Consider the following 115343-nt stretch of genomic DNA (forward strand, 5'->3'; position numbering starts at 1 on the left):
CCGGCTGCACCTGCCCGGAGCGGAAGAAACAATGCGGCAGAAGTTGCTGCACATGTGTGTGGCGATTCCGGCGATCCCTTACCGCCGGCTGATCGCGCGCCAACCGAACCAGCCCCTTGCGGCGGCAGCCTGATCGAGACGCTGGAACGGTGGGGGGAGTTTGATGCAGATCAACTTGATGGGCAGGGGTTAGCTTAATGCGGATCGACTTGATTGGTGTGGGTTAGCATGAACGGTGCGGGCGTTGCTGCAAACGGAAGGGTTTAAGCTACAGCAAAATCACGGTCTTTTCGTTTTCCTCACGTCTTGTCCTTGATCTCCTGTCTTGATGTCCTGTCTCGATCTCTTGTCCGGTCTGTTTCACCTCCCCTAAACCTGATTCCTTCTTCTAAGCCCGTCTAAATTATCTCGAACCTATCTGCTTATCCACCAAATATTTTCTTCTCCCGAGCTTGTCTGTTTTTCTGCTACCCTGATCTAACGGGATAATCATACAAAGCGTCCGGACAGTGAGTGTTGATCTGCCGCCCCCCCACCCCACTTCCCTGTCCTCAAGCTTTCAACGCCCTTCCGCGTTTCTTGCCACGATCGGTTTTCGGCTTAACTGGCAAGCAAGGATTATAAGGTTGAGCTCAAGGACTCAAGCTGATTTTTGCTCTGCGAAAGTTGAGTTTGTAATTCTATAATCTAAAGAAAATTTATATCGGCGTACCCCCTATGAAGACAGACCGCATTTAACATACATCAATCCTATTTTCCATTATTAAGTTGGCCTTCTGTGAGAACCTAACGTATACTAAATCTTATAAGACTAATTTTTCTTATACATAGGTTGTGATTAGGTCTTTTTACCCGCGCAATGCGACAAAAGGGCTCGGCTTTAAAAAAACTCTGGTGTCCGTTAAATTCCGAAATCTCCCGATTTTTCCGGAATAGCGGCTTTACAGTCCGTTAGAAATTGAAGTGTGTTTCCTGCTTCATCCATCGATGGGTTAAGCGCATTTTTTTGGTTGAGCCCTTATTTTCACTGCTTTTGACGAACCACATTTGGGGAAAAAAGTTTAGCCGTAATGATGACATCAATCCTAATGCTTTCCGCATTAGCGGCCTCTCTCGACAGCTCTTTTTTTCCACTCTAAAGTGATGCCTATGTAAGAGTATACGAAAAAACGCCCCGCCCGCTTTTGTAGCGAAAGAAGCGTTTTAAACCCGTTTGTTATCTTTTGGAACGTCGGATGCCTTTCCAGGAAATCAAAGCAAGCAGCATGCCCGCCATCGAAAGCAGCATCCAGTATTGCGGATAGGCCGGTCCCATTTGAACGGCAAACGGCTCAACGATCCCAGGAGAAATGCTCGGCAGAGCGAATGACAATTTCTCGGATGTCTCCGCATCGGCAACAGCTGTCGGAAGGATACCGGTCACCGGTTCCGAAGCCTCGCGCTGGGCGGAGTGATCCACAAGCAGAAAAATAAAGCTGCACAGGAACACTAACAAAAAGCTGGCGGCCCAACCGATAATACGCCGACGGAAGCCTCGGGTCACGCCGGCCTTGACATCCGGCGCCAGCCACGGCGATTCCGCATAGATACGGTCCATGACATTGCGGTTCACGGCCTCAGCCTGCTCCTCGGTCACTTCTATGGGTATGTATTGCAGCATGTCCATGCTTTCCTGCCAGCAACGGTATTCAGCATTGCAAGACTCGCAGCCCAAAAGATGCCACTCCAGCTCTTTGCGCTGGGGATGTTGTTCGGGCAGGTCTTGCATCAAACCGAACAGTTCTTGGGCCTCTCTACAATTCATCTGCTTTTCATCCCTTCGTAATGCTCGTAGACCGGTTCGTAAAAGTAGGGTTCAAGCTGGCTTTTTACGCTGCTTCTGGCGCGGAACAAAAGCGATTTTACGGCACTGACGCTCTGTCCCAAAATACTGGCGATCTCCTGGTAGTCCAATTGATCGTATTCGCGCAATATCAAAGCAGACCTTTGTTTCTCCGGTAATTTGTTGATCGCTTCGCGCACCATGCCAACCTTCTCGCTGCGCAGAACGGCTTGTTCCGGGACGACCTCGGTCGGGGCCACAGGAACATACCCGCTTTCTTCGAGCGGGACATTTCCGCTGCGCTGCTTGCGCAGCTCGCTGAGCACCGTATTCCGGGCAATCGTGTAAAGCCAGGTGGAGAAAGACGCGTCCACCTCCCGGAAGGAATGCAAGCTGCGAAATGCTTTGTAGAACGTCTCCGAGCATAAATCTTCGGCAAGCTGCTCCAATTGAGCGCTTTTCAACATGTGATAAACGAAGGCCAGTATCTTCCGCTGATACCTTCGCATCAGCTCCGAATACAGTTCCGTGTTGCCTTCCTTAATCTCACGTATCATCTGGGAATCGGTCATTTCGGGGCGAAACCTCCTCGCAGTTCCAAATGCTTCTTCCCGTTCGATTCTTCCATTAATTATTACCGAACAGGAGCAAAAAAGTTGCGGTCGTTTATGTAAACTTCTATCCGAAAATCATTTGCGGCGATATACGCTATAGCCAAAATCAAATCATATTATACCACAGAAACCGGGATTAAAAAAATAAACCGATGGTCATTTGTTGAAAAATATTAAAGGCTGTCCGTGTTATGGACAGCCTTGCTTTGCTTTTTGGTCAGTTCATCCGCGCCCGTAAGCCGCCGCTGCGTGAAGCTCCTCCACCGCTTTGCGGACATCGGCGGCCTGTGTAACTGCGGATATGACCGCGATTCCGTCCGCCCCGGCGCGGATCACTTCGCCCGCTCTTGCGGCCGTAATCCCGCCGATTGCGACGAGCGGCTCTCTGATTCCGCATTCGCGCAGCCGCCGGATGAAGCTGGGGCCCTGCGGCTCGCGGGCATCGGCCTTGGATGCGGTCGGATAGACCGGCCCGATCCCGAGGTAGTCCGCGCCGCTGTGAATGGCCAGTTGGGCTTCTTCCACGGTATGCACGGATACGCCCAGAATCCGGCCCTCGACCCGCTCGCGGACCTGGCTTGCCGACTCGTCCTCCTGGCCGACATGGATTCCGTCCGCATCGATCGCCAAGGCAAGTTCAACATCGTCGTTGACGATAAAAGGAACGCCCGCCCGCCGGCAAACGGCCTGCAGCTTTTCGGCGAGCCTCAGCTTCGGCTCCCCGGTCAGCGCGCCGGACCCCTTTTCCCGGAATTGAATCATCGTTGCGCCTCCGGCCAGCGCCTCCTCGGCCACCTGTAGCGGCTCCTGCCGGCAGTCTACGCTGCCGATTACCAGATACAGTCCGAGAAATTTGCGCATAGCCGCAGCGGAAATACGCTCGCTCATGGCCGCCCCCCCTGTACCTTCCTGCGCCGGTACGCCCAATGATTCGTCGGGCCGTGTCCCAGCCCCAGGGCAAGCTCGTCCTCGATCGCCGCCTGGATAAATGCCCGCGCGGTAGATATCGCTTCAGCGGCCGCCGCTCCCTTCGCCAGCTCCGCCGCGATCGCCGCGGAGAAGGTGCAGCCCGTACCGTGCGTATGCCGCGTCATGATCCGCTGCCCGCTAAACTCGGTGAAACCGTTGCCGTCATACAGCAGGTCGACGATCCGCTCGCCGCTGCCGCTCTCGTCATGCCCGCCTTTGATGACAACGTGTTTCGCCCCGAGGCTATGGATGCGTTTGGCCGCCTCGCGCCGGTCGGTCATGCCGAGAATCGGGATGCCGGATAACGCCTCGGCCTCCGGGATATTCGGCGTCACCACCTGCGCCAGCGGCAGCAGCTCCTCCTGCAGCGCCACGACCGCTTCGGGCTGCAACAGCGTGGCGCCGCCTTTGGCGATCATAACCGGGTCGACGACGACCCGGGCCCAGCCGAAGGCGCGGATTTGCCCCGCTACGGCGCGGATGATCCCGGCGCTGAACAGCATGCCGGTTTTCAGCGCGTCCGGGGCCAAGTCCGAGCCGACCGCCTCGATTTGCTCCGCCGCGGCCTCCGGCGGCAGCGGGTATACGTTCCGGACGCCCAGCGTGTTTTGGACGGTGACGGCGGTGATCGCCGACATGCCAAACACGCCAAGCTCCTGGAACGTTTTGAGGTCGGCCTGGATGCCGGCCCCGCCGCCGCTGTCCGACCCGGCGATCGTCAGCGCCTTCCGGACCGCGCCGCTCATCCGAGCCACCACCCGCCGGCGGCGGAGACTTCCCGCTCGCTGACCGCCGCGTGGCCCTTCAGCGAGTGCGGGTGCAGCTTGGCCAACTCGTCGAGGAAGGCGATCTGGAAGCTGCCGGGTCCGGCGGACGCGGTGCGCTCCGCGGCGCGGGACGCGGCGGCGCCGTAAAACGCCAGCCCGGCGGTGCCGGCCAGCAGCACGTCGTCGCGTTCCACCGCGGCAAAGGCGCCCAGCACCGACGTCAGCAGGCAACCCGTGCCGGTCACCTGCGTCAGCAGCGCATCCCCGCCGCTGACGATCCGGCACAGCTGCCCGTCGGTGATCACATCCTCGCGCCCGGTGACGGCGACGACGGTGTTCAGCTTCCGCGCCGCCCGCACGGCCAGCTCCGCCTGATCTTCGCCGCTGCTCTCCCCGGCATCCACGCCCTTGATGTCGCGGCTTTCCCCGAGCAGGTGGGCGATTTCCGCCGCATTCCCCCGCAGCAGCGACACCTTGACCTCGCGCATTATGTGCAGCGCCGATTCCGTCCGGAAACGCGTCGCGCCCGCCCCGACCGGATCCAGCAGCACTGGCACCCCATGGGCGTTCGCCGACAAACCGGCGACGATCATCGCCTCGACCTGGGCGCTGGACAGCGTCCCCAGGTTCAGCACGAGAGCCCCGGCGATCCGGGCCATATCGGCCACTTCCTCCGGCGCGTAAGCCATCACCGGGGAAGCTCCCAGTGCGTACAAGCCGTTAGCCGTAAAATTGGTCACGACGACGTTTGTCATGTTGTGCACAAGCGGCTTCGTGTTTTGCACTTTCGTAAGCAGAGCGGACAAATCTTTTTCCAAGATGCTCATTAAAGTTCAGCCCCTTTCGTTAATGCACCCGCGGCACTGGTTCATCATTCCGCCGCCCCGTCCGAACCGGCCATTCCTCCAGCTTATAAGCCATGTCCCAGAACAGGTACTCCAACTGGCAGCTTTGCATGAAATGATCCGCCATTCTCCGGCGCTCCGCTTCCGCCGCGGTTTCCGCCCATTGGTCGAGGGCGTCCTGGAACCTCTGCGTCACATTCGTCACCCGGCCACCGTAAAATTGCATCCAATCGTAAAAAGGATGGTCCGGGGCCGGGCGGACTTCGTCCAACAGCTTGCGGCCGATTTCCAGATACGTCCAGGGGCAGGGCAGCAGCACGGCCAATATTTCACCCAGGCTGCCTTCATGCGCCACAGTCAGCATGTGGCGGATGTAATGATGTGCGGACGGCGCCAAGGGAAAGCCCTGCAGCTCCTCAAAACGCACCCCGGCAACGGCGCAAAAATTGTGGTGCGGATGGATTTCGCTGTTCAGAATAAAGGAGATCTGTTCGTTGAACAGGGCGATATCATCGCGGCTTTCGCATTTCGATATGGCGATTCCGTAGATCCGCATGTACGCGTTCAAGTACTCGTAATCCTGTTTGACGTAATGAATCAATTGCTCTTTTTGCAGATTGCCGTCGGCGATTCCCCGCACGAAAGGATGCTGATAAATCGCTTCAAAAACCTCGTCCGCCTGCTCGCGCAGCGTTTGCGCAAAACTCATCGTCCTTCACCTCCGGGTAAAATGTGAACTACGATACAGGAGCATCCATGGGACGACGAGCGGCAGAACTTTACGAAGCGGCAAAAAAGCCGCCCCGTAGAGGGAGCGGCTTGAACGCGCGAGGGCTAGTCACATCACAACTTGATCACTTGCAGACGGCGCAGTACCGGCTCCACTTTCCTACGCTAGTACGAACTAGATCAGGTTCAAAGGGTCCAAGATACGCTCTTGTCTCAGCCGAATACGGCGCCCCTAGTGGAATTTCCTATTCGATTCACTATCACTACTTTACCTGGATCTTCCTGGAGTGTCAATTCCGCGTTGCCATGCGCGCCGGAATTTCCCCGCGGCCTCAGCGGAGCGCGAGCCGAACCGTTTTAATCTCATACGGCGAAATCTGCAGCTCGGCAGTACCTTGCTTGGCCTCCCCGGCCGGCCGTTCCATCAGGTCGGTTTCTTGCCAGGAGACAAACGTGAGATCGCTCTCCAGGCGAACCGAACCCCGGCCGCCTTTATATTCGTGGAAGCGGACGATCAAGGCGTCGTCGTCCTCCGCTTTTTTGACCGCGTCGATTGCCACTTCGCCGCTGCCGCTGACGCGCACAGCCCGCAGCAAGGAGAAAGCGGGTGCCGCTGCCTGGCCGCGTGTGGCATACACCGGCTGATTCAGCAGCGCGGCGGCCTGCACGGTCTCGCCCTCGGACCAATGCCCCTCGTGCGGATACAGGGCATAAGTAAACGTATGCTCTCCACGGTCGGCCTCTGGATCGGGATAGGTCGCCGATTTCAGCAGCGACAGCCTGATCACGTTGTTTTTGATGTCATGACCGTATTTGCAATCGTTGAGCAGGCTGACGCCGTAACCGTGCTCCGACAGGTCGGCCCACTGGTGCCCAACCGTCTCAAACCGCGCCAGATCCCAGGAGGTGTTCCAATGCGTCGGGCGTTTGACGTTGCCGAACTGGATGTCGTAGTTGGCCTCCGTTGCCCGTACATCCACCGGAAAAGCGACCTTTAAAAGCTGCTGGCGTTCCTGCCAATCTACCTGCGTGCGGAACTCGATCCGCCGATCATCGGCATTTAGAATCATCTGCTGGCTGATCGTGGAGCTCATATACATCCAGGTGAAAGCGACCTCTGCCCGCAGCTTGCCGGCCGTAACCCGGCACTCCTTAAGCTCCGAAACCTCGCTCATCTTCTCCTGATAAAAAATATCGATATCCCAAGCCTCGAACATTTTCGGCTTATCTTCAAACACCTGGAGAACGTTGCCGCGTTCTCCGGGAGCGAGCACCTCGCGGCCGGCGGCCCGGTCGTAAACCGAAGTCAATTGGCCGCGCGCGTTCCAGACGATCCGATACAGCGGAGTCTCGATGCCGTTCGGCAAAACTCTAAACGGCGCCTCAGCAGCGTCACCGCTTCCCGCTGACGCTCCTTGCGAATCGGACATCGCCTCCTCCCCATTCAAGCTGCGGCTTATCGTCTTAAATCCCAACGGCGGGACGTTTTCCACCTTCACCCAAACGATGCTTCCGTCAAATTCGGCGTCAAGCTCGCGGCCGTCGTGATCGCTCCAACGTCCTCCGGGACCAGCGCCATGGACGGCAACGAGGCCGCTATACGTCCAGGAGGACGGATTCCAAACGGTATAGGTCACTTCGCCTTCCGGATCACCGTTCACAGCATCGCCGGTCACGGCATCGCCTATCGAGGCGGTACCGATTGCTGTATCGCCAATCAGGGCGCTTCGGGTCAACCCGCGGATCGCCTGACTGCGGCATTCCTGCAGCAGCGCAGCGGCTTGCTCGTACTCCAGTTTGGAATCGCGGTACACTTCGGGAATCGACGAGCCTGGAATGATGTCGTGGAACTGATTGCGCAAAATCGTTTTCCAGCTTTCGTCGAGCTTCGCTTTCGGGTAGGAGGCCCAGCCTCCGCCAGCCAGCAGCGCCTCCAGGCTAAGCAGCCATTCGGCGTCACGAGAGAGCAATTCGAGCTTGCGGTTCATTTTTTTGTTATAAGCCTGACTCGTATAAGTTCCCCGGTGGTACTCGAGATACAGCTCGCCGTCCCATGTATGGACATAACGGTCCGCCGCTTCCACCGTCTCATGCAGTTTGGCGAAATATTCGTCCGCCCTCCCGGTGACGACGTTCGGCAGCCCCGGCATCGCTTCGAGACGGCGCCGCAGCTCCAGATGCTCCCGGTTGACGCCGCCGCCCCCGTCCCCGTAGCCGTAAGACAACAGCAGCTCCTTGTTGATTTCCTTGTCCCGGTACGTTTCCCAGATGCCCTGCACACTGGACGCTTCGATGTTGCCGTTGTAGGTATACCACCAGAAGCTGCCGTCCTGCGGGGTGGTGATGAAATGGGTCAGCACTTCGCTGCCGTCGATCCCGCGCCATTTAAACGTGTCGTGCGGCATCCGGTTGTATTGGTTCCAACTGATTTTGGTCGTCATGAACGTATCGAAACCCGACTTGCGCAGGATTTGCGGCAATGCCCAGCTGTAGCCGAAAACGTCGGGCAACCACAAATATGTGCACTCCGAACCAAACTCTTCACGCAGAAAACGGGTGCCGTACAGCAGCTGCCGCACCAGCGATTCGCCGCTCGTCAAATTGCAGTCGGCTTCCAGCCACATCCCCCCGGCCGCCTCCCAGCGGCCTTCCTTGATCCGTTCCTTGATTTGCTCGTAAAGCTCCGGATAATCCTGCTTCAAGTACTCATACAGTTGGGGCTGCGTTTGCAAAAAAACGTACTCCGGGAACATTTCCATCAACCGCAGCACAGTGCTGAAGGAGCGGGCCGCTTTTTCCCGGGTATGCTTGAGGCGCCATAGCCAAGCCACGTCGATGTGCGTATGCCCGATGCAGCGGACCGTAACCGGCGACGATTTGGGCAGCGCCGAAATCGCCTGCGACAGCTGCTCTTCCGCGGCCGCCAACGAGTCATAAAACGCCTCGGAGCCCGGCTGCGACCAATCGACCCGCAAAAACGCCCGATCCAGCGCCGTCAGCAGGTCGGTCCGCTCGGGAGCGTGTTTATGTAGCACTTCCACGGTCTGCATCACGGCCCGGGCCGTATAATACAGACGGTCGACCGTTCCATCGAGCCAGGCGATTTCCGCCCGTTTCAGCCGGTGCTCCTGGACCTGCGGTTTACCTCCGCCCTCCAGACCTGACCAAAGCCGAAATTGCAGCAACACGGAAGTACCGGCGGCTTCTTCGGGAAAAAACACCTCCTGATGGTTGGAGTCCACCCCTTGAAACGGCTCTCCGTTGACATACAGCAAAGACTCGAAACCGGAGTTGTTCCCACCGCCCGTCTTACCGAAATCAAACACGCCGACAACCCGGCGGCCTTTCCAAGCCTGCGGAATTTCCGCCTCAGCTTCCAGCCATAAGTAAAGATCGCGGCCTTCCCAGCGTTCACCAGCCGGCATCGCACTCCATTCCCCGCCCTTTGGCGGTCTGGCTCCGATTGGCCCTTCCTCGTCGACCAGCGCGCGGAATTCGGCGATCGGCATCGCATCGCGGTAACGATAAGCTTCAACCTCGCGAATCCGCGCGTTTAATTTTTCTTCCGTCCAAAACATGAACTGTGTTCCTCCCTTGGAGCAAGTATCGGCTTCCCCCTCATTTTGCGTTCCGGGGCGTATGAAGTAAATTACTAATCCTCATCAATTTTTGTCCTATTATGATATGATTGGGACAAAAGGACAAAAGGAGCCAAACCGATGGATGTGAAAAAATGGCGGCAGGAGCTGTCCTCCGTACTAAATGGATTATGCCGCGAAATCCGCGTTGATGACTCCGTAATTGACTGGGTCGATATCGTGATTGAACAAAACGGAGGCGGCGGAAGATGTCCGGCCCATGCCCATACCTGGTACGAATTTAACTTCGTGTTGTCCGGCCGCATGCAAACCCGGTTTATGGACAAGGACGTCATGGTCCGCGAAGGCGAGTTTTTTCTGATTCCTCCAGGCATGACCCACTCCCATGTTTACTACCGTGATGCTCCGCACGAGGGCGTGTGTTTTCGCTGGCGGTTCAGGCCGTTGGCCGGCGGAAGTCCGGAAGCCGCGGCCGGGCAGGGTTTGTTCAGACGGCTGAGCCGCCTGAAAGATTGGCCTCCCGGCGCTTACCGCGACGATTACGGAATTCGGCCGCTGCTGATCCAGTTGTTTCATGAAGCAGAGGCCGGACGGACACCGCTTTTTTTGCAGCTGCTGCTCGTGCAGTTCCTGGAAATTTTAACTTCGATTCCGGGCACCGGACGCCTTTCTTTGGCGGATCCGGGCGGAACCAAGGATGCCCTCGTTCGCAAAGTGGAAATTTATCTGGAGGATTTTCGCGGCGACCGCCTGAACGTAGAGGAATTGGCCGCTTCCCTGCATATGAGCTATGGCCATCTTTCCCGGCTTTACAAGCAGAAGACCGGGCGGACTCTCATCGAGGAAATGAACCGGATCCGCTTGGCCAAAGCCTGCGAGCTACTGCTTAAACCCGAGCTGCTGGTTAAAGAGGTTGCCGAGCAGTCCGGCTTCCCGGATATTTACTATTTCAGCAAAGCGTTTAAGAAAAAACACGGCCTCAGCCCGCAAGCGTACCGCAAGCGGCATTTGGGCCGGGAGGAACCTCAACTATAACGGCCGCAGGCTGTAGGGCATGCGACTGTAGGTAACATGACTGTAGGGGTAACACGACTGTAGGTAACACGACTGTAGGTAACACGACTGTAGGTAACACGACTGTAGGGGTAATGGCTATGGGGGCAACGTTTGTAAGGGTAACGCCTGTGGGGGCGCGACTATAGGGGTAGCGTCTGTAACGGTAACGCCTATGGGGGCGCGACTATAGGGGTGTAACTGTAGGGGAACAACTATTTGGTACACTCTCTATATATACAACTGTTCGGACCACATTCAAATGAACATAAAGCTCGATGTGTGACGCGCCCTGGCTAACGGACCACAGAGCCGTTATTTGCTCATTTCCCGGGTATTTCCCGGCCTAACGGACACCATTGACCTTATTCCGGGCATTTCCCCGGCGGATCCGGTAAATCCGGCCAAATAAGTGCACCTGAGTCCGTTACGATTTCAAAGTGGCTGTTTTTTTCCGAATAAGGTCTTCTCGGTCCGTTAGCCTCACCCAAAATCTCCGTTCAGCCATCAAAAGGCCGCCAACACCAAAAAAAAGACCGCTTCTTTCGAAGCGGCCCTTGCTCACGCTGGAGCAAAAGATATTGGATAGGAGTGGAGAGAAACCATACTGTAGTCTTAGTATATTGTATCCGTTTTCATTTTGTCAACAACTTTTTTTTAGCGCTTTCATAATTTGTGCGCAAAGTCAGATCGGCTTTGCGCACAGTGAATAGTACGAGATACCCTATTAAGGTCCTTCTTACGCGATTACAGTCTATCTTAACACGGCTTTTCCCGGGCGCTGCTCTCCCGATCCATCTCACGCGGGCTACCATACAGACTAATTTGACTGACTTTCTCCCGGCTTAAACATATACCGTATAGCCAAGCCCCTGCAGCAGCTCTTTGGCGCGCTCCATTTCCCCTTCCTGGCGAAAAGAAAGGCGCATCACACCCGGCACATCCTCCCGGCTTTCGATAATTTGCATATTGCTCAAATTGATGTGGCGCGTTCCCAGCTCTGTGGCGATCTGTCCGATAATGCCCGGATGATCGGGCACGTCGATGTAGATATCAAACAAGGAAGTGATCGTGCCTTTGCGCCGTTCCGGCAGCTCGCTGCGAAAGCGGTTCGCTTTCTGGAACGCTTCCTCGATCCCAGCTCCGTTTTCGTTCTCGAGCAGTTTGACGAAGCCCTCAATCTCCCGGTTCCAATCCTTCAGCAAATCCAGCAGCACCTTACGGTTGCTGAGCAAAATATCCCGCCAGATGACTGGTTCGCTGGAGGCGATCCGGGTAATGTCCCGGAACCCTCCCGCCGCCAGCATCCGATACAGTCCGTTTGAGCTGTTGTAATCGCACACCTGGTTGACCAGCGCGACCGCAATAATATGCGGCAAATGGCTGATCGCACCGACGATTTCATCGTGCAATTCCGGATCAACGCGGACGATTTGCGCCTTCGTATACGATAGAAGCCGCTCAAGGCGTATGTATGCCTCCCCCGGAACGTCCGGAGACGGAGTCAGCACATAATAGGCATTCTCGAACAGCAAGGAAGAGGCCGCTTCCACGCCGGAACGTTCGGACCCGGCCATCGGATGGCCGCCGATAAAATGCACGTCCGGACGCGAAATGGCCGCGGCACAGGCCGCCACCGCCGCTTTGGTGCTGCCTACGTCGGTCACGATGCAGCCCGGCTTGAGCGGAAGCTGGTTCAGCTTCACCAGGTACTCCTCCAAGTTTCCGACCGGTACGCACAAAAAAATAAAGTCGGCATCCGCGGCCGCCTCTTCCATGGAAAGCGTCGCGGCGTCCACGACACCGCGCTCCATGATGCGTTTTAGCGATTCGGGACGATGCGCATGCCCCACGACGGTGATGCCGGGCTTGCCTTTAAGGCAAAGCGCCAGCGATCCCCCGATTAAACCTACCCCAAATATGGCAATTTTCGTTGTCATGTAATCTCACTCGTTTTCTGCGAATATGCGAACCAAAGATTGAATTATACCTCTGCGGCCGACTTGTTCAGCACCTGCTCCAAAGCGTCTATAAATTTCGCGTTTTGTTCCGCCGAACCGACGGTAACCCGAATCGAATTCGGATATTTAGAAAAACCGGCGCGAATGATAATGCCGAGCTTTAACAGCGATTGGAACATGTCCGCAGCCGGACGTTTAACGTCGACCATGATGAAATTCCCGTGCGCCGGAAAATAAGACAAGCCCAAGCGATCAAACTGCTCGGATAAATACTGGATCCCGCTGCGGTTTTTCTCGCGGCAACCCTGCACGTAGTCCTGATCGGCCAAGGCCGCTTTGGCCGCCGCCTGCCCGAAGCGGGACGTGTTGAACGGCTCGCGCACCTGGTTGATCAGCTTGATCACGGCCGGCTGACCGACGCCGTAACCGATTCGCAGCGAGGCGAGCCCGTAAATTTTCGAGAACGTCCGCAGTACGATCAGGTTCGGATATTTGTCGAGCAGACCGATTCCATCGGAATAAGCAGCCTCGGTCACATACTCGTTATAAGCTTCGTCCAGAACAACCAGCACCTGACCGGGAACCCGATCCAAAAAAGAAACCAGTTGCTCGCGCGGAACGATCGTTCCGGTCGGATTGTTCGGGTTACAGACCCAAACGATCTTCGTTTTTGTGCCGATACGGGCGAGCATTGCCTCCAGGTCATGCGTGCCGTCCTTTAACGGCACCTCGATGCTAACCGCGCCTTCGATATCGGCGTTGCTTTTGTAGACGCTGAACGTCTGGTCGGCCATCACCGTTTCGTCACCCGGCAGAAAAAACGCACGGGCAATCAGCGCGATAATTTCGTCCGAACCGCAGCCGAAAATAATTTGCTCCCGGTTGACGCCAAGATGCCCTGCCAGCGCCTCCGTCAATTCCGCCGCACTGCCGTCCGGATACAAGCTGATGTTCATGATCTCCTGTTCAATGGCGGCGCGAACGCGCGGAGAGCAGCCAAACGGATTTTCGTTCGAAGCCAGCTTGATCACTTCATCAAGGCCAAGCTCTTTTTTCACTTCTTCGATCGGTTTACCCGGCTGATATACCGGCAGACCCACGATCTGAGGTTTGGGCAACATGCATTTTTCCTCCCTTTGAAACTTTCTCCCTGCTGTATAAGTTGAGCCAAAATAGAGCGAGTTCAGGCAAGAGGGTTCAATATTCTAAAAAAATACACATTTTAGAATATTGAACCTAGGTGAAATGATTCTGAAGAAACTAAAAGCTTTCTGGAAGAAAGCTGCTTCGGAAGCATTCGCTTGGTCGCCTTTGTGAGCGGATTTCTACCTTGTTTGAATTTATAAAATCGAAAGAAATCTGCGAACAACAGCGATCGTAAGAACATTTCACACGGCTGCCCTATATCACGTACAGTAATGGTTCAACTTAAATAGCTACTATACCCTCAATTGTGCCACAAAGTCGCTAATTTGCAACAATCCCTGTTCTTTGGATGATTCGTTCGCCAGCAGCGGAAGCGTTTCTTCGATCTTGCGCACGATTGCGCTGCCGACGACGGCTCCGTCGCAAATGCCCGCAAACCGCTCGACCTGCTCCCGGTTAGAGATGCCGAAGCCAACGGCCACGGGCAGATCGGTCTCGGCTTTCACCGAAGTGATGAACTCATCGACGCTGGCGTGAAAAGAAGCTCTCTCCCCGGTAACCCCGAGCGAAGACACGCAGTACACGAAACCGCGGGCGCGGGCCAGAATCTGCGTGATCCGGCCGCTGGACGTCGGAGCCACGAGCGGGATCAGCTTGACATTTGCGGCATCCGCCAACGCCAGCACCTCCGCCGCTTCTTCGTATGGCAGATCGGGAATGATCAACCCGCTGATGCCCGCTTCCTGCAGCAGGTCAAAAAAGCGCGGCAAACCTATCTGCAAAACGGGATTGTAGTACGTAAACAGCACAAACGGCAGGCTGACGCCGCGCGCTTTGGCCTTGACCGCCGTTTGAATGCACGTCTCAATCGTAATTTGATGCGCCAGCGCCCGCTCGGAGGCGCGCTGGATGACCGGACCGTCGGCAAGCGGGTCGGAATAAGGAACACCCAGTTCGACGATATCGGCTCCGGCCTGCTCCAGTACGGCCAGAATGTCCAGCGTCGTTTCCGGATCGGGATCCCCGACGGTAATGAACGGAATGAGCGCCGTTTTTCCCGACGATTTCAGCTTCGCAAACGTCTCATCCAGCAAATTGACCAGCGCCGTACTCATAACGATTCCCCGCCTTCCGTATATGCCATGATCGATTCAACATCCTTGTCGCCGCGGCCGGACAAGCAAATGACGACGATCTCACCCGGGCTCATCACGGGCGCCATCTTCACAACCTGCGCCACGGCATGCGCCGATTCCAGCGCGGGGATAATGCCCTCCGTCCGGCTGAGCAATTGCAGCGCCTCCAGCGCCTCCCGGTCGGTAATCGGGTAATATTTGGCGCGGGAGGTATCCTTCAAATAAGAATGCTCCGGCCCGATGCCCGGATAGTCCAGCCCGGCCGAAATCGAATGCGCCGGCTGTACCTGGCCGTATTCGTCCTGCAGCAAATAGCTCATCGAGCCTTGGAACACGCCTCTTTTGCCCTTGGTCATCGTAGCCGCGTGGAATTCGGTATCCACGCCTTTCCCGGCCGCTTCGACGCCGACGAGCCGAACGTCCTTGTCCTCGATAAACGGGTAAAACATCCCGATCGCATTGCTCCCGCCGCCGACCGCGGCCACCAGCATGTCCGGCAGCCGTCCTTCAGTCTCCAGCATTTGCTGTCTCGTCTCGTCGCCGATAATGCGCTGGAAGTTGCGCACCATCATCGGATACGGATGCGGCCCGGTCGCCGAACCGAGGATGTAAAACGTGTCATGCACGTTGCTGACCCAATAGCGCAGCGCCTCATTGCAGGCGTCCTTCAGCGTCCGCGTCCCCGACATGACGGGGATAACCTCGGCGCCCAGCAGCTTCATCCGAAACACGTTGAGCTGCTGGCGTTTCGTATCCTCTTCGCCCATAAACACCTTGCACTCCAGACCGAGCAAGGCGGCGACGGTGGCGGTAGCAACGCCATGCTGCCCGGCGCCGGTTTCGGCGATCACTTTTTTCTTGCCCATCCGTTTGGCCAAAATCCCCTGACCGATCGCGTTGTTGATTTTGTGGGCTCCGGTGTGGTTTAAATCCTCGCGCTTCAAATAAATTTTCGCTCCGCCCAAATGCTCGGTCAGGCGCTCCGCGAAATACAGCGGCGTCTCCCGGCCGGAATATTGCTTCAGCAAATAAGCGATCTCCTGCTGAAAATCAGCATCGTCTTTATATTTTAAATAGGACTCTTCCAGTTCAATCAGCGCGTTCATCAGCGTTTCCGGCACATAACGGCCGCCAAACGGACCAAAGCGTCCGTGTTCATCAGGCACTTGCGCTTGCTTCATGTTATGCTTCACCCTCTCTACGAAGGCCGCAACCTTCGCGATATCTTTAACCCCATCCGTCTCCACGCCGCTTGATACGTCGACCCCGTCGGGGCCAAGTGCATCAAGCAGATCCCCTACGTTTCCGGGATGCAGCCCTCCGGCGGCGAGAAAAGGGATGCCCTGGGCTTTAGCCCAACGCTGGTACGGAGCTGCGGCGCTCCAATGAAATGTCACACCCGATCCCCCGCCATATTTCGGGTCGTAAGTGTCGAGCAAGATCCCATCCAAAATGCCGTTATATGCTTCCAAGGACCGTTCGCCATGAACCGATCCGTCTTGTTTTACGGAAAATACTTTGAAAATTTTCACACCAAAAGCCGACTTAACTGCCCGGCAAAACTCCGGGCTTTCCGTGCCGTGCAGCTGCAAAATATCCAGCGGCGCCAGCCGCAGCACGTCCTCCAGTTCCTCGAGCGAGGGATTGACGAATACGCCGACGCTTTGCGGACGTTTCCCCCCGCTCCATTCCCGAAGCACCGGAACAAGCTCTGCCGCCCGTTCGCCGCTGATTTGCCGCTTGCTTGGCGCAAACACGAATCCGACGTAATCCACGGGCAAGTTCACCATTGATTTTAGCACTTCAACGCTTTGAAGTCCACAAATTTTTACCGCCGTTTCCCGCTGTTTAACCGCTGCTGCATCACTCATGAGCAGCCCTTCTTTCCGCGGTAACCCCGGGCTCTGCCGCTTGCGGCAAAGGCCCCATCAACTCATGAACCGCCTTTCCTACATCCGTCTGGCGCATAAAGGTTTCGCCGATCAGCACGCCTTTGGCCCCATTCGCCGCCAAATACGCAATATCTTCCCGCGTCCGAATGCCGCTTTCGCTGATCAGCGTCACTTCGGGCGGCACCAGCTCGGCAAGCGCGGCCGTCGTCTCCAGGGACACCTCAAACGTCCGCAAATTCCGATTATTGATGCCAATTAACCCGGCCGAGCCTAAAGCCAGCACCCGCTCCATTTCCTCGCGGTCATGCACTTCCACGAGCGCGTCGAGCCCAAGCGCCGACGCCGTCTTAAGATAATCGCGCAACTGCGCATCGCTGAGGATGGCTGCGATCAACAGCACAGCATCCGCGCCAAGCAGCCGCGCTTCGTATATTTGCCGCTCGTCGATGACGAAATCCTTCCGCAGCAGCGGGACCTTTACCGCCTTGCGGATCGCGGTCAAATAGGCGCCGCTCCCCTGAAAATACGTCTCGTCCGTCAGCACGGAAATGCAGTCCGTTCCTGCCGCTTCATAGCTTATCGCCAGCTCCACCGGATGGAAATCGGGGCGGATCAGGCCTTTGGACGGCGAAGCCTTTTTCACCTCGGCGATCAAGCCCATTTCCCGCCTGCGTCCGGAAGCCAGCGCGCGGTGAAATCCCCGCGCCGGCGCCATCTCCCCAATACGCCGCTCGGCGTCGGCCAGCGAGAAAGAGGCGGCCAGCTGCCCGACTTCACTTTTTTTGGTCTCCACAATCCGCTCAAGATACATAACTTAATTCCCCCGTTGTCCGAATTAGCTGCTCCAGTTTGCCGTACGCCTTGCCCGAATCGATCGCCGCCGCGGCGATGGCGACCCCTTCGCGGATGCTGTCCGCCAGCCCGGCGACGTAGATGCAAGCGCCGGCGTTCGCCAACACGATATCCCGGTAGGCGCCTTTTTCTCCGCTTAGCACGCGTTCCACAATCGCCGCGTTTGTTTGCGGATCGCCGCCGATCATTTCGCCGAGCGGATACTTGCCAAGGCCCAGATCCTCCGGCTGCAGTTCATACGTGGTCACGGCGCCGTCCTTAAGCTCGGATACCCGCGTTGCCGATGAGAGGCTGATTTCGTCCAGCCCTTCCTCGCTGCTGACGACCAGCGCCCGCTTGGAGCCCAGCTCGCGCAGCACCACGGCGATCGTTTCCGTTTTCGTGCGGTCGTAAATGCCGAGCACCTGGCGATCCGCGCCCGCCGGGTTGGTCAGCGGCCCGAGCATATTAAACACGGTCCGGATGCCAAGCTCTTTGCGCGGGCCGGCCGCATGCTTCATCGAAGGATGATAAAGCTGCGAGAACATAAAGCAGAGGCCGATTTCGTCCAGGCACCGCTTGGCCTGCTCGGCATCGAGCTGAATGTTGACGCCCAGCGCTTCCAGCACGTCGGCGCTGCCCGATCGGCCCGAGGCCGAACGGTTGCCATGCTTCGCCACCCGCACCGACTCCGACGCGGCCACGATCGCCGCTGTCGTCGAGATATTGATTTTATGAATTCCCGATCCGCCGGTACCGCAAGTATCAAGCAGCCGGCTCGTCTCCGTCACAATCCGGCTCGACGCCCCGCGCATCGCTTCCGCAAACCCGGTGATCTCCTCAACCGTCTCGCCTTTGATGCGCAGCGCCGTCAGCAGTCCGCCGATTTGCGCCGGCGTCGATTCACCGTTCATGATCGCCTGCATAACGCCGCGCGCTTCCTCCCGTCCCAAATTTTCACCTTGAATCAGGCGGTTGATCCCATCCTGCACCGCTTGCTGTCCTGCCATCGCCATTCGCTCCTTTCTTTATTTTCCCGGGATATATTCGTATAAATAGTCTTGGTTCAGCACATCGCCGTCCTTGGCCGCGGGCGGAAACATTTGCTCCGCCGTGCGAATCGCCGTCAGCAGCGCTTTGGCTTTATTCACCGACTCTTGATATTCATTTTCCGGCACGGAATCCCAGACGATCCCGCCGCCGGCCTGCACGTAAGCTTTCCCGTGTTTAAATACGATCGTCCGGATCGTGATGCACGAATCCATGTTGCCGGAAAATCCGAGATACCCGATCGCTCCCGCATACGTGCCCCGGGCTTCGTTCTCCAGCTCGGCGATGATCTCCATCGCCCGCAGTTTCGGCGCGCCCGATACGGTACCGGCCGGGAGGCAGGACAGAAAAGCGTCGAAAAAGTCCTTGTCGCCGCGCAGCTCACCGGAAACTTTCGAGACCATGTGCATCACGTGCGAATACCGTTCGATTTCCATATACGACTCGCATTTGACGCTGCCGAACTCCGAAACCCGGCCCAAATCGTTACGGCCCAGATCGACCAGCATCAGATGCTCGGCGCGCTCTTTTTCGTCCGCGAGCAGCTCTACTTCCAACGCGAGATCGGCCTCCTCCGTCGCCCCACGCGGCCGGGTACCGGCGATCGGCCGCGTTTCGACCCGCCCGTTTTCCACCTTCACCAGCGCCTCCGGCGATGTTCCGACGATGATCTCGTCGTCCAGCTTGAGGTAGTACATGTACGGGGAAGGATTCAGCGTGCGCAGCACCCGGTACACATGCAGCGGATCAACCTCGGTTTCGATATGGAACCGCTGCGACAGCACCACTTGAAAAATATCTCCGGCGCGGATGTACTCCTTGCCTTTCTCGACATTGGCGATAAACTGCTCCTTCGTTAGGTTCGAGCGGACATCTCCCAAATCGGTGACGATCGGCATCGGCCGGCGGTTGAAGCTTTCGCTCGGTCCCTCCTGGTGCAGCAGGTCGGCCGCTTCGTCCAGCTTCCGTTCCGCCAGTTCGTAGGACCGCCGGATGTCCTCATCGCGGTCGCCTTCCTTGACGTGCACGTTAGCGACCAGCAAAATCCGCTGCTTGACGTGGTCGAACACAATTACTTGATCGCAGAACATAAACTGCATATCGTCCATATTCAGATCGTCCACCCGGTGGGCGGGCAGCTTTTCGTAATACTGCAGCAAGTCGTAGCCGAAAAAACCGATCGCCCCGCCGGTAAACGGCGGCATTTCTGGAAGCTTGGGACTGCGGTAACCCCGCAGGATCGCCTTCAGCTCATCGAGCGGTTTCGCCGAACGCAGCGTTTCTTTTCCGCTCGCACGGTCCAGCACGACTTCTCCTTTTTTCGTCGAAATCGTCAGAAACGGGTTGGTACCGATAAAGGAGTAACGCGCCCACTGGCTCCCGCCCTCCACGCTCTCCAGCAAAAATGCCCGCTCCCGCTGGGCGACGCGGCGAAAAATCCGGATCGGCGTTTCCAAATCGGCGAGCAGCGTCCGGGTAATCGGGATCAGATTGTAATCTTTAGCCAAAGCAATGACCTGTTCTACTTGCGGGGTTGCCATGTCTCTCACTTCCTTATCGGGATTTAAAAAACCAAATAAAAAAACCTCTACCGAAGTAGAGGTTGTAGGATTTGCGGTTTAGGAAAAGCCACTTCGCCCTAGTACGCCACGCCGCAAATGTTAGAGGCTGCCGGGTGCCATCAAAACACGGGTTGCAAACGAAATGGACAGTCATCCATCTGCGTTCCTTCTCCTGTTTGATAAACGGCAAACTATAACGTACGTGACCGCTTATGGTGCGTATTGGCTATCACTCAACTAAACTCGACTCATCTCATCTATACTCTACTCGGCTCTAAACTAGCTAAACATTCAAAACTCGCTCGTGAAAATCTTAAATTCACTATACCTTATTTTGCGCCCATTTGGCAACAGCAGTTTTCAGTTGCTCGGGCGCCTTAGGAATTGGACGTGCTCAAATCCGGACGCAGGCTTTTCGCTTCGTTCAAATATACGTGTTTCATTTCCCGCTGTCCTTTGGTCGTGTTCACGTGAATCAACAGGCGGATGCATTTCGGCAGACCGCCTTTCACCGGAATTTCCGTTGAGCACATCAGCGGCACCATATCCCAGCCGCTCAGGCCGCGGATGGCCCGGGCGGGAAAGGTGGCGTCCAGGTCGGGGGTTACCGTAATCCAGACGCTGGCGATATCCTCGGGTACGATTTCGTTCCGGTTCACAATTTCTTTCAACAATTCAGCTGTCGCCTGCAAAATATCCTGCTCTTCGTTGCGGGTCACGGTCGTCGCCCCGCGAATTCCTCGGTTATACATGCGGTTCCTCCTCTTTCAATTCCGCGATCACCCGCCGCACCTCGTCCAGCGCCACATCGCTGACGATTTCCACCTTGCCGATGGTGACAGGCAAAATAAACACCAGCTGCTGTTCCTTAAACTTCTTGTCGTGCATCATCGCCCCGATCAGCTTCTCCTCGTCCAAATGGCGCGGCATTGCCGTCGGCAGCTCAAAGCGCTTCAGCAAAGCGACGGTTTCTTGATACAGGGCGGCATCCCGGCCCCGGTTTACCGCAAGCTTCGCGGCCGCTGCCATCCCGATCGATATTGCTTCTCCGTGCAAAAATTCGCCGTACCCGCCGAGCGCCTCGATCGCATGGCCCAGCGTATGCCCCAAATTCAGGATCGCCCTGAGGCCCTGCTCCCGTTCGTCCACGGACACGACCTTCGCCTTGATGGCGCAGCCCTGCGTCAGCCCATAACCGAGCGCCTCCGGGTCAAGGGCGAGCAGTTCGGACGCGTGCTCGCGGCACCAGGCGGCGAACTCGGCGTCCCAGATCAACCCGTGCTTCACCATCTCCGACAAGCCGGCGCGCACGTCCCGGGGCGGCAAGCTTTGCAGGCTGTCCACGTCGTACAGCACCATTTCCGGCTGATGGAAGGCGCCGATCATGTTTTTGGCCAGCCGGTGGTTGACGGCGACTTTGCCGCCCACGCTGCTGTCATGCGCCAGAATCGTCGTCGGCATCTGCACGAACGATACGCCGCGCATGTAAGAGGCCGCCACGAAGCCGGCCAAATCGCCGATGACACCGCCGCCGAGGGCCACTACAACCGAGCGGCGGTCCAGGCCGCCTTCGATCGCTGTCGTCATCACGTCTTCAAAAACGTCCAGCGACTTCGATTTTTCCCCGGCTTTCACCACTTTGCTCACCGTCGTGTACCCGCTTGCCTGCAGCGAGGATTCCACCGTCTCCAAATACAAAGGGGCCACATGCTCATCGGTTACAAGCAGCACCGGGCTTTTTTTAGACAACTTATGTTTCTCGAAAAACGCTCCCGCTTTCCCCAGCAATCCGCCGCCGATATAGATCGGATACGAACGTTCTCCCAAATCGACCTGCAGCGTTCTCATCAGTAACTCTCCAATTGGTTCAGGTAACCCTGATAGTTCCGTTCAATTTCTTCGATGGAGTCGCCGCCGAATTTCTCCAGGAACGCCTTGGCGATTTCCCAAGCCACGACATGCTCCAGTACGACGCTGGCCGCCGGAACGGCGCAGGCATCGGAGCGTTCCACCTGAGCCGCAAACGGCTCGCGCGTGTCGATATCCACGCTTTGCAGCGGCTTGTAAAGCGTCGGAATCGGCTTCATCACCCCGCGTACCACGACCGGCATGCCGTTGGTCATGCCGCCTTCAAAACCTCCCAGGCGATTGGTCGCCCGGTAATATCCGCGCTCCTCGCTGTAGAGGATCTCATCATGCACCTGCGAGCCGGGAATCGTTCCGGCTTCGAAGCCGATGCCGATCTCCACACCCTTGAAGGCGTTGATCGACACGACTGCCTGGGCGATCCGGCCGTCCAGTTTGCGGTCGTATTGCACATGGCTGCCGAGCCCGACCGGCACGCCCTCCACGATGCATTCGACGATCCCGCCAATGGAGTCGCCTTCCTCCTTGATTTTGTCGATGTAGGCCTCCATCTTCTTCTCCGTCTCCGGATCGGCTACGCGGACCGACGACGCTTCGGTAACCCGCGCCAGCTCATCCAGCGGCAAGTTATGCGGCGGCGCTTCGATCTCTCCGATGCGGATGACATGCCCGGCGATCCGCATGCCAAAGCGCTCAAGCAACTGTTTGGCCACGGCGCCGACGGCCACCCGCACCGCGGTCTCCCGCGCGCTGGAGCGTTCCAGCACGTTGCGCAGGTCTTTCAGGTTGTATTTCAAGCCCCCGTTCAAATCCGCATGTCCGGGACGGGGCCGGTGCACTCTCCGCTTCTCTTCGTCCGTCCCTTCGATCGGCCAGGTGTTCATAATTTTTTGCCAATGCTTCCAGTCGTTGTTTTCCACCACCAGCGCTACAGGGGCCCCGGTCGTAAATCCGTGGCGGACGCCGCCGGCGATTTGCGCCGTATCCTTCTCGATCTGCATCCGCCGGCCGCGGCCATACCCTTTCTGGCGGCGGGCCAATTCAAAATTAAGCGCATCGGGATCCAGCTGAAGATTGCTCGGTAATCCCTCGATAATCGCAGTCAACTGGGGTCCATGCGTCTCCCCGGCGGTTAAATAACGTAAACTCATGATGATGCGTTCCCCCTTTAAACTGTTAAACTGTAAAGAACTAAAATCCGATAATTTCTTTGCTCATTATAATATTTATCACCGGGTATGTCACGCGAGTGATTCAACATTGCGGCAATTTCTTGTTTATTTCCGCTTCTTCATTAACGGGCGAGACATGAGAAAATGATGGCGATTGAGTAGCCCCAGCGCAAACATAAGTACAAAAAAAGGCGCTATTCCGGCGATATCCCCCATTCCAGGAGCGATAGCGGAAAATGATGTCCTTATTTTCTCAAATCGCTAGCGATATGCCCGGGGGTGTACAGCATCCAAGGAATATAAGGACAAAAAATTCCGCTAACGGGGATGAACATGCTCATATCCGGATAATAAGACCATGAAGTTCCGCTATTTTGAAGGCACCCCATAGTTATCCGAGCCACTTTTTCCGCAGTAAGAAAAACACCTGTAGGCGTCCTTTAGTGGCTCTGACTTCTACTTTGGACGTTGCTCTAACGGACACCAGCGACCTTATCCGCCCATTTCCCGGGTATTTCCCAGCCTAACGGACACAGGCAACCCTATTTCGCTCTAAACCCGTTCATCCAGGCCGATTTGAGGTAAATAACGTCATCTGTGTCCGTTACATTTTGCAAACTCCCGTTTTTTCGAAAATAACAGCTCTAGTGTCCCTTAGCCCCCAGTTTCCTCATCTTCTCCCCTCGCTACCTGCGCACCGCCCTCTACCATGCCCGCCCGAAATTTCATAAATTCTATAAGGTGCAAAAAGGCATAACCTGTCATCTCCCGAGGGTCTTCCCAGAGAGCGCAGGCTATGCCTTAAAAATTCACGTACCGCGAGTTTAACGCTATTCCCGTGTTTCACGGATATTACCCCGAAGCCGGGTGGTTGTCCAAAGCGGCAGGCCGCCGTGGATCCGCCGGAAAATCCTCAAGCATCCGCTTCAGGTGGGAGCTTTCGATGCCCAGCACCTGGGCGCATTCCTGCGGCGTCAAAAACCCCCGTCTGTAAGCTTCGATCACTTTTCTTTTGTCCATGGCCTGTCCTCCAATGCCAAATGACCTTATGGTTACAAGTATTGGAAAATACAAGCTGGAATATACAGTCGGCTTTTGATGGCGAAGTATCTCGCAGTAGCAGATTCGGCATCGAATCTTGAATTCAGCCGGTCGCTCCGTTGCTCACGTAGGATTTACCTACGCTCCGCTACTCACTCCCTGGCTTCATCCAACCTTCTCGACCCTCAAAAGCCGAATTGGCCTTGACACTTTATGAATCTAAGCTTTCTTCCGATAAAAGAACGTTTCGGTCGCTTCCAGGCCGTATTGGCCCGGCGAAAAAATCTGCTCCGTGCTGCCGACGAACAAAACGCCGCCCGGGCGGAGTGCTCCGGAAAACTTATGGTAAAGGCTCTGTTTGGCCTCCTCCGTAAAATAAATCATCACGTTCCGGCAGACGATGAGGTCGAAACCTTCCTCAAACCGGTCCAGCAGCAGGTTTTGCTTCTTGAATGTCACGGCTTTCTTCAGTTTGGCGTCAAACCGGTACATCGCACCTTCCGGCGAAAAATAACGCTGCGCTACGTCCTTAGGCACATCCTTGAGCGAACGCTCCAGATACATTCCCTCCTGCGCTTTAGCCAGCGCTCCGTCGTCGATGTCCGAAGCCAGCAGGTAGGTGCGGGGCAACAGGCCCAAATCCGCCAATATCATTGTCAGCGTATACGGCTCTTCCCCTGTGGAGCAAGCGGCGCTCCACACCCGGAGCTTGCCTCCGTCGTTGGAGATCTCGGGCAAAATCTTGTCCCGCAGCACTTCCCAGCGGTTCGGATTACGCCAAAACTCCGAGACGTTGATCGTCATCTTGTCGAGAAATTCGTAAAAAAGCACCTTGTTTCCCATCATCGCCGCATAGAAATCAGCGAACGTTTGAAAGCCGTTTTTGTTGCGGAGTGTAGTCAAACGGCGCTTCATTTGCGCTTCCTTATACTGGGCCAGATCGATGCCCGTGCTCTTCTTGATGCTTTCAATAAAGCCGAGGTAATCCGGATCCGGTGCCGTATCTGCGTTGTCTGCCCGATCAAAATCGGGGATGATCCGGTTCATATCCATTGGCTTACACTTCTCGAATAATTAATGAGTTCTTGCGGGGCGAAAAAATTGGCGATCTCGCGTTCCGCGCTTGCTGCTCCGTCGGAACCATGGATCAGGTTAAACGGCGTATGGGCGGCAAAGTCGCCGCGAATCGTGCCGGGGAGCGCCTCCGTCACTTTCGTCTTGCCGATGACCATCCGGGATAATGCGATGATATCGTCGCCTTCCCACACCATGGCAAATACCGGCCCGGACGTAATAAAGCCGACCAGTTCATCAAAAAAAGGCTTTCCCTCGTGCTCCGCATAATGCTTTTTGGCTTGGGCTTCGGATACTTGCACCAGCTTGCCGGCGATCATTTGAAAGCCCTTATCCTCAAACCGGCTAATAATCCGGCCGACCAGACCGCGTTGTACCCCGTCCGGCTTAACCATCAAAAACGTTCGTTCCATGGGTTCCCTCCCGAATAATCGCATCGTCGTAGTGAACACTGCCTCGAAGAAGGCGGTTTCACCTGCATTTTACCAAAAAAAAGCGAAACCCGTAAAGCGTAAAGCTAAATAATTCGTGTTCAAAAAGTCAGGTTTCTAGCGCCAAGAACTACCGCTAATAGGAGCGTTTGTTGACAAAGTGCGCAATATCCTGCAAATGAGCCCGGGATTTATTGTCGGGAAGGCCGCTTAACGCGTCCAGCGCTTTCCGGATGAAGCGGTCAGCCAGTTCCTCGGCCCGGTGAATTCCCGGACTCGTCCGGATCATTTCGATGGCCCGGGACACGTCCCCGCTGCCGTCGCCCGCCTGAATGCCGCGGATTTCCCGCAGCAGCGGTTCCCGAAGCCCCGGCTCCTGCAGGGCGTAAAGGACCGGAAGCGTGATGTTTCCTTGCCGCATATCGCTGCCGGGCGGTTTGCCGATCACTTTTTCCGTGCCGAACAGATCAAGCAGATCATCCCGGATTTGAAAAGCCATTCCGACATTGTAACCATAACGATAAAGCGATAAGTTCACTTGGGCCGGGGCCTCGGCCGCCATCGCGCCAAGCTGGCAGCTGATGGCGATCAGCAGCGCGGTTTTGCGGCGGATGCGCAGCAAATAATTGCGGACGCTTTGCTCGGTATTGAAGAAATCGCGGATTTGCTCCATTTCCCCGATCGACATCTGCACCATCGCTTTGGCCAATGTCCGGTGTATGTATGGGTTGCCCAGCTGCGTAACCTGCATCAGCGCTTTGGCGTAAATATAATCTCCGGTATACATCGCGATCCGGTTGTCCCATTTCGACTTCACGGTCGGCTTCCCGCGCCGGGTTTCGGCATCGTCGATCACATCGTCATGAACGAGCGATGCGGAGTGGATCAGCTCCAGCGGAACGGCGATATATTGCAGCCGCTGCAGGTCGTAGTTGCCGAACTTGCCGCTGAGCAGCACGAACACCGGCCGCAGCCGCTTCCCTCCCGCCTTCAGCAGATGCAGGGACGTTTCGCTCAGGATGCCGTCATCGCCGTCGATGCTCCGGTACAACTGCTGCTCGATAAAATCCATATCCTTTTTGAGTGCGCCGAAAATATCCATCATCTTCATTTCTTCACCCGCGTCAACGAATTGTCACTCCATATCTCCATTTCCACCCGATGGTCAAGCAAGCCCATCTCGTAGGCGTACCTAAAATATAAAGCCAGGCCGGTCCGGCGCTGTTCGCTGAAATCATAACGGATATGGCTGCCGAAATACCGGGTCCAGTACTCCGGCGTTCCGCCGATTTCGCGGCAGGCCCGTGCGGCGAGCGGCGTCAAATCGCCCAGGCTTTTCCGTTTGCTCGCCTCAAACGCCTCGCATACCTCAGCCAGATATTCGCCGTTCGCTTCCGCAAACGTTTTTTGCACGGACCATACCGCAAAGGTCATTCCGTAACCGGTCCATTTTTTCCAGACTTCCCCTAAATCGGTCACGATATAACCGTGGTCCCGCCAGGAAGCCTCGATGGCATGGTCTCCGATCAGCAGGGCAGCGTCGCTCTCGGCCATCATGTCATCGAGAACGGGCTCGCTGTCCCAATAGGTCGGATGCCCGCCGTAAGCTTTTTCCATAATGATTTTGAGCAGGTTCACCGAAGTTGCCGACGTATTCGTCAGTGCGATCGTTCCGTTTGCAATCTGTTCCGGGGATTTACGCGAAAACAGCAAAATCGATTTGACCGGGCCGTCCGAGCTGACGGAAAGATCGGGAAGCAGCAAAAACCGCTCCGAACCGTAACCGAAGGCAAAAGAAGACACCGGGGATATATCCAGCGCGCCGCTTAGCATTTTGCGGTTCAGCGCCGAAGGCACCTCGGTGACCAGACGGCTGCTTTGCGGCAGGCGCGAAACGTCAAAATGATGAAACACGGGCCATACGTTGCTGTATTTGATTTTTCCGATGAGGATGTCGTTATTCTCCCGGTTGTTCATGGTCATCCCCCCATCTTTTGAACAAGGCATGCTCAATGCCCAAATTATCCAGCACTTTGCCGACCAAAAATTTAACCAGATCGTCGATCGTTTGCGGTCCAAAATAAAACGCCGGCATCGCCGGGATGATGCGTACGCCCAACCTGGCCAGCTTGAGCATATTTTCCAGATGGATCGCATGGAGCGGCGTTTCGCGCGGAACGAGCACGAGCGGCCGGCCTTCCTTCAGCATAACGTCCGCGGCCCGGGCCATTAAATTATCGGATGCGCCGCTGGCGATCGACGAGAGCGTCCCCATGGAACACGGCATCACGATCATGCCGTAAGTGAGAAAGGAGCCGCTGGCAATCGACGCGCCGATGTCGGCCACGTTGTGGTACACGAGCTTTCCGGGCAAATGCCCGAACTGCCCCTGCAGCGTTTCCTCCCGGCTGGCAGTAGTCCAGCCGAGTTCCTCCTTCAGCACACGCCAGCCCGCTCCCGAAACGACCAGGTGCACCGTAAATTCCATCCTCAGCAGCGTTTCGATCAGCGTGACGCCATATACCGAGCCGCTGGCCCCCGTGATCCCGACGACGATAGCCTTTTGTTTATCCATCAGTAATGCCGCACCACCAGATCAATCAAAGTAAAGGAAAAGACGACGATGCTCAGCACGCCGTTCATCGTAAAGAAAGCGGTTTGCAGCCGGCTGAGATCGCCCGGCGACACGATATGATGCTCGTAGAACAAAATCAAATAAGCGATGATCATGCCCGCGATATACCACCAGCCGAGATCGGTCATGAGCAGCAGGGCGATAAAGCCGAGCGCCGTGATGATATGGAAGGCCTGGGCGATTTTCAAGGACTTGGCGACGCCGAAGCGAACCGGGATCGAATGCAGCCCTTCCTTGATGTCGAACTCGATGTCTTGACAAGCGTAAATGACATCAAAGCCGGCAATCCAAAACGTGATCGTCACGAAAAATACCATGGCCGCCCAGTTCACCGTGCCGGTCACGGCCGCCCAGCCGCCGAGCGGCGCAAGCGCGATCGTCAGCCCAAGGACGATGTGGCAAAGCCAGGTGAAACGTTTGGTGAAGGAGTAAAACACGAGCATAAAGACCGCGATCGGCAGCAGCTTCAAAGCCAGCGGATTAAGCTCCGCGGCGGCCCAGAACAGCAGCACGAACGAAATGATGACGAAGACGACCACTTCCCCGATTTTCAAAAGCCCCGCGGGGATGGCCCGATTTTTCGTGCGCGGATTTTTGGCGTCGCTGACCCGGTCAATCAGCCGGTTCAGCCCCATCGCCGCGCTCCGGGCCCCGAACATCGCCAGCAGCACCCAGCCGATCTGGGACCAGGACGGAAGGTGGTGGTTCATCGTCTGGGACCCAAGCAGCGCGCCCATAAAGGCGAAAGGCAATGCGAATACCGTATGTTCGAATTTGATCATTTGCAGGAAAATTGCAAGTTTTCTAAACATGATGCGTCTCCTTTGTTCCAAGATGCAAGGCGGCAACCCCGCCGGTTAAAGGATACGCTTCGACCTTCGTTAAGCCGGTCTCCCGGAAAATTTGCGCGAGTTCCTCGCGGCCGGGAAATTGCATCAGGGACTCCGGCAGCCATTTGTACTGTTCGTAGCGATTGGCTACCAGCTTGCCCAGCATCGGAAGTACTTTTTGAAAGTAAACATAATAAATGCTCTTAAACGGCTGCCAGGTAGGCTTGGACGCCTCCAGACAAACGACCAGCCCGCCCGGCTTAACAACCCGTTTCATTTCCTGCAGCACCTGGCGCAGGTCCGGCACGTTGCGAAGGCCGAAGCCGATCGTGGCATAGTCAAACGAATCATCGGCAAACGGCAGTTCCATCGCATTGCCTTGAACGAGGTCAATCGTATGCTCCAAACGGCGCTCCTTAACTTTGCGGCGGCCGAATTCCAGCATATGTTCGCTGAAATCAAGCCCGGTGATCTTCCCGCCGCTCGTCTCGGCCATGCTGATCGTCCAGTCGCAAGTACCGCAGCACAGATCGATGGCCGTAGCCCCCGGCGGCATGTTCATCTTGGCCATCGTAAATTTGCGCCAAGCCTTATGACGTCCGAAGCTGATCAAATCGTTCATCATGTCGTATTTCGGCGCAATGTTCTCAAACACTTCATGTACGTATTGTTCCTTCGAGTCGGGTGACATCTGTCTCATCCATAATACCTACCCTTCTTGCACGGAACGGCGCGCCGGGGATGAAGCGGCGATAAAAGGCTCAAGGATCGCTTTCAGCTCGCTTTGCGCCGTTTCCGTCTTGCATTCATGAAGCAGCGCCTGGACGCGTTCCACCGATTGGCGAAGCATGGTCATCAGCTGTTCCTTCACGTTGTACTTGACGAGCAGAAGCGACCATTCCCGCTCCCCGACCTTCCGCTCGGCAACCGATTCAAGGTCCTCGGCGCCACCGGACTCCATGATTCGCAAAAAAGCGTACCCCTGGCGGTCCCGCGGAAGCTCGCCGCTCGCATTCATCTCGTCCAGCATCACTTCGCAGCGGCTTAATTCGGCGAGCAGCAGCCGCCATAAATTTTGCGCCGACTTGTCCAGCAGATGGGAGAAAGAAAGAAACAGCCCCATTTTGACATGGACGCATTCTTTCAAATACTCTTCCGCGGACAGCAGTTTTCGCTTGAGTTTGCTGTACAATTCGACCTTCAGGCGGTTCACCTCGCAGATCGCCGTACTCATGGACGAAACCATGCCGATTTCCCCGGCCTGGGCCAGCAGATCGTAAAACACGCCGCTGAAATAATCGCCCGCCAGCACTTTGAGCTGACGCGAACGCATGGTGGAGGTTTCCTTCCCCGAGCGTTCCTCCAAATCGATCAGGTCGTGCGTATCCATGCCGAGCTGCACGAGAAAAGCGGCAAGCGCGCAGGTTTCGGCCGCATCCGCCGCCTGGCTCTGCCGGTCGTTTAAAAAGGCATAAAGCAAACGAACACGGGGCACCGGGAATTCCGGAAGCGCCGTGTGTGCTGAGATCATGTCATAGGAGACGTATTTTTTTGCCAATTCTGTTATGCGATAAGGTTTCATCCTTTGCCTCCGTCCGAGCCGCTTGTTCTTTCCACGTTTCAAATTAAAAACAGGTCGCAATCTTGTATATTATATCACATGTTAATTCCCTGCGCACAGAGGTTGGATGCGTAAATCCCGCCAACCAGCTTAAGCGGCAATCCCGTCTTGGAAGCAAGCCGCCGGCGGAATGCGGCGGACGGTTAACGGACCGCCGGTTCGCGGAGGAAGCGCGACATCCACAGCTGCGTTTCCGTAACCTTTAGACGCTGCCTCAGGGCCTCGGACAGCTGACGGTCGCCCGTCTGCCGCAGTTCGGCCAAATCGGCCGTCCGCCAATCGCTGCGGCGGACATCGGCGGCGAGCAGCAAATATTTCGTGCCGAGCCAGCGGTCTTCGGCATACAGCCGCAGCAACAGTTGGTCGACGTTGCTCGTCCGCTCGAACGAAAACGCGAGCATTTCCGCTAGCCCTTGATAAATACGGTCGGCGCTGAAATCATCCTCGGTGACTTTAAGGTCTACGGATAAAATGCCTCCGGTCAAATCCACCTTGCCGAGCGGCACCGGAAGATCCAGTAAGGAGAGACCGTCCACCAAATTGTCGTTCGTTAATTCGGTCGGCTTCTGCCCGGCGAATACGGCGGCCGTATGCGAAGGCGTTCCGCTTCGTTCGCTTAACCACGAGACGGAAGCCAGCGCCGCCGCGCAGCCGAGCGTCAGCAGAGCCATTTTCATGAGCGGTGTATACTTCATGGGGCATCCCCCTTTGATTTGCTCGGCCATGCGGCACGAGGTTATCCGAGAACTCCTATACCCCATTGTACATAGAAAAAAAGCAGGCTATGCCTGCCGAAAGAAATTTCACTCTTCCGTATCGATCGTACCGTACTTCGTATAAACGATAGCCTTGCCCCGAATCTTCACCGCAGAGGTGTGATCCGTGAACTGGGCAATTAGCACTTCGCCCTTATCCAGTTTCTCGGTGTGGTGGAAGCGCGTATCTTTTCCCCGGGTCAGCCCGATTACGGTAACTCCCTGCTCCTTGGCTTTAATCACCCAATAATCCCCGCTGGCCGCGCCGTATTCATTTCCGCCTGCTTGCCCATGGTTATCCATATTTGCCGCGCCTCTCCCTTCAACTTATCTTTGTGCAATGCTTTGATTCATGTGAAAAGAAAAAGCCGTGAACGAGAAGCCCACGGTCTTTTTGTGCACGGAAGATATGTAGAAATCTTTATTTAATTCCGTCTTTGAGCGCTTTACCCGGCTTGAACGCAGGGATTTTGCTCGCAGGGATTTCGATTTCCTCTCCGGTTTGCGGGTTGCGGCCTTTACGCGCGGAACGTTCGCGGACTTCGAAGTTGCCGAAGCCTACCAGCTGAACTTTGTCTCCGTTCTGAAGCGCCGTAGAAATCGCTTCGAAAACAGCATCCACCGCCTTCGTCGCATCTTTCTTGGACAACTCCGTGCTTTCTGCTACTTGAGAAATCAAATCGGATTTGTTCATATTTGATTCACCTCCCACTGTAGGAAAATAATACCTCTTGCTATTTGTGTTTCCGTTTTACCGCAGAATATACGTAATTTTCGTATCCTATGCGTACAAATTCCCCTAAAAATGCCGAAATGGCACGCTCCAGGGGCATTCGGAACAAATTTATAGTAATACAGCCCATGCATAATTTCAAGTGATTTCAAGGCGCGAAGGCGAATTTTCCGTTAACGGCCGGCATTTTCTCCCATTTTACACGACAAAAAGCCTCTGAAGCATCCCGATTTGCGGTCTGACTTCAGAGGCTTTTTTCGAAAACAAGGTCATTTTCCGAGCCACATCTGCTCCATCTGTTCCAGTGATCTCCCCTTGGTTTCGGGAACCTTTCGCCATATGAAGATCACGACAAAAAGCGAGATGGCCCCGAATGTCCAGAAGGTAGCGGATGGACCCGCTGAACTAAGTAGGGGCGGGAACAACTGGGATACCAGATAGTCGCCGGCCCACAATGCCATCGAAGCGATGGCGACCGCTTTGCCGCGAATGCGGTTCGGAAAAATCTCCGAGATCATCACCCATACGATCGGCCCAAGCGAGATAGCGTAGGCGGCCACGTAGATCAAAATCATGATCAGCACAAGCGGTCCGGCGGTCAAATCCATTTTGAATGCGGCTCCTATAATGATCAGGCACAAAGTCATTAACGAGGTGCCGATCATCAGCAGGACTTTTCGTCCCGCTTTGTCGATCAGCCATACGGATACGATGGTGAACAACACATTGATCAACCCGATCCAGATGGTCTGGGTCAAGGAGGCATCCGTACCGAGTCCCATTCCTTTAAAAATAACCGGCGCGTAATACAAAATGGCGTTAATGCCGGTAATATGCTGCATAATGGCGAGCATAACACCGATAAAAAGAGCGGCCCGAATCCCGGGAGCAAACAATTGTTTGAATGAATCGCTTTCACTTTTGAACGATTCCTTGATTTCAAGCACTTCCTGTTTAGCGGCTTCTTCACCGTGAATTTTCAGCAGAATCGGCAGCGCTTCATAGGGCCGGTTCCGTTTGATAAGCCATCTCGGGCTTTCAGGGATGAAGAACATCAGGAGCATAAAGATCAGTCCCGGGACGGCTCCCACGCCAAACATCCAGCGCCAAGCCGTTGCCACGCCCCAGGCTTCGTCCCCCAGGCTGACGATCCACGAATTCTGAAAATAAACGAGGAAAATGCCCGTTACGATCGCCAGCTGATTTAAAGCGACCAAACGGCCCCGGTATTTGGCGGGAGCGATCTCCGCGTTGTACACCGGGCAAATGGTGGAGGTGATGCCTATGCCGACGCCGCCGATCATGCGAAAGATAATATACCCGGTAAATGTGTCTTGAAGCGCCGAGCCGATCGAGCCCACGACGAACAAAAATCCGGCGGCCAGCAATACCTTTTTTCTGCCGATCTTTTCGCTCAGATAACCGGACAAAGCCGCTCCCGTGACACTCCCGACAATCAGGCTTGACACCGCCCAGCCCACCTGAAACTCATTCAGCGAAAAACGCTGCTGCAGGAAGTCAATGGCTCCCGAAACAACCGCGATATCAAACCCGAACAGGATGCCTCCGAGCGCGGCTACGATGGATACCAGCGTAACAAAAAGCATATTCGGTTTTTCAGGTTGAAGCGCTTTCTGCCCAGCGCTTTCAGACTTAATGACTACTGCCATTTTATCTCTCCCCTCCCGATTTCTAAACGAGGTTGTTCAAAAAGCCATCTTTTGATCACGAAGCAGGCCAAGAAGCGGATTCGGCATCGAATCTTGAATTCAGCCGGGCCTTCCGTTGCTCACGTAGGCTCCTCCTACGCTCCGCTACTCAGTCCCTAGCTTCATCCAACCTTCTCGGTGCTGAAAACCTGACTTTTTGAACTCACATTAAAACCTCAGTCCGTTCTTCAAGGAAAAGTTTAGCATGCGCTTAGGTAAGGAAGAGGGGATATCGTCTGCACTATACAGACCTTTTCATGTACGATTTTGGCTATGACTCCGGAATTGCAGACGCAGAGGCTGAACCTAGCATTACTTTCACACTCGAGCTTAAAAAAATCCATGCCGGCGGCCGGCATGGATGCATCAGTTCACTGCTGTTGGGCTTTGAATTCGGTAGGCGGGACGCCAGTAATCTTCTTAAACACGCGGCTAAAATAGTTTGGGTCCTTATAACCTACATCAAAGCAGACTTCCTTAAGGGTAAGGCTGCCGGCCTGAATCAGCGAAATAGCTTTATCAATTCGCAGCCGGGTTACGAAGTCGATGAACGTTTCCCCGTATTCCTGTTTAAAAATTTTGCTGAAGTAATGAGGATTCAAATGGACGAAATCAGCCACTTCTTCCAGCGAAAGATCACCGGTGAACCGTTCCTCGATATACATTTTCGCTCTGCCCAGTACAGTCACTGTTTGGACCTCCCGCTGTTCACGCAACCGTTGCAGCGCCGACATGACATAGGTCTGCTGATGGATTCCTTTCGCCGCTTTGACGGGAAACAAAGATGCGTTTCCGGCCTCTGACGGCTGCAGTTCGGCAAAGTGGCAGTAACCCTCGCCTTGCTTGTGCAGGGTGGAGGCAAAAACGGCTTCGAAATAGGACTTTCGGAACCCTTCCTCGCCGCTATGCAGCGATCCGATGCCAACGGCTGTCTGTATGCCAAACTGCTGCCGGGCAAGCTCGAGGAGCTGCTGGACAAGGCGCTCGACCAACTGCCGCCAGCCATTTTCGCCGGTGGCAGGCGGCTTTCGTAAAAAAATGGCGATATGATGGTCGATCAAGGAGCTTATAAGGGAATTCGGGCCGTGTGTTTTTACATAGCTGCGGAAATGATCGTAAATTTTCTTTTTGTCCTGCTCGTCCGTATAGCTGTCAAAGGCGGCAACAATAGCGCTTCCCCGGTCAAGCGGAAAGTCCAGCCATTCCGACAACTGGGAAACGCTGGAGTCCGCCGTCTGGTCGACCATAAGCATTAAAGCCAACTCGTTTTCCGCGAGCGGCAGCAGCTGTGAGACTTTGTGCCTAAGCTCCAATTTTTCTTTACGTTCCTGCTTCTCGCGCTCGATTTCCTCAATCAGCCGTTTTAGCGTACCGATGACTATTTCTCGCTTCGCCGGCTTCAGGATATATTCCTTAACGCCCAAAGAGAGCGCCTCCCGGGCATAGGCAAAATAATCATAGGCGGTGACGAGCACGAAGTGGGTACCCGGAAGAATCTCCTTTAATTCTCGAAGCGCTTCAAGCCCGCCGATTCCGGGCATATTGATATCCAGCAGGGCAATATGGGGACGGTATTCTTCCGCGCATTCGATCGCCAAGCGGCCATTGCCGGCATGAATAAACCGGAATACCCCCGGCATGGCCCGTTCCACGGTCAATTCCAGCCCCTCCCTTTCCAAGGCCTCGTCATCCGCGATCAACAACCGATACATCAGTCCGCTCACTCTCCTTTTTGGCCGGAATCCGTATTGTTATGGCCGTTCCTTGTCCGGCATGACTGCTGATTTCAACCATTCCTTCCTTTCCGTAGAACAACTGCAGCCGCTTAAACACGTTTTGCATTCCCAGTCCCGTTGAACTGCCGCTTTCGGCTCCGCCTTCGAGACGGAGCACGGACAAGCGGGTTTCCTCCGGCATGCCCTTTCCGTTGTCCGAAATTTCAATTTGCACCTCCGCCCCCGCTCTCGATAACGCCAGCGTGATGACGGCTCCGGCCTCCATATCCTTTACACCGTGAAGAAAAGCGTTCTCAATGAGCGGCTGGATCGTCAGGGCCGGAATTTGCTGCTGCAGCACGGAAGCGTCATAGTGAAAATCAAAGCGAATTCTGTCCCGGAAGCGCGCCTGCTGGATGGTTACGTATTCGCGGATATGATCCAGTTCCTCCTTGAGAGTAACGGGCTTGTCCAGCTTTTGCAGACTGTACCGAAGCAGATTGGACAGTGAAACGATCAGGTCGCTGGTCTTCTCCGCCCCTTCCAGGATCGCCAGTTGTGAGAGCACATTTAAGGTATTGAACAAAAAGTGCGGATTAATTTGATTTTGCAGAGCTCTTAGCTCCAACTCCTTCACAAGCCGCCGCATTTCCAGACTCTGTTTGTCCTTCTCGATGAGGATGCTCAAATCGGCGGACATTTGCAAAATGGCGTCCGACAATACGCCCAATTCGTCACCCCGCCGCGGCTGGGGCTGGATATTCAGATCGCCTGTGGCGATCCGTTTCGCCAGTCCGACAAGCCGGCCGACAGGGCCGGTAATGCTGCGCGAGACCCAGATTGCAAGCATTCCCCCCATCAGTGCGTTCATGCCGAACAACGCCGCTCCAAGCCCGTTCATTCGCTCATTCTGCTTGCGGATGTTCTCAATAATCGGCCGGTAATAAGCCAGTTCGGCATCGATCAGCCGCTGTCCCTCCTCGTGGATATAGCCGACGGTTTTCTCCGCTTCAATATAGTGTTCAAAAGCCGCCCCGGGATCCTGCGTATTTGCGTCCGCAACTGCGGCTTGTTTCTGTTCGAGAAATGTGGCCAGCAAATTTATGTAATCCTCCTCGGAGAAAGAAGAATCGGCCGTACCGGAGACCTCCTGGATTCTGCCTTTCAACTGCATCAGTTGCCGTTCTGCCGAGCCTTGTACAGCCTTATCGTCGCTCGGGTTAAGCAAAAAAGCGTATAGGAGCTTTAAGTTGCTCCCCGCCGCTTCCGAGGTTTGCTCGATGAGCAAAATGCGGCCAAGCATTTCGTCGTAGCTCTGTTGTACGACCTTTCCGCTTTGAAAAACAAAATAAGCGATGAAATTGGCGAACACAACCAGGAGCGGGATGAACAGAAGCAGCTTCATTCTGATCGTCATCGTCCGATATCTCCGGCTGCGTTGTCGGAAGAATCCGCATGTACTTCATACACCCTGGTGTATGTTAATTCCTGGGGTTCATCCCCCTCTAAATAATCATTTAGCCGTTTTATGGCCATTGCCCCCATTTCCACGGGCTGCTGGACAATCGTCAGTTCGATTTGGTTATCTCCGACGGCTTTCAGCGTCTCGGCCATATCGTCGAAAGCGAAAATATGCAGATTCCTCGAGCCGATCCGCTCTGAGGCTTCCAGAATACCAGGGCCGTCCAACGCGCTGAATCCAACCATGTAGCGGATCTCCGGATAGCGTATGAGCATGTTCTGAGCTTGCTGGGTTGCCTGAAGCCGCGAAATGTCCGAGGAGCGGATCTCCACAATGCGCAGCCCGGGATAACGGCCGATTACGGAACGAAAGCCGGCAAGCCTGAGCCGCTGGTTCTCGACGCGCTCGTTGCTGATCACAACTCCAATATCGCCACGCTCCCCGGAAGCCTTTGCCACCAGCTCGCCCATCCGCCTTCCGGCTCCTTCGTTATCCGTTCCAACGTAAGCCAGCCTTCGGGAGTCCGGCTCATCCGTATCGATCGTGATGACAGGTATGCCAAGTCCCGCCGCTTTGTCGATTAATCGGCGATACTCCGGATCATTTATGCCTTGAACCAGGATGGCATCCGCCTTGGCGGCGATCGCTTTATCCAGCAGTTTGATCTGCTCGGACGGATTAATGCGGCCCGGTCCGATATAATCGAGCCGCATCCCGAACTGTTCCGCTTCCTTTCGGGCTCCTTGTTCGATGGATCGCCAGAAAAAATTGTCCAATTCCTGCGATACCAAGACCACTTTTATTTCCGAACCTCCGCCTTTGGGTGAAACCGCCTTCAATTGTTCGGCAAATTGGTGAATTTGCAGAGAAGACAACGCGAATTGCAACAGCAGCCAGGCAAATGGCAGGAAGACGGAGATCAGGATAAATGTCCATTTACGGTTTGACATGTCTTGCTCCTTTGGAAATTATAGGCTCAATTCATTATATAAGTTTAATATATAAACACCTGTCGCGATATAAAAAAATCCTTATTATCCCAATTTTCGCGGAATGAAAACCCACTTAAAAGCAGGTGGAGCATGGAAGCGTCAACGATAAAGAGGCCGTCCCGATCCGCCGAAGTCGGCGCATCTACCTTTTGCACCATAGCCGTTTCGAGCAGCGCCACAAATCGACACCAGCTGAGGGGGCTGTCTAAAGGGTTCGTGTCTTGGTGTCCCTGCCTGCTGCTTGCCTTTGCACGATTATCCCTTTCGTTCAGAGAGCAGGGGGGGCTAGAGCAAGGGTTCCAAAAAAAGAGAGAAGAAGCAAAGATGAGGAAAAAATGAGGCGGTTCAGGTGAGATTTTCAGCTTGATATAAGAACGTGTGTTTGGTATAATAAAGTCAATCGAACACATGTTCTTAAATTATTGATGCGGGGGCGAGCAAACATGAAGGTCAATGCGGGAACGGAACTTCAATCATTCAGCAACCGTTTTAACAGCGAGCAGGCCTGCGTGGAGGCGCTGATCGCGATGAAGTGGCCGAACGGCTTCGTCTGCCCGCGCTGCACTCACACCCGGTGCAGTCGTTTGACCTCCCGGCATATCCCCTTGTTCGAGTGCGGAAAGTGCAAACATCAGACGTCGGCTTTGGTCGGCACGATTTTTGAACGGACGCATCTGCCCCTGCTCAAGTGGTTCGAGGCCCTGGATTTGTTCCTGTTTGAGGGCGGCATCTCGGCGATTCGGCTGAGCCAGGTGATCCGAGTCACTTACAAAACCGCCTGGTTGATGCTGCACAAAATACGCCATGCCGTCGGGGAGTTCGATGCCCGGGAACTGCTCTGTGGAGATGTGAAGGTGAACAGCGATCTGTACGGGCGCGATCCGTCCCGGTGTCAGTTTTCGCATCCGTATGCCACGGCGGTCGTAGCGGGATGCACGGTCACGGAGTCGGGCGAGCCGGAGCAGGTCAAAATCCGCCTGGTGCCGTATAAGAGAGGAGACGGAAAAAGAGCAAACCGTCACGAACTCGCTGCGTTCATCAACAGGCAAGTGGATGTCCGTACATCGTCTGTACAGTCGTTCCCTCTAGCCTTTCGTCTGTATGCGCCTTTGCGGAAAGTGGTGAGAGAGGCGTGGGAATCGTTGAAGAGTACATATATAGCCTTGGGACTAAAGCATCTGCAGGCGTACCTGAACGAGTACACCGGACGCCGCCGGCTGCACCTGCCCGGAGCGAAAGAAACGATGCGGCAGAAATTGCTGCACATGTGTGTGGCGATTCCGGCGATCCCTTACCGCCGGCTGATCGCGCGCCAACCGAACCAGCCCCTTGCGGCTGCGGCCTGATCGAAACGCCGGAACGGTGGGGGGAGTTTGATGCAGATCAACTTGATGGGCAGGGGTTAGCTTAATGCGGATCGACTTGATTGGTGTGGGTTAGCATGAACGGTGCGGGCGTTGCTGCAAACGGAAGGGTTTAAGCTACAGCAAAATCACGGTCTTTTCGTTTCCCTCACGTCTTGTCCTTGATCTCCTGTCTCGATCTCTTGTCCGGTCTGTTTCACCTCCCCTAAACCTGATTCCTTCTCCAAAGCCCGGCTAAATTATCTCGAACCTACCTGCTTCTCCACCAAATATTTTCTTCTCCCGAGCTTGGCTGTTTCTCAGCTACCCTGATCAAACGGGATAATCGTGCAAAGCGTCCGGACAGTGAGTGTTGATCTGCCGCCCCCCCAAGAAAAGAATACTTTTAATTCGTTTGGCAGTTAATTTAGATCGGGCTGATGGTCTACAACAATGAACGGACCTCCTTTTGTCTGACAGTAGAAGCTCGTCACTCTCGCTTTACTAACGAAACGGTATTTTCCTATTTTTCCATTTTGTAGTTGATTCCATTGGCGCGTTCTTCGAACCTGACGCAACAAAACAACCGCACGCAGCTGCTCTCAGCCTACGCGCGGTTGTTGAGGAGGAATTACAAGTTTATTAGATATGTGTTAAAAAGCCGCCTTTTTGACCTACAAGATGATGGCGATGAGTCCGCCGGAGCCCTCGTTGATAATCCGGCCCAGCGTTTCCTGCAGCTTGTAACGGGCGTTGTCCGGCATCATGGCGATTTTGCCCTGAATGCCTTCGCGTACGATCGAGTGCAGGGAACGGCCGAAAATGTCCGACTCCCAAATTTTGATCGGGTCGTTTTCAAAGTCCTGCATCAGATAGCGGACCAGTTCCTCACTTTGCTTTTCGGTACCGATAATCGGTGCGAATTCCGATTCGACATCGACGCGGATCATGTGAATCGACGGAGCCGTCGCTTTCAGTCTGACCCCGAATCTGGAGCCTTGACGGATCAATTCCGGCTCGTCGAGCATCATTTCGGCCAGCGATGGAGCGGCTATGCCGTAACCGGTCGTTTTGACCATTTCCAGCGCCTCGGCAAACCGATCGTATTCCCGCTTGGCATGCGTAAATTCCTGCATCAGCTGCAGCAGATGGTCTTTGCCGCGGATTTCCACGCCGACCACTTCCACCAAGATGCGGTCGTACAGATCATCCGGGGCGTACAGATCGATTTCCGCAACGCCCTGGCCCATGTTGAGCCCGCTGAGGCCGGCCCGGTCGATGAAATCGTATTCCATGAAGTTCCCGACGACCCGGTCGACATCCCGCAGGCGGCGGATGTCCTTAACCGTATCGCGGACGGAATTTTCATAATTGCTGCGCAGCCAGTGGTTTTCGTTCAGCACCATGACCCAGCTGGGCAGGTTGACGTTGACTTCGTGAACCGGGAACTCGTACAGAACTTCGCGAAGTACGCCGGTCACGTCTTCTTCCGTCATCGTAGCGGCGCTGAGCGCGATGACGGGGATATCGTATTTGGCCGCCAGCTCACCGCGCAGCTGCTGGGCTTCTTCGCTGTTCGGGCGCGTCGAGTTGATGACGAGCACAAAAGGTTTGCCTACCTCTTTCAATTCGGCGACGACCCGTTCCTCCGATTCGACGTAGGAATACCGCGGAATGTCGGCGATCGTCCCGTCCGTCGTAACGACAACTCCCAGTGTGGAGTGTTCCTGAATCACCTTGCGGGTTCCGATTTCCGCCGCTTCCTGGAACGGAATCGGATCTTCGAACCATGGCGTGGAGATCATCCTCGGTCCGTTTTCATCCTCGTAGCCTTTTGCGCCTTCCACGGCGTATCCGACGCAATCAACGAGCCTTACGTTAACCTCCAGACCTTCCGCCACCTTGATCTGAACCGCGTTGTTCGGCACGAATTTCGGTTCGGTCGTCATGATCGTTTTGCCGGCGGCGCTTTGCGGAAGTTCATCCACGGCGCGAACCCGGTCCGCTTCATTTGCGATGTTCGGAAGCACGACGGTTTCCATAAAACGTTTGATAAACGTCGACTTTCCGGTGCGGACGGCTCCAACGACGCCCAGATAAATATCGCCTCCGGTTCGTTCGGCAATGTCCTTAAAAATGTCCACTTTCTCCAATACCAATGATATCCCCTCCTCAAATTTCGCCGAAGGAAAAATGCTCCCCGAGCATCCGCTTCGTTGATTTACCATTATTTTCGGGCTTCACTGTTACGGCAGGAGCGGCAGCTCCTCTTGCCCATGTCCGCCGCCGTAAACTAAGCTTGGATCGAAGCTGAACGAAGCGGCGTAAACTCGTACCTGCATTTGGACTAGTAACAGCATATGTACCAGATGCGGAAATATGACGGCAATCACCGTCCAAGCCTACTTTTTTAATCATCCGATTCGCGCCGAACAAGACGGGCACTTATCCGCCATGCTCCATTTGTATGATTCTATTGAAAAAAGTATGACTATATAAGTTGAATAGCAAAAAGGCCGTCCGGAAAATTTTCCGAACGGCCGTGCAACCCAGCGATGCACCTGGCTGGCTGTTACTCACTCTGAGTCTACTACCGGGACCGGCGCCCCAGCGATAAACCGATAGGGCAGCGATTTGACTGGCACAAAATACGCATTGTCCGTTAGTCTCGTTCTTAAGTCCTCTTCTCGCTCTGGAGCCGCCTGGGTCTTGTCGATGATTTGCATAATATCAAAGGCATAGTCCACATATACGGTTCCTTGGGAATCCATAATGTAGGGCAACGTTTCGCCGGAGTATACGCTGACCGGTTCATCGCCCTCTGCCCCGATGAGCGAAAGATCGACCGTGTACAACCCCGGATACGTCTCCCCCGCCTCCGCTCCCGGGAGCTTGCCGCTGTAGGAGGAACGATAGGCGTTTACGCTCCTCTGCACGTCGTTGACCTTTTGCATGGTGGGGAGATCCATCACTTTTACGGCAGGGTCCACCTCTTCATTGATGACGAGAAAATAGACGTTGCCCCCCTTTTCAAAGGCGGCCGACGGGATTTCATCGAGATACCCCATCCGCTTAAGGCGGTCCAGGTCGATCCGGTATTTCTCATATCGCGGCGTCTCCGGCCCGGCGGTGATGATCGGCAGGATCCCTTCCTGCTCCTGGAATCGGTCCAGCGCCCGCTGAATGCGGTCCACGCTATCCATATAGGAGACCGGCCCGGCATGCTGCTCTCCGCGATACATGCATCCGGAAAGCAGCGATATGAAGACGAGCAGCAGCAAGCCCAAAGCGATTTGCCGCGCCATGGCGTCAACGAATCTACGAATCTTCCGATTTCCCTGCATTCTTTAATTCCATCCTTTTCATACTTTCTTAAGGTGTAATTACCACAAACTGTCCTCGTCCGTCTGCTGCATCAACTGTTTACGTACGGCCGCCTTTAACGGGTCCTCTGGGAGATGGATTTCAGCATTTCCGATCACTTTGGCCTGACAGGCGAGCCGGATGCCTTCCTCCGCCAGCGGGCCCAACTTGCGCGCTTCCGCCGGAGTGAGCGGGGATAACGCGCCCGCGCAGCCCTTTTCCACCCGGACCTTGCACATCAGGCAAGCGGCTTGGCCGCCGCAGCGGGTTGCGATGTGGAGTCTGGCCTTCTGAGCTGCCCTCAGCACGCTCGTTCCCGGACGTACCTTTACCTTTTTGCCCTGAGGCCAAAACTGGACTTGAACCTCCACCGCCGCGCCTCCTTAAGCTTGTCCGCCGCCGTATTCTCCCCATGGTCCGGACAACAGCGGGCGATCCAGCACCTCGGCCATTTTTCCGACGATACCGGCCGTCCATTGATTTCTCCCCAGCAGTTCACTGAGCAGTGGCAGATGCCGGTCAGCCTCGCCGCGGATGACTTCCGCAATCGCCAAATACCGGTCCGGCCGCTCGCGCAGCACGTTAAAAACAAACTCATGAGCCAGCGGCATCAAGCGAAGTTCCGCCCCATCCAAACGGACAAGGGGAGCATTCTCCTCCAGAATCCCCGCAATTTCAGTCCGGTAAAATGCGCTGGCCGTTTTCACCTCAAATCCGCCCACCAGTTCAACTGTCACGCCGTCTAGGCGGTAATGGCTAAGCAGCGATGCGTATGAGCCGGTCCGGTCTTGCCGCGGGACATCGGTAGCAAACTCGCGCAATCGTTCATGCACAAGCCGCGCGTCCGCTTCATCGGCATACACGTCAATATCCCGGGGCTGTGTATCGAGCCTGACACCCTGGAGCCACAAGCCGCAGCTGCCTCCGAGCAGCCACTTGGCTTCAGCCCCCTCGCACAGCCCGGCCATTTGCCCGATAGCCGCGGTTAATCCCGGAAAAACATGGCTCCGATCTCCATTCATGTTAACTCCCTCTTCTCTTTCCTGCCTGATTTTTACGTTGTTTCCTAACGGAATTTATGTGATGGAAACGAGCCCGGTGAGGAAGCCCGCCAGCATGATGACAAAAGCCAGCAGCGAGAGGATTCCCTTGACGATGCCTTTCGTTTTCGCCCGTGCAAACGTAATCAAAAACACGGATAATCCCATAATCAAAACGGCAGCGATCGATAGCCACATTTTCGTCATTGCATCCATCAGTTTGATTCTCCCATTTCGTTTGGATTGATATGATCCATATTATAGCATCTTGCGACTTTATAGGCTACGCGCCGGCGGGATATGAAAAAGAAAACGCCCTGCAGCTTTCACGCCGCAGAGCCAATGTTTGGGGATGGCCCCAAACAACTATTTTTTCATCATCATTTTCATCATGGCTTCCATATTGGACGGATTCATCCCGGATTTTTTCACGGCGCTGACGATTTCCGACACGGTGCTTTCCGAAACGGGGATTTTCGCCATCGCGGACACCTGCTTGATCAATTTCCGCAGCTCCGCTTCGTTTTGCATCGTCGACGGTTTAACGGTGCTGGCCAGTTTTCTCACCGAACCCTCGGTAATTTTTTTGCCGGTTTTTTTGTTGATGGTATCCAGCGCTTCTTTGGATATTTTGCTCATGCATTCGCCTCCTCCGCTGTCCTCTTCACCAATGTATGAGGACACCTTCGGAAAGGTGAAGCTGTCTACGCAAAACGGGCTCTAGGAGTGCCATTGCTCCCAGGTTTCCAGCGACATGACCTCCATTTCGGTCTTCCGGTCACGTCCCATGAGCGCTTCCACCGCTGTCCGCGGGTCCAGCCCTTCGAACAAAACATGATGCAGTTGCGCGGCTATCGGCATCTGCACCTGGTATTTGAGCGAAATGGCATGGGCGGCTTTCGTTGTCCTGATCCCTTCCACCACCATGCCCATCGAGCTCAACACTTCCGGGAGCGGCTTGCCCTGCCCAAGCATATATCCGGCCCGCCAATTGCGGCTGTGCCGGCTAGTCGCCGTAACGACCAGATCGCCAATGCCGGCCAGCCCAGCGAACGTTAGCGGATTGGCGCCCATTTCCACGCCGATCCGGGTGATTTCCGCAAGCCCGCGGGTTAGCAGCGCCGCTTTGGCGTTGTCTCCATAGCCGAGCCCGTCGGACATCCCGGCCCCAAGCGCGATGATGTTCTTCAGCGCCCCGGCCAGCTCGACCCCGACCAGATCGCGGTTCGTATAGACGCGGAAGTATGAATTCATGAACAAGTCCTGGGCCAAATCGGCTTGTTCCTCCACCAGCGAAGCGACCACAACCGTGGTCGGGCTGCGCTTGACGACTTCCTCCGCATGGCTTGGTCCGGACAACACGACGATCCGGCCCTCCTCGCAGCCAAGCTCCTCCGCGATGACCGTCGACATACGCTTGAGGCTTTCGATTTCAAAGCCTTTGGTGGCATGGACCACCAGCATGTCCTCGCGCCAATACGGTTTTAGCGAACGGGCCACCTCACGCACGGCCGAGGAAGGGGCGACCATGACCACCGCCTTGGCGCCGCTGACGGCGGCTTCCAAATCGGTCGTGGCCTTCAGGTTGCCCGGCAACGCCACTCCCGGCAAAAAGCGTTCATTGCGGTGCAGAGCATCGATCTCTTCCTTTTGCGCTTCGTTTCGCGTCCATAGGGACACTTCCATATTTTTGTCGGCGAGCACGCTGGCTAGTGCCGTCCCCCAACTGCCCGCCACCAGCACGGCAGCTTTCTCAGACAACTCGTTTTCCTCCTTTGGAGCCCAGCTTGTTTTCTTTCCCTTGAACGATTTTTACGATATTCGTGCGATGTCTCCAGAAGGCGAACACGCCAATAATCAGACTCGTCCAAAAATAGGGACCGAATTCGCCGGAAACCGCAAGAAAAATCGGCGTCAAAAACACGAAGATCAAGGAACCCAAGGATACGTAACGGGTAAACACAATCGAGAGAATAGCGATGATGCCGGCATATAAGGCCGGAAAGAAAAAGAGCGTAGCCATAACGCCGATCGTGGTGGCGATCCCTTTTCCCCCGCGAAAGCGAAAATAAAGCGGCCAATTGTGGCCGATGATCGCCGCAATGCCGCATAGCGCCGCCGTCCACTCATCGCCGCCTCCCAGCCAGCGTCCAATCCATACGGCGGCGATCCCTTTCAATACGTCCAGCGCAAGCACCAAAATGGCCGGACCTTTGCCGAGCACGCGCAGGGTATTGGTCGCTCCGGCGTTGCCGCTGCCGTGCTGGCGGATGTCGATCCCTTTCAAGAGCTTCGACAGGACTACGCTGAAGCTGACCGAGCCCAGCAAATAACAAACAATTACTGCTATGATGGGTAAAATCACCTTATTCTCCCCTAACCTTCATCAGACTTGCGCCGCGTAAACAGCCGGATCGGCGTACCTTCAAAATCGAACGCCGCCCGGATTTTGTTCTCCAGATACCGTTCGTAGGAGAAATGCATCAGCTCCGGATCGTTCACAAACACCACGACCGTCGGCGGCTTCACGGCTACCTGGGTCACGTAATTGATACGCAAACGGCGGCCTTTGTCCGTTGGCGGCGGATTGATCGCAATGGCATCGGAAACGACGTCGTTCAGCAAATGCGTTTGCACCCGTTTGGTATGCTGATCGGCGACATGCTGTACGACCGGCAGCAGCTTGTGCAGGCGCTGCTTCGTTTTGGCCGACAGGAAAACGACCGGCGCATAAGTCATGAACAGGAAATGGTCGCGGATTTTTTGCTCGAACTGGTGCATCGTTTTATCGTCCTTCTCAACCACATCCCATTTGTTGACGACGAAGATGGACGCTTTGCCGGCCTCGTAGGCGTAACCGGCGATATGCTTATCCTGCTCGATGATGCCTTCCTCGCCGTTGATCAGCACCAGCACCACGTCCGCGCGCTCGATCGCTTTCATCGCCCGCATCACGCTGTATTTTTCGGTCGTCTCATAAACCTTGCCGCGCTTGCGCATCCCGGCCGTGTCAATGAGGACGTAACGCTGACCATCCTTCTCGAAGGGGGTATCGATCGCATCGCGCGTCGTACCGGCAATATCGCTGACAATCACCCGTTCTTCTCCCAAAATGGCATTCACCAGTGAAGATTTTCCCACGTTAGGCCGGCCGATCAGGGCTACGCGAATGACATCGTCGTCGTATTCTTCCTCCGCCTCTTCCGGAAGATTGTCCGTAATCGCGTCGAGCAAATCGCCGATGCCTGTTCCGTGGCTGCCGGAGACGCCGATCGGTTCACCGAAGCCCAAATTGTAAAACTCGTAGATGTTGTCCATCCGCCCGATATTGTCCACCTTGTTGACGGCCACGATGATCGGTTTGCCGGAGCGGTACAGTAAGGTCGCCACCTCTTCGTCCGAAGAGGTAACCCCCGCTTTACCATCGCACATAAAGACGATAACGTCCGCTTCTTCAATAGCGAGCTCCGCCTGCATCCGAATCGACTTCAAAATCGGTTCTTCGTCATCCAGCTCAATACCGCCCGTATCGATGATGCTGAAGGGTTTGCCGTTCCATTCCGAAACCCCGTATATCCGGTCGCGCGTAATTCCCGGCTTGTCTTCTACAATGGCGAGGCGGTCGCCGATAATACGGTTGAAAATCGTAGATTTCCCCACGTTCGGCCTCCCGACGATAGCCACTACGGGTCTTGCCATAGACATTCCTCCTAGGTTCGTAAGCGTTTCATCCTATATGATTAAAATCACCTTGTTTCGTCCCAATACACGTATTTCATCATAGCAAAAAAAACATAAAATAGCTAACATTGGCGCCCTTAGGCGGTTCCGAGCGGCCGCAAACAAAATCGGCGAACCCGCTTCTTCAGGGTCCGCCGATGATCGAGCCTGCTACATAGAGCTTATTTCAATTTGCTCAGTTTGTCGCCAAAGCGCTCTCCGAGCGTAATGCTAAGACCTTGGTTGTTCAGCGAAACATTCGGGTTATCGCCCAAATCTTCTTTTCTCACGCCGCTGCCCTTGGACGGTTTGTCGCTTCTCGGAGCTGGAGCCGGAGCTTCTTCGGTTTCCTTGATGCTGAGGCTAACCCGTTTTTCGGCCGGATTGACATCAAGCACTTTGACTTGTACCGTTTGGCCTTCCTTCAACACTTCATGCGGGGTACCGATATGTTTATGCGAGATTTGAGAGATATGAACGAGTCCTTCCACGCCCGGCGCGATTTCCACAAATGCGCCGAAATTGACGAGGCGTTTCACTTCGCCGCTTACGATATCGCCAGTGTGGAACTTCTCGGCTGCCGAATCCCAAGGACCTGGAAGAGCGGCTTTGATGCTGAGGCTGATTTTGCCTTTTTCCGGATCGACTTTCAGCACTTTCACTTTGACCTTTTCGCCTTCGCTCAGAGCGTCAGCCGGTTTATCGACGTGGCTCCAGGCGATTTCGGACACGTGAACCAGGCCGTCTACGCCACCTACATCAACAAACGCGCCGAATTGCGTCAAACGCTGAACCGTTCCTTCCAGCACTTGCCCTTCATGCAGTTCGCTCATAACCTTTTGTTTGTTGGCTTCGAATTCCTCGTCGAGCACGTCTTTTTGCGAAAGGATGACCTTGTTGTTCTCGTTGTCCAGTTCCTTCACCTTTACGCGCAGCGTACGGCCTTTGTAATCGCTGAAGTCTTCCACGAAGTGGCGCTCCACCATCGATGCCGGAATGAACCCGCGAACCCCTACGTCGGCCACAATACCGCCTTTTACGACGTCGGCCACCGTAACTTCGAATGTCTCCTGGCTTGCGAATTTCTTCTCCAGCTCTTCCCAGGCGTTTTCGCTGTCGATCGCGCGTTTGGAAAGAACGAGGCGTTCTTTCTCGTCGTCGATGCTCACGACTTTGGTTTCGACTTCCTGGCCGACTTGAACGGCGTCTGCCGCATTGTCCAAGTGAACGGAGGACAATTCGCGGATAGGAATAACACCGTCATATTTATATCCAATGCTTACGTAAGCTTGGTTATCCTCGATTTTGACGATCGTCCCTTTGACGGTGTCCCCCTTTTTCAAGGAAACGATTTGTTCCATTTCATCCTGGTTTGCCACTTCCGCAGCTTCCTGAACATTTTTTGTTTCTTCCGACATGTCAATAACCTCCTCAATTCAAAAACCCATTTATTTAAACCCGCATGAAGCGAAGTTCAAAACATTTCTAAAATATAGCTTCCCAAAAGTCCCCCGCCTTCATGCATAACACCGGCAAGGGTGACCACCTCACAGTTTTTTGAGCGCTGTGATCGCGGACATGATTTTCTCCGTGGCTTTTTCAGCCGCATCCGGGACATCCTTCTCCTTAAATTCGGACAGATCGACGGGCGGACCATACACCACCTTCAAGCGATGAAACAGTTTATAATTGCCTACGATAGCTACCGGAATCACGGCCGCATCGCTGCGAAGGGCGAACGTTGCCGCGCCTTTCTTGCCGATTCCGCCGCCTTCCCCGTTTTTAACCCGGCGGCCTTCGGGGAAGATCCCCATCACATGCCCCGAACGCAGCAGCGTTAACGCTGTCTTGATCGATTCCTTGCTCACGCCTCCCCTTTTGACGGGAAAAGCGCCAAGCTGTGTGATCAGCCAACCGAAGCCAAAGATTTGAAACAATTCCTGTTTGGCCATAAAATGCACTTTGCGTTTCACCATGATGCCGATGGTCGGCGGATCCAGCAACGTAAGATGATTGGAGCAAAGAAGAACGCCGCCCTCTTGCGGAATATGCTCCACCCCGGTGACTTCAAAGCGAAACAGCAGCTTGTATATTGCGCGAAGTACAGCGCGACAGAAGCGGTAAATCATCTTGTTCCTCTCTCACTTCCATAATTTCTGCACAAGGAAACGATCCGGTCCGCGACATCTTCCAAACTCATCTCGGTCGTATCCAGATATGTCGCGTCGGGCGCTTGCCGCAGAGGGGATACCTCCCGTTCCTGATCCAGACGGTCGCGTTCCGCGATGGAACTAACCAGCTCTTCAAACGAAACCCGGTCCTGCTCTTTCATTTCCTTGTATCTCCGGCGCGCCCGTTCCTCAACGCTGGCCGTCATGTAGATCTTGACTTCCGCGTCGGGCAGTACGGTGGTGCCGATATCGCGCCCGTCCATGACGACGCCTTTGCGCAAAGCCATTTGCCGCTGCAGCGAGACAAGCCTGGTTCGCAGCCCCTCGATTTGCGCATATCGGGACACCTTCGCATTTACCGCCATAGAACGGATTTCTTCCGTCACGTCCTGGCCGTCCACGGTCACCTGCTGCCCCTGCTCGCCGGGCAACAATTCAATTACCAGATCGGGGACGATTTGCAGCACTTTGTCCACCTCATCCGGCCCAATGCCCTGCTGCAGAAAATACCATGTCGCCGCCCGGTACATTGCGCCGGTATCGACGTATACATAGGACAATCTGCCGGCAACCATACGGGCTATCGTGCTTTTTCCTGCCCCAGCAGGACCGTCGATCGCGATGTTGATCTTAGCCTGTGATGTTGACGCCTCGCTTGCCAAAGGGGCATTCCTCCTCAAAAACTGATCCTCAAGAAAAAAGCAGGCATTGCCTGCGACGTGAAAATTATACCACAGATAGCAAAGGGATGCAAAAGAAACAACAGGCTTAACCGCCCAATTTATCCTGCCAGCTTTTCATCACGAAGTAGGTCACGAAGCGGATTCGACGTCGAATCTTGAATTCAGCCGGGCCTTCCGTTGCTCACGTAGGTTATTCCTACGCTCCGCTACTCAGTCCCTAGCTTCATCCAACCTTCTCGGTGCTGAAAACCTGGCTTATCATCACTCGCCTCTATAGAGCGGAGTTCCTTCGAATTGATCAGCCGAAGCGAGGAAGGGCCTGAGCTCCGGAATCCGCAGCAGCCCCTGGAACAGGCAAAGCGCCGCAAGCAGCGCGATCACCGCCTTCTTCAGCGTTTTTTCGACCTTCCCGGAGAACTCTAAAAACAGCGTTGTGTATGCTTCGTCATCGGTTGTTTTCCGCATCTTCATTTCCTCCTTGCAGCATCTCATGATAAGCCATCCAAAGATAGCTTTTCCAAATCCGGAAAGGAGAAAACCCGCCGGCCTAACGATTTTTAAAATCGAACTGGCGCTCAAAGCAGTAGCGGATCAGCTTTTGCCGCTCCATATCGGAGATGCTGACGAATTTGATCATGACCATCGTTTTTCCGGTTTCCAGCTTTTTCGTGCGTACCACTTCGGCCTCAAAAGGAACGTGATCGATCGACCCGTTCTTGAACGAAAGCAGCAGCCAACAAAACAACTGGTCGCCTTGAACGAGTTTGTATGTACCATCGCAAACAAAGGAAACACCGCCGCCGCTGACATCTTCGGTATAAGTAACGAAGCGGACATTGTTTTTCGTTTTGACGGCGATTTCCAGCGCGGCGACAACCCGCAAAAAATTGCGGCGCTGAATTTTGGTGATCGTCTCCGGTTCCGGTTTGCGGATGCGCACCAGCTGTACGACCTCGTCGGCAAAGCCCAGCACGTATGTATTAAAATAATGTTTAACTCCTTCATCGGTCAAAAAATAAATGGAAAGCTCGTCCCCGATGTAAAGCTTCTTGATGCGCCCGCTTCCGCTCTCGATCGGAACCTCGATCAGAAACGATTCTTCTTCCACGTCCGCGATCCGTGATTTACATTCTTTATCCGTATCATGTTTGTCTGTCGAGGCGACCTGAATGTATACGAGATCGTTCACTTTAGGAAACAAGTTTTCCCACCGTCCTATTTCAGTTGTTTACTTCCCCCTGATTATATCACGCCTGGACGGGATTGTAGCGGAAATCTTCCGAAATCTGAAGCGAATAACAATAAAACGCGAGCACGGGAAGGTTAAATTCCCTCCACATACTCGCGTACTCAAGCTTTACGACCGAGCGGCCCCTTTTTTCGTTCTGACTTCTTCCACGGTCTCCTCATTGCCGTTATCCGCATTGATGTAAATCCGGTAATTCGAACCGTTAATAGCTCCACCGAACTCGTAAGTAAGCACTTTTTCCGCTTGATCGTTTTCGATCAACGCCAGCCGGTGATAAGTTTCCTTATACTCCGGATTCAAATATTTGCGGGCTTGCTGCAGCGTTAATTTCGGCGGTTTGATCGCAGTTTTGTTCTCGTGCTCGTACACATAGTCGCTGGCTTGAAGCCCCGTTACCTGGCCGTTGTCGAGCGCGACGCGGAGCGTGACTTTCTCGGGGTAAATCAGCACGTCCCCATCTTTGCTTACATACGTGAAGTTCCCCTCGTTGCCATATTCGTCATAGGAAACCGGTGTTAAACCGGAATAACCTTTGCTTTCTAAAAATTCATCGGCGCGGGCTCTGGCCGTTTTCGCGTCCACCGACTTCTGGCCGACGGTCCGGTTGTGGGTGTAGGAAATCAAATGCCCGCCGTTTTTCGTAAAATCAAGCGACCAGGCTTCCCCATTCCCTCCCTGAACGTTAGCCGTATATGAAGCCCATTCCGTACCGCGGCCGTTTTCCAGCACCTGTACAGCCGACGGATCCTTCATCCCGATGAAATCAGCGGCCTTGCGCTGGATATCTTTAATCGTAACCGGCCCCCCGCCAAGCTTTTTGACCGACCGTTTGTTGTACATACTGGAAATGGACGGCCCCCAATCAAGCTCGGGGTATTCGCCGACTCTTTTGTCCACCGTTTTAAAGCCGTCGATAATCGTGTTGTCGCGAGGTTCCTTCTCGCTGGCCAACGCCGTCTCCACGTCCATCCAACGCAAGCGTTTGGAGATGACTTTGTTCTGAACGCCTTGCAGATCCTGGGAAATTTTCGCCGAGCTTTTATACAGTTCCTTGAGGTTTTTCATCTCGTTTTCGGTCAAAGGCTGCTTGGTTAAATCGCGGACAGCCGTTTGATAGGAAAATTTCGAAATCCGGGACAAAAACTCCTCCGTTTTGTTAAAGGGCAAAAGCGTAAGCGGAAGCTGGTTGATTTCGTTTTGCGCCTCGCTCGTAATACGCCATACATTTACCAGGCCTTTACGATGCGATCCGGTGGACGCCGAATGGACCGCTAGCGTATTGCCCAGTTCGGTATGCAGCTTGTCCACATGATAGGACAGATCGTGAAATGCTCGCTGATACTGGTTTTCCGCTTTGATCAAGATCGAATTCTTCTCCTGGTTTTCCTGGTAACCCCATACTAAGGCGCCGATTAATAAAATCGCCGTAACCGGAAATAATATCGCACTCAGACGTTTATACATTGGGCTAGTGCTCTCTCCCTTCTTTAACTGGTTGAAATTAGTTTGACAAGAAGGAAGGAACTTTATGCATGCTAAAGAGGAGCTGAAAACCTGACTTTTTGAACACATGTTAAAAGGGCGCTTCTTCTTCAATTTCGAAATCGTGCCGATTATTGCACAAGCATTGCTTGAATCCGGTTTCGATATGGCCCCGTTCTTTTTTGCCGCGCAGCACAAAACGCTCCCCGCATGATTTGCATGTGATTTTCACCTTAACGCGCACGAAAAAAGGCACCCCTTTCCAGTTCTTAAAAGCCGCAAATCCGCAGCTATTCCTGGAAATAGGATACCCTATTCTTCCTGTAATTAATCTTGTCCCTTGGCCCCCGTCGTCAACCGAAACGGCGAGCGGCTGTTCGCCTGGGTCATCTTCCCCAGTCCGCCATACCATAAAAAGGCCATCAGCGGAACGATATACCAAAGCCAAAATTGAGTCGTATTGTTAATAACCCAATCGTACACCCCGTGGTAAAAAATCGGCAACAACAGGGAAAAAAGCAAAAACTTCCGGCTGGCAAATCCCTCCGAGAATTTGGCCCGGCCCAAATAGTAACCCATCATAACGCCGAACATCGCATGCCCGGAAACCGGGAGCAGCGCCCGAACCAATAAAGCTCCAATTGAAGCATGGCTGGCAAAGGCGTAAATGACATTTTCGACCGTGGCAAAGCCGAGCGAGATCGCCGCCGCATACAAAATGCCGTCATAGGGTTCGTCAAATTCCGTATGATTGTAGATCATATGAAACAGGACAAACCACTTAAACGTTTCCTCGACGCCGGCCGAGATCCCGAATGCGGATACCCATGGATTGTCGCCAAGCCACATCGTCAAGCCACGCTGAATAATCATGACCGGCAAAACGATCAAAAAGCCAAGCAAAAATACTTTGATGACCATATGCAGCGGTTCCGAATCATACTTGTCCTTAAGATAAAAATAAGTAAGCAAGGCCAGACCGGGAGCTACCGCTGCAGTTGCTATCGAGAAAAAGAGCAACGGTTATCCCCCCTTGTCTGCCGTTCGCTGTTCCTTATCCCTCTCATGACGAATCCGAACTGTTTTACTCCTGGCACGCCGATTAATCCTGACGTTTGAAATGGCTGCAAATGACTTCGATCGCGTTTTCGGCCATCACCAAGTTTCCATATTCCTCAAGCATCGCCGTAGTAACCGACGTCGCTTCGCCAAACTCAGCCAACACCGCGATTAAAGCCGGATGTTTGCCTTCATCCAACTCGTCAGGCTCCAGCTGAAGAACCCATTTCCCGTTATATTTATACAGTCTGCCAGCATTTTGGAGCATAGGCTGCAAAACGTGAGCTGCTTCGATCAAGTTTTCGAAATCGTCAAACGAATACAGAATCGTATCGCTTTGTTCCAGCGTTACTTCCATTTCATAAACTTCTTCCGGCAGTTCATCCTCATAGGGCGATCCGATCCCGTGATGATGGTGATCGTATTTACCGCGCGTTACGATGACGACCATCCCTTGAGCGGGGAGGGCGAATACTTCCACTGCGAGAGGGCCCGTGGCGTCAAAGCCTACTTCGTTATAAGCCTGATCCATCATTTCGGTGAACAGGTCATGGACCTTCGGAATTTCCTGCCACATGTCCTCTTTCTGAATTCCGCGTTCGCTCAAGTCGTCAAACGTGAGGAAAATCCGTATCTTATCCTGGCCAAGTCTTTCTATCTTCATACAGGATCCTCCTCTCTTTATACCGTGTAATAACAGATTATGAAACCTGCTGTAATGTGTGCTGGAAATGGTTCTTTGATATGTATGTTATCATTTATTCACCTTAAATGCACGCAATAAAATAGACAAAAAAGAATCATTTTCCGCCGAACTTCACCGCAGCGGAAAATGATTCCGTCCTTTTGGGGATTATAGTCCCGGAATGGCCATATTCGTCTCCTTTAGGATTGCTTCCACTTCCCGGCGCACACCCGCGTCGCTTTTAATAAAATCGGTGATTTGCTTCAAATTGTATTCCTTCGAATGTTTCGCATCGGACGCAGAAACCGAACTGGGATACACCTGGGCGTTTCCTGCCCCGATTGGATGTTCTCCGGTTACCTTCGAAGCATGCCCCGAATGATGCGATTCGGAACCTTCCGAACCATGACGTCCTTGGCTGCCTCCCAGGAAATCGGATTTCAAACCCGCAAACTTCAGGGCCGTCCCCGCTCCGTTCATAATGGACATCATTCCGCCTTTGCGCCGCGAAGCCCAAACCGCCGCGACGGCCCCGACCAACACTCCGCCTAAAAATGAGGAAGATCTCACCATAAATACCTCCTTAGATATGTTAAAATCATTTGTAGTGTTCGCGGTTTACAACAAACTCATGCGGCATAAATACAGGAAAGCGAGATGACCCGTTTGTTCTACAAAAAAATCCTGCTGGTCGCTGCAGCTTGCGTTTTGCTCAGCTCTTGCGGCCAGCCCGATTCATCCACCGGCCAGTCCGATACGAGCGCTCGGGGCGAAGGAAATGCGGCAAATGCCGCCGTGTCCGCGCCGGAGTCTCAAGAAACCGCCGGGTCGCCGGAAGGAAACGGAATCCAGACGGCGCCGGAGGCGCCGCAGGACGGTATTTCCGGCTCCGGATCGGAGGAAGCCGCCGTCGAAGCGGAGAAGCCGGAGCGGCTGTATCACATCAACAAAGCTTACAATGTCGTACCCAACGAGGAAGGCACCGATAAAAAAGTGGTTCTGCTGACATTTGATGACGGTCCGAAAGAACAGGAAATGATCGAGGGTTTAATCGACACGCTGGATAAGCACGGCGCCAAAGCGATCTTTTTCGTCAATGGCTACCGGGTCAAAGCGCATCCCGAACTTCTGCAGCTCATTCACGATCGCGGTCAAATCGTCGGCAACCACAGTTGGGACCACATCGACCTCAAAAAAGAGAAAGAAGCAAACATGCGCCAGCAAATTGAGGACGTGCAAGCCATCGTGAAGGAGACGATCGGTGAGACTCCGAGATTTTTCCGCCCTCCGTTCGGTTCCGGAAACGACGTTACGCATCAAATCGCCGATGATAACGGCTTGATCTACATGACATGGTCCAACGGGTCTTTGGATTGGGACAGTAAAAACAAAAACAAGCCGGACGCCGTCATTCAAAATGTGCTGGAGCAGCTGCATGCCGGAAGCAACATCCTGATGCATGAACTGCCCTGGACCGTGGAGGCGCTGGACGAGTTGTTAACGAAACTGGAAGACAAAGGCTACGGGTTCGTGGATCCCGCAAGCATCGGGCCCGATCCGGCGGCGGATTAGAAGATAGGTCTGGCGTCGGATCAGACGGCGGATCAGGCGTCGAATCAGCGACGCCGGGCGACAGAATGTGAAGTAACTCAGAACTCGGACGAAAAAGATGACAAAAGCCGCCCGTTTGGGCGGCTTTCATCAGTGCTAACGGACATCAGAAACCCTAACTAGCCTTAAACAGAGGTTCCCATTTTGTAACGGACTCAGAAGCTCTTATTACGCTCAAATCTGCTCGAATGGCCTTCATTTAAGCTGAATAAGGCCTTCAGGGTCCGTTAGAGCGGGAAATACCCGGGAAATGGGCAAATAACGTCAACTGTGTCCGTTAGAGATTCACTTGACGTGACCAAATGCAAAAGTACATTTGATTTCCCCGCAAATTACAGACAAGCCGCTCGCCGCCTCATAAGCCGTTGCTTTGGCCCCAAGGCGAATCACTGATTCCCCACCACAATAAAAAAACTAAAATGATGACAAACATGTATAATAGCGAGTTAAAGAACCATCTTGTCCATTTTAGCCTTTGCGATGGAAACACTTCCCTGCGGGCGGGCAGCTCCATCACGTCCTGCTCTTTCCCGATCAAAGAGGGTGTCGCCCTTGCTGGCGGAACCGCCGTCTTCAACGGCGGCCGTTCGAATGAAACCTCCGCGGCTGTGGTGTTCTGGGCCCGCGCACCGCGATTTTTCCGGCTTTTTTCGGTTTTCTCCTCGCGATGAACCCGGGTCCGGCGATTTTCTAGTGTTGTTTTCGATCTGCCGCGACTGTAACGCTCCAATCGGCTCAAACGTTCGCTCATGTCTCCCTCCGAAATTTAATCACTAATCCCGATACAAAATCGATCAGAAAATGGCATACAATCGGTGCCCATAATGTACCGGTTTGCATGTATATAAATCCTAACCCGTAGCTGCTGGCAAATACCCAGCCGGTCGGAATCCAGTGCCGCAGGTAGCGGACGTGGATCGCGGCGAACAAAATGCTCGTCCAATAGACGCCGATGCCATGCTGTATCGCTCCGCGAAACAGCAGTTCTTCACAGATGGCGACCATCGCCGAAATGACGGCAATATGCCAAATCGGGCGTCCCCGGAACAACTTGGCGTTGATCCCCCCGTCGTCCATGCTCTCCTCCGAAATAAACCGGGAGAGCAGAAAATCTGCGCCGAACATCACCCCGGCCAGGCCCAGGCTCCAATAGAGGAATTCGGCATGCTCGGGCAAGGCCAGCAAAGATAGCGGATTTCTTTTTTGAAAAAAAATGATGATTAAGCCGATAAATAAAGTAAGCCCTTGCGTCAAATACAAATTGATCAAAAGCAACCGATCGTCCAGCTGCCCGGGATCGACTTTCTGGATCTTCACCTTGCCGAATTTGAATTTTTTCATAGTTTTTGTCAATCCCTGTCCTTTATTATTATTCTAGCCTATTCAAAACCATTTGTAAGGAGGAATTCATAATGAATAGCAAAAAAAATACCCGTAAGGAAGCTCTCTTTATCATGGGCTTTCTGTTCACGCTGATCGTCGCAATCGGCACGTTTCTATGGGGCTTTCAGACGGGCATGGACAAAATCGAAGCAAAATACGCGTACCTGAAGGTCGTACCGCCAGGGCAGGAAACGTCCGTCTCCTATCAGCAGCAGGATTTGGTCTCTTTTTATTACGTTGTTTTTCAGCCGTATCAGCAGTTTAAGGAAGCCTATCTTTCCCGCCTGGAGCTATTGGAACAGGACGCATCGTCATCCGAATCAAGCGATTATCTGAAGGAGATCCGTGAAATTGCCGACCGTGGGTATGAGCAGATTGCAGCCCAATACATAACCGATTCTTCTCCTTTGCTGAAGGAGGCGCAAACCGACTATTTGAAAAGCTTGAAGCTGTTCAACCAAAGCGCCGGAGCGGTAAAACACAAAAAAGGAGCCGAGCTCGCGGCTGCGCTGAAACAAAACGAGTTCACCGTTGAAGCGGTAAACTTCGGGCTTGAGGCGCAAAACAACTTTTATTCAGCGATTCTCAAATGGACGGCGAAGACGAACAGCCAAATTCCGGCCACGTTCGCTTATAAAGCAAACATCCCGGCCCAGGAATGGTCCAAATATCCTTTAGCCGTCAAAAACAAAGCGGTGGCCGATATGATGCTGAGCGAAAAGAGGTATGAAGCCTACCTTCCCCAAGACATGACCGCAAAAATTGACCAGATGATCAAAAGCGGCCGAGCTGAGGCTTTAAATCTTAAAACTGTGTCTTCTATTGTGAAAATTGTCACAGAAACCGAAGCCGTCAAAGGGGATGAATTTTCCCGCTTCAAATCGTCGTATTATGCGTCCGAGCTGCTGCCCGAGCTCCCTATTTTCACGGAATACTGACAGGAAAATCGGCTATTCCCGGGGGATAACAGACGATTTTCGACATTAGTAAAATCATAACCAAAAAAGCATCCGGGTTCAAGTTTGGCAAAAGCCCCCGGAATGCGGCGCGGGCTTTTGCCATCATTTATCCGGGAAGTAGTTGACACCTTGCGGCGGGGCGTGTTACATTATGAAAAATTACATTTGACGAAAGGCTTTGAAGGAAGGAAGTTGTCGGAAAGCTCCCAGAGAGCCGGTGGTGCTGCGAACCGGTAGCGAAACGATGAACTTTAGCGATCCTGAGTCACTGCGTTGAACTTTCAGTAGGCGCAGTCGGTGAACTCCGTTATCAGTCTGTCAGCGATGACAAATGAGGCTGCTTCTGCGAAGGAACAGCGAATTAGGGTGGTACCACGAACAACTCTCGTCCCTTACTACGGAAGTAGTGTGCGGATCGGGAGTTTTTTTAATGCCCGCGTGCCTTTAACTTAGCCCGGCATGAACCTCTTTGGGACCGCAACCCATTATCTTCATCCTTTTCTGCAGTAACGGAAAAAAGCGCTAATGTATCACCGTAAGCTTATGCTTCCGAAGAGAGTTTTGTACGACGAACTTTCAGGGAAGCCTTGCTATACAAAACTTAAGCTTATGCTTCCGAAGAGAGTTTTGTACGACGAACTTTCAGGGAAGCCTTGCTATACAAAACTTTTAGGAGGCCAAAACATGTTTAAAGTTTTAGTATCGGATCCGATCAGCGACATGGGGATTCAGCAACTGGTTGATGCAGACGACATCGTGGTCGAGAAGAAAACGGGACTTAGCGAGGACGAGCTTGTACAGATCATCGCCGGGTATGATGGATTGCTGGTACGCAGCCAAACGAAAGTCACCGAAAAAATCATGGCCGCCGCAGCCCGCTTGAAGGTGATCGGCCGCGCCGGGGTTGGGGTCGACAATATCGATCTGGAGGCGGCCACCAAACGCGGCATCATCGTCATTAACGCGCCGGACGGCAACACGATCACAACCTGCGAACACGCCTTCGCCATGATGATGGCGCTCGCCCGCCACATTCCGCAGGCCTACGCCAAAACGATCTCGGGCCAGTGGGATCGCAAGTTCCTCGGCGTTGAGCTGCGCAACAAAACGCTCGGTGTGCTTGGCATGGGCCGGATCGGCAGCGAAGTCGCCAAACGCGCCAAAGCATTCGGCATGGAGATTTTGGGCTACGATCCGTTCCTGACGGAAGATCGCGCCGAGAAGCTTGGGGTCAAGCTGGCCACGGTTGACGACATCGTCAGAAATGCCGATTTCATTACGGTGCACACTCCGCTTACGCCGGAAACGAAGCACATGATCGCCCGTCCGCAATTTGAAGTGATGAAAAAAGGCATGCGGATTATCAACTGCGCCCGCGGCGGCATCGTCGACGAGCAGGCGCTCGTTGAAGCGATTGATCAAGGGATTGTGGCCGGGGCCGCCTTTGACGTCTTCGAAAAAGAACCGCCGGAAGCGGATCATCCTTTCCTGCACCATCCGAAAATCATCGTCACGCCTCACCTCGGCGCTTCCACCGTGGAGGCTCAGGAAAACGTCGCGATCGACGTGTCGGAGCAGGTGCTGCACATTTTGCGCAGCGAGCCGTTTAAGAACGCCGTCAACATGCCGCCGGTCGCGCCTAGTGTCATGAACAAGCTGCAGCCTTATTTCGAGCTTGGCGAAAAAATCGGTGTATTCCTGTCCCAGCTTAACAACCAGGCGGTCAAAGAAATTCACGTCGATTACGCCGGCGACCTGGCCGAGGGGGATACGCAGCCGCTTACGCGCTACATCATCAAAGGCGTGTTGTCCCGCCATTTCGGCAGCGACGTAAACATCGTCAACTCCATGCATCTGGCGAAGGTCCGCGACATCAACGTGGTTGTTTCTCAAGCTTCGGCGACGAAAGGCTTCACCAACCTGATCAGCGCAACCCTGAAAACGCAGGACGGCGCGGAACGCCGGATCGCCGGCACGCTGCTTAACGGTTACGGAGCCCGCATCGTGCAAATCGACAAGTTCCCGGTGGACGTTGCTCCGGAAGGACATCTGATCTTCATTTCGCACAATGACAAACCGGGGATTATCGGCAACGTCGGCACCCTGCTCGGCCAAAACGGCGTCAACATCGCCTCCATGCAGGTTGGCCGCAAGCTGGTCGGCGGGGAAGCGATCATGGTATTGACGGTAGACAAGGCCGTGACGAAAGAAGTGCTTGACGATCTGACGAAGCTGCCCGAGCTGAATAAAGCGCTGCAAATCATTTTTGAATAATGTTCCACGGTGAACAAGATTTATCTGCGGCATTCAACAAAAAAACATCCTTCGCACGCGAAGGATGTTTTTCTTTTTACGATTATTGTCCCGTTTCGACAGGGAGCGCGATATGAAAGGCGGTGCCTTTGCCGACGCCGCTTTCGGCGCGGATCGAGCCGTGATGGGCGTCAATGATGTTTTTGACGATGGAAAGGCCGAGACCCGTCCCTCCGTTTTCGCCTCGTACGCGGGCTTTGTCCGCCTTGTAAAAGCGCTCGAAAATAAACGGCAGATCGTCGCTTGGAATCCCTACACCGCTGTCATGAATCGAAACGTGCAGCTCTTTGCCGGACTCGCCATCCCGAGTAGCTGCCAAAATGCCGATCGTCCCCCCTTCCGGCGTATGCCGGAAGGCGTTGTCCAGCAGGTTGGTGAGTACCTGCTCCATCCGGTCCTCGTCCGCTTCCAGGTGAAGCGGGCCTTCGCTTAGCTCAAGCTTCAGATTGATGCCATTCTCTTTGGCCCGGACCATAAACTTGCGGTACACCCGCTCGGCAAGCTCGCCAAAATCGATCGGCCGCTTCTTCATATCGGTATGGCCCGCTTCCATTCGGGCAAGGTCGAGCAGCTCGTGGACAAGCCGGCCCATTCGCAGCGATTCCTCATGGATTACCCGCGCCAATTCCGCGCTTTCCTCAGGGGAGGCCGCCATCCCGTCAAGCAGCGCTTCACTGTACCCTTGCATCATGGACAGCGGCGTGCGAATTTCGTGCGAGACGTTGGCCACAAAATCCCGGCGCATTTTCTCCAGGCGCACCTCTTCGGTGACGTCGCGCAGGACGGCGACCGCGCCGCGGATTTCCCCGTCCGACGACAAGGGGGCCATATGGACCGACCACACGCCCTTCAAGACATGAACGTTCATGCGCTGGTCGCCTTCCTGGTCAAGCACCCGGCGAAACATCGGCAGCAGCGGCTGCGGCGCCAACCTTCCTCCGGCTTCTCTTCCACCTATTTCGAAGTCGGCATCTTCTTCATCCAAATCTCCCCACTCGCTGAGAATTTGATCTCCCGGCGGGTTCGTCAATATCACGGAGCCTTCCCGATCCAGCGTAATCACCGCATCATTCATGCTGCGCAGCACGCTGGACAAATGCTCCTTCTCATGCTTCAGGCTGCGGATCGTATTTTCCAGTTCTTCCGCCATATGGTTAAATGTATTTGCCAATTCGCCGATTTCATCGCTCGTTCTCAGCGAAAGGCGCGTATCGTATTTACCTTTGCGCACCGAATCGGTAGCCTGAATCAGCTTCTGCATCGGCTGCGTGATTTTTGTGAACAGAAACAACGCAAAAAACGTCGTAAGCGAGAACCCGATCATCGCGACGATGACAAACAGTCTCTTCACGGCTCCGGAATTAGTGAAATTCGTATCGATGTAGGGCAGCAGAAACAGGCCCATCAGCATCAACACACATGCAACGAGGCAGGTTATCGTAATCCAAAGCTTACCGACCAGCGTTCTCCAGAAGTTCACCTTACTTCGCGACCTCCAGCTTGTAGCCGACGCCCCATACGGTCGTGATCATCGCCGCCGCTTCCGGCGAAACCTTGTTGAGTTTCTCCCGCAGCCGCTTCACATGGGTGTCGACCGTCCGCAGATCGCCGAAAAACTCATAGTTCCAAACGTCCTTCAGCAGCTCCTCCCGGGAAAACACCTTATCCGGGGAAACCGCCAAATAATGCAGAAGCTCATATTCTTTGGGCGTGAGGCTGACTTCCTGACCGCTTGCCGTAACCCGGTGAGCGTCATGCTCGATGACGAGATGAGGAAACACGATATTGTTGCTAGTCCCGCTTTCTTTGGACAAATAGGCTGTCGCTGAGGCGCGGCGCATGATCGCTTTCACCCGGTAAATCACCTCTCTGGGGCTAAACGGCTTAACGACGTAATCGTCGGCGCCTACCTCAAATCCCTGAACCCGGTTGATTTCCTCACCTTTGGCCGTCAGCATCAGCACCGGCGTCGATTTGACTTGCCGCAGACGGCTGCAGACCTCGACACCATCGATTCCCGGCAGCATGACATCTAGTACGATCAAGCCGTAGTCATTGACCGTCGCTTTTTTCAAAGCCGTTTCGCCATCCTCGGCCTCATCGATTTCATAGCCTTCTTTTTCCAAATACATTTTAAGCAGCCGACGGATTCGCTCCTCATCGTCGACTACCAGAATGCGGTTCGTTTCATCTGACATTAACAACAACCCCTCCATCTTCTTACCTAGTGCGCGTGAGCTTCCTTTTGATTTGCTAATATTTAATCGGTGCCCGCATAAGAATGCAGGCCGGCGATAACCAGGTTAACCCCAACCAACGTGAACATGACCACGAGGAAACCCAAAACCGCTAGCCAGGAAGCCCGGCGGCCTTGGAAGCCCCTCGATAAACGAAGGTGCAGATACGCGCTGTAGAACAGCCATGTAATCAGGGCCCATACTTCCTTCGGATCCCAACCCCAAAATCTTCCCCAAGCCTGTTGCGCCCAGATCATCGCAAACACAAGCGCGCCCAGGGTAAAGATCGGAAACCCGATCGCAATCGCCCGATAGCTGATTTCATCCAGATCGTCCGGATCGATGGCCCGCACCGCCGGAGCCAGCGCCTGAGCGAGCGGTTTGCGAAGGATCGCACGAATCAGTACATAAAGCACCGCACCCGTTAGTATTGCCCAGAGGATCGTATTCAGCTTGCGTCCGGCATTGGCGCCGTTCATCCAGGAAGGGGCCTCGAACAAAGGCTGTACCATTCCCAAAAACGGTTTGATTTGCTCGGGTTCGCTATCATACGGTGCTACGATCGGCGGAAGCTGATAAACTTCTTTTCCTATTGTACTATCCACTTGTACTTGGCTGTCAATCTTTGTCTCATTTTGTATGAATACCGCTTCGTATCCGGCGGCCCGGAAAGCGAATACGGAAACAAGAAAGCCCACTACTATCATAATCGAAAAAAACGTAAATTCAATCCATCGTTTTTGCCGGCGCGCGGATTTACCGGTTCCTCTAAAATCGATGACCCGCAGCAAATACATTAATCCGGCGATAAACCCGACGGCAAAAAAAGATTCCCCCGTTGCCGCCAGCGTGACATGGATATACAGCCAAATGGAACGCAGCGATGGAATCAGCGGCTGAACCTCCTGCGGAAACACGGCGGCATAAGCCATAATGATAATCGCCAGCGGAAGCGCAAACACGCCGAGCAAAATTTTGCGGTAGATCAAAAAGACGACCGTAAAGGCGATCATAATCATCATCGACAAAAATGTCATGAACTCGTACATATTGCTGACCGGCACATGTCCGCTGTAGGCCCAGCGCGTTCCGCAATAGACGAGGTGCGAAATGAGGCCCAGCGAGGATGTCGCAAACGAGAGGCCGCCCCACTTCTGCTCATGCCGCTTCGGGTCGCGATTTCTCCACGTTTTTCCGGTCACGGCAACGATGTAAAAAATAAAGGCAGCGCAATACAGGAAAAAAGCGATCATAAAGGCTGCTCTACTGATTTCCAAAAATATCATGGACGTTCCCCTCCGTTTTCCAATGACTTCTCATCCACATCGATGCCCATCGCTTTCAGAAACGCGGACACTTCGCGGCGCATGCCAAACCAGTTTTTCGTCGTATGGCCGCCCAGCGTCAGCTTGCCGCCGTCCACACGCAGCCAAATCCGGCGGTGCTGCCAGTAGAATCCGAGAACAAGCCCAAGCATAACGATCGCCAGCCCCAGCCAGACAAATGGCATGGCCCGGTCGACGCGGATGTTCAAGTAACTGGAGGCGCTGATGAAATCGACATCCTCCATGCCGAGAACATCAATTGCAAGCTTGTTCTGCAGTCCGCCCAGCTTCTCGTTAATCGCATCCTGCTGGAAGCGTTCCTTGTCGACCTGCTTCGGGAAGTAAATGTATTGCGCGCCTTCCTTAGGCAAATCCGGACCTTTGACCAAAAATAAAAAGGCCGGCGCGTTGGGCTCCCCGGACAAGGAGACCGGCTGCCCCTGTTCGTTCAGGGAAAATTCCATGTATTTGTTCTGGAGCTCCAGCGTGTAAGGCCCCAGCTTAAACTCGCGCTGCGGATTTTTCATCTCCAGCTTGAATTTCCCGTACTGCTCCCCGGTAACCTTGTCCACCAGCACCGGCTGCACGGAGCGCAGCTTCGGCGTCAGATCGAAATCGAACTGATACGCCTTCAGGCCTTTATAACTCAGCGGGTCGTTGACCCGGATCGCATGCCGCTCCACCTCCTTGAGCTTCGGCTGTTTGGAGGGATCGTCGCAATCGGCGGTGCATTCATACAACGTGGCCTGCGTTTCGTACAGCTTCGGGACGATTTTGCCGGTTTTTTTGAAGTCGTCCGACATTTCATCCTCACTGTAATATTCCACCGTGAATTTTTCGTTTTTCAAATACAGATTCGTATCGGGAATCCGGGTGGTTTCTCCCTCCGGGAACCAGTAGTGTTTGTCCATGTGCAGTCCCGGAAGTCCGCGGAACAATACGGCCAGTAAAAAAATAATCAACCCGATGTGGATGACATACGGCCCCCAGCGGCTGAACCGCTGTTTTTCGGCCAGCAGCGCATCCCCGTCCGTATGGACGCGGTAATGTTTTTTGCGCAGCGGCTGAACCGCCCGCTGAACCCAGGCCTTGCCGTCCTCGCCAATTTGGCCCTGGTAGACGATTTTTTGCCGGGTCAAAAACTCCAGGTGTTTGCGGACCTTCTGTTTTGAAAGCGCTTTGTAAAGCGGCAGCACCCGGTCCAGGCTGCAGATGACGAGGGAGGATCCGATCATCACCAGCAGCAGAATGAACCACCACGATTCGTACGTGTGCGATAGGCCCAGCCTGTAATAGATCTCGCCGATCGTTCCGTATTTATTTTTGTAGAAGGTGGAAGGATCAAAATTGATAAAATTGCTTTCCTGCTCGAAGATCGTGCCGAGGCTGGCGCTGATCAGCGTGATGATGATCAGATAAACCGCAACTTTCACCGAGGAGAAAAAATTCCATATCCGGTCGATGAAATTCGGGTTCGCCCGCTGCGACCTTCTAGCCACGCCGTCGTAGCGCATTTCCAGCAGTTCCCCGGGAGCTCCGTCGTCCTGCAGCGGTTTGCCGCATGATTCGCAAAGCACAGTGCCGACCCGGTTCTGGTGGCCGCATTCGCATTTCGTATTTTCGATGAACGCCATCGTTCTCCTCCTTTCCTATCAAGGGTTAACCAGCTGCGCAATTTGATCGTCCAGCGTGTCGAGGTTTAGCTCGCCCTGATGGATGGAGGCAATTTTTCCTTTTTTGTCCACAAAAAACGTCGTTGGCATCGGCACGATGCCATAATCGCGCACCGCCTTGTTGTCGCTGTCAAATAGAATAGGAAATCCGGCGCCGGTCTGCTTGACGAAGTTTTCTACGGTCATCTCGTCTTCCCCCGTATTGACCCCCAGAATAACGACATCCTGATCTTTCCACTTTTCCCATTGGGTCTGCAAGGCGGGCATTTCCTTAACGCAATACGTGCACCAGGTCGCCCAGAAATTGATGACCACCGCTTTGCCTTTGTACTCGTCAAGCGTATGTACGTTGCCGTCGAGCCCCAGCAGCTTGAACGCCGGCGGCTTCTCCCCTACGACGGGCTTGCCGGAGTCATCGCCAAACACCGCGTTGCTGATCGCATAACCGCCAAGGATCACGATTAGCGCTAATATCACGATCTGAATCGGCCGTCTCGCCTTTCCCATCAAAAACTTCCTTTCTATGAGCATAATCATAAAGTGATGAACAAATCGTGAACACTCTATGAACATTATAACGAAAATTGCCACAATTTCAGCCGTGGGAATTATGAATATTATGTGACGCGCAAAAAAGCGCGGCAATATCGCCGCACTATTTGCGTTTGGGAGCAGGGGTAGGGGAGGCGCTGCGGGCTTGTTTGTAGAGGCTGTCGACCTCTTCTTTGGTCAAGTGGCGATACAGGCCCCGCTTCAAATTGCCGAGAAACAGATCGCCGAACGAAATTCGCTTCAGCTTGGTCACCGGGTGGGAAATCGCGTCGAACATGCGCCGCACCTGGCGGTTTCGGCCTTCATGAATCGTAATGGAGATGGTGGCGAACTTCCCTTCCGGATCGACGTCATGGTACTCCGCCTCGGCCGGAGCCGTCATGCCGTCCTCAAGCATGATTCCTTTCTTCAACTTGTCCAGGTCGCTGCCGTGCGGCACTCCTTTGACCGTGGCATGATAAGTTTTGGGCACATGGTGTTTCGGATGCGTCAGCAAATGGGCGAATTCCCCGTCATTGGTCAGGAGCAGCAGCCCTTCGGTATCGTAATCAAGCCGTCCTACGGGATAAACCCGCTCCTTGACGCCTTTTAAATAATCGGTGACGATTTTTCTGCCTTGCGGATCCGCAGCGCTCGTAATAACTCCTTTCGGTTTGTTGAATACGAGATACAGCTTCTTTTCCGCGCCGATCGGTTTGCCGTCGACCGTAATGGCATCAACGGACGGGTCGGCCTTGGTGCCCAACTCCGTAACGGTTTCGCCGTTCACCTGCACCTTGCCGCTCAAAATCAGTTCCTCGCATTTACGGCGGGAAGCCACGCCCGCACCGGCCAATATTTTCTGCAATCTTTCCATAATCAATAGTCACCTCATATCACATGATACCTATAGAAGCACAAAATCACAATAGCCGCCGCGCGCGCAGAAAAAAGCCGCCCTCGGCAGCTTGGAAAGCGCCATGAACGGCCCTCGCTTCATCGAATCATCCGAACAGCAGCAAACAAACGACGATCGCGGCCACAAACCCGACCACATCGGAAAACAGGCCGACTTTAAGGGCATACCTGCCGTTTTTGATGCCGACCGCGCCGAAATAAACCGTCAGCACATACAGCGTCGTATCCGTGCTTCCCTGAATCGTCGAGGCGATGCGGCCGATCATCGAATCCGGGCCGTACGTTTTGATCAGGTCGGTCGTAAATGCGAGCGACCCGGTTCCGGTCAGCGGCCGCAGGAAGCCAAGCGGGAGCACTTCGGGCGGCACATTCAACCGCGTGAGCAGCGGTGCCATCCAGCCGACCAACATGTCCAGCGCCCCCGAAGCGCGGAACACGCTGATCGCCACCATCATGCCCACGAGATGGGGGATGATGCCGATCGCGGTCGAGAACCCGTCCTTGGCCCCGTCAACAAATGATTCATAAACGGGCACTTTTTTGAAATAAGCGTATAACGGTATAAAAGCGATCATCACCGGCACCGCCCAGGCGGATACCACGTTAAGCCAATCCAGCAAGCGGCATCACCTCTCCAGCGGTATCGTAGACGGTGTAGACGGGGGCGACTGCGGCGGCGTCCTGCGCAGGCTCCGCCTCCGGTACCAGCGGTCCGCCACAATGGCGGCCGCGGTGGCAATCGCGGTGGCGAGCAAGGTGGAGCCGACGATTTCGGCCGGATTCGCCGAATGAAAATTGATCCGGATCGCGATCAGCGTCGTTGGAATCAGCGTGATGCTCGCGGTGTTCAGCGCGAGCAGCGTACACATCGCCGGCGACGCCGTTTCTTTGTCGGGATTGAGCTGCTGCAGCTCCTGCATGGCCCGGATTCCCATTGGGGTGGCGGCGTTGCCGAGGCCCAGCAAATTGGCGCTCATGTTGGACAAAATGTATCCCATGGCCGGATGGTTCTTCGGCACATCCGGGAACAGATAGGCGACCACTGGGCCAAGCAGGCGCGAGATCGCCTTGACGAGGCCGGAATCCTCCGCCAGCCGCATAATGCCAAGCCAAAACACCAGCACGCTGATTAATCCAAAGCAGACCGTTACCCCCGTTGCCGCCCCGTCAAAGGCGGCCTGCGTCACCGTCCCGATGTCCCCCTTAGCGGCCGCAAACGCAAATCCGATCAAAATAAGTGCAAGCCATATTTTATTGACCATAGCGGTTTCCCCTCCCCTGCCCATTTTACCTTCCCTGCAGGAGCAGCCGTTTCATTCGGCCAGCAGCAGGGTTTGGATTACCTTTTTGAACGACCCGCCCCAGGCTTCCGGAAATTTTAAGGTATCGCTTGCCTGGTCTGTAGACGGTTTGCTCGCCCCTTGTTCATAAACAGGGACGGCGCCGATTTCTTTGCCGTCCAGCATCAAACTGATTTTTCCCCGGTAACCAAATGAAGCGGTGGACAGCGAACTGAGCTTCAGCCTTCTTTCGATTTTCCCTTTTTCCCTTTCGGCCAGCGGGTAGCTGAAGCCGGTTCCCGTAATCAATCCGCTTTTTACCGCTTGGCCTTCCTCGATGATTTTCGTTAGCGGAAAATTTGCAAACCCGTAATCGAGCAGCTTCCGGTGGTCGCTCCAATCATCTCCATCGTTTAACGTAACGACCGCCAGCTGCTGGCCGGCCCTGGTCGCCGAACTGACTAGGCAGCGCCTGGCGATTTTCGTATACCCGGTTTTTACGCCATCCGCCCCTTCGTAGAAGCGAAGCATTTTGTTTTTGTTCAGCCATTTATAATCCCAGGGATCGTTAGGATTCGGCGCCTTTTTGCTTGGCGTGCGGACGATTTCCTTAAACTGCGGGTTTTTGAGCGCGTAGGCCGTCAGTTTGGCCAAATCGTTCGCCGAAGAGTAGTGGCCTTTCGCATCCAACCCGTGCGGATTTTGAAAATGCGAATGCGTGAGGCCCAGCAATTCTGCTTTTTCGTTCATCAGGTACACGAAACCTTCCTCGGAACCGCCGACATGCTCGGCAATCGCCGTAGCGGCGTCATTACCCGAGCGGAGCATCAGGCCGTACAGCATATTTTCCAGGCTCATCTCTTCGCCCAACCGTAAAAACAAGGACGACCCTTCTTTAGCGTAGGCGTTTGGCCCGACGGTAACGGTATCTTCCAGCTTCCCGTGCTCAATCGCAACAATGGCGGTCATGATTTTGGTCAAACTTGCGATCGGCAGTTCCTTGTCCCCTTCAAGGCTGTACAAAATCCGCCCCGAAGTCACGTCAATCAACGCCGCCGCTTGAGCGTGAATTGGCGGCTCGGTTTCGGATGGAGCAGCCTGAGCCGCCCCGGTTTGCAACAAAAGCGGCAAAAGCAATATCCCCGCCACTTTTCCGTATAAGCTTCTCAGCACGCGGGATCGTGATAAATTCCTCATCATAGATTCCTCCGGTATTATGTAGCGAGTTCTTGGTTAACTATATGCGGCGGAAAGAGGGAGTATGTCCAAGCTTCCCGCCAAAAAAAGACCCCTTCCGGATGTCCCGGAAAGGATCGGCCGATCAAGCAAACGGATTAACGGCTGGGTTCGCATTCGGCGCATTCATGCCGGCCTGAGCGGTTTGGGCTGCTTGAGCGGTTTGGGCCGTAATCATGCCCCCATTTGCAGTGTTGATGCCCGGGAACATGGATTGGATTTTGTCGATGACCCCCGGAACAGCATCGATGATTCTTTCCACCAGATGGGTTTGGTTGTCCAATGGAACGATATGAACGCCCGATTTCCCAACGACGAGGAAGGCGATCGGATTAATTGAGACACCGCCGCCGCTGCCGCCGCCAAACGGATGGAGTTTGCCCCCTTCGTGGGATGACGCCCCGTTCTTTTCGTCCACGTTAAAATCGCTGCCCCCGGCGGCAAATCCGAAACCGACGCGGCTGATCGGCAAAATAACTCCGCCGTCCGCTGTTTGTACCGGCTCGCCGACGATCGTATTGACATCCACCATTTCCTTGATGTTTTCCATCGCCGTTTGCATTAACCCTTGGATAGGATGGTCAGCCATTTTTTCACTCCTCCCTTCACTTTTAACACGCGAACTATAAGTACCAGTCCTGCATATATAGCATAACCGCAGCGAATTTCCGCTATGCAGCTGAGTTCTGTGGAAAATAACGGCTTGCTGCCGAAGACGGGAACGACAAACAGCTTAGGCCTTTGTTGTAAAGAGACATAATGGGACAGCCATCCCACCAGGGTCGTCTTGAGTCCCCACAGCGCTCCTGTTAGGGTCGCCGTATGGGCGGCATTATCCAACGCGATGTTCGTGGACCATTCCAATCCTTGAAAAGTAACCTGGCGCAGCGTTGCGCTCAACCATTTTTTTAAACCTTTCGTTGTCCTCATCAATCGCTCAAAATTGTCGATCCACGAATTTACCTTATCCTTGTCGACACTCTGCTTTTTGCTGGACGAATCGAGTATCATGCTTTCGCTTCGTTCCTGCTCGATCTCCAGCCCTTCCCGCCAATTTTTTAACAGGATGGAAGGCACCTGATAGTGCATGGATATCAGCCCGTATAGCATCGTTATATCGAGCTTTATCGTATCGTCGCTGTTCACTTTCCGGATGAACAAACGCAGGCGGACTTTGGACATCAATATCAAAAAAATGACGAGCAGCAGCAGGATCAGGATGCCTCCGAGCCAAATCCACACGGGAAAGCCCTCCATACCTATCAAATAAAATTCTCCATAGTAGTATGCCTTTCCGGACAGGAAAAAATTCGCGAACTAAGAAAAACGCCTGACGGCATCCTTTTATGGCTCTGACTTCTACATTTGAGCGATTGGAGGGTATTATCTGTGGACGCTGCTCTAACGGACACCAGCGACGTTATCCGCCCATTTCCCGGGTATTTCCCAGCCTAACGAACTCATATGACGCTATTTCGCTTTAAACGAGCTTAATCGGGCCGATTCTGGGAAAATAGAGTCGTCTGGGTCCGTTACATTTTGCAAACCTCCATTTTTCCTCGGATAACGCCTCTGGTGTCCCTTAGCCCCATGATTCCTCTTATACTCCTGTCAAAACAGGCCGTTCAAAAGGTGAAGCCACCTTTTAATCGGCCTGTTTTCAAAAATTTTCCTTGGATCCGGCGCTTTCTTCGCCGTCCACGTCATCGATCGTAAGCTGCTGCTCCTCCAGCTTTTGAAACAACAGTTGCGTTTCTTCCTCCAATTGCTCCGGACTTTCGAAATCGGCCAAATCCGGCAGGTCGCCCAGGCTCGCCAGCCCGAAATAATCCAAAAACGCTTTGGTTGTTCCGTACAAAATCGGCCTGCCGATGGCCTCCGCCCGCCCCACCTCTTCAATCAGATCCTTGTTCACCAAGGTATGGATAGCCCTTTCCGATTTAACACCGCGGATTTCTTCGATTTCAACCCGTGTAATCGGCTGCCGGTAGGCGACGATCGACAGTGCCTCCAGCGCCGCCTGAGACAAGGAAGAACGGGACGGAGAGTAAGCCAGACGCTCGAAATACGGAACGTGCTCCGGCAGCGTCGCCAGCTGGTAGTTGCCTGCGATCTGCACGATCTGCAGCCCTCTTCCGGCCCGCTCGAACGACGACTTCATGTCCTCCAGCGCGTCGGCGACGAGCTCCTGCCGCTGCTCGGTTACCTCGGCCAGCTGTTTCAAGCTGAGGCCTTCTTCCCCGGCCAGAAACAGCAATCCCTCAATAATCGATTTCAATTCCTGAAAATTCATCGATCTTTCCTTCCCCTCTCCACTCCATGACAATATCATCAAACAATCTGTTTTGATAACATACAATCTGCTTCATTTTCATCAGTTCCAGCACCGCCAAAAAGGTCACGACGATCTCATGCCGGTACATCCCGTCATGCAGCAGCTTCGAAAACAGCAGCCTTCCGCCCTTCCCAAGCTCCTGGAGGGCCGACACCACGTCCTTGATCCGGTCCTTGACCGATATTTCATCACGGTGAATCCGCGCTACCGTATTGCGCTTGGCCGCCCGCCGCAGCGCTTTCTGGAACACGGCGATCAAATCGGCGGCATGCAGCCCTTTAACCGGATTCTCTACCACCTCGGGCATAAACGGGGTCAAATCCTCGGGCTCCTTGGAAAAGATCAGGCTCCGCTCCCATTCGCGTTCATGCAAATGCCCGGCGACTTCCTTATATTTGCGGTATTCGATGAGCTTGCGGATCAGTTCTTCCCGCGGGTCCTCCTCATCCTCCATCAAATAAGCGAAATCATCGTCAAATTCGATTACGGGCGGCTTGGGCAGCAGCATCTTGCTTTTCATCGACAGCAGCGTCGCCGCCATCACCAGGAACTCGCTCGTCACCTCAAGCTCAAGCTCCTGCATATCTTGCAAATATTCGAGGTACTGATCCGTAATTTCGCTGACGGAAATATCCTGAATGTCGATCTCCGCCTTATCGATCAAATGCAAAAGCAGATCCAGCGGTCCCTCGAAGGTCTCCAGCTTGTACAATACTGTCGTCAATGAACATCCTCCACCCGTAACCATACATATGTAAATAAGTTTACCTTAAAAATGAAAAAAGTAGTACCCTAACGTCGATTAGAGTACTACATTAAATAAGCACTATTTTAACTGTTTCGTCAAGTTCGCCATTTCGATCGCCGTTATCGCCGCGTCCCAGCCTTTATTCCCGGCCTTGGTGCCAGCGCGTTCGATCGCCTGCTCGATGTTTTCCGTCGTCAATACGCCGAAGATCGTGGGAACGCCGGTTTTCAATCCGACCGCCGCCACGCCTTTGGCGACTTCGTTGCAGACGTAATCGTAATGCGAAGTGGAGCCGCGGATGACGGTGCCCAACGTGATGACCGCGTCGTATTTGCCGCTTTCCGCCAGTTTTTGCGCCGCAAACGGAATTTCAAACGCTCCCGGCACCCAAGCGACGCTCACTTCTTCGTCTTTGGCGCCGTGCCGTTTCAGCGCGTCCAGCGCGCCGGACAACAGCTTGCTCGTAATAAACTCGTTGAACCGCCCCACGACGATTGCATATTTTAACCCTTCTGATATTAAATGCCCTTCAAATACGTTAGCCATATCAAACCATACCTTTCCTCTTGGAATAAAATATCATTGCGACTCGTCTTGCTCCAGATCGTCGAATTGCAGCAGATGGCCAAGCTTTGCCTGCTTTGTATGCAAGTACCTGGTGTTGTCGGCATTTTCCATCATTTGAATCGGCACCCGTTCGACCACTTCCAAGCCGTATCCTTCCAGGCCTTTGATTTTGCGCGGGTTGTTCGTCAGCAGGCGAATTCTTCGTACGCCCAAATCCTTCAGGATTTGCGCTCCGATCCCGTAATCGCGGAGATCCGGCGGAAAACCAAGCTTCAGATTGGCATCGACCGTATCGAGGCCTTCCTCCTGCAGCTTGTAGGCTTTCAGCTTGTTGATCAGCCCGATGCCGCGCCCTTCCTGGCGCATATACAGCAGCACGCCGCTTCCCGCTTCCTCGATCTGCCGCAGCGCCGCTTCAAACTGCGGGCCGCAATCGCAGCGGTGCGAATGGAACACATCGCCGGTCAGGCATTCGGAGTGAACGCGGACGAGCACCGGCTCATCGCTGTTGATTTCGCCCTTGACCAGCGCAACATGTTCTTTCGCGTCGACGTCGTTCGTATAAGCGACCGCTCTGAACTCGCCATAATCGGTCGGCATCCGCACCTCGACTTCGCGGTTGACCAGCTTTTCCTTTTCGTTGCGGTAATGAATCAGGTCTTTGATGCTGATCAGCTTCAGATCAAACTTGTTGGCGATTTCCGCCAGATCCGGAAGTCTGGCCATCGTCCCGTCTTCCTTAATCACCTCGCAGATGACCCCCGCCGGGTACGAGCCGCACATCCGGGCCAAATCGACCGCGGCCTCCGTGTGGCCCGCGCGCCGGAGCACACCGCCTTTTTTGGCGATCAGCGGGAACATATGGCCGGGCCGCCGGAAGTCCGACGGCTTCGCGTTCGGGTCCATGATCCCTTTGACCGTAAGCGAACGCTCGTAGGCGGAAATCCCGGTCGTCGTATCGGCATGGTCGATGGAAACCGTAAAAGCCGTCCCGTGATAATCGGTATTTTGCGCAACCATCGGCTTTAGATCGAGCTCTTCGGCCCGCTCCTGGGTGATCGGCAAGCAGACAAGTCCGCGCCCCTGCGTGATCATGAAATTGATCACTTCCGGTGTTGCTTTTTCCGCCAGGGCAACGAAATCCCCCTCATTCTCCCGGTCTTCATCGTCCACGACGATGATGACTTTACCTCGCATTAACTCGTAGATCGCATCTTCCACACGGTCCAAACGTATATCGCTCATTCTTTTTCCCCTCCTGTTTCAACAAACTTTAGGCAAAACCGTTAGCGGCTAAAAACGGCAGATCGATTCCGGACGGGGCGGATGGGCTGCCGGAACCTTCATCCTCCGGTTCACCGTGGTCTTTTCCGTATTTCAGCAAGTGCTCCACATATTTTCCCAGCACATCGCCTTCCAAATTCACGGTATCTCCCTGGCGTTTGATGGCCAGCACCGTCTCCGCAAGGGTATGCGGAATGATCGAGACCGCGAATTTCCCGCCACCGGCCTCCACGACCGTCAGGCTGATTCCGTCCACCGCAACCGAACCTTTGGGAATGATGTATTTGAACAAGGACGAACGAAGCGGTGCGATTTCGTATACTACCGCGTTTTGGTCCCGGCTCGTGCCGACGATTTTCCCAACGCCGTCGACATGCCCTTGCACGATGTGGCCGCCGAAGCGCCCGTTTGCCGCCATCGCCCGTTCCAGATTGACCCGGCTGCCCGGCTTCAGATCTTTCAAATTCGTATTCCGGTACGTTTCCGGCATCACATCGACCGTAAAGGAGGCGGCGTCAAAGGCAGTGACCGTCAGACAGACTCCGTTGACGGCGATGCTGTCTCCGAGCTTTAGACCTTCGGTGACCATCCGCGCGGAAATTTCCAGCAGCATCGCTTCTCCCTTGCGGCCGATCGATTTCATCGTCCCGATCTCCTCAATGAGTCCCGTGAACATCTCTTATCCCTCCTTTGGCTCATTTACGTTTCGCTCCAAACCGGAAAACCCCGGATGCACACATTATCTCCGATTTGCGTCACTTCCATATCCCGCAAGCTGACGGCGTCCCGCATCAAATCAAAGCCGTCGAACTTGAAGTTCACCGCCGCCGCTTCGCCGCCGATCAGCTTGGGGGCAAAAAACAACACAATTTCATCCACCAGCCGATTTTGCAATAACGAGCCGTTTAAGCGGCCGCCACCCTCCACCAGGACGGACGAGATACCTTTAGCTCCGAGCTGCTCCAGGGCAAGCTTGAGGTCCACCTGCGGTCCGTTTCCGCAGTGCATCACTTCCACGCCCAGGCTTGTTAACAGCTCCGCCTTGGCCGGATTGGCCCGCTCCGTCGTCAGCAGGATCGTCGGGGCCGCATGATCCTGCAGTACCTTGGCGGATTCGGGAATCCGCAGCGTGGAGTCGACGATCAACCGGACCGGCGACAGCCCCGGAACGGAAAGCCGGGTTGTGAGTTGCGGATCGTCGGCAAGAACGGTGGAGACGCCGACCATAATCCCCTGATGCCGGTGCCGCATCGTATGCACGATTTCCCGCGCGTCTTCATTGGAAATCCATTTGCTGTCCCCGGTGCGGGAAGCGATTTTGCCGTCAAGCGTGCTGGCCGTTTTGACCGTGACATAGGGGAGCCCTGTCGTAATAAATTTGATAAACTTCCGGTTAATCTTCAGGGCCCGTTCCCGGAGCACGCCTACTTTCACCTCGATCCCCTGGCTGCGGAGCATCGCAATGCCCCTGCCGGCAACCTGGGGATTCGGGTCCTCGCAGGCAATGACGACCCGTTTGACCCCCTCGGTGATCAGCCGCTCGGCGCAAGGCGGCGTCAAACCGTAATGGCTGCAGGGCTCCAGCGAAACGTAAACGGTACTGCCCTTGGCGTTCGCTCCGGCCATGTTCAGCGCATGAACTTCCGCATGCGGCGTGCCGCGCTCAAGATGCGTCCCCAGTCCGACGAGCGCGCCATCTTTCACGACCACCGCGCCGACCACCGGGTTGACGCCGGTTTGGCCCTGGGCCCGCTCGGCCATGTCCAGAGCAAGCCCCATGTAGTAATCGTCATCGATCACTTGCATTGCCTCTCGCCTCCCGCTGAATCCAAAATCACAAAAACCTCAAACTAAAACCTCAAACCTAAACCTTAAACAAGATCAAATAACCCTGCCGGAATCAATCCAGCAGGGTTGTATGAGAGTTGTCCTACGCAAGCAAAAAGAGCAGACGACAAAGACAATACCGCCAAAAAGACGAATAGCCTAAATACGCCGTATTTTCAAGCCACCATTCCATCACGCAACTAAACTTTGTGAATTACGGAACTTGAAATACAAAAAGCCCTTTGATTGCAAACACGCCCGAAATAAAAATAATTGAAACATAACTAAAACGTGCGTGTTTCTTCGCGTTTTCCTTCTCCCATCCAGACTATACTGTCGGTCCCGGAATCTCACCGGCTCAGCCGCTCGCGCTTGTTCAAGCGCCTCGCGGGTCACGGACTCGTGCTTGAAGCGGAGGGATTGATACCACTGGCGAAAATTGCCGCCATCCGTTTCAGCCATCACCGTCGGTAGGGAATTTCACCCTGCCCCGAAGGATTGTAGCTTATTTGGTTGTTGTCCTATGATAAGTCATAGGCTCTGCGGTAATGTTACCACCACAAAATGAAAAACGCAAGCACTGCCTCCCTGGGGAACATCACAGTGCACCTCCGGAATTGTTTGCAGCACTCAACTTTAGGGAACGGAAGCCGTTGCTTATGTTTTGGGAAAGGTTGCTGCTAGAAAGTACTGGAAGACCCTAAATCTTGAGAATAAACATTTTGAACACAATCTCGCTAAATAGGAGGATGACAGCGACTCCGCTTGGTAAGGATCGCAAAGTGCTCGGCCTGACCTGGCTGGCTACCTGCCTCCTAGGCGCTGGCGAGAAAAACCTGGGATCACTGGCGGAGGTCCTTCACAGTGGAAACAGGCTGTACCCATAGCTTTCGCGTCGTGCTGCTCCTGTTCGACCGTGATCTGGTACTGGCCGCGCCGTGAGTTGATGCTCGAGGGATACGCTCACGTAGCGCCAGCAAGAGTAGTCTGTACGGACTCGAACTGATGGCGGGACCAGAGCCCTCGCCATCGGTGCTTACAGCAAGTTTATCATTTGACTTTTTTTGTCGAAAGATCCGTAACGAATTTGGATCGTCTATATTTGGTATATGATGGTTTGCTCTCTGAACATGGCTTTTGAGTAAAGTCTGATCCGATATATATGGTGGCTCAAAAAAAGACTCATTTCTAGGGTGAGCTATATCAATTGTGCCTGAAAATGGACACCCCGTCTGGGTTATTCTATTTCCTTCATCATCTAACTTGATTAGAGGGCAACCCGTTAGTTTACTTCTTCCAACTAGGATTTATTGTTGTTTTGCGGGGATTCGTCTCCATTTCAATAAATCAACTCCTAAGCGTAAAAACGATATACGTAAAAACGATATATAGGTTCCGCCAAAAGTCCAGCTATCTTCAGTAGCATTATTTTCTTTAATAGTTTTAAATCCTAATAAGTTATTTTTTCACTTTATGTTTGGGTTTCGTCAGGTCAAAACTATGTTTTACCATATCGTGAAGATCATCCTCCGGAAGGTTTCCATCTAAGATAATCGTATTCCAATGCTCTTTACTCATATGATATCCCGGCTTAACTTCTTCAAATGCATTTCGAAGGAAATCAGATCGCTCAGGATCACATTTCAGGTTAACGCAAAGATGATCATCTTTTTCAAATATTAATGCAAAGATCTTCTTGTTTCCTTTGTGGCGTATGGCTGTCCAATCTTCTCCAAAAGGATGATCCTCATATGAGGCTGGATAAGATAAACAGTATTCTACGATTTCTTCTAATTTCATTTTGGTATCCTCCTGTCTGTAAAGCTAATCATGATTGTTGTTTTTCTTGTGCCATGCTGCAATTTCTTCCATCCTTTGTTTAATTTTGAATTCAGACCCCTGTGTTGTCGGATGATAATATTCGCGTCCGATCAGGGAATCTGGCATAGTCTGCATCGTTGTCAGCTTTTCTTCTGTGTCATGGGCGTACTGATACCCTTTACCATAGTTAAGCTCTTTCATAAGCTTTGTTGGAGCGTTGCGAAGTTGCAAAGGAACAGGTTCATTCATGGAATGTAGGGCATCTTTTTTCGCATAACGGTAAGCTAAGTAAGCAGAATTCGATTTGGGAGCCAGGGTCAGATATATAACGGCTTGTGTTAAATGCACATCGCACTCTGGCATTCCTATGAATTGACATGCTTGAAACACCGAAACAGCGATTTCCAAAGCCCTATTGTCCGCCAAACCCACGTCCTCACTTGCAAACCTAACTAGCCTACGAGCAATAAATAAAGGATCTTCACCTGATTCCAACATTCGAGACAACCAATAAATAGATGCATTTACATCACTATTTCGCATCGATTTATGCAATGCGGAAATGATATTATAGTGTTCTTCTCCATCTTTATCATACAAAAGCGATTTTCGATGAATAATTTGTAGCAGTCCTTCTTTGCTAATTTCAATATATTCACCTTGTTTCTCTCCGTTAAGCACAGCTATTTCTAAGGTGTTTAATGCCACCCTGGCATCTCCATTGGAATATTCTGCGATAGCGGAAAGTACGCCCTCTTCTAAACCTATCTTTTGATCTCCGTATCCTTTAGGATTCAAAATCGCTTTTTTTAATAATTCAACAATATCTTCACTGCTTAGTTGGTGAAGTACAAAAACTTTGCTACGTGATAACAAGGCTGAGTTAACTTCAAACGATGGATTTTCGGTTGTCGCGCCGATGAGAATGATACTCCCTTTCTCCACATACGGAAGAAAAGCATCCTGTTGCGCCTTATTAAATCTATGAATTTCATCAATGAATAAGAGGGTTTTCTCCCCTAATTTCCTGTTTTCCTCAGCTTCTTTCATTATATTTCGGATTTCTTTAATACCGCTAGTTACTGCACTAAAATCAATAAACTTAGACTTGGTTTGATTGGCAATGATTTTAGCTAGTGTTGTTTTGCCAACACCTGGGGGACCCCAAAATATCATAGAAGACACTTGATCATTTTTGATCATATCTTGCAGAACTTTTCCAGGGCCAAGTAAATGTTTTTGGCCTATAAAGTCATCCAACGATTGAGGACGCACACGATTAGCCAACGGCCGATCATGTTCATTATCAAATAATGTTCCTTGTATCACAGTGTCACTCCCTTTTGTAGAACAAATGTGTTTCCTGATATAATTAAAGGTTCTGCTTTCGGAATTCTACAGGCGTATAGCCAGTTTCCCGTTTGAAAAATTTACTAAAGTGAGTAGTTTCTTGAAAGTTAAGCATTTCTGCAATGTCGCTAATCAAGTAATCTGTATGCATTAATAAACGCTTAGCTTCGAGACTAATTCGAGCTGATATGAAAGCTTTGGCACTTATTCCAACAGCTGCGACCGTAACCCGTGTTAATGTTTTTTCCGTGCAATTTAAAAGGGCGGCATAGTCACTAACATGATTTAACTTGGCATAATTTTTCTCTACTAATTCTTGAAATTTTAAAAACTTTTGTGAGACCTGAGAAGTAGTAGGGATATTTTTTTGTTTATGAATAATGTTGAGCCAAGTTACGAATGCATAAAGCTGATAGCGCAACAACATATGAACATCCTCTTTGGCTACTTGAATTAAAGAGTCTTGAACCATCTGCTCTATTAAAGTGATTGCCCGATGCAGCTCTGTATTATTTAAAGTTAAACTATTAGGCGTTCTTCCAATACCAAACGTTAAATTCAGTTCACTCAACGTAAGTGAAGCAGGAAGAAGGAATTCTTCACGGAATAGAATAACCCATCCGTCCCAGTTTTCATCGTGTCCAAAATTATGGACTTGTCCTGGTCTTACTACTATCAGTGTTCCTTCCTTACAAGGGATGGGTTCAAAATCGATCCATTGAGTACACATTCCTTCCGTGACACAAATGAGCATATAAAATTCATAACGATAAGTGATTTTCATACTATCCTCTGGTGTTCGCTTTTTGAGAGAAGATACACTAAAAATCTCCAGATCGTAGGGGTAAGAAAGTACTGGTTTATATTTAAGAGGTCTTATATTATTTTCCTGTTTAAATGAATGAACGATTACACGAACCTCCTTTAAGAGTATTTGATGAACCGAAATGTCCGTAAAATATCATTAAATTTCCCGTTTTTGCCTTCATCAAAGCTGACAAATGACCTAAAATGATCATACCATAATATTGGAATGAAACAAAACAGGTAGTGGCTAGAAGTAACATAAAATCCTAATGTGAGATGAGTCCCAAAATAAGGAAGGCTAACATGCAGGTTAATAGCATAACAGCAAAAAAAATCTTAACTGAAATGCAAGGAGATTCAAGTGTTGGTTTCACACATTCATTAAATCCTTATAGTGGTTGTGCATTTGGATGTAGGTATTGCTACGTTAGAGAAATGCCTATTCAAAGGTACAGTGATACTCCCTGGGGAGAATGGGTAAGCATCAAAACAAATGCGGCCGATAATTATCGGAACGAGGTGGTCAGTCTCCGCCGAAGAAATAAACCCATTAATCTTTTTATGTCTACTGCAACGGATCCCTATCAACCACTGGAACGGAAGACGGAGCTAACACGCTCTATTTTAGAGGAAATGGTTAAACGCCCTCCAGATTTCCTTCAGATACAAACACGAAGTCCTCTTGTCGTAAGGGATCTTAATCTATTACTTGAACTAAATCAAAAATGTGAGGTCCTTGTCTCCATGACTATAGAAACAGATCGGGAAGATATGAAACGCTTGTTCGCTCCCCATGCTCCGGGTATTAAGTTACGCTTGAAAGCATTAAAAGAAGTGAATAACGTAGGCCTCGCTACCCAAGCTTCCATTTCGCCGGTACTTCCATTCACTCCCGATTATCCTAAAACACTGGAGTCTATCGTTGACCGCATCTACATCGACACACTTAACATTGGAGATGGAACAAGGGGGAAACGTTCCGAGCGCTTAGGCATGCCATTTTTGTTTAAAGAGAACGAGTTGTCTGGATGGTATCAAATGGATATTCATCTTAGAGTGGAAAAGTATTTTAAAAAGTTTTTTCCGGAAGAAATGATATTCATTTCTTCAGATAAGGTTTATCCCTTAAAAGGAAAAGTATTTGAATAGGCCCTTCCTATCCTTCTTTTAAGGTTAGGAAGATAAAGGAGAATGAACAGTTGAATTTTACAACAATTGATTTTGAAACCGCAAACTTAAACCGATCGAGCGCGTGCTCTCTGGGTTTTGGAGAACTCTGGACAACCATTGAACCACTAGTATCCGGGGAAATTATTATTGCACATAATGCTGTTTTTGATATAAGCGTGCTAAGGTATTGTTTAGATGCCGCTGAAAAAAGCTATCCAGAAATACAATATTTATGTAGGTACAGAATTGGGAAAAAGCTGCTACAAGAGCTATCCTCCCATAAATTATACATCATCTCCAACCATTTCGGAATTCGTTTAAATCACCATAATGCGCTCGATGATGCCCGGGCATGTGCCCAAATTATGTTAAATTTAATGGAACAGCAAAAGGAATGTGATCCGCTGCTTTTTGCGAAATCCCTGGGATTTCAGGCGGGGTCACTGTATTCAGGTGGGTATACGCCTTTCAGGAAACATAAAATCAAGCAAAAATAGGTAAAAGACAAAACGGAATAGATTTAAATGAATAATACAGGACTTGCCCATGCTGGGCGTACCAGCAAAAAAGCATCGCCATTAAATTGAGGCGATGCTTTTAGAGTGCTACATATATTTATCAATCATCTCCTGCGGAATCTTTTTTCCATGGTCATAAAAACGATCATCATCTGCTTCGATTCTTCTTAAAACACGGGCCGGTGAACCGGCCACAATTGTATTTTCTTCTACATCATGTGTAACGACGCTACCCGCTCCGACAATCGAATTGTCACCGATTGTAACTCCCGGAAGGACAATGGCCCCTGCTCCCAGCCAGACATTTCTTCCGATATGAACCGGTTTATTATATTGGATCTTATGAATCCTTAATTTGGGGGAGACGGGATGGATGGCGGTAACAATGGAAACATTGGGGCCAATCATGCAATCATCGCCGATAAAAATATCTCCATCATCGACTAAATTCGCATTGAAGTTGATAAAGACATTCCTTCCGACATGGACGTGACGAAGTCCGCAGTTTGCATAGATGGGCGGGATAATATATAAGCCTTCGCCATAGGTACCCAAAGCCTCTTTTATAAGCCTTTTTCTTTCTTCAAGCCCCTCTTGGGTTTCCGGTGTGCTGTTGAATTCATTCAGCTTTTGAACAAGCGTATGCTGATAAGCAATGAATTCTTCGTCTACACTATCGTACATTTCTCCGGAATTCAGCATTTCATGATATTTTGTGTCTTTTTGTCTATTCATAATTCTCCTCCATTTGTAACTATTCAAGATTCCATACTTTCGAAGACCGCCATCTTCAAATACCTGCCGGTCTTTGAACCCGGGCAGCTCATCAATTTGTCAGGTGTCCCGCAGAATAATACCTCACCGCCTTCGCTTCCACCATCCGGTCCCATGTCAATCACCCAGTCAGCCTGAGAAATCAGTTCCAACCTGTGCTCTACGATTATTACGGTGTTGTGATGAGCAACCAACTGTCTGAGAAGGGTGAGTAATTTTTCTATGTCCCGGTTATGCAAGCCCATGCTAGGTTCATCTAGAATGTAAATATTACCTTCCTTGTATAGCTCACTTGTCAGCTTGACACGCTGGATTTCCCCACCGGACAAAGTGCTGGTAGGTTGCCCCAGCGTAAGGTACCCAAGTCCCACGTCCAACATGCACTGAAGAGGCTTACGTATCTTGTTTTCCTCAAAAAACTCCATCGCCTGCTCAATCGTGAGATCCATAATCTCCTCGATATTCATTCCGTGGTAGGTAAAACTTAGAGCGGTCGGATTATAGCGATGACCGCCGCATTCCTCGCATAAGACGACGACAGGCTCTGCAAAAGCCATATCATAGGATATCTTCCCTGTCCCTTTGCAAACTGGACAGGCACCTTTGGAATTAAAGCTGAACCATCCGGCTCCTACGCCGTTATCTTTGGCAAATAGTTTACGTATCTCATCCATCACTCCTGTGTATGTAGCCGGAGTGGAACGGATGGACGTACCGATAGGCTTTTGATCAATAACGACCGCCTCCGGATAATACTCTGCAAATTCGCGGCATGCCAGCGAACTTTTTCCAGAACCGGCCACACCGGTGATTGCCGTCAGTATACCTTTGGGGATGGTTACATGAACGTGTTTCAAGTTATGACTTTGCGCATCCTTAATCTCAAATCCCTCTTTCCATGGCAAGGGAGTTGGATTGATTTCGATTTTCCTTTTCATCGCCTGTGCAGTTAATGTGTTCGCCAGACGAAGTCCTGGTAAGTCCCCTTCGTAGACAATCTCACCGCCCTGCGTTCCAGCTAAAGGTCCCAACTCGATGATGTGGTCAGCCAGAGAAAGCATCTGACGGCTGTGCTCTACCACAAGGACATTATTATGCTTGTCACGAAGATCCAGCAGGAGCCTGCCAATCCGCTCAGCATCAGCAGGATGCAGCCCGGCAGTAGGCTCATCGAAAATATAGGTGATATTGCTCAGACTGCTACCAAGATTCCGTACCATTTTGATTCTCTGGACTTCTCCGCCGGAAAGTGTGTTGGTCTGCCGGAGAAGCGACAGGTAGCCGATTCCTACCTCCACCATTCGCACTAAATAAGATGAAATTTGCTTTGCTAAGGAAATAACCATGGGGTCATCGATTTCCTTCAGCACGAGCAACAGGTCGCACACCGGAATTTTCATATAATCTATGATGCTATGACCATTAATTTTTGAGGCCAGAGCCTTCGGATTCAATCCTGTGCCACCACAAACTTTACAGGGTCCTTTGTAAACGTGAGACAGGATCTCATCCTGTAAGCCTTTCTTTAATGTTGAAATGTCCCGATTGAGGTAGAGTCTGCGGAAACGGGGAATCACACCTTCGTAATCCACCCGATCAATTCTCCCGGTGTTATTGGAACGCACTTCAATTTTTACTGTATCTTTTGCGCCGTAACGCAAGACTTCCCATTCTTCGGGTGAAAAATCCCGCAACTTTTTATCCGGATCAAGGAGTGGATTGGTCAAATACAGGTAGCTCTGCCAACCGACGGAAAACTGGCTGAACAAAATAGCACATTCCCGCAGGGTCTTATCCTTATCAAAAAGGCTGTCTTCTTTTAGCTCCAATCGCTCTCCGAGTCCGGTGCAGCTTGGACACATTCCCAGCGGATGATTGAACGAATAAGCCATAGAACCTCCTGCGCCAGGATTTCCGATACGAGAGAACAAAAGCCTGATAAGCGGTGCAACATCAACAGCCGTTCCCACCGTCGAACGCGTGCTGCCCCCGATTGCTTTCTGATCTACGACAATTGCGGGAGTTATATTATTAATGGCATTTACCTTCGGCCTCTCATAGTGAGGCATTTTATTCCGAAGGAACATCGGATAAGAAGCCTGCCATTGTCTGCTGCTTTCTACCGCAATCGTGTCAAATGCCAGAGAGCTCTTGCCGGATCCGGAGACACCCGCGAATACTACAAATTTTCCTTTCGGAATCGTCACATCAATGTGTTTCAGGTTGTTTTCAGAAGCTCCGATGATTTCAATATTATCAGCGGTTTCATTATTCCTTTCCATGTACGCACCTTCCCACCTTCCCATCTGTCTTATGCTTTTATAGATGTCCTGGATATCTTTGCATTTGTATTTTTTAAATTTGAATTTGTCTTTCAACAGGCATCAATAATGACAGCCAGCATTGACAGTATCCCAAACACACCATTACGATTATAGAACCAAAATATACTGTGCAAAAGCAATAATCATACATTTTTATATCAAGATAGTACCAAACGTATTGGAGGTCAAATTATGCAATTCAAAACCTTACAGATAGGGGATGATTTACGGGAACGTATTTCATACAGCAGCCACTCCATTCCGCTGTCCATTTGTATCGATAACTTCGATGACTACTTTCGAAGAGAATGGAGCTGTCATTGGCATGAAGAGTTTGAATTTGGTGTTGTCTTAAAGGGAACGATTGAATACACTATTTATGATGGTAAGGAACAAGTAGCCACCAAAGTTCTGCATCAGGGCGATGGCATCTATATCAGCACCGGCTGCCTTCACAGCGCAAAAGCAATGGAGTCTGGTGCTGTTTTAGCAGGTTTTGTGTTTCCTATCACGTTTTTTGATATCAAGCCCTTTGAGAATCTCTACAGTCAAAGTATTCGTCCGATCATAGAATCCGGAATTACTAATATGATCCTACATGCCGAGGATCTGAATGACCAGCCACTGCTATCCAGTATGAAAGAGCTCTGTTCCATTACCGATCAGGAAATCGGATATGAGCTGCACGGTATTGAAATGGTCTGCAAAATCTGGCGGCTCCTTACCGTTAGAATTTCACGGGATAAAAAAGAAATGCGCACGCCATCTGCCAATCAAGTGCAGGCGCAGCGTTTGAAAGAAGTTGTGACTTTTATACATGCACATTTCAACGAACATATCAGCGTTGATGATATGGCCAGATCCGCAAGAATCAGCCGGACGGAGTGCTTTCGTTGCTTTCAGGCAATTTTAGGGAAATCCCCGATGGAATATGTGACAGAATACCGTTTATCTATGGCTACGATGATGCTGGCCAGTACCAACCGGACAGTTTCTGATATTGCTTCTTCCTGCGGCTTTAACACCCTCAGCTACTTTTGCAAATTGTTCCGCGAACAGTGCGGGCTATCGCCGAAAAAATATCGGGAACAGGCTCATACGCGGTTAAGTGTCAAGGCTTGAAGACAACATTCTATTCCTGGATGAGCCCATCACCTTCCTAGCTGGAGGTCCTGAAGCCCCTGCAGAGGCTGAATGCCAGCTGGGACAGCACCATAGCCATCCATGCACGTTGGCGCTGGCCCTATTCAAACCAAAAGGCTTTTCCGGCAGCGGCATCGGCCGCCTCCGGAAAAGCCTTTTTTGTCGTCCCGGATGATCAGTCGATCGGAATGTAGAGATCCAGCTCAGAGTTAGGGGAGGTAGGGTCGAACCGCCCGTCGAACACCTCCAGGTCGAAGCCCCCGCCGTTCAAAGTACGCGACGTACAGCCTGAGCTGGGTAGCCACACCTAATAGATGAAGCGGAAGGTCTCATTCAGCAACTCCGTCGCCCCCCGATAGGTGAAGACGTCATAACGTCATAACGGGGAGCAGATTGTAGACAGCCCCTTCGGGAAGATCGTCTGTCCGGTGCTCCACCTCCTAGGCGGCAAGATAAGTAAAAGCCACGTCCCGGTGGGCCCCCCCTTGCTGCGTGCTGCTCATTTCATACAGCTCAAGTCTGTAGGCCCGGCCTTCCTTACGGTTCGGTTTAACGCCGATCGGCCGGATCCACTCCTCCCAAGCACCAATGTTCCTGTCTTTCGGGGTATCCGTGCTGCAAGAGATGCCCGCCAAATACAACTTTATTTTCCGAGTCTAATACTTTATTTTCTGTGGACAACTGGAATAGATTTTCCCCTAGGTGGTGTAGTCTCTGGGTTTATTACCTCCCTACTCCAGTCAATGAACCACATATTATCAATCATTGGCTCTGCTTTTGTATCAATAATCTGTTTAACATTGTATAGACTGGATTTTATATTTTCATCGCTTAAACTGTAACCTATGAAAATAATTATATGTTCTATGAAAAATGCAAATAGTTTAGCAATTAAATAGATTTGCTTCTTAAAAAAGTTTTCGTAATCTTGCTGTTCAAAGGTCGGTAGCTACGGCATTCGATATCTTCCCTCTTGTTGGATGTGCGCACCATCACGGCATCCTCAATCAATCCAAGACCGATGGGGGCTGACTGAAATGTCCGAAATATGTCAGCCATAGTCTTGATTTCACCTTTTATTATTATAAATGATGACCTAAAATGATCATATCATCTTACCTATGAAAGGAACAATACAAATGAAACCTGACCACACCCTCAACGGAAGGACCGAACACATGAACAATACCGATACCGCTGCCCGAGCGATCCGCTCCTGGCTGGGCATCCCCTACGCCAGTGCAGAACGCTTCCGCCGCCCCATTTTGCTACCGTTCAACCCGGCCCTGCCATACGACCAGAAGGGACTCGCACCGCTGCAACCCGGCGACAATAGCTGGTTGGAGGCCGACAACGGATTCAGCGAGGACTGCCTAAACCTCAACGTCTGGGCACCCGAAGACGCTGGCGACGAACCGCTCCCCGTGATCGTCTACATCTACGGTGGCGGCTTCGAACGCGGCGCGAACACCCAGACCACCTCGAACGCCTCAGGTCTCGCCGCGACCGGCCGCGCCATCGGGGTGTCCCTGAACTACCGGCTCGGCCCGTTCGGCTGGCTCTCGCTCTCCCAGTACGGTGGCGCGTTCGCGGACGCCACCAATCTCGGCCTGCAGGACATCATCACCGCGCTCAGATGGGTGCAGGAGAACATCGCCCGCTTCGGTGGCGACCCTCAGAACGTCACCGTCACTGGCCACAGCGCCGGCGCGTTCTCCTCGATAGCGCTCCTCGCAGCTCCGGCGGCCGACGGCCTTTACCAGCGCCTCGCTGCGTTCTCCGGCGGCGCATCTCGGATCGTTCCGGCCTGGTGGGCTGAAGAACTAGCGATCAAGTTTCTCACCGAACTCGGCATCGCGGACGATCACGAACAACTGCTCACCTTGGATGGGAAGCTCCTCGCCGAGACGCTCATCAAGGTTAGCCCGCGCGACATCGGCAACCGAAACGGTATCGACAACACGACTATTGGCATCGTGAACGACCACTCTCAGACCGGGGGCGTTCTCGCCGACACGCCGCTGCGTGTCCTCGAATCAGGGCGTCACCGCGACGTCGACATTCTCTTTAGCACGGCGACGAACGAGGGGGACTGGTGGGTTATCAACGCGACCGAGCAGTTCGACCCGGGCAGCATCGACAACCTCGTTGACGAATTGGTAACGAAGTCGCGGATCCCTCGAAGCCGTGCTCGGCGCATCGTCGCCGCCTACGACGTCAACGGACGCACTCCGGTCGAAGTACGCGGGGCGCTCTTGACCGACTACCTCTATACCCTACCCGCCGCCCGTGCGGCACTCGCCCACGCCGCTGCAGGCGGCAACGCCCACCTGCTCGCCGTTGGCCCTGTCGAGGGTGCGCCAGCCGTACACGGCACGGAGATGTACGGCATCGTCGGCCAGCAACGCCCCCGACATAGCGACGAGCAAGCCATCCGGGACACCTTCGTCCGCGACGCCCTCCTCGACTTTGCCGCAGGCAAGCACGATCGGCTTTGGAACTCCGTGACCACGGAACCTATCACACATGGGATTGGCAACCCACCATTCGACCCAACCGCCCATGCGGCCGAAGTCCTGCGCATCTTCGCGGACATTGAACGGCCCTGAACTGCCCCCAACGCGCACGGGGTCGCGCACCGATCCAATTCTCACGTGCTGCCGGAGGCCCCGCCGGCAGCACGTGAGAATAACTTCATGACCAGGAAATTGACTATGACCACCAGCACCGAGATAAGGAAAAAGTTCGACTTGAGTCTTACCTTTAATCAAAACAATGATCGACACTGAGTATTGACCTTTAGGATCGCCACCAACAATTAGCAAAAAGTTCTCGATCAAGTCTTTACTTACTTGATTATAGATCTCTTTCCGTCTATACTTCGGGGTGAACACGATGTGATATTTGCACATCCACTTCGTGTGGGCTAGACTATAGCTCTTGTTTGCCATCTAAGACCATTCCTTTCATTATTGAGCCTGAACATCTCAATTTTTATTGGAATGGTCTAGTTGACCAAACCCTAGATCCCTCCACCCGCATAGCGGGTGGTTTTTTGTTTCGCACGCTGCGCGAGCTCAACTGGCTAAAGCCTAAATAAAAAAGCCGCCAATATGGCGACTTTTTATGCGTATATGTTCTTGTCCTCCGACAGTGTTGGTCTTCTGTAATCTCTGAGGAATCTATTTTGGCATTTGTTATTGTTTAATGTATTTTTTATACTCATCTCCCCATATTTCAAGTTCTTTTAGAACAGGCAAAAGTTTCAATCCCATTTCGGCTAATGAATACTCTACTCGTGGCGGAACTTCCGGGTACACTTTTCTATTTATGAGCTGGAAACTTTCTAACCTACGGAGTTCTTTTGTTAAAGTAGCTTGTGTTAATTCTGGCATTTGACGATTCAATTCTCCAAAGCGAAGTATTCCTGTACTTAAATTGTATAGTATTCGAAGAGCCCATTTCCCTCCGAGTATTTTCTGCGCAAGTGCAATTGGGCAGTCTTCAAGATCGATTCTATTTATACTTCTTCACCTCCATACTATCATTTTAGATAGTACCTATTAATTTTAATCCTACTTGAGATATTTATTGTAACATTATAGTATGTACGTGTAAATGAGACCCAAGGGATAAGAAAATACCAAATGTAATATTTCGAAGAAAGGTGATAATCATGATTACATCAACGGATTTCTGTAAGGTGCAAAAACTGGACGATGATTTATATATCATTACTGAAGCTGGTCTTGTGCATTTTTATCTTATCTTGGGGCAAAAGAAAGCGGTTTTAATTGACGCCGGCTTTGGCTTCGAAGACATAAGGCCTATCATCAGAAGTATAACCGATCTGCCGGTGATGCTGGTATTGACCCATGGCGATCCTGACCACAGCTACGGTAGCGAATACTTTGGAGATGTATGGCTGTACCAGCCGGACTACGGTCAGATTATGGGTTTTGACACAAAGCATGAAAGGCAGTTCGCGGCTGAGTTGGGAGTAAAATATCTGAAAGAAAATAACCCTGAAGCCATTGAACGTTTCAATAGCAAAGCATTTGCTGAAAAGAGCCTGCTCCGAGTCCTGACTCCGCATTTTGTAAAGGATGGAGAATTGTTTGACTTGGGCGGAAAGACTTTGGAGGTAGTATTTACACCGGGGCATTCATATGGGCATATCATGCTGCTGGATAGGGCAAAAAAGAGACTTTTTTCAGGAGATATGATTTGTGATTACGTCATCATTTACTTTTTCGAATCGGATAGAAATGCCCCGTTTTCCATGGCACTGGACAGCTGGAAAAAGATAAAACGATTAGAAAAGGACATCAAAGATATTTATAGTAGCCATGGACAGTACCCCATTACAATGGAATGGGTCGACGCATACATCGAATGTTTTTCGGGAGAATTTCAGCAGAATTATTTAAAGGATAAACCGTTTTCCAGGGGACATTTAGGCCGCGGGTACCAGCATATCTATAAAACCGTCAATATCCAATACTCCGATAAGAGACTGGAGGAATTTTTAGGACACAAAGTGGAACGAATTGATCTGTAGTTAAACAGGATATCTCTTGACTGTACCCGTGTGACTTAAACGGAGGAGTAATCCGGGTGACAGTTTTTGCACAGCGTTACGAGCCTGCTTAGGAAGAGATTGGGGGGCAATTTTTGCGCAAAGTGAAAATATGGACAAAAGACTTTAGTTTCATTTCCGCCACAATGTTTTTTGTGTCGATGACATTTTATCTGCTGATGACCATGATTCCGATTTATTCCATGGAAAGTTTCAATGCCTCCCAGGGCCAGGCTGGTCTTGCTGCCGGCATTTTTATTATCGGCGCCCTTGTTTCACGGCCTCTTACCGGCAGGTATATAGAGGTAATCGGTCGTCGCAAGATACTGCTGGGAAGTCTGATTCTATTTTTTCTGGCGACATTGTTATATTTTTTTGTTTACGATTTAAACATGCTACTGGCGGTGCGTTTTGTTCACGGCGTCATTTTCGGGGTTGCCACCACGGCAATCCCCACGGTCATCATGGGAATCATTCCCCGGGAGCGGCGTGGCGAAGGGGTTGGCTACTTTACGCTAAGTGGGACAATGGCTTCGGCAATTGGACCTTTCTTGGGTCTTGTCATCAGGGAACAGGCAAATTTCACGACAATGTTTGTTGTGTGCGCTGTTTTTTATGTGATAAGCATTATCGTGACAGCATTTGCGGACATACCCGAAGTGGTAATGACAAAGGAGCAACTGGAGGCGGTAAAAGGCTTCAGGTTGCAGGATTTTTTTGAAAAGGCCGCCATGCCTGTCTCGATTGTCATGCTTTTCGTGGGGATGGCATATGCCAGCATCTTGGCGTTTATCAATTCATACGCGCTCAGTCTTAGCTTAATGGACGCGGCGGCTTTTTTCTTTGTTATTTACTCGGCTTTTATTATTATTTCGCGGCTATTTACCGGACGATTGCTGGATAATAGAGGGGATAATATCGTCATGTATCCGGCTTTGCTGTCATTTGCGCTAAGTCTGGTATTAATAAGTAAAGCCGGGGACAGTTTCACTTTTTTGCTGGCAGGAGCGTTCGCCGGTCTGGGGTTTGGTACCATTATGTCCTGCGCCCAGGTCATCGCCGCCAATAATTCTCCGCAACACCGCATGGGAATTGCCACTTCGACCTTTTTCTTTTGCGCGGACTTAGGGGTGGGGGCGGGCTCTTTTTTCGCCGGCGAGATAGTCTCAATGACAGGCTTCCGGGACATGTATATGGTAATGGCCATTATTGTGGCTTTATCCATTCTTTTATATTATATTTTGCATGGGAGAAAGACAGCCACTGACAAGCATTCCGCGCCAGGCCGCCGCTGATAAAAACTGTATAAGTATCTGGTTTATCAGACATTTTAGTAAAACGCGCGCATACGCAGCATCGAAGCTCAGTTTGTCCGTCCATGCATCGTCCTAATAATTTTTATACGAAGATGGAGATAATTTATCACATTTCGTTAGTGAGCGCTTTGCGAATGGTGTCAGCTTCGCTGGTACTAATCCTTCTTCTAGATCACTGTGCCATGCCGCCGGGAGAAGTCTGCTGCTCCTGGTTGCTCCTCATGGTCAATACCGTCGCATGCGCTTTTTGCTCCGCTCCGGATAGCTCCGGGGCGCTTCTGCGACCGGCTCCACCAGTGCGGGCCTCATCCTAGAGTTGGTGTCGTTACTTTTAAATCCGGCAAAACAGAATTTCACGTAAATCACTTCCTTCATAATGAATGTTTCGTGAAGATATTGGGTAGCCTCTGCATGAAGCAGCGATTCCAACGATATCAGCCAAAGGAGATTTATGATCATGAAAGCAGCAGTTGTCACGAAGGATCAAAACGTCCACATCGAGGACAAGCAGCTTCGTCCCCTAGAGCACGGCGAGGCTTTGGTCCAAATGGAATATTGCGGGGTATGCCACACCGATCTGCACGTTAAAAACGCGGACTTCGGCGACGTAACGGGCCGGGTGCTGGGCCACGAAGGCATCGGCAGAGTTGTTGAACTGGGCGAAGGGGTAACGAGCCTGCGCGTTGGGGACCGGGTCAGCATCGCATGGCTGTTCGAGAGCTGCGGACGCTGCGAATATTGCCTGACGGGCCGGGAAACGCTGTGCCGTGAGGTCAAAAATGCAGGATATACCGTAGACGGCGCGATGGCAGAGCAATGTATCGTAAAGGCAGATTACGCGGTCAAAGTACCGGAGCAGCTCGACCCGGCCGCTGCGACCAGCATCACGTGCGCCGGGGTTACGACCTACAAGGCGGTTAAGGTCAGCGGCATCCAGCCCGGACAGTGGATTGGCATCTTCGGCATCGGCGGCTTGGGAAACCTCGCCGTGCAATACGCGAAGCACGTGTTCAACGCCAAAGTAGTGGCTTTCGACATCAGCGACGAGAAGCTGAAGCTGGCGCTGAGTGTCGGTGCAGATTATGCTGTAAACAGCCTGAAGGAAAATCCAGCCGACAAAGCCAAGGAATTAACCAACGGAGTCGGCCTTGACGCTACTGTCGTTACCGCCGTGGCCAAAAAACCGTTCAACCAGGCGGTTGACGTGGTCAAGGCAGGCGCTCGAGTTGTAGCCGTAGGCCTTCCGACGGACAAGATGGACTTGGACATTCCGCGTCTCGTCCTGGACGGCATTCAGGTCATCGGTTCCCTGGTCGGAACCCGAGAGGACCTGAAGGAAGCTTTCCGCTTCGCCGCGGAAGGCAAAGTCGTGCCGATCGTCAGCAAACGTCCGGTCGAAGACATCAACCATATTTTTGAGGAGATGGAGGAAGGCAAAATCCAGGGCCGCATGGTCATTGACTTCACTTCTTCTACTCAATAGAATCGAAAAAGAAACAGGCCGTGAGGCTCTAGAGCACCCATAGCCTGTTTCTTTTGCAGTTCGATTCGGGTGATCACCACTAACTGCAAATCTTCATGGCCCAGCCAACGTTAGGCACACTGGAACGAATCTCCGGTTTTCTGGCACCATGCCCTCTAACTTTTATCTCCATCCTACAGTTCCTCATCGGCAACCAACTGCTCATAACATAAGGAATACGTCTTCGAATTCTTCCGAAAACTTGATCGTGATCCTCCGATGCTCACGAAAAGTTCGGGCAATGGCCCGCATGCCATGCTTTTCTTTCAGATCTGCAAATACGCGTTCAATTGTTTCTTTGCGCTTGGCGTAGATCTTTTTGTTCTGCTCGGTATGGCGAAGGTGCTCTGCTTCCTCTACGTATGCTGTCCAGATGTGGCGGCTTATTCGTTTCGTAGAGTCCCTGCTTTCTGTGCACTGGCTCAGTAAGCGACAGCCTCTGCATGAGCGGTACATCCGGTACCCTTCCCGGTTCGTTAACTCATATGTAAATCACTGTCATATGCGGAATTCTTCGTGAAGGTACTTTCAATAGAAGGGTGTTGAAGGGTGTTAAAGGCTGTGAAAGAGCTTGCGCCAAAGCATTGGGAAAGTCATCACGTTGACTTATCAACGATTCCTCTTTATAATTCTGACATCGAGAGCCAAGGCGATCCCCAGTCGGTTGTCGATTTTAAGGAAAGCATTCGAAAAGCGGACGGTGTTCTGATTGTCACCCTTCGCGTCGCCTATACCGATGCCGGGTCCGAAGGTTCTCATCGGCAGCAATCACGAAAAACCGAATGAAACCACCAAAGAATTGGACGACGAATCAACGCTTCGCCATTGGGAAAGATTTCTGACATCTTTCGAAGAATGAATCTTGGTCTTTAAACAAACTCATAAGTGAAGGATGTGAAGGAATTATGATTAATCAGAAAGTATACTACGGTAAAGATATCGAGGTAATGTTTAATTCGGAGGTATGCATTCATTCCGGTATTTGCGTAAAAGGCCTCCCCGGTGTTTTTGATTTAAGCAAGCGACCTTGGGTTAATCCCGATGCTGACACTGTGGAGGCAATTGCCCGACATATTGACACCTGTCCAAGCGGTGCACTGACGTATAGACGTCTGGACGGTGAATATTCAACAAAGAAAGAGGGATGAACATGCATATTGTAGATCATGATACCGCTAATAAAAGATTTCTTATTCGAGATAACGGCGGCATTGCTGCGGTGATGACGTATGTAATCTCAAGTCCGGAGCTTTACATTATTGATCACACTTTGGTCGAAAATGCTTACCGAGGACAAGGGCTTGGCGATAAGCTGGTCAAAGCTATGGTGGAATACGCACGGGAAAACGGTATTAAGATTTTACCCTTATGCCCGTTTGCCAAGGGACGATTCGAACGTCTTTCCGAATACGCGGATGTTCTCCATAAATAATCACTAATATTATAATTATGACAATAGTAAGAGAAGAGCCTGAGGGTACGAGATTTCTTCGTCCCTCAGGCTCTTCTCTTATCTGTCAATCGATCCCCGGTAAGCGTCAAATCCCACTATGTACTCGTACCTGTAAAAGCTAAAAATGGAACCAAAAATAGTGCAAAAATAAAGGTTCAACCTAATCATCAGTGCTTAACAGTCAAGTCGGCAACAGATCGTGGCCTGAAGCGAGAGTCACTATCCGGAGGCTTTGCACGATTATCCCGTTTGACCAGGTGACTTGGCTTCCTGAACCAAAGGAATAAAGGTGCAAAGTGGTTTGGAGAGCCCCCCATCTCCGTCATCATCATTTATTTTGTCAAGCATTAAAAATATCTAAATATTTAAAAAATCCTCAAACCCAATTACGGTAAGGAGAAAGGGAAGATACGATCTCTGCCTACCAAAAATTTTAAAGCAGATGTGTACTATGAAAAAGAAAATGGGTGGCTCTCCTGACCATTCCTTCATTCCGCAAACTTAAAATAAGCATGATATCGTTGGTCCTGGATTTGATACAATGGGACAAACCGCGTGCCGTCCAGGGTGAAATGAAAATCCCCCTCCGATTTTTTCATTCCCTCTAGGAATTGTTCTTCACTGTAAGGCCAGGTCATAAAATCCTGTTCCTCGTGGATGGCCGCCAGGACATAAGGCCCGTACAAAACGCTTTTTATGTGAGCATCATCCGGAGTACTTAGCAATCTTAAAGAATAAGGAAAGATCAGTTCTACTTTATCGTGTTCCCAGACTTTTTGAATTTGAATATATCCGTCCTCTTGGCCCGGGGCAGCTACAATTTCATCGTTAATCTTTACCGTGATGGAGCGCTCCGCCGCCCACTCGGGAATTCTAAAGCGGATACTTAACTCCCTCCCGCCGTCAACAAAAAACTGCACGGTCTCGGTGAATTCTCCTCTATTTCTTTTTTGCGAGACGGTGATCCCTTTCTCTTTCCACGACAAAGTGGATGGAATATACAGATTTACGAACAAATGATCTTGGTCATGGAAATAAATGCTTTCCTGATATTTAAAATGGTTTTCCAAACCGGTGCCATGGCAGCAGGTATTTTCATGGGTATCGAATTTCTTGCAAGAACCCGGGGCTAAAGGCAGGAAATAAGTGCTGCCCCCTTCCGCCCGCTTGCTGTTTTCCGTAGCCAAAATATGATTGTAAAGCGTTCTCTCATAATAGTCCATGTACTCCTTTTTAGGTTCAAAACAGAATAATTCTTTGGTCAGCTTTAACATATTGTAGCTGGCGCAGGTCTCTGCGGTTTTGTCCGTTAAATAAGCGGCAATCTTGCCGGGTTCTTTGAACATTTCCGTTTCGCCGACGCCGCCGATTTGATAAGCGTGGTCTTCCGTAACCATATGCCAAAAGTTTTTGGCCGCTTCATAATAGGCTTTCTCGCCTTCCGCCTCAAATAGTTTCAAAGCGCCGATAATTTGCGGAATATGCTGATTGGCGTGCATGTCGCCGAGCGTGTCCATATTTTCTTTCATAGGAAAAAATAATTTCTCATTATCAAAATATTTTGCGGCTGCCAGGTAGTTCCGGTTCTGCGTGATCAGGTACAGGTTCGTTAAAACCTCGTTCATGCCGCCGAATTCTCCGGCAATATAAAGTGACCACATTTTCTGGCGTTGTTCCTTGGAGAGCTGGCTCAACCGCCGGTATACCCAATCGCCTAACCGAACGCACATCACCAGGGCGTTTTTATTCCCGGCCAGGGTATAGCAATCCAGCAGTCCGGCCATAATTTTGTGCAAGGTATAATAAGGCGCCCAAATCGTCGGATAGGTGGAGTACTCTTCCAACAGATTAAACTGATCCTCCGAGTAAGCGCTTAGAAAACCCTGATGGTAGCCGGGCAGCTCCGACATGACGTTTTGACACCTGCCCAATTCGGCAATCATATAATCCATCTTGTCTTTGATGGCCGAGTTCCCCCCTGTCGCACTATAGGCAAGCGCTAAAGCGGATAGATAATGCCCTGTCGTATGCCCCTTTAGGTTACACTCCGGAGCGTCCCAGCCCGTCATCGGTTTAGCGTCTTTGACATCCAAATGGGCGGCTGCCCTAAAGTTATACAGCATCTGATCGTCATCCACGGATAACAGATACTCCAGTGAACGGTTCATCGCCGCTCCAAACTCCGTATTTGCCTCAAGCTGTACGCTTTGACCGCCAAAAGCATATACTTTTGGGGTGTGCGGAATCACTTCATCCGCATCCGTCATCACTGTTACTTTGGCTTCGGCCTGCCATCCGGTTTCCTCCAGCTTGCCTTTGATCGTAAACACACCCGTTTTTTGATAGCTTTCCCTTGCGAGCGGCTCCCAAGATACATGGCTTACCGTACGGCTTCCGGTATCGTTTCGGACGACAACGACGGTCGGCAATTCTGGCTTGATTCCTGCCTTTGTTCGGATCTCGACAGGGTAAACTTCAACGATCTCGGCCTTATACTCTTCCTCCAGCACCGTAACATCAAAAGTTCGCTGCACGGTCTCCCCTTCGAAGGTAACCGTGGCCACCAGTGGAACGATTCTATTTCCAACCCCATGGGTTGGTCTGGTGACTTTGCCAGTATGACTTAAAAAAAGAATTTCTTTCGATTCCCAGGTAATCGATGAGCCATGCTTGCCTGTGGAAGGCAGCTGCAAATCGGTATCTACCGTGTACAAATTGCCTATATAAATGCTGTCGCAGTCCAGTTTCGCGATCTCCTGCCGCTGTTTCTTTTCCTCTTCCCTATCCATATTCGTACATCCTCTCTAATCTCAAGCTTGTGTTAAGTTGCCGATTTTGTTTTTCACCCAGTTTTTCCCTTCGACAATTCGGGCAATGACCATGCTTATAGCCGTGTCGCCCGTTACGTTCACCATCGTGCAGAAAGGATCCGTAATCGTGCCCATAATCACCAGAATCGGAACCGCTTCCATCGGGAAGCCAAATGCGGTGCAGATAAACATCTCGCCAATGAATCCTCCGCTGGGGATCGTGCCGACAATAATTCCGCTAATCAAGGCCACGATAATCGCTGTAACCATATCCGTCGGCCCCATCGTCATGTTTAAAATTCCGAACAAAAATACGATTTTAATGATTTGAACGCTGACAACCCCGTTTTTATGCACGCTTGCCCCAAGCGGAATAATGATATCGCTGATTTCATCGGGGATGCCCATATCTTTGGCAGCCAGCCGGTTGACCGGGATGCAGGCCGTACTGCTGCAGGTTCCCATGGCGGTCGTCAGCGGCAGCCAAATATTTTTCCAGAACCGCTTAAGTCCGGTGGTCCCCCCGCCGTAATAGGAAGCTAGAACTGAAAATAAGACGAAAAACAAAATACAGAAAACGGAGTAGATGATGGAGGCCCGGGCCACGGACCAGACCACCTGGTTGCCTACTTTTCCGATTAATGTGGCGAAATAACAAGCAATGCCGACAGGTGCGTAATACATGATGATCGATACGATTTTGTTCAATACGGCGGACAGGCTGTTTAACAGCTTGACCACAGGCTCTCCGATCTCCCCGATCGAGCTTACGGATATCCCGAATAAGATAGCAAACACGATTAAGGCCATCATATTTTTTAAAGACAATAGCTCGACAAAATCAGAAACCGTAAACAATCGCACTAAATCCAAAGAGTTGTTGTCGGCTTGAACCGCTTCCCCAAAAGTCACATGCGAGTTCAGCGCCGGATTAAAAATGAGTCCGCTGATCAGCGCCAGTACCGCAGTAATTAAGCCCGTAACCACAATCACCATAAAAAAGATGCCGAGAATTTTCCCTAATTTTTTTAAATTCGTCATACTGGCGATCGAGCTGGCAATCGATACAAAAACTAGCGGAACGATAATGCAGAACACCAGATTCAGAAAAACATCGGCAAAGGGCTGCAATACGGATGAGCGTTCGCCAAGAATCGTTCCGGCAATCCCGCCGACCAAAACGCCGGCCAGCAAAATAATTGAAAATTTATAATTTTTTAAAACACCCAGCATTGTTCTCACCTCATTCATGATGTTGTTTGCCTTATTATTAATGCGCTTTCAAAACCTATTCACCGTCGACGGAATGAAAAGTTTATAAATTAAGTATGGAAGACTGGCCCGGTTTTTTGAATTATTAAAATTAACAAAGGATAGTTCATTATTAACTTTATAAATATAATATTATTAGCATTTTGCATTTTTTAAAAACTTCGCCAAACACCGACTCCAACTATTGTCATTGATTCCTTCCCATTTGCCGTGATATCTTTAATGAAACAAAATGAACATGGGGGGAATTCGGAATGTTATATATCAATTTCAGTTGTCCTCCACTGCCCCATCTGATTGTTGGGGGGATTTCACTTTTTCGGAAAGGCGATATTCATGAACGACGGATTCTCAACAATACCTTTGACTTGATCTTTGTGTTTAGCGGGGCGCTTTACCTGGAGGAAAACGGACGGAAATATACGGTGGAGCCCGGACAATTTCTTATTCTACCGCCGGACAATCTGCATAAGGGATACAAATCGTGTACAACCGATACTACCTTTTCCTGGATTCATTTTTCCACGACAGGCAGTTATTCTTATTCGGAAAGTCCCATTGCCTATGTATCCGCCAAAATGAACAAACACAAATATTATAAAAAAGATACTTTTTATATTTCATTGCCGCAGTACGGGATGATCGATAAGAGCCTTCACGACGTCCTGAAAAGCCATATGGACGATATCTCGCAAGTCAAAATTGATAAATATCACAATGAAAAGCTGTTTTACCCTTCCACCATTTCGCAAATTCAATATCAGCAGCTATTTCTTAAAATACTGACCATTTTTTGTGATTCCAATGAACACACCGCGGAAAAAGACGTTGCGGCGGAAATTTACGATCTGTTCACTTTAAACTATGGGCAGGATTTTACTTTGAATGAGTTGGCCGAACAATACGCCTTCCATCCCGCCCATATTATTCGCTGCGTAAAACATAAGTACGGCTTGAGCCCTTTGCAATTGTTGTTGTCGATTCGTATAAATAAAGCCAAGCAGTTGCTCTCGGACCGTGATAAAACGGTGAACGGAATTGCAGCCTCCGTTGGTTTTTCCGATACGTCTTACTTTTGCAAGCAATTCAAAAAATCAACCGGCATGACCCCATTGGAATATCGAAAAATCATCACCACGCCTGCCAAAAGTGAATAAATCGCGCCGAAAAAGGCAACCTTAACCACGAAATCCCCAACGAAAATCATTACTATTCAGGAGGAATTTAACGTGGCCAAACCAGACGATCGTTCCGATAACGTGGAGAAACTGCAGGATAGCATTCAAGATACGATCGAAAACTTCCGTGAAGGACAGGAGTATCTAAGCGAGCATGCCGACGAAATCTCCGGCGGCGAGAAACAGCAAATCGAGGAGAAAAACGAAAAACGGCTGAACGCTATCGAAGGCATGCGTGAAGAAGTGAAGGATGAGGCGGCGCATCAGAGAAAATAAGCAAAAATGGGGGGCGATTTACCAGAAACAAATCGCCCCCTCCTTTATCATAATATTTCTAATCTCCCTTCAGATAATTTTCCCTTTTCGACTCTTCGCATTATAGAATCCGCTAAAAGCAGGTGATTTACAGACCGCAGGAATGTTTCCAGTGTAGCTTTCAAATCGTGTATTGCTTTTATCTACTAATATGTATTCGGGGAACTTCTTCATGTATCTCGTCAAATCTTTTTCATTCCTCCAGCAAAGTATAACTACGTTTCCTTCAGGAAGCTTGAATTTTGTATATGTTCTTTGATACTTACTCATGTTAATTCTCCTTTTGTATTTTTTACATTTAAACATTGGCATGTTTTATTTTTTTATTAACATCTTCTAGCTGAACAATAATATCTTGTAAGTACAAATATAAATTCCATATATAAGAGGATTTATATTCTTTTAAAAATACCCAATAACAATTCCCTTCATAGCAGATCTGAATTTCTCTAGAGCTGTAAATCGTGTTCCATTGCTTTATTTCTTCTTCCGGATAATTTTTATCTCTAAGAAATTTATAAAACAGGTTTGAAAAATCTTTGTACAAATCAATCAGGTCACTTAATTTTTTTACTCCTATGTACCCTTCAATAGATAGATGGTATTGTCGCCCATTAATCATATCGCTGGATTCATAAACTTCAAAATCATCTCCTTGAAAATTCAATAATGTTTCATATTTGATGTATTTAGACATTTTTTACTCCTTCCCTTCACCTCAAAATATAGCAATTTTTATTTTCATAAGTCAAGAAAACAAAAGCCTAGAGGAATTCCCTAGGGCAATTTATAGGTTTTCTTAATTTGTTCAACATTTAAGAAAGTTTCTTTATAACGATTTAGAGTGGCCTCGGTAACATTAAATTGCTGAATAATCTTTTTATATCCATCGTTAAATTTGTCTTTTAAGTAAAAATCTTTGGCTATGGCCAGCATACCGGAATAAACCACTGTTTTGGGAGTAATTCCTGTTTCACTAAAGTACTTTTTTATCGTTTTCAGTCTTCTATAAACTACATTTTTGTCCGCTTCCTCTTTGTGTTTTACTCTAGTATCCACGGATCTGACAATATATTCATTGTCTATTAAATTAGCATATTTTGATTTTACTTCTTTATCGGGTTCACCGTTGGCTTTAACGAACTCGAACTCCTTAATTGCCTTTTGGCAAAGATCACCAAAGGTCTTGTCGATTTTTATTATTCTTTGGCTTCCATCACTATCGGTCAACGTAGCGGTAAGGTGATCAAAATCAACATCTTTTTTCTTTAAATTAACGATTTCTGCGTTTCCTTCCCCTTTAATGCCGATAAAAGGGGCGTAAAAAACAACCGCTACTTGAGCATTAACGATTTTTTTTAGCATTTTCTTTATATCTTCATCCCTAATAAAAACATGATCCGATTTAATGGCAAATTGCTTTTTCCACTCCGCGTCAGTTCCGTCTAATGGATTCATGCCTTGAGTATAACCCTCATCAATAGCCCAGTCTATATATCTATTAATATACAGGACTGCAGATTTCGATGCGCTTTCCGTGGTTGGTAAAAATGTAAAAAATAATTTTCTCAACTCTTCCCTTGTGAAGTCAAATATATCTTTATTTAAATCCGACTCGAATTGATAGGCAATCTTAAATAAGCGCTCCAGAATGTCCTGGGTTCCTTTTTTATGTGCAGACATGTATTCACGTTTAACTTTTTCGTTGAATAGTTTGTTCTCATGAATAATATTCACCTATGCTCACCCCTTTAACTTTACTTCAAAATCCGCTCGACCTCATCGCTAATATAATCTTTAATTTGTTGCTTCACTTTATTCGAATTGGTCTTCCCCTGTCCCCCCATGATTTCAGTGAGAGCTGAGGTTTGTTTATCAAAGTCGATTCCATCAATGACTTCGACAATTTTATCGACCGGAAATTCCTTGCCATATTTGTCATAGAGCTTCTTGGCAATCACAATAAAGCCGACATGCATATTATGGTGACCAAGCCAAGAGATCTCAAGATTTTTAGTACGTCCTTTCACAAGAACTTCTTCATATGAAGGGACCAAATATTCATAGAAACGTTTAAGCACGTCTTGAATATCATATTTGTCCTTGGTCGTCTCAGGATTAAAGATGGACTGAATTCCCTCTGACAATATCGCAAAGTTGGTGATCGTGATTCCTTTGCTTAAGGCGGTTTTAATCTCTATTCGATTTTTTAAAACCGGCAGTGTCATAAGATACTTGGCAATTTCTTGACCGTATTCTTCGCTGCCATAATATTTTACAAGCGTTTTATCAAACCGATTCACTGTATTGGTAATAGCCAGCAACTTTTGTGCTTTTTCAATGGGATAATGCTTAATATCTATATTCATATAGCCTTCGAAATCGGGGTTCTCCTCGATGATTTCCACAATGGCCATCAAGCGATGCATTCCGTCAATGATATTTACGCTCGATCCTTCCTGGATCGTTAGCTCTCCATCTTCGAAGCTAATGCTGCTCTTCCCGTCTACCAAAACATTAAGCAGCAAAGTTGAAGGATTATATTTACCTTCAAGCATCAATTTTTTTATGCTTTTGACGCTTTTGGTTTTTATATCGGCTTTTTCGACAATAGCACCTTTAGAGTTGATTTTCTTCTTAGATAACCGTTGGGTTTGAAAATTATAAGTCAAAATTTTATGGTTCCATAGATTCGCGAGATCTTTATACGACATGGCCGTTAAAAAATCTTCGCTGGTTACTCGAATTACACTTGAGATAGTATAGGGGAGTTTAATTTGTTCCAGTTCCTCAAACTTGAACGACTTTAAATTTTTTATGCTTTTCTGAGAGAATAAGTCAGGTAGAAACAATCTTTCGTCCTTGGTGATTTCATAAATGGCATTGACGAATACCGGAATTACATCCTCATGTAGTTGCACAAGTTTCTCAGGTTGAGTGACGAGTTCAATAAAGGTGCCGCGAATCATTTTATGATGTTCAACTAAATAATCTTCAATATCCCGTTGCTGATCTCTATGCTTAGACACATCTGTCAGCACATCGGAAAGAATTTCATAAACATGGCTATTAAATTCTACCAAGGACTTTCATCTCCCTTAAAAATATCCTTAATTTTCTTCTAAGCAAGTATAGCATAGGCCAAATAAAAAGAAAATATAACAATTTCCTTAAAATATCCTCAAAACAGGGATGGGAACATTTGTTTGCGCAAGGATAATTTCCATGTTATTATTACCATATCGGTAATAAGCGGTTATACTTAATAAACGGAGATGATCACACAAATGGAGCGTCAAATGGGACTTAACGAGAAATATTATGTATGCGGGCATATTACCATTCCGGTATGTTTCCCGACCAAATCTACTTCAAAGAAAAAGGCTCTGAACTATGTTTCCAAAATTCTCAATGAAAAAACCGTCTCTGCAATACATGGCGACATTTTTACTTGGAAATCTTCAACTTCTTATCCTCTTACGGCAAGCGATGTGTCCATCATATGGGATAAAGTACTGAGCGAATATGAAATTGACTAAAATCAAGGGACATGCATCCATGTCCCTACTGCTAAATAAAGGGGATGAACAAAATTAGTTTAGATAAGCAAGTACATATATATAGTGTTGACACAAGCTGCTTTTATAATGATCTTGAATATAAAATGCACAGTCAGCTTAACAAGCATTATTTTTATAGAAACCGTTTAAAAAAACTCAAAGCTAAAAAACCAGCGGATCACGTTTACCAACAAAAATTAGACACCTATTTTGAAAATGTAAATCAACGCATAAAAAAGTTCAAAAAATTATTAGGTGATGAGTTTGAACGAAACGATGATATAAGAACATTAAGAACTCAAGCGGCCAATGAAAGAAACATTATTTCCATTTTTGATTCCGTTTTAATAAGAACCTTACAAATACCTCCAGACACTTTGTCGGAAGATATTATTTATGTTCAAACTTATTTTTTTCGCATCCTTGAAGATTTAATTGTAAAAGGTTTTATGTTTCGGGGAGAAAAATTCATATGCTTTACAGCTAGCGCAGGACAAATTAGAACGAAAAAAACGGTTTTTATAAAAGAAAAAGTTTTCGAAAAACACCGTGATTCGTTAATGTGCGGTCTTTCAACCGCGAACATTAACAAGAACGGCGGCGTAAATATTAATAAATATTTGGCTTACCTTGCCCTATGCAATAGCGCGACCGATCCTTGGGACGAATTCGATATAAACAAAACGATCGTGGTCGATGATATGGAAACGAAAGTGAAATGTGTTGTTGATTTTATTGATGATAAAAATTACAAAATCGAAAGAAAAACGATGGATGTTCCAATCACACATACGGACGGCTGCGGAATGATTCTACCCAAAAAAAGCAAAAAAAGCATGATGGTTCGGCTTCCCTGGATCAAAGGATTACTAGTGCCCTTCCCTTTCGATAAATTTATTAGGGAAAACAGCAAAAAAGCCGAACTGAAAAAGGTCGTTGTCAAAGATATTTATGGGAAAGACTACGACATCTTAAAAGACCGTATTGAAATCATTTTTACAAAAAGCCAGTTTAAAATGTGGAAATACTATTCTTCCTGGGACGAATATAAACAGAATTTCATTGAATTTGGCTGTCAAGCGGGAACATGCAACGAAGAGGAAGACATCGTCCACAACTCGAAATTAAATTACCAAATGCTTCAGACTCTAACCGATATGACCAATGAAGAGCTTGCACATATCAGCCGAAATTCTATAAAAAACATCATGAACATTGGCCAGGATCGCCATACCATGTTACGGATACTTGGTGTGACAGCCGCTAATATGCATAAAAATTACTACCAGCAAGCTTTGGAGATTTATCCGGAGCTGCTTAATGACACCTATAGTAAAGAAATTTTAAAACAAGTCAAAAAAAGTTTGGTGAAGGAAGCAAAGTCGGGAAAAGTTGATATTGAAGGCAAATATGCTTTTCTATGCCCCGATTTATATGCGTTTTGCCAATATACTTTTTTAAATGACAAATCTCCCGCAGGTTTATTGGAAAACAACGAAGTATTCTGCAAAATGTTTGAAGATGGGGTTAAGCTCGATTGCCTGCGCAGCCCCCATCTATATCGCGAACATGCTATAAGAATAAATAAGGTGGACAAAGAGAAAAGCCGCTGGTTTATTAGTAAAGGAATCTATACAAGCTGCCATGATCCGATTAGCAAGTTATTGATGTTTGATAATGACGGGGATAAAAGCCTGGTCTGCTCAGAGCCAAAACTCGTGGATGTGGCCGAACGCAATATGAAGGATATCGTCCCTCTTTTTTACAATATGGCCAAAGCCGAAGCGGAACCGATCAGCCAGCGAACGGTCTACAACGGTTTAATCACGGCGTATTCGGGGGGAAATATCGGTACGATCAGCAATGATATCACAAAAATCTGGAATAGCGGTACGGTGAACTTAGATGTCATCAAATGGTTATGTATGGAAAATAACTTTACAATTGATTACGCTAAAACGCTATATAAAGTACAACGGCCAAATGATAAAAAGCAAATAATAACTCAATATACGAAATCAAAAGTTCCTTATTTCTTTATCTTTGCCAAAGGAAAAGATTTAAATCAAGTCAATGAAGCGAATGAAAGCGTAGTAAACAGACTTAATAACATCATTCCCAATCCTAGACTCAATTTTAAAGCAGCTAATCTGGGAAACTTCGACTATAAAATATTAATGAGCAGCCCCACTCTTTCTGTTCATTTAAATCAAGAGATCATCGATAGGTATAAAAGTCTTGATTTGAAAAGTCATTATATGCTTAATCATGATGATGAATCCAAAAGCAACTATAGATATATTTATTCATCCATTAGAAATCAGCTCCTATCTGATGGATATGATGAAACGTATGTAGCCGACATGCTCATTGAATATTTATATAAATATAAAAACAGCAGCTATAAAACTACCTTATGGGAATGTTTTGGCGACATAATGCTAGAAAACCTCAAAAAGAATTTAAAAAACAAGTATGCTGGCAAACATACCTTATGTGAAACATGCGGTAAAAGAATCGAAATGAAGTCTAACCGCACGAAGTATTGTGAAGATTGCGCAGAAAAAAATGAACAAGAACAACTCCGTTTAAGAGTAAAAAAGCACAGAACAAGAAAAAGTGTAACGATTTAGATCTCACTCATTTTACGTTGAAAAATCAGCATATTTCAAAAACTTTTCAAGTCAGTTCTTTGGCAAGGCTTATAAAAAGGCCGGAAAATCAAGCTTTATCGAGAAGAAGCAAAAATGTTTAAGCGTCTCTAAGGGGAACAAAGAGTTTAAACCCATGCGGTTTAGATGAAGTGTTCCCCAAAATGACATAGAAGGAGGGGAAAAAATGAACAAAACAGAATTGATTAAAGCTGTGGCGGAGCATACGGGTGTGGAGCAAAAAGCAGTTAAACGACTTGTGCCGATCGTATTTGAAATGATTGCAGATACTATCGCCAATGGAGAAAAAGTAAATATTCCCGGTTTCGGGTGCTTTGAATCCAAGGATACTTCCGCACGCAAAGCTCGCAATCTTCAAACCGGTGAAGAAGTTGCTGTTCCGGCCAGCAAAAAACCGGCTTTCAAAGCCGCAAAGGCTTTAAAAGACAAGATCAAACAACAACTTACCTTTAGGTGATTCAAGTGGATATCGAAAATATAAAATTAAAGTCCCTTGCTAACCTGCCGGTAGTTGTTTCTGGCATTCCTATTTATCCAGTTAAAATCAGAGACATCATTGAGCTGGGATACGATGTTTACAGCCAATATCTCTCCTTGATGATGCTTTCGAAGGATCAATTGATTCACAAAGATTATATAAATACCCTTCCGGATGAACTCGGCATTTACGACTTTATTGAAATGTTTGGCGAGTCGGCTAACATCTACTCCCTATACTATTCCGGATTAAAATTTATCATCGGATCGTCTAACATCTACTATACGGACAGTTTATATATAAATAATCAAAAAATAACGAATGATATTTATAACGAAATACTAAAAGTGGTCAAAATCCAAAACTGTCTTTCTGAGCCTGATTTCGATGATTTTAATCCTGTCAACGATCGGGTCAGAAAGCTCCGAGAAAAACAACTGGAAAATAGACGGAAAATCCAAGCTTTAAAGAAAAACTCGACCGATGATTCTGAAAACCTTACATTCTATGATTTGGTCTCCATATTATGCTCTAATGCAAATGGGATCAATATTTTCAACGTCTTTGACTTAAATATATTTCAGTTTAACAATCAATTTAATAAGATGAAACAGCTTAATGATTATGAAATCAGTATCCAATCCATTTTACATGGTGCTGACCCCCAAAAAGTTGAAATAAAACATTGGATGAGTAAAGCTTAAAGATTTTTAAATCTAAAATATACGTTAATTATTAGGAGGAATTTATACTATGCGTTATGGATCTCGTGAAATTATGGATGTTGTACTGAAAGATGTCAAGACTGGTGAACCCGTTGTTTATCTTGAGAGCTTGACGACGAGCACGCTTGAATTTGCCGGCTCGACGGTTTATGCACGCGGCGGAAAAGGACATCCGCGGCTTATTGGCTGGGACTCGGATAAAGACATTACGATGAAAATGGAAGATGCCTTGATTTCTAAAGAATCGTTGGCCGTCCTCACCGGATCTAAATTCAATAAATCCGCGAAAATCGTACATAAAAAAGAAGTTGTTGAGGTTTCCGCCGATTCTAAAATTACATTATCCAAAGCTCCGCTGACGAATCAAAAATACTATTTCTACAAAACATCTGATGAAACATCCTTGAACGAAAAATTGAATGTAACGATTGCGGCAACCCCTGTTACTGAAGAAATTGACTTGAGTGCGGTTACCGGAATTAAAGCCGGCGATAAGGTTATTGCCGATTATTACTACACCGCTTCCGCCTCCACTCAAAGCATGACCATTGCTTCGGACTTGTTCCCTGCCACTTATAAGCTTGAAGGAACGACTTTCTGGAGAAACGAAGACGGCAAGGACGTCGAAGCGCTCTACACAATTCCTAAACTGAAAATTCAACCAAACTTCTCGATCGGAATGGCGAGCTCCGGCGAGCCTCAACCGTTCACGTTTACGGCCGACGTGCTTAAGGACCGCAAGTCCACCGCGATGGTAGTTATTGATTTGCTTGAAGAGGAGTAAAAAATGCAGAGAGACACCACATTGGTGTCTCTCTTTCTATTTCAAAGCCAGTTAAGGGAGATGAATTTTGTTGACTACTCAAAAAACAACCGCTGCAAAAGTGAACACGCGAAGCAGAAAGAAAAAGGTTACACTTGATTCTTTAATCCAGGAAGCCGCCCAACTTGAGAAACTAAAAAGGGTTAGCTTTGAAGATGGACGTTATACGGAAATTTACGTGCACTTCTCCCCTACCCGTATTGATCAGATGCTTTCGGACTTTGCGGAATTTACATCCGAATACAGTCAAAAGTTCGGGGAATTAAAAGATAACAGAATTTTGGATTATTTGCATATTCACATCCTGCTTTATTTCTCAAAATTAACAACGCAGTTGGATTTCAATTTCGAAGACAAAGTGAATGTCTTGAATAATATTTTAAACAGCGACTTGGCTGAAAAGATTTTTGATTCATTCGATAAAGCGGAGATCCAGAAAGTTTATGACCGGATGTGGAAAAAGCTTGATGCTTATCAGGAGCTGGTGAAAACAAACAAAGACATGCAGCAGCAGCTATACAACTACATCAATGACTCCAATTTAGAAAACAAAGATATGATTATGAATGTGATGTTTGGTCAAAAGTCCAATTAAAGAAGGGAACAAATAGATGCTTAAATTCTATATCCATGAATTGGATTACGCTATTTCATTTTTATATAAATTGGAACTCACGGATTATAGTTCGCGTATGCGCACAAGATTTTTAAAAATACTCGTCGAAAGAGAGCAGCAATTCAGGGACGAATATTATGAGTTAATTAAAGAACATTGCCGTCTTGATGAACAAGGCAACCCTATCGTTATTTACGAAGGAGATTACCAACGTTACGATATTAAAGACCTAAATGCATTTAACGCCGCCCTCCTCCCTCTGCTGAATGAGGAGTTCTATGTTGAGTTGACGATTGACAGGAAAAACATGGTTCAAAGTGTTGCTCAATCTGTCCTGAATTGCGGCCTGGCTTTTACGGGTGATGAGCAATTTAAATATGAAACGCTCGCCGAGAAATTCGAAAATCTGGGGTTCGAGACTCAAGAATAGTACCATCTTTACTCGAAACCATAGGAGCCAAACCGTTGGCTCTTTTATTTTGCGTAAAGGTTAAATAAAAAGGAGTGAATGACGTGGCAAATGATTTACGTGTCATCATAGGATTGACGGTTAATGAAAATGATGCAAAACATAGTTTGAATCAAGCGATCAAGCGCTTAGAGAGCAAAATCAACAAACTCAATCTCAAGTTAAATGTCGATACTTCTGCCATCGCTAAAAAAATCAAAGATTTAGAAATTAACTTGCAGAATATCAGCGATTCAAATAATACTCAGAACGCAAACAATGAAGCAGGCGATGCCGCAAATAAATCGGCAAGTGCTGTCGAGACCATGAAAAAAGCCATGCAACCATTTACATCATGGATGCCCGAGGCAGTGTCAGCAAATCTTCAAGGCATAGTGGCAACACTTATTGAAGTGGACTCGCAAATGACTCAGTTAAAAAAAGTAATGAACGAGGACACCAATTTTGACAATATGCTAAATGGCAATATCAAGATATCCAATGAGTTCGCTAGATCTATCAAGGAAGTACATAATGTTATTCTTGAATTTGCCGGAATGGGATATGACGAAAGACAAACGCTTTCGCTCGCCAAAACGGCCACTTTGCTGCAGAATATTTCGGAGTTAACCCCTGGCGGAGCCGTCAAAACACTGACGGCGGCGATGAACGATTTCAATGTCAGGGCTGAAGACAGCGTCCGGGTCGCCGATTCATTATCCAATGTTGACAACAACTTCGCCGTCTCGTCAAAGGATTTATCCCTAAGCTTAATTGAAGCCGGTTCGGCGGCTAACGCTTACGGTGTTTCCATGGAAAAAGTCATCGGGGACACTACCGCGATTGCTGCCGCAACGAACGATAATGGTACTGCGATTGGTAATAGCCTAAGTACGATTTATACAAGAATAGCAACCCTGGAACAATCGAGAGAAGTACTAAATTCCATCGGGATCTCCATGAGAAGCTTTGACGGAGATACAAAAGGCGCTTCAGCTATTCTGGATGAACTCGCGGCGAAATGGAGCGGGTTAACATCAGAGCAGCAGCAAAATATTGCCACTCAACTGGCTGGACAAAATCAAATGCAAAGCTTTCTGGCTCTAATGAACCAATATGATGTTTCAACAAGAGCCAGCGAAACTGCGGTGACTTCCCAAGGATCGGCCATGCGGGAAAACGCTGAATACATGGGGTCGCTTGAAGCCAAAATCCAGCAAATGCAAACCGCCTGGGAAAATCTAGCGTTAACTATGGGTAACTCAAATCAATTGAAAACTATCATTGATATGGGCACCTCTTTAGTTCATGTGCTTACAAAGTTAGTAGAGAATTTTGGTTTACTTAATTTTGCAACACTTTCAGCTCTAACTGCGATGTTTAGATTTACTAGTGCTGGCAAGACCGTGGTCACAACAATGTCATCGATGTCTCCCCTTTTAAATAGATTCAATAATTATGTGGATCGACTATCTGCTATGGCTACGAGAGCCTCACGCTCCACTCGATTAATGGGAGTTAATTTGAATATGCTGAAGCTGGCATCATTAGCAGCAAGCGCTGCAGCAGTTGGTCTGCAAACAGTCCTTAGCCTGGGGTTGTCACTAGCCATTACCGCTGTAGTTTCAGGTCTTACTTATTTATATAATAAATTTCAAGAGCAAAAAAAGATTCAAGAAGAATTGGAAAAACAAAATAAAATCGTAGCAGATTCTTGGATAAATCACAAAGATACGATCATAAAATTAGTAGATGAATATAATAAACTTCATGAGCTCACAAACGGTGGAACTGTTTTTACCGACCTTGAACAAGAGCAAAAATATACAGATTTGGTTGAGAGATTATCTGATTTAATGCCCAACCTCGTTGACTCAATCGATGATAAAGGTAATAAACATCTTAAAAATGCCGAAGCGATAAAAGAAGAGTTGAAATATGCCCAAATGCTGGCCGACAATGAGCAAAAACAACAAATTCTCGATGCTGAGGATAATTTTAAAAAAGATATAAAAAATGTTGAAAAATCAAAGAAAGATATTGAAGATATTCAGAACAAGATAAAATTAGGTGGTACGGTTGTTTCAAGCGGATATAGCGCAACTTTTATAAAGTATAGCGATTCAGAACTGAATAAATTAGAGAAACAGCGAATCATATCCGAGCAACAATTAGCGACTCACACGAATATTTTAAGAGATCATTTAAATAATCTCACTCGAACTATTCTCGATCAAAATAATATTGAATTATCCGACAATCTCTCCAAACAGTTTGACGAAATTACGAATTCTCTTGATATTGGTGAATTAAGCGCTGAACAATTAGAAGACAAATCCTATGAGCTTTCGAATTTTGTTACAGAGTTAAATAAACTTAGTCTGATAAAAAGCCCTGAAGGGATTAAGAAGGCCTCGGAAAATATTTATGCTTTGGGTCAATCAATCGGTATACCAAATGCATCCATAAAAAATTTGATAGAAAGCATTGAAAAAGCATCAAGATCTGCATCAGATTTTTATAAAGATTGGAAAGGTTATAAGTACGATCCTTCTCCAAATCTTTATAATTTCAGTGAGGCAACTAAAACTCTGGGGGAATCATTCAGTTCTGCAAAAGACGAGATAGTTCCCCTTAATCAACTTCTATCAGATATTGATGAGGGTCAGTCTCAAAACGCCGCCTCCATGACGGATTTGATTCAAAAATACCCTGAACTTAGTAATTATTTAAAGAAAACTAAAGACGGATATACCTTTGAAAGAGAAGCGGTAATTAAACTAAGAAATAGTAAAATTGATTTGTTTAAAACAAGCATAAATGATGAAAAACAGAGAGCTATAGAATTAATGAATAACTCTGTTAAAAATCTCAAGTCATATGGGTTAGAATTAAAAGCCATTGAATCCCTTTCCGACGCTAAAAATAATTTGTCAAAAATTGAGGATGAAATAAATTCTACAGAATCCGAATTAAATTCCTCTAAGCAGGTTGATAAATTACTTTTTGCTGGTTTAGGTAAATTTCGCCAACCACTCGAAGAAGAAGGTTCGGGTTATACTCAATTTCTTAAGAATAAATTATCTATACTACAACCTATATTTGATGCGATCAAAGAAAATGTTTCGGATTACGAAGAATTAGAAAAGTTAGCCAACAGCTATCTAACCGGTATAACCGATAATGATTTAGGTGTTGATAAAAATAACAAAAGTCTCGCTGAAACAAATGAACTGCTTACTGAACAACAAAAACGCCTAAAAGAAATTGAAGAAGCGTTAAACAATTTACAAAGTAAAAGATCCAGAATTAAAAAAGGATCTGAAGAATACAGGAAATCACTTTTAGAAGAAATTAAACTTCTTAAAGAACAAAAGAAGATTTATGAAGAAGGGGTTAAAAACCCTTCCACTCTTATATCTACAAATGCAACTGCAACATCAAAAAAATCGTTTACTACCACTCCAAATTCTAATGGTGCTGGTAATAAAATTAGCAATATGTTGTCTGCTGCACAAAATTTGCAAGGAGAATTTAAATACGGCAAAATTGGCGGAGAGTTTAAAGGAACGTATGAACAATTTGTTGATAAGGCAGTTTCAGACTGTTCTCAATTTGTTCAGGAAATGTTCAAAGAATTTTTAGGCATTAAACTGCCCAGAACGGCGGCGGAACAAGCCAAACAAGGAACTGCCGTCGATAAAAAAGATCTGAAACCTGGCGATCTTGTTTTCTTTAAGACCACAAACAAAGATAATTCCCATGTTGGCATTTATATGGGGGATAACAAATTTATTCAGATGGGTGAAGAATTCGGTCTTAAAACCGCAAATCTAAATAGTTCTTATTGGGCCCCTAAATATCAAGGAGCAAGAAGAATTGTTGATGATCGTGAAGTACCTTCCGTAACACCTTCTACCTCCAAGAATAAAACTGAAGTCCTGTCTCAAAGCGAATTAGAGACTATGGATGATGCTAAGAAAAAAGCAGCTGACTTGGATGCACAAATTTATGCCTCATACTTACTAGTCATCGATGATACAGTCACTGAATCGGAAAATAAACTTTCCGGTTTTGAAAATAAAATATCACTTTCTCAAGGAAAACAGTCGCGTCTCTCTTCTACTTCCGCTGAATGGCGGAAAGAGCAACAGGTGCAGATCTCCCTTTTAGAGCAAAAGCAAAAAGAAATTGAAGCACAAAACAAGCAACTGAATAAACTGGTGGCCGAATATAAGATAACTTCCGGCGAGTACGATCAAACAAAAGCTGAGAATAGTACGAAATGGTGGGATGTGGATCAACAAATTAAGGAAAAAAACTTCTCGATCGTACAGAGCACTTTAGATGAATATGCGGCTGCGGTTGAAAAAGTCGGGGCAGGGATTGACTTTTCAAACGCTAAATTATCTCTGCTAACAGAAGGTTCTGCCGCATACAATCAGGAGCTTGAAAAGCAGATTCCACTGCTAAAACAGCAACAAGCTATACATCAATCCGTGATAAATACCTTAAATGAGCAAATTCAAAGCGATAAATTAACAGCTGATCAAAAAACAGAATTAATCGCTACACTAAACCAGGAAGTTCAAGCTTGGATGGATAATGAAGCCGCCATCAAATCGAATATGGAGC

General features: G+C 50.4%; 110 protein-coding genes, 4 pseudogenes, 2 riboswitches and 1 other annotated feature (1 of these 117 running past the window's edge). Of the genes and pseudogenes, 26 read left to right on the forward strand and 88 right to left on the reverse strand.

What is annotated here, in order from left to right; translation table 11 throughout:
* Positions 1-1216: 1216 nt before the first annotated feature.
* From ACLD72_RS25185 to ACLD72_RS25215, 7 genes are all read right to left on the reverse strand, one after another.
* The gene (locus ACLD72_RS25185; RefSeq protein ID WP_251586371.1) at positions 1217-1804 is read right to left on the reverse strand and encodes a zf-HC2 domain-containing protein; all 588 of its coding nucleotides are present in this window, start codon (positions 1802-1804) and stop codon (positions 1217-1219) included.
* Positions 1801-2394 (reverse strand): RNA polymerase sigma factor, encoded by a 594-nt coding sequence (locus ACLD72_RS25190; RefSeq protein ID WP_128634105.1) that lies wholly within the window; start codon positions 2392-2394, stop codon positions 1801-1803. Before ACLD72_RS25190 ends, ACLD72_RS25185 begins: the two co-directional genes overlap by 4 nt.
* A 264-nt stretch (positions 2395-2658) precedes the next feature.
* Positions 2659-3324 carry a thiamine phosphate synthase gene (gene thiE, locus ACLD72_RS25195; RefSeq protein ID WP_411001395.1) on the reverse strand — a complete coding sequence of 222 codons (666 nt, stop codon included), beginning with the start codon at positions 3322-3324 and terminating at the stop codon, positions 2659-2661.
* On the reverse strand, positions 3321-4151 hold the full coding sequence (gene thiD, locus ACLD72_RS25200) for a bifunctional hydroxymethylpyrimidine kinase/phosphomethylpyrimidine kinase (protein ID WP_458476211.1): 831 nt from the start codon (positions 4149-4151) through the stop codon (positions 3321-3323). The genes thiE and thiD overlap by 4 nt, the downstream gene beginning before the upstream one ends.
* Complete coding sequence (gene thiM / locus ACLD72_RS25205; RefSeq protein ID WP_411001393.1) at positions 4148-4999, reverse strand: hydroxyethylthiazole kinase; 852 nt, start codon at positions 4997-4999, stop codon at positions 4148-4150. Before thiM ends, thiD begins: the two co-directional genes overlap by 4 nt.
* 19 nt (positions 5000-5018) lie before the next feature.
* Positions 5019-5726, reverse strand: a complete 708-nt coding sequence (tenA, locus tag ACLD72_RS25210) for a thiaminase II (RefSeq protein WP_411001392.1) — start codon at positions 5724-5726, stop codon at positions 5019-5021.
* 160 nt (positions 5727-5886) lie between these two features.
* Positions 5887-5990, reverse strand: a riboswitch (TPP riboswitch).
* Between the two features lie 88 nt (positions 5991-6078).
* Positions 6079-9324 (reverse strand): alpha-mannosidase, encoded by a 3246-nt coding sequence (locus tag ACLD72_RS25215; RefSeq protein ID WP_411001391.1) that lies wholly within the window; start codon positions 9322-9324, stop codon positions 6079-6081.
* A 141-nt stretch (positions 9325-9465) separates the two neighbouring features.
* Between ACLD72_RS25215 and ACLD72_RS25220 the strand changes: the two genes are divergently transcribed.
* Positions 9466-10380 carry a helix-turn-helix domain-containing protein gene (locus tag ACLD72_RS25220; protein WP_411001390.1) on the forward strand — a complete coding sequence of 305 codons (915 nt, stop codon included), beginning with the start codon at positions 9466-9468 and terminating at the stop codon, positions 10378-10380.
* Between the two features lie 863 nt (positions 10381-11243).
* Here the strand turns inward: ACLD72_RS25220 and ACLD72_RS25225 are convergent.
* From ACLD72_RS25225 to ACLD72_RS25355, 27 genes and pseudogenes are all read right to left on the reverse strand, one after another.
* Entirely contained in the window at positions 11244-12338 is a 1095-nt protein-coding gene (locus ACLD72_RS25225) for a prephenate dehydrogenase (protein WP_411001389.1), read from the reverse strand.
* Between the two features lie 44 nt (positions 12339-12382).
* Entirely contained in the window at positions 12383-13480 is a 1098-nt protein-coding gene (gene hisC / locus ACLD72_RS25230) for a histidinol-phosphate transaminase (protein WP_411001388.1), read from the reverse strand.
* A gap of 318 nt (positions 13481-13798) precedes the next feature.
* Complete coding sequence (trpA, locus tag ACLD72_RS25235) at positions 13799-14620, reverse strand: tryptophan synthase subunit alpha (protein WP_411001387.1); 822 nt, start codon at positions 14618-14620, stop codon at positions 13799-13801.
* Complete coding sequence (trpB, locus tag ACLD72_RS25240; RefSeq protein WP_411001403.1) at positions 14617-15822, reverse strand: tryptophan synthase subunit beta; 1206 nt, start codon at positions 15820-15822, stop codon at positions 14617-14619. The genes trpA and trpB overlap by 4 nt, the downstream gene beginning before the upstream one ends.
* Before the next feature lie 27 nt (positions 15823-15849).
* Positions 15850-16512: pseudogene (locus ACLD72_RS25245) on the reverse strand (phosphoribosylanthranilate isomerase); the annotation flags it as partial.
* Positions 16505-17344 carry an indole-3-glycerol phosphate synthase TrpC gene (trpC, locus tag ACLD72_RS25250; RefSeq protein WP_411001386.1) on the reverse strand — a complete coding sequence of 280 codons (840 nt, stop codon included), beginning with the start codon at positions 17342-17344 and terminating at the stop codon, positions 16505-16507. The pseudogene ACLD72_RS25245 and the gene trpC, both read right to left, overlap by 8 nt.
* Entirely contained in the window at positions 17334-18374 is a 1041-nt protein-coding gene (gene trpD / locus ACLD72_RS25255) for an anthranilate phosphoribosyltransferase (RefSeq protein WP_251586395.1), read from the reverse strand. The genes trpC and trpD overlap by 11 nt, the downstream gene beginning before the upstream one ends.
* Before the next feature lie 18 nt (positions 18375-18392).
* Positions 18393-19955: an anthranilate synthase component I gene (gene trpE / locus ACLD72_RS25260; protein WP_411001385.1), complete on the reverse strand. Its 1563-nt coding sequence runs from the start codon at positions 19953-19955 to the stop codon at positions 18393-18395.
* Positions 19956-20353: 398 nt separating this feature from the next.
* Positions 20354-20728, reverse strand: a complete 375-nt coding sequence (aroH, locus tag ACLD72_RS25265; RefSeq protein ID WP_251586398.1) for a chorismate mutase — start codon at positions 20726-20728, stop codon at positions 20354-20356.
* Positions 20721-21824, reverse strand: a complete 1104-nt coding sequence (gene aroB, locus ACLD72_RS25270) for a 3-dehydroquinate synthase (protein ID WP_411001384.1) — start codon at positions 21822-21824, stop codon at positions 20721-20723. Before aroB ends, aroH begins: the two co-directional genes overlap by 8 nt.
* On the reverse strand, positions 21824-22993 hold the full coding sequence (gene aroC, locus ACLD72_RS25275; RefSeq protein WP_411001383.1) for a chorismate synthase: 1170 nt from the start codon (positions 22991-22993) through the stop codon (positions 21824-21826). Before aroC ends, aroB begins: the two co-directional genes overlap by 1 nt.
* A gap of 873 nt (positions 22994-23866) precedes the next feature.
* Positions 23867-24034: a hypothetical protein gene (locus ACLD72_RS25280; RefSeq protein WP_411001382.1), complete on the reverse strand. Its 168-nt coding sequence runs from the start codon at positions 24032-24034 to the stop codon at positions 23867-23869.
* A gap of 240 nt (positions 24035-24274) precedes the next feature.
* Complete coding sequence (locus tag ACLD72_RS25285) at positions 24275-25108, reverse strand: CheR family methyltransferase (protein WP_411001381.1); 834 nt, start codon at positions 25106-25108, stop codon at positions 24275-24277.
* On the reverse strand, positions 25099-25542 hold the full coding sequence (gene ndk / locus ACLD72_RS25290) for a nucleoside-diphosphate kinase (RefSeq protein ID WP_251586408.1): 444 nt from the start codon (positions 25540-25542) through the stop codon (positions 25099-25101). The genes ACLD72_RS25285 and ndk overlap by 10 nt, the downstream gene beginning before the upstream one ends.
* 154 nt (positions 25543-25696) lie before the next feature.
* Complete coding sequence (locus tag ACLD72_RS25295) at positions 25697-26671, reverse strand: polyprenyl synthetase family protein (protein ID WP_251586410.1); 975 nt, start codon at positions 26669-26671, stop codon at positions 25697-25699.
* Positions 26668-27537, reverse strand: a complete 870-nt coding sequence (locus ACLD72_RS25300; RefSeq protein WP_411001380.1) for a menaquinone biosynthesis protein — start codon at positions 27535-27537, stop codon at positions 26668-26670. The genes ACLD72_RS25295 and ACLD72_RS25300 overlap by 4 nt, the downstream gene beginning before the upstream one ends.
* Positions 27518-28135, reverse strand: a complete 618-nt coding sequence (locus ACLD72_RS25305; protein ID WP_411001379.1) for a UbiX family flavin prenyltransferase — start codon at positions 28133-28135, stop codon at positions 27518-27520. The genes ACLD72_RS25300 and ACLD72_RS25305 overlap by 20 nt, the downstream gene beginning before the upstream one ends.
* A complete protein-coding gene (locus ACLD72_RS25310; RefSeq protein WP_411001378.1) occupies positions 28135-29007 on the reverse strand; it encodes a UbiA-like polyprenyltransferase in 873 nt (290 codons plus the stop codon). Before ACLD72_RS25310 ends, ACLD72_RS25305 begins: the two co-directional genes overlap by 1 nt.
* Positions 29000-29725: a demethylmenaquinone methyltransferase gene (locus ACLD72_RS25315; RefSeq protein WP_411001376.1), complete on the reverse strand. Its 726-nt coding sequence runs from the start codon at positions 29723-29725 to the stop codon at positions 29000-29002. The genes ACLD72_RS25310 and ACLD72_RS25315 overlap by 8 nt, the downstream gene beginning before the upstream one ends.
* Positions 29726-29734: 9 nt before the next feature.
* Entirely contained in the window at positions 29735-30607 is an 873-nt protein-coding gene (locus tag ACLD72_RS25320) for a heptaprenyl diphosphate synthase component 1 (RefSeq protein ID WP_411001375.1), read from the reverse strand.
* Positions 30608-30789: 182 nt separating this feature from the next.
* Positions 30790-31341, reverse strand: coding sequence for a hypothetical protein (locus ACLD72_RS25325; RefSeq protein WP_411001373.1), 552 nt, complete (start codon positions 31339-31341; stop codon positions 30790-30792).
* A 108-nt stretch (positions 31342-31449) separates the two neighbouring features.
* Entirely contained in the window at positions 31450-31704 is a 255-nt protein-coding gene (gene mtrB, locus ACLD72_RS25330) for a trp RNA-binding attenuation protein MtrB (protein WP_251586421.1), read from the reverse strand.
* A 118-nt stretch (positions 31705-31822) separates the two neighbouring features.
* Positions 31823-32095 (reverse strand): HU family DNA-binding protein, encoded by a 273-nt coding sequence (locus tag ACLD72_RS25335; RefSeq protein WP_036621920.1) that lies wholly within the window; start codon positions 32093-32095, stop codon positions 31823-31825.
* 308 nt (positions 32096-32403) lie between these two features.
* Positions 32404-33804, reverse strand: a complete 1401-nt coding sequence (locus ACLD72_RS25340) for a sugar porter family MFS transporter (protein ID WP_411001371.1) — start codon at positions 33802-33804, stop codon at positions 32404-32406.
* A 410-nt stretch (positions 33805-34214) separates the two neighbouring features.
* Positions 34215-35555, reverse strand: a complete 1341-nt coding sequence (locus ACLD72_RS25345; RefSeq protein ID WP_411001369.1) for an AraC family transcriptional regulator — start codon at positions 35553-35555, stop codon at positions 34215-34217.
* Entirely contained in the window at positions 35530-36975 is a 1446-nt protein-coding gene (locus ACLD72_RS25350) for a sensor histidine kinase (RefSeq protein ID WP_411001367.1), read from the reverse strand. Before ACLD72_RS25350 ends, ACLD72_RS25345 begins: the two co-directional genes overlap by 26 nt.
* Positions 36972-37970 (reverse strand): substrate-binding domain-containing protein, encoded by a 999-nt coding sequence (locus ACLD72_RS25355; protein ID WP_411001365.1) that lies wholly within the window; start codon positions 37968-37970, stop codon positions 36972-36974. Before ACLD72_RS25355 ends, ACLD72_RS25350 begins: the two co-directional genes overlap by 4 nt.
* Before the next feature lie 485 nt (positions 37971-38455).
* Between ACLD72_RS25355 and ACLD72_RS25360 the strand changes: the two genes are divergently transcribed.
* On the forward strand, positions 38456-39358 hold the full coding sequence (locus ACLD72_RS25360) for a transposase (RefSeq protein WP_458476212.1): 903 nt from the start codon (positions 38456-38458) through the stop codon (positions 39356-39358).
* A 671-nt stretch (positions 39359-40029) separates the two neighbouring features.
* On the opposite strand, the gene spoIVA is transcribed toward ACLD72_RS25360, so the two are convergent.
* From spoIVA to ypeB, 15 genes are all read right to left on the reverse strand, one after another.
* Positions 40030-41508, reverse strand: coding sequence for a stage IV sporulation protein A (spoIVA, locus tag ACLD72_RS25365; RefSeq protein WP_128635578.1), 1479 nt, complete (start codon positions 41506-41508; stop codon positions 40030-40032).
* A gap of 423 nt (positions 41509-41931) precedes the next feature.
* Complete coding sequence (locus ACLD72_RS25370) at positions 41932-42660, reverse strand: hypothetical protein (protein ID WP_458476213.1); 729 nt, start codon at positions 42658-42660, stop codon at positions 41932-41934.
* A gap of 78 nt (positions 42661-42738) precedes the next feature.
* The gene (locus ACLD72_RS25375; RefSeq protein WP_411001357.1) at positions 42739-43089 is read right to left on the reverse strand and encodes a 2Fe-2S iron-sulfur cluster-binding protein; all 351 of its coding nucleotides are present in this window, start codon (positions 43087-43089) and stop codon (positions 42739-42741) included.
* Between the two features lie 12 nt (positions 43090-43101).
* Complete coding sequence (locus tag ACLD72_RS25380) at positions 43102-43740, reverse strand: hypothetical protein (protein WP_411001356.1); 639 nt, start codon at positions 43738-43740, stop codon at positions 43102-43104.
* A gap of 54 nt (positions 43741-43794) precedes the next feature.
* The gene (locus ACLD72_RS25385; protein ID WP_036621912.1) at positions 43795-43974 is read right to left on the reverse strand and encodes a DUF2768 family protein; all 180 of its coding nucleotides are present in this window, start codon (positions 43972-43974) and stop codon (positions 43795-43797) included.
* A 150-nt stretch (positions 43975-44124) separates the two neighbouring features.
* Positions 44125-44397: a stage VI sporulation protein F gene (locus ACLD72_RS25390; RefSeq protein WP_251586440.1), complete on the reverse strand. Its 273-nt coding sequence runs from the start codon at positions 44395-44397 to the stop codon at positions 44125-44127.
* Between the two features lie 81 nt (positions 44398-44478).
* Entirely contained in the window at positions 44479-45519 is a 1041-nt protein-coding gene (locus ACLD72_RS25395) for an NAD(P)H-dependent glycerol-3-phosphate dehydrogenase (protein ID WP_411001354.1), read from the reverse strand.
* Positions 45512-46123 (reverse strand): glycerol-3-phosphate 1-O-acyltransferase PlsY, encoded by a 612-nt coding sequence (plsY, locus tag ACLD72_RS25400; protein WP_411001352.1) that lies wholly within the window; start codon positions 46121-46123, stop codon positions 45512-45514. The genes ACLD72_RS25395 and plsY overlap by 8 nt, the downstream gene beginning before the upstream one ends.
* Before the next feature lie 11 nt (positions 46124-46134).
* On the reverse strand, positions 46135-47457 hold the full coding sequence (der, locus tag ACLD72_RS25405; RefSeq protein WP_251586446.1) for a ribosome biogenesis GTPase Der: 1323 nt from the start codon (positions 47455-47457) through the stop codon (positions 46135-46137).
* A 203-nt stretch (positions 47458-47660) separates the two neighbouring features.
* Positions 47661-48896 (reverse strand): 30S ribosomal protein S1, encoded by a 1236-nt coding sequence (rpsA, locus tag ACLD72_RS25410; protein WP_411001350.1) that lies wholly within the window; start codon positions 48894-48896, stop codon positions 47661-47663.
* Positions 48897-49025: 129 nt separating this feature from the next.
* A complete protein-coding gene (locus ACLD72_RS25415) occupies positions 49026-49607 on the reverse strand; it encodes a lysophospholipid acyltransferase family protein (protein ID WP_411001348.1) in 582 nt (193 codons plus the stop codon).
* The gene (gene cmk, locus ACLD72_RS25420) at positions 49604-50311 is read right to left on the reverse strand and encodes a (d)CMP kinase (protein ID WP_411001346.1); all 708 of its coding nucleotides are present in this window, start codon (positions 50309-50311) and stop codon (positions 49604-49606) included. The genes ACLD72_RS25415 and cmk overlap by 4 nt, the downstream gene beginning before the upstream one ends.
* Before the next feature lie 282 nt (positions 50312-50593).
* A complete protein-coding gene (locus ACLD72_RS25425) occupies positions 50594-50797 on the reverse strand; it encodes a hypothetical protein (RefSeq protein WP_411001344.1) in 204 nt (67 codons plus the stop codon).
* Positions 50798-50879: 82 nt separating this feature from the next.
* Positions 50880-51533, reverse strand: coding sequence for a flagellar brake protein (locus tag ACLD72_RS25430; RefSeq protein ID WP_411001342.1), 654 nt, complete (start codon positions 51531-51533; stop codon positions 50880-50882).
* A 156-nt stretch (positions 51534-51689) separates the two neighbouring features.
* Positions 51690-53045 (reverse strand): germination protein YpeB, encoded by a 1356-nt coding sequence (gene ypeB, locus ACLD72_RS25435; protein WP_411001341.1) that lies wholly within the window; start codon positions 53043-53045, stop codon positions 51690-51692.
* Positions 53046-53151: 106 nt separating this feature from the next.
* Between ypeB and ACLD72_RS25440 the strand changes: the two genes are divergently transcribed.
* Positions 53152-53277, forward strand: a complete 126-nt coding sequence (locus ACLD72_RS25440; protein ID WP_458476224.1) for a hypothetical protein — start codon at positions 53152-53154, stop codon at positions 53275-53277.
* Positions 53278-53390: 113 nt separating this feature from the next.
* Here ACLD72_RS25440 and prsW read toward each other — a convergent pair whose 3' ends face one another.
* From prsW to ACLD72_RS25455, 3 genes are all read right to left on the reverse strand, one after another.
* On the reverse strand, positions 53391-54083 hold the full coding sequence (prsW, locus tag ACLD72_RS25445) for a glutamic-type intramembrane protease PrsW (protein WP_411001339.1): 693 nt from the start codon (positions 54081-54083) through the stop codon (positions 53391-53393).
* An 82-nt stretch (positions 54084-54165) separates the two neighbouring features.
* On the reverse strand, positions 54166-54786 hold the full coding sequence (locus ACLD72_RS25450) for a genetic competence negative regulator (RefSeq protein WP_251586462.1): 621 nt from the start codon (positions 54784-54786) through the stop codon (positions 54166-54168).
* Positions 54787-54975: 189 nt separating this feature from the next.
* A complete protein-coding gene (locus ACLD72_RS25455) occupies positions 54976-55380 on the reverse strand; it encodes a hypothetical protein (RefSeq protein ID WP_411001337.1) in 405 nt (134 codons plus the stop codon).
* A 93-nt stretch (positions 55381-55473) separates the two neighbouring features.
* On the opposite strand from ACLD72_RS25455, the gene ACLD72_RS25460 reads away from it, so the two are divergent.
* Positions 55474-56379 (forward strand): polysaccharide deacetylase family protein, encoded by a 906-nt coding sequence (locus ACLD72_RS25460; RefSeq protein ID WP_458476221.1) that lies wholly within the window; start codon positions 55474-55476, stop codon positions 56377-56379.
* A 394-nt stretch (positions 56380-56773) separates the two neighbouring features.
* Here ACLD72_RS25460 and ACLD72_RS25465 read toward each other — a convergent pair whose 3' ends face one another.
* Positions 56774-57169, reverse strand: coding sequence for a hypothetical protein (locus ACLD72_RS25465; RefSeq protein ID WP_411001333.1), 396 nt, complete (start codon positions 57167-57169; stop codon positions 56774-56776).
* Entirely contained in the window at positions 57166-57759 is a 594-nt protein-coding gene (locus ACLD72_RS25470) for a CPBP family intramembrane glutamic endopeptidase (RefSeq protein WP_251586470.1), read from the reverse strand. The genes ACLD72_RS25465 and ACLD72_RS25470 overlap by 4 nt, the downstream gene beginning before the upstream one ends.
* 71 nt (positions 57760-57830) lie before the next feature.
* Here ACLD72_RS25470 and ACLD72_RS25475 point away from each other — a divergent pair, with 71 nt between their 5' ends.
* Positions 57831-58739 (forward strand): hypothetical protein, encoded by a 909-nt coding sequence (locus ACLD72_RS25475; protein ID WP_411001331.1) that lies wholly within the window; start codon positions 57831-57833, stop codon positions 58737-58739.
* 190 nt (positions 58740-58929) lie between these two features.
* Positions 58930-59156 (forward strand) — a binding site (T-box leader).
* A 288-nt stretch (positions 59157-59444) separates the two neighbouring features.
* Positions 59445-61034, forward strand: coding sequence for a phosphoglycerate dehydrogenase (gene serA, locus ACLD72_RS25480; protein WP_411001401.1), 1590 nt, complete (start codon positions 59445-59447; stop codon positions 61032-61034).
* A gap of 82 nt (positions 61035-61116) precedes the next feature.
* Here the strand turns inward: serA and ACLD72_RS25485 are convergent, their stop codons facing one another.
* The 20 genes from ACLD72_RS25485 to ACLD72_RS25580 form a co-directional block, all read right to left on the reverse strand.
* Positions 61117-62553: an ATP-binding protein gene (locus ACLD72_RS25485; RefSeq protein WP_411001329.1), complete on the reverse strand. Its 1437-nt coding sequence runs from the start codon at positions 62551-62553 to the stop codon at positions 61117-61119.
* A 1-nt stretch (position 62554) separates the two neighbouring features.
* Positions 62555-63271 (reverse strand): response regulator transcription factor, encoded by a 717-nt coding sequence (locus ACLD72_RS25490; protein ID WP_128634154.1) that lies wholly within the window; start codon positions 63269-63271, stop codon positions 62555-62557.
* Between the two features lie 62 nt (positions 63272-63333).
* Positions 63334-64596 (reverse strand): cytochrome c biogenesis protein CcsA, encoded by a 1263-nt coding sequence (gene ccsA, locus ACLD72_RS25495; RefSeq protein ID WP_411001327.1) that lies wholly within the window; start codon positions 64594-64596, stop codon positions 63334-63336.
* A complete protein-coding gene (gene resB / locus ACLD72_RS25500; protein ID WP_411001325.1) occupies positions 64593-66269 on the reverse strand; it encodes a cytochrome c biogenesis protein ResB in 1677 nt (558 codons plus the stop codon). The genes ccsA and resB overlap by 4 nt, the downstream gene beginning before the upstream one ends.
* Before the next feature lie 18 nt (positions 66270-66287).
* Positions 66288-66815 (reverse strand): redoxin domain-containing protein, encoded by a 528-nt coding sequence (locus ACLD72_RS25505; RefSeq protein WP_128634157.1) that lies wholly within the window; start codon positions 66813-66815, stop codon positions 66288-66290.
* Positions 66816-66963: 148 nt separating this feature from the next.
* Positions 66964-67716, reverse strand: a complete 753-nt coding sequence (locus ACLD72_RS25510; protein ID WP_411001324.1) for a pseudouridine synthase — start codon at positions 67714-67716, stop codon at positions 66964-66966.
* 127 nt (positions 67717-67843) lie between these two features.
* Complete coding sequence (locus tag ACLD72_RS25515) at positions 67844-68377, reverse strand: spore maturation protein (protein ID WP_411001323.1); 534 nt, start codon at positions 68375-68377, stop codon at positions 67844-67846.
* Positions 68378-68383: 6 nt separating this feature from the next.
* Entirely contained in the window at positions 68384-69019 is a 636-nt protein-coding gene (locus ACLD72_RS25520) for a nucleoside recognition domain-containing protein (RefSeq protein ID WP_251586480.1), read from the reverse strand.
* A 51-nt stretch (positions 69020-69070) separates the two neighbouring features.
* Entirely contained in the window at positions 69071-70234 is a 1164-nt protein-coding gene (locus ACLD72_RS25525) for a D-alanyl-D-alanine carboxypeptidase family protein (protein ID WP_411001400.1), read from the reverse strand.
* Between the two features lie 124 nt (positions 70235-70358).
* Positions 70359-70862 carry a GerW family sporulation protein gene (gene ytfJ / locus ACLD72_RS25530; RefSeq protein ID WP_411001321.1) on the reverse strand — a complete coding sequence of 168 codons (504 nt, stop codon included), beginning with the start codon at positions 70860-70862 and terminating at the stop codon, positions 70359-70361.
* Complete coding sequence (locus tag ACLD72_RS25535; protein ID WP_411001319.1) at positions 70835-71515, reverse strand: DUF2953 domain-containing protein; 681 nt, start codon at positions 71513-71515, stop codon at positions 70835-70837. Before ACLD72_RS25535 ends, ytfJ begins: the two co-directional genes overlap by 28 nt.
* Positions 71516-71933: 418 nt before the next feature.
* Positions 71934-72566, reverse strand: a complete 633-nt coding sequence (gene scpB, locus ACLD72_RS25540) for an SMC-Scp complex subunit ScpB (protein ID WP_251586487.1) — start codon at positions 72564-72566, stop codon at positions 71934-71936.
* Positions 72535-73356 carry a segregation and condensation protein A gene (locus ACLD72_RS25545; protein WP_411001317.1) on the reverse strand — a complete coding sequence of 274 codons (822 nt, stop codon included), beginning with the start codon at positions 73354-73356 and terminating at the stop codon, positions 72535-72537. The genes scpB and ACLD72_RS25545 overlap by 32 nt, the downstream gene beginning before the upstream one ends.
* A gap of 78 nt (positions 73357-73434) precedes the next feature.
* Complete coding sequence (gene ribH, locus ACLD72_RS25550) at positions 73435-73902, reverse strand: 6,7-dimethyl-8-ribityllumazine synthase (protein WP_128634165.1); 468 nt, start codon at positions 73900-73902, stop codon at positions 73435-73437.
* A gap of 33 nt (positions 73903-73935) precedes the next feature.
* Positions 73936-75168, reverse strand: a complete 1233-nt coding sequence (locus ACLD72_RS25555; protein ID WP_411001315.1) for a bifunctional 3,4-dihydroxy-2-butanone-4-phosphate synthase/GTP cyclohydrolase II — start codon at positions 75166-75168, stop codon at positions 73936-73938.
* A 28-nt stretch (positions 75169-75196) separates the two neighbouring features.
* Entirely contained in the window at positions 75197-75883 is a 687-nt protein-coding gene (gene ribE / locus ACLD72_RS25560; protein ID WP_411001313.1) for a riboflavin synthase, read from the reverse strand.
* Between the two features lie 23 nt (positions 75884-75906).
* Positions 75907-77013 (reverse strand): bifunctional diaminohydroxyphosphoribosylaminopyrimidine deaminase/5-amino-6-(5-phosphoribosylamino)uracil reductase RibD, encoded by a 1107-nt coding sequence (gene ribD / locus ACLD72_RS25565; protein WP_411001311.1) that lies wholly within the window; start codon positions 77011-77013, stop codon positions 75907-75909.
* Positions 77014-77341: 328 nt separating this feature from the next.
* Positions 77342-77536: riboswitch (FMN riboswitch) on the reverse strand.
* A gap of 956 nt (positions 77537-78492) precedes the next feature.
* Positions 78493-78834 (reverse strand): MmcQ/YjbR family DNA-binding protein, encoded by a 342-nt coding sequence (locus ACLD72_RS25570; protein WP_411001309.1) that lies wholly within the window; start codon positions 78832-78834, stop codon positions 78493-78495.
* 24 nt (positions 78835-78858) lie between these two features.
* Positions 78859-80184, reverse strand: a complete 1326-nt coding sequence (locus ACLD72_RS25575) for a replication-associated recombination protein A (protein WP_411001308.1) — start codon at positions 80182-80184, stop codon at positions 78859-78861.
* Between the two features lie 43 nt (positions 80185-80227).
* Complete coding sequence (locus tag ACLD72_RS25580) at positions 80228-80989, reverse strand: AraC family transcriptional regulator (RefSeq protein WP_411001306.1); 762 nt, start codon at positions 80987-80989, stop codon at positions 80228-80230.
* Positions 80990-81315: 326 nt separating this feature from the next.
* On the opposite strand from ACLD72_RS25580, the gene ACLD72_RS25585 reads away from it, so the two are divergent.
* The gene (locus ACLD72_RS25585) at positions 81316-82161 is read left to right on the forward strand and encodes an SPL family radical SAM protein (protein WP_411001304.1); all 846 of its coding nucleotides are present in this window, start codon (positions 81316-81318) and stop codon (positions 82159-82161) included.
* Between the two features lie 50 nt (positions 82162-82211).
* Positions 82212-82679 carry an exonuclease domain-containing protein gene (locus ACLD72_RS25590; protein ID WP_411001302.1) on the forward strand — a complete coding sequence of 156 codons (468 nt, stop codon included), beginning with the start codon at positions 82212-82214 and terminating at the stop codon, positions 82677-82679.
* Between the two features lie 108 nt (positions 82680-82787).
* Here the strand turns inward: ACLD72_RS25590 and ACLD72_RS25595 are convergent, their stop codons facing one another.
* The gene (locus tag ACLD72_RS25595) at positions 82788-83435 is read right to left on the reverse strand and encodes a sugar O-acetyltransferase (protein WP_411001300.1); all 648 of its coding nucleotides are present in this window, start codon (positions 83433-83435) and stop codon (positions 82788-82790) included.
* 23 nt (positions 83436-83458) lie between these two features.
* Complete coding sequence (locus tag ACLD72_RS25600) at positions 83459-85852, reverse strand: ATP-binding cassette domain-containing protein (protein WP_458476214.1); 2394 nt, start codon at positions 85850-85852, stop codon at positions 83459-83461.
* A 138-nt stretch (positions 85853-85990) separates the two neighbouring features.
* Here ACLD72_RS25600 and ACLD72_RS25605 point away from each other — a divergent pair, with 138 nt between their 5' ends.
* The gene (locus ACLD72_RS25605; protein ID WP_411001296.1) at positions 85991-86920 is read left to right on the forward strand and encodes a helix-turn-helix domain-containing protein; all 930 of its coding nucleotides are present in this window, start codon (positions 85991-85993) and stop codon (positions 86918-86920) included.
* A gap of 196 nt (positions 86921-87116) precedes the next feature.
* Here ACLD72_RS25605 and ACLD72_RS25610 read toward each other — a convergent pair whose 3' ends face one another.
* The 3 genes and pseudogenes from ACLD72_RS25610 to ACLD72_RS25620 all read right to left on the reverse strand — a co-directional run.
* Entirely contained in the window at positions 87117-87248 is a 132-nt protein-coding gene (locus tag ACLD72_RS25610) for a hypothetical protein (protein WP_458476215.1), read from the reverse strand.
* 133 nt (positions 87249-87381) lie between these two features.
* On the reverse strand, positions 87382-87576 hold the full coding sequence (locus ACLD72_RS25615) for a hypothetical protein (RefSeq protein WP_458476216.1): 195 nt from the start codon (positions 87574-87576) through the stop codon (positions 87382-87384).
* Between the two features lie 29 nt (positions 87577-87605).
* Positions 87606-87863: pseudogene (locus ACLD72_RS25620) on the reverse strand (SIR2 family protein); the annotation flags it as partial.
* Between the two features lie 217 nt (positions 87864-88080).
* Here ACLD72_RS25620 and ACLD72_RS25625 point away from each other — a divergent pair.
* A complete protein-coding gene (locus tag ACLD72_RS25625) occupies positions 88081-89550 on the forward strand; it encodes a carboxylesterase family protein (protein ID WP_411001294.1) in 1470 nt (489 codons plus the stop codon).
* Between the two features lie 228 nt (positions 89551-89778).
* Here the strand turns inward: ACLD72_RS25625 and ACLD72_RS25630 are convergent.
* Positions 89779-89892 (reverse strand): annotated as a pseudogene (locus ACLD72_RS25630) (transposase); the annotation flags it as partial.
* 246 nt (positions 89893-90138) lie between these two features.
* Positions 90139-90465, reverse strand: a complete 327-nt coding sequence (locus ACLD72_RS25635) for a winged helix-turn-helix transcriptional regulator (RefSeq protein WP_458476222.1) — start codon at positions 90463-90465, stop codon at positions 90139-90141.
* A gap of 152 nt (positions 90466-90617) precedes the next feature.
* Here ACLD72_RS25635 and ACLD72_RS25640 point away from each other — a divergent pair, with 152 nt between their 5' ends.
* From ACLD72_RS25640 to adhP, 3 genes are all read left to right on the forward strand, one after another.
* On the forward strand, positions 90618-91502 hold the full coding sequence (locus ACLD72_RS25640; RefSeq protein WP_411001292.1) for an MBL fold metallo-hydrolase: 885 nt from the start codon (positions 90618-90620) through the stop codon (positions 91500-91502).
* A gap of 122 nt (positions 91503-91624) precedes the next feature.
* Positions 91625-92815 (forward strand): MFS transporter, encoded by a 1191-nt coding sequence (locus ACLD72_RS25645; RefSeq protein ID WP_411001398.1) that lies wholly within the window; start codon positions 91625-91627, stop codon positions 92813-92815.
* Positions 92816-93293: 478 nt separating this feature from the next.
* Entirely contained in the window at positions 93294-94319 is a 1026-nt protein-coding gene (adhP, locus tag ACLD72_RS25650) for an alcohol dehydrogenase AdhP (RefSeq protein WP_411001290.1), read from the forward strand.
* Positions 94320-94520: 201 nt separating this feature from the next.
* On the opposite strand, the pseudogene ACLD72_RS25655 reads toward adhP, so the two are convergent.
* Positions 94521-94847 (reverse strand): annotated as a pseudogene (locus ACLD72_RS25655) (transposase); the annotation flags it as partial.
* A 72-nt stretch (positions 94848-94919) separates the two neighbouring features.
* On the opposite strand from ACLD72_RS25655, the gene ACLD72_RS25660 reads away from it, so the two are divergent.
* The 3 genes from ACLD72_RS25660 to ACLD72_RS25670 all read left to right on the forward strand — a co-directional run bounded on the left by ACLD72_RS25660 (position 94920) and on the right by ACLD72_RS25670 (position 95790).
* The gene (locus ACLD72_RS25660) at positions 94920-95144 is read left to right on the forward strand and encodes an NADPH-dependent FMN reductase (RefSeq protein WP_411001288.1); all 225 of its coding nucleotides are present in this window, start codon (positions 94920-94922) and stop codon (positions 95142-95144) included.
* Positions 95145-95263: 119 nt separating this feature from the next.
* Positions 95264-95506, forward strand: a complete 243-nt coding sequence (locus tag ACLD72_RS25665; RefSeq protein WP_251586513.1) for a (4Fe-4S)-binding protein — start codon at positions 95264-95266, stop codon at positions 95504-95506.
* Between the two features lie 2 nt (positions 95507-95508).
* Positions 95509-95790 carry a GNAT family N-acetyltransferase gene (locus ACLD72_RS25670; protein WP_128631588.1) on the forward strand — a complete coding sequence of 94 codons (282 nt, stop codon included), beginning with the start codon at positions 95509-95511 and terminating at the stop codon, positions 95788-95790.
* Positions 95791-96299: 509 nt separating this feature from the next.
* Here the strand turns inward: ACLD72_RS25670 and ACLD72_RS25675 are convergent.
* The gene (locus ACLD72_RS25675; RefSeq protein WP_411001285.1) at positions 96300-98600 is read right to left on the reverse strand and encodes a beta-L-arabinofuranosidase domain-containing protein; all 2301 of its coding nucleotides are present in this window, start codon (positions 98598-98600) and stop codon (positions 96300-96302) included.
* 21 nt (positions 98601-98621) lie between these two features.
* Positions 98622-99854: a dicarboxylate/amino acid:cation symporter gene (locus ACLD72_RS25680; protein ID WP_411001284.1), complete on the reverse strand. Its 1233-nt coding sequence runs from the start codon at positions 99852-99854 to the stop codon at positions 98622-98624.
* A 293-nt stretch (positions 99855-100147) separates the two neighbouring features.
* Here ACLD72_RS25680 and ACLD72_RS25685 point away from each other — a divergent pair, with 293 nt between their 5' ends.
* Positions 100148-101050, forward strand: coding sequence for an AraC family transcriptional regulator (locus tag ACLD72_RS25685; protein ID WP_411001282.1), 903 nt, complete (start codon positions 100148-100150; stop codon positions 101048-101050).
* Between the two features lie 72 nt (positions 101051-101122).
* On the forward strand, positions 101123-101347 hold the full coding sequence (gene tlp, locus ACLD72_RS25690) for a small acid-soluble spore protein Tlp (RefSeq protein WP_411001280.1): 225 nt from the start codon (positions 101123-101125) through the stop codon (positions 101345-101347).
* A 69-nt stretch (positions 101348-101416) separates the two neighbouring features.
* Here the strand turns inward: tlp and ACLD72_RS25695 are convergent, their stop codons facing one another.
* The 4 genes from ACLD72_RS25695 to ACLD72_RS25710 form a co-directional block, all read right to left on the reverse strand.
* Positions 101417-101656, reverse strand: a complete 240-nt coding sequence (locus ACLD72_RS25695; RefSeq protein ID WP_411001279.1) for a hypothetical protein — start codon at positions 101654-101656, stop codon at positions 101417-101419.
* 28 nt (positions 101657-101684) lie between these two features.
* Positions 101685-102083 (reverse strand): hypothetical protein, encoded by a 399-nt coding sequence (locus ACLD72_RS25700; protein WP_411001277.1) that lies wholly within the window; start codon positions 102081-102083, stop codon positions 101685-101687.
* 80 nt (positions 102084-102163) lie between these two features.
* Positions 102164-103123, reverse strand: a complete 960-nt coding sequence (locus tag ACLD72_RS25705; RefSeq protein WP_411001275.1) for a phage lytic cycle repressor MrpR family protein — start codon at positions 103121-103123, stop codon at positions 102164-102166.
* 20 nt (positions 103124-103143) lie between these two features.
* Entirely contained in the window at positions 103144-104469 is a 1326-nt protein-coding gene (locus tag ACLD72_RS25710; RefSeq protein WP_411001273.1) for a DNA sulfur modification protein DndB, read from the reverse strand.
* Positions 104470-104673: 204 nt separating this feature from the next.
* Between ACLD72_RS25710 and ACLD72_RS25715 the strand changes: the two genes are divergently transcribed.
* The 8 genes from ACLD72_RS25715 to ACLD72_RS25750 form a co-directional block, all read left to right on the forward strand.
* Positions 104674-104925, forward strand: coding sequence for a hypothetical protein (locus tag ACLD72_RS25715; RefSeq protein WP_411001271.1), 252 nt, complete (start codon positions 104674-104676; stop codon positions 104923-104925).
* A 44-nt stretch (positions 104926-104969) separates the two neighbouring features.
* Positions 104970-107579, forward strand: a complete 2610-nt coding sequence (locus ACLD72_RS25720) for an RNA dependent RNA polymerase (RefSeq protein WP_411001269.1) — start codon at positions 104970-104972, stop codon at positions 107577-107579.
* A gap of 205 nt (positions 107580-107784) precedes the next feature.
* A complete protein-coding gene (locus tag ACLD72_RS25725; protein WP_411001268.1) occupies positions 107785-108075 on the forward strand; it encodes an HU family DNA-binding protein in 291 nt (96 codons plus the stop codon).
* Entirely contained in the window at positions 108072-108800 is a 729-nt protein-coding gene (locus tag ACLD72_RS25730) for a hypothetical protein (RefSeq protein ID WP_458476217.1), read from the forward strand. Before ACLD72_RS25725 ends, ACLD72_RS25730 begins: the two co-directional genes overlap by 4 nt.
* A gap of 49 nt (positions 108801-108849) precedes the next feature.
* Positions 108850-109605 carry a hypothetical protein gene (locus ACLD72_RS25735; protein WP_411001265.1) on the forward strand — a complete coding sequence of 252 codons (756 nt, stop codon included), beginning with the start codon at positions 108850-108852 and terminating at the stop codon, positions 109603-109605.
* A 70-nt stretch (positions 109606-109675) separates the two neighbouring features.
* Positions 109676-110239, forward strand: coding sequence for a hypothetical protein (locus ACLD72_RS25740; RefSeq protein WP_411001263.1), 564 nt, complete (start codon positions 109676-109678; stop codon positions 110237-110239).
* Positions 110240-110255: 16 nt separating this feature from the next.
* The gene (locus ACLD72_RS25745) at positions 110256-110690 is read left to right on the forward strand and encodes a hypothetical protein (RefSeq protein WP_411001261.1); all 435 of its coding nucleotides are present in this window, start codon (positions 110256-110258) and stop codon (positions 110688-110690) included.
* Between the two features lie 83 nt (positions 110691-110773).
* Positions 110774-115343 carry the 5' portion of a phage tail tape measure protein gene (locus tag ACLD72_RS25750; protein WP_411001259.1) on the forward strand. Its footprint extends 1424 nt past the window's final position, so the window shows 4570 of its 5994 coding nt (coding positions 1-4570); it begins with the start codon at positions 110774-110776; the stop codon falls past the right edge of the window.

Source organism: Paenibacillus lacisediminis (assembly GCF_046567315.2).

Excerpts from the sequence above, each read along its gene's own strand:
- ACLD72_RS25185 (WP_251586371.1), bottom strand. The coding sequence starts at position 1,804 with ATGAATTGTAGAGAGGCCCAAGAACTGTTCGGTTTGATGCAAGACCTG.
- ACLD72_RS25190 (WP_128634105.1), bottom strand. The coding sequence starts at position 2,394 with ATGACCGATTCCCAGATGATACGTGAGATTAAGGAAGGCAACACGGAA.
- thiE (WP_411001395.1), bottom strand. The coding sequence starts at position 3,324 with ATGAGCGAGCGTATTTCCGCTGCGGCTATGCGCAAATTTCTCGGACTG.
- thiD (WP_458476211.1), bottom strand. The coding sequence starts at position 4,151 with ATGAGCGGCGCGGTCCGGAAGGCGCTGACGATCGCCGGGTCGGACAGC.
- thiM (WP_411001393.1), bottom strand. The coding sequence starts at position 4,999 with ATGAGCATCTTGGAAAAAGATTTGTCCGCTCTGCTTACGAAAGTGCAA.
- tenA (WP_411001392.1), bottom strand. The coding sequence starts at position 5,726 with ATGAGTTTTGCGCAAACGCTGCGCGAGCAGGCGGACGAGGTTTTTGAA.
- ACLD72_RS25215 (WP_411001391.1), bottom strand. The coding sequence starts at position 9,324 with ATGTTTTGGACGGAAGAAAAATTAAACGCGCGGATTCGCGAGGTTGAA.
- ACLD72_RS25220 (WP_411001390.1), top strand. The coding sequence starts at position 9,466 with ATGGATGTGAAAAAATGGCGGCAGGAGCTGTCCTCCGTACTAAATGGA.
- ACLD72_RS25225 (WP_411001389.1), bottom strand. The coding sequence starts at position 12,338 with ATGACAACGAAAATTGCCATATTTGGGGTAGGTTTAATCGGGGGATCG.
- hisC (WP_411001388.1), bottom strand. The coding sequence starts at position 13,480 with ATGTTGCCCAAACCTCAGATCGTGGGTCTGCCGGTATATCAGCCGGGT.
- trpA (WP_411001387.1), bottom strand. The coding sequence starts at position 14,620 with ATGAGTACGGCGCTGGTCAATTTGCTGGATGAGACGTTTGCGAAGCTG.
- trpB (WP_411001403.1), bottom strand. The coding sequence starts at position 15,822 with ATGAAGCAAGCGCAAGTGCCTGATGAACACGGACGCTTTGGTCCGTTT.
- trpC (WP_411001386.1), bottom strand. The coding sequence starts at position 17,344 with ATGTATCTTGAGCGGATTGTGGAGACCAAAAAAAGTGAAGTCGGGCAG.
- trpD (WP_251586395.1), bottom strand. The coding sequence starts at position 18,374 with ATGGCAGGACAGCAAGCGGTGCAGGATGGGATCAACCGCCTGATTCAA.
- trpE (WP_411001385.1), bottom strand. The coding sequence starts at position 19,955 with ATGGCAACCCCGCAAGTAGAACAGGTCATTGCTTTGGCTAAAGATTAC.
- aroH (WP_251586398.1), bottom strand. The coding sequence starts at position 20,728 with ATGTATAACCGAGGAATTCGCGGGGCGACGACCGTGACCCGCAACGAA.
- aroB (WP_411001384.1), bottom strand. The coding sequence starts at position 21,824 with ATGAGAACGCTGCAGGTCGATTTGGGAGAACGTTCGTATCCGATCTAT.
- aroC (WP_411001383.1), bottom strand. The coding sequence starts at position 22,993 with ATGAGTTTACGTTATTTAACCGCCGGGGAGACGCATGGACCCCAGTTG.
- ACLD72_RS25280 (WP_411001382.1), bottom strand. The coding sequence starts at position 24,034 with ATGGACAAAAGAAAAGTGATCGAAGCTTACAGACGGGGGTTTTTGACG.
- ACLD72_RS25285 (WP_411001381.1), bottom strand. The coding sequence starts at position 25,108 with ATGGATATGAACCGGATCATCCCCGATTTTGATCGGGCAGACAACGCA.
- ndk (WP_251586408.1), bottom strand. The coding sequence starts at position 25,542 with ATGGAACGAACGTTTTTGATGGTTAAGCCGGACGGGGTACAACGCGGT.
- ACLD72_RS25295 (WP_251586410.1), bottom strand. The coding sequence starts at position 26,671 with ATGAAGATGATGGATATTTTCGGCGCACTCAAAAAGGATATGGATTTT.
- ACLD72_RS25300 (WP_411001380.1), bottom strand. The coding sequence starts at position 27,537 with ATGAACAACCGGGAGAATAACGACATCCTCATCGGAAAAATCAAATAC.
- ACLD72_RS25305 (WP_411001379.1), bottom strand. The coding sequence starts at position 28,135 with ATGGATAAACAAAAGGCTATCGTCGTCGGGATCACGGGGGCCAGCGGC.
- ACLD72_RS25310 (WP_411001378.1), bottom strand. The coding sequence starts at position 29,007 with ATGTTTAGAAAACTTGCAATTTTCCTGCAAATGATCAAATTCGAACAT.
- ACLD72_RS25315 (WP_411001376.1), bottom strand. The coding sequence starts at position 29,725 with ATGAGACAGATGTCACCCGACTCGAAGGAACAATACGTACATGAAGTG.
- ACLD72_RS25320 (WP_411001375.1), bottom strand. The coding sequence starts at position 30,607 with ATGAAACCTTATCGCATAACAGAATTGGCAAAAAAATACGTCTCCTAT.
- ACLD72_RS25325 (WP_411001373.1), bottom strand. The coding sequence starts at position 31,341 with ATGAAGTATACACCGCTCATGAAAATGGCTCTGCTGACGCTCGGCTGC.
- mtrB (WP_251586421.1), bottom strand. The coding sequence starts at position 31,704 with ATGGATAACCATGGGCAAGCAGGCGGAAATGAATACGGCGCGGCCAGC.
- ACLD72_RS25335 (WP_036621920.1), bottom strand. The coding sequence starts at position 32,095 with ATGAACAAATCCGATTTGATTTCTCAAGTAGCAGAAAGCACGGAGTTG.
- ACLD72_RS25340 (WP_411001371.1), bottom strand. The coding sequence starts at position 33,804 with ATGGCAGTAGTCATTAAGTCTGAAAGCGCTGGGCAGAAAGCGCTTCAA.
- ACLD72_RS25345 (WP_411001369.1), bottom strand. The coding sequence starts at position 35,555 with ATGTATCGGTTGTTGATCGCGGATGACGAGGCCTTGGAAAGGGAGGGG.
- ACLD72_RS25350 (WP_411001367.1), bottom strand. The coding sequence starts at position 36,975 with ATGACGATCAGAATGAAGCTGCTTCTGTTCATCCCGCTCCTGGTTGTG.
- ACLD72_RS25355 (WP_411001365.1), bottom strand. The coding sequence starts at position 37,970 with ATGTCAAACCGTAAATGGACATTTATCCTGATCTCCGTCTTCCTGCCA.
- ACLD72_RS25360 (WP_458476212.1), top strand. The coding sequence starts at position 38,456 with ATGAAGGTCAATGCGGGAACGGAACTTCAATCATTCAGCAACCGTTTT.
- ACLD72_RS25370 (WP_458476213.1), bottom strand. The coding sequence starts at position 42,660 with ATGGCGCGGCAAATCGCTTTGGGCTTGCTGCTGCTCGTCTTCATATCG.
- ACLD72_RS25380 (WP_411001356.1), bottom strand. The coding sequence starts at position 43,740 with ATGAATGGAGATCGGAGCCATGTTTTTCCGGGATTAACCGCGGCTATC.
- ACLD72_RS25385 (WP_036621912.1), bottom strand. The coding sequence starts at position 43,974 with ATGGATGCAATGACGAAAATGTGGCTATCGATCGCTGCCGTTTTGATT.
- ACLD72_RS25390 (WP_251586440.1), bottom strand. The coding sequence starts at position 44,397 with ATGAGCAAAATATCCAAAGAAGCGCTGGATACCATCAACAAAAAAACC.
- der (WP_251586446.1), bottom strand. The coding sequence starts at position 47,457 with ATGGCAAGACCCGTAGTGGCTATCGTCGGGAGGCCGAACGTGGGGAAA.
- rpsA (WP_411001350.1), bottom strand. The coding sequence starts at position 48,896 with ATGTCGGAAGAAACAAAAAATGTTCAGGAAGCTGCGGAAGTGGCAAAC.
- ACLD72_RS25415 (WP_411001348.1), bottom strand. The coding sequence starts at position 49,607 with ATGATTTACCGCTTCTGTCGCGCTGTACTTCGCGCAATATACAAGCTG.
- ACLD72_RS25425 (WP_411001344.1), bottom strand. The coding sequence starts at position 50,797 with ATGCGGAAAACAACCGATGACGAAGCATACACAACGCTGTTTTTAGAG.
- ypeB (WP_411001341.1), bottom strand. The coding sequence starts at position 53,045 with ATGTATAAACGTCTGAGTGCGATATTATTTCCGGTTACGGCGATTTTA.
- ACLD72_RS25440 (WP_458476224.1), top strand. The coding sequence starts at position 53,152 with ATGTTAAAAGGGCGCTTCTTCTTCAATTTCGAAATCGTGCCGATTATT.
- ACLD72_RS25450 (WP_251586462.1), bottom strand. The coding sequence starts at position 54,786 with ATGAAGATAGAAAGACTTGGCCAGGATAAGATACGGATTTTCCTCACG.
- ACLD72_RS25455 (WP_411001337.1), bottom strand. The coding sequence starts at position 55,380 with ATGGTGAGATCTTCCTCATTTTTAGGCGGAGTGTTGGTCGGGGCCGTC.
- ACLD72_RS25465 (WP_411001333.1), bottom strand. The coding sequence starts at position 57,169 with ATGAGCGAACGTTTGAGCCGATTGGAGCGTTACAGTCGCGGCAGATCG.
- ACLD72_RS25470 (WP_251586470.1), bottom strand. The coding sequence starts at position 57,759 with ATGAAAAAATTCAAATTCGGCAAGGTGAAGATCCAGAAAGTCGATCCC.
- ACLD72_RS25475 (WP_411001331.1), top strand. The coding sequence starts at position 57,831 with ATGAATAGCAAAAAAAATACCCGTAAGGAAGCTCTCTTTATCATGGGC.
- serA (WP_411001401.1), top strand. The coding sequence starts at position 59,445 with ATGTTTAAAGTTTTAGTATCGGATCCGATCAGCGACATGGGGATTCAG.
- ACLD72_RS25490 (WP_128634154.1), bottom strand. The coding sequence starts at position 63,271 with ATGTCAGATGAAACGAACCGCATTCTGGTAGTCGACGATGAGGAGCGA.
- ccsA (WP_411001327.1), bottom strand. The coding sequence starts at position 64,596 with ATGATATTTTTGGAAATCAGTAGAGCAGCCTTTATGATCGCTTTTTTC.
- resB (WP_411001325.1), bottom strand. The coding sequence starts at position 66,269 with ATGGCGTTCATCGAAAATACGAAATGCGAATGCGGCCACCAGAACCGG.
- ACLD72_RS25505 (WP_128634157.1), bottom strand. The coding sequence starts at position 66,815 with ATGGGAAAGGCGAGACGGCCGATTCAGATCGTGATATTAGCGCTAATC.
- ACLD72_RS25510 (WP_411001324.1), bottom strand. The coding sequence starts at position 67,716 with ATGGAAAGATTGCAGAAAATATTGGCCGGTGCGGGCGTGGCTTCCCGC.
- ACLD72_RS25520 (WP_251586480.1), bottom strand. The coding sequence starts at position 69,019 with ATGGTCAATAAAATATGGCTTGCACTTATTTTGATCGGATTTGCGTTT.
- ACLD72_RS25525 (WP_411001400.1), bottom strand. The coding sequence starts at position 70,234 with ATGAGGAATTTATCACGATCCCGCGTGCTGAGAAGCTTATACGGAAAA.
- ytfJ (WP_411001321.1), bottom strand. The coding sequence starts at position 70,862 with ATGGCTGACCATCCTATCCAAGGGTTAATGCAAACGGCGATGGAAAAC.
- scpB (WP_251586487.1), bottom strand. The coding sequence starts at position 72,566 with ATGAATTTTCAGGAATTGAAATCGATTATTGAGGGATTGCTGTTTCTG.
- ACLD72_RS25545 (WP_411001317.1), bottom strand. The coding sequence starts at position 73,356 with ATGGTTACGGGTGGAGGATGTTCATTGACGACAGTATTGTACAAGCTG.
- ribH (WP_128634165.1), bottom strand. The coding sequence starts at position 73,902 with ATGGCTAACGTATTTGAAGGGCATTTAATATCAGAAGGGTTAAAATAT.
- ACLD72_RS25555 (WP_411001315.1), bottom strand. The coding sequence starts at position 75,168 with ATGAGCGATATACGTTTGGACCGTGTGGAAGATGCGATCTACGAGTTA.
- ribE (WP_411001313.1), bottom strand. The coding sequence starts at position 75,883 with ATGTTCACGGGACTCATTGAGGAGATCGGGACGATGAAATCGATCGGC.
- ribD (WP_411001311.1), bottom strand. The coding sequence starts at position 77,013 with ATGCAAGTGATCGATGACGATTACTACATGGGGCTTGCTCTGGACATG.
- ACLD72_RS25570 (WP_411001309.1), bottom strand. The coding sequence starts at position 78,834 with ATGAAATTAGAAGAAATCGTAGAATACTGTTTATCTTATCCAGCCTCA.
- ACLD72_RS25580 (WP_411001306.1), bottom strand. The coding sequence starts at position 80,989 with ATGAAAATCACTTATCGTTATGAATTTTATATGCTCATTTGTGTCACG.
- ACLD72_RS25585 (WP_411001304.1), top strand. The coding sequence starts at position 81,316 with ATGCAGGTTAATAGCATAACAGCAAAAAAAATCTTAACTGAAATGCAA.
- ACLD72_RS25595 (WP_411001300.1), bottom strand. The coding sequence starts at position 83,435 with ATGAATAGACAAAAAGACACAAAATATCATGAAATGCTGAATTCCGGA.
- ACLD72_RS25605 (WP_411001296.1), top strand. The coding sequence starts at position 85,991 with ATGCAATTCAAAACCTTACAGATAGGGGATGATTTACGGGAACGTATT.
- ACLD72_RS25625 (WP_411001294.1), top strand. The coding sequence starts at position 88,081 with ATGAAACCTGACCACACCCTCAACGGAAGGACCGAACACATGAACAAT.
- ACLD72_RS25640 (WP_411001292.1), top strand. The coding sequence starts at position 90,618 with ATGATTACATCAACGGATTTCTGTAAGGTGCAAAAACTGGACGATGAT.
- adhP (WP_411001290.1), top strand. The coding sequence starts at position 93,294 with ATGAAAGCAGCAGTTGTCACGAAGGATCAAAACGTCCACATCGAGGAC.
- ACLD72_RS25665 (WP_251586513.1), top strand. The coding sequence starts at position 95,264 with ATGATTAATCAGAAAGTATACTACGGTAAAGATATCGAGGTAATGTTT.
- ACLD72_RS25670 (WP_128631588.1), top strand. The coding sequence starts at position 95,509 with ATGCATATTGTAGATCATGATACCGCTAATAAAAGATTTCTTATTCGA.
- ACLD72_RS25675 (WP_411001285.1), bottom strand. The coding sequence starts at position 98,600 with ATGGATAGGGAAGAGGAAAAGAAACAGCGGCAGGAGATCGCGAAACTG.
- ACLD72_RS25680 (WP_411001284.1), bottom strand. The coding sequence starts at position 99,854 with ATGCTGGGTGTTTTAAAAAATTATAAATTTTCAATTATTTTGCTGGCC.
- ACLD72_RS25685 (WP_411001282.1), top strand. The coding sequence starts at position 100,148 with ATGTTATATATCAATTTCAGTTGTCCTCCACTGCCCCATCTGATTGTT.
- ACLD72_RS25695 (WP_411001279.1), bottom strand. The coding sequence starts at position 101,656 with ATGAGTAAGTATCAAAGAACATATACAAAATTCAAGCTTCCTGAAGGA.
- ACLD72_RS25700 (WP_411001277.1), bottom strand. The coding sequence starts at position 102,083 with ATGTCTAAATACATCAAATATGAAACATTATTGAATTTTCAAGGAGAT.
- ACLD72_RS25715 (WP_411001271.1), top strand. The coding sequence starts at position 104,674 with ATGGAGCGTCAAATGGGACTTAACGAGAAATATTATGTATGCGGGCAT.
- ACLD72_RS25720 (WP_411001269.1), top strand. The coding sequence starts at position 104,970 with ATGAACAAAATTAGTTTAGATAAGCAAGTACATATATATAGTGTTGAC.
- ACLD72_RS25725 (WP_411001268.1), top strand. The coding sequence starts at position 107,785 with ATGAACAAAACAGAATTGATTAAAGCTGTGGCGGAGCATACGGGTGTG.
- ACLD72_RS25735 (WP_411001265.1), top strand. The coding sequence starts at position 108,850 with ATGCGTTATGGATCTCGTGAAATTATGGATGTTGTACTGAAAGATGTC.
- ACLD72_RS25745 (WP_411001261.1), top strand. The coding sequence starts at position 110,256 with ATGCTTAAATTCTATATCCATGAATTGGATTACGCTATTTCATTTTTA.